The following is a 98,673-nucleotide window of genomic DNA, read 5'->3' on the forward strand; positions in this document are numbered from 1 at the left end:
AGCCGCTGTCGGCAAGGGCTTGCTCGGGGCTCCCCAGTTGGGTGGGGATGTTTTGGATGCCTGCTTCAAGCTCGCCGTTGTCGGCGCTGCATTGGCTGATGTGGGCGCTGACGACCAGTTGGCTACCGTCGGCGTCAACGCTGGCCTGGGCGTTGTAGCTTTGCGTCACCGCGCTGCTGTTGCCTTTGCGCATCAGGCGCGAATCCGGGTCGCTCAGATTGGTTTGTTCGACGGGGTCAGGTTGGTCGCTCGGCGGCTTGGGACGACGGCCCTTGCCGTTTCCCTTGCGCTCCTGACGGGCCTGAAGTTTGGCTTCGTAGGCCGGGCGCTGGGCGGTGGCGCGCTCTTTGGCCCGTGCTTGAAGGGTCCGCTGGGCCGCATCCATCTGCTCGCGCAGGGACTGGCGACGGGCAATCTCAGCCGGCAGACGCTCGTCCACTTCCGTGTTGTCGGCCTGCTCAGCGCGGGCGCAAAGCGCCGCGATGTCCGCGCTCAGGCGCGTTTCGAGCTGCTGGGCTCGTTCGTAGGTGACGTTGCGGTCTTTGCTCGCGTTGGCCCTCAGGTGCGTGCCATCGATGGCGACCGTGCCCAGCTTGAACAGCTTCAACTCGCGCGCCAAAAGCAACACCTCAAGAAAACACGCCGTGAAGGCCGCGTGGTTTTCACGACGAAAAGCGCAAATGGTGTCGTGGTCCGGGTGCGTGTCGCCCGTCAGGTAACGCACGCAAACGTCCCGGTAGGTCGCGCGCTCGATCCGGCGGGAACCGAACAATCCGTGGCTGTAACTGTAAATCAGCAGCGCCAACAGCATCCGCGGCGGATACTGCGACTTGCCTGCTCGCGTGCGCTTTACCTTGAAAGCGCTCAAGTCAACGCGATCAACCGCCTCCAAGATGAAATGCACCGGGTCGTCCTCAGCAACCCAATCACGCATATCAACCGGCAACAAAAGAGGCGTGTCACGATCTTCCATCACAAAATCCATCCGAACAACAAATCAACTTCAGACCAGCTAGGCCATCAAATCCGACAGGCTGCTAGGCTTTGGCTACTCATTTGGTGACAATAATTTTAAATATCACCTTGAATTCTTTTTCACATTTTCCTCCTGAGGAGCATGAAACGTGAAACTACTTTTGGCTCTGGATATTTTTGATTTATCAGTATCCTTGGTCAGTGCCATGTAAGCTAAAGCATGCTTGTCTAACGGTGGATACTTTCTCTACGGCTTCTTGGTGTTGCCCCTCACCCACGCTTTGTTACTTCAGTTAAATCAGCAATAACGCCAAGGATGCGCGCAAGAGCATCTACGGGATCAAAGCATCATTTCTTCATCTCGGCGAAACTGGTTTTGCCGAAATTCAAAAGCCGAAATTTTGCCTCTCGAATAAACCTCGCCGGACTCGATTAGACTTTTTGACGCCCTCTGAGCGCTGATTAACTACAAAAAAATTTCCCGAGCTAACTCGGGAAATTTCGTAAATAACTAAACTTTAGACTTAGGCGCTACGACGACGGCGATAAGCGACCAAACCGAGGACACAGAGACCAGCGATAGCGGCGTAAGTCGAAGGCTCGGGAACTGCGGTGCCGTAGATTTGCACGTTGTCGAGGCTGATGCTCTGGCTGCCGAGAGTATCAAGCGTGCCGCGGAACCAGATCTCATCAGTATTAGCCGTAACGGTGGCCAAGGTGTTGACTTCGCCCGTTGCGACATCGATCGTGTCAGTGCCAATCGTCAAGAAGTCTGTACCGTTCGTGCTGTATTCCCAGACGATATCATAGGACGCAGTGCTGCTAAGACCTGCTGCATAGGAGAAGACGAAGTCCGTGTAGACCGTCGATCCATCACCAGAACTGTAGAACACAAAGCTGAGGCCACTAGCATCGCTCAGGAAGCCATTTTGGAACTGTTGCGAATAAGCAGGATCAAGCGAAAGCTGATCGCTAGCACCTTCGGTGCGGCTGGTGATCTTCGTATTCAGAGCAACGTTAGCTGCATTAACTTGGATACTGCCCAATGCTCCATTCTGAGTGAAGGCGCTGGAACCATTCGTGCCGTCTGCATAGAACGAACCATTAGAGTTCGAGGTGCCGTCACCAGTGAGATCAGACCAGTTGCTAGCCGTTGTTAAGGCGCTGTCCTGAATGTTGGTGAAGTCCCAGCCAGAGAGCAACAAGCTAGCTGCGTTCGCAGAACCAGCAAGCGCCAAGGCTGAGCATGTAAGGAGAACAACTTTTTTCATGAAATATGAATTATGTTTTGAATATCTACAGCCGGGAGTCAGAACTCCCGACCATAGACATAAGATTAAGAATTTCAGTAATTGAAATCAGCTCAACCGAGTTGATTAGAGCGTGTCACCGTTGCCGTTGTCGACGAGGATTCCACGGATGTTCATTGCAGTCCAGAAGGTAGTGAACAAGGTGGAGGAAGCATTTTCAGGGAACGCACCAATGTGGTTCGTGTCCGTAAAGAAGGTGTTTGTGTAGGGAACCAGCGTTGCGCCCGAGCCAGCAGTGGTGCTGGTTAGCGGAACCGGGTTCACACCGTTGGCAACGGTTTGGTCGTTGGCACCAGCGCCGGAGATCAGACCGAAGAACGGGTCATTCACGCTAGTGGCGGTGCTGCCGATACGGTTGCCGTAGCATCCAGGTGCGCCACCGGGGGCTGCGTCTGGAGTCGTTCCGGAAGCGCCTGCAACAGTCTGAGAGATGGCTTCTGCGCCGATGGTGGCAGCGCTGTTGTCGGCAACGTCCACAAAGAGCAGACCTGCGAAGTTCAGAGTGCCTGCACCAACTTGAGCTTGTGCATCCGGATTCGGGTAAGACAAACCAACCGAAACGCTATTGGCACCCGGGAGGATCGTCATGCCTGGAATACTGGAAGGACCATCAAACAGGATCGAATTGTAGAGATCACCACCGAAAGCAGCCTTGCAGATGATGAAGGCGGTATCAAGCGTGCCAGAAGAACCAGGACCGAACATGGTCAAGTTATACATGGTCGGATGGGCAAACGGAGAACCCGAGACCGTATTGCTGCCGTCTTCACCGTCCCATTCACCGCAGCTGTCAGCGGTAGTCAGATTGCTAGGATCAGCTACGCCGCCAGCCAAGATGAAGCCATACTGGGCATAACCGGTCCAGCCTTGATCAACGTCGAGTCCATCGTCGTTGAAGTAGCTGAGCATGAAGTGCTTCAACGTAGCAGTGCCGCCGAAAATTTCGATGCCGTCATCACCCGAGCAGTAGATGTCGATGTAATCCAGCTCGGTGCCCATACCCACGCTGCCAAGGGTCAGGCCTTGTTGCTCATCACCTTCCGAAATCGAACGACCGGAGTGGCGAATGGAAACATACTTGACGGAGCCGGAGCTGTCGTTCGGGTTGCGACCACCGTAAGTAACGCGGGAGTCGGTCAAGCCGTAACCTTCGATGAAGGCTTCACCTGAAACACCGGTATCGGAATTGTCACGGTTATTGGGAGCATAACCGAGAAGTGTCAACGCGCCCCACTGGTTCACTGCAGGTTCGCCACCTACGACGGGTGCCAGCGGAGCAGTCTTCGGAGCAGCATCCAACCAGCTGTCCGTACCGGTCCAACGAACTGGAGAGGCGAGAGTGCCAACGTTGGCAGTCGTGAAAATGATTGGGTTGGTAGCAGTACCTACGGCGTAGATTTCACCACCACGCGTAACCAAGAGGCTACCGGGGATGTCAGTCTCAGCTGGAGCCGGCTGGCCGCGTACGATAACACCTGGCTCGATTTCCAGCGTTACACCAGGCATGACGAAAGTGAAACCTTCGAGCACGTATTCGGTATCAGCAACAGTGCCGTTAGGTCCCAACTTGATGCTGGAGACAATGTTGTATTCACCGGTGCCCGCGATGACGACATCAGATCCGAAATTCGCCGGCGTGATCGCGGTTGTCGCCCAAGCGCTGGCAGCGCTTGCGGTCACACCCAGAATGGTAGTTAAGTTAGCTTTAAACATATGAGATGTATGGGTTTTGGTTGAGAGTGAAATATTAGCCGAACAAGATGTCATGGGTGCGACACCAGTGTGTAATTTACGTTACAAAAACAGCCTAGAAGGTGTATTCGACTGCGAAACGGTAGCTCTGCCCGATCTTGTAAGTCACGCGGTCATAGACCTTGTTTGCGACCGGGGTCACATACTGAATTCCGCGAGCAGTATCCGTGATATTGGTAATCTGAAATTTGAAGACCAAGTTATCGGTGATGTTTTGATTAAAGGTAAGATCCAGCTGATAATAGGACTTCGTATATTGATCTACGCTGTTGTCCAAACCGGAACCAACCGCACTTAAAACATCACTTTGCGCAAAGACGGCGACCGTAATTGCCGATCCCCAATCCGGCTGATTGAAAGTAAGGTTCGCATTCACCAGCCAATCGGGTTGGTCAAACAAGCGACGATCAGTCGGCAGATTGTTATTACCATAGGGAGGACCATCAGTGCCCACAAAGGCACCATTGTTCAAGTTACCGTCAGGGTTCAGGACGTTAGGTGCCGAATAAGAGAAGTATGAATCCAGCACATTCTGCGGATAGCCCACCGACGCATCGATGTAGGTGTAATTCGCGCCAATAGAGAAGTATTCGAGCTCTGGGGCCAGAAAATCGAGAGATGTCTGAGCCTCCAGCTCCAAGCCTTTAACGCGGGCAGTATTGGGATTATTGAAGAACGAAAGCACGGAGTCGCCCGTAACCGGGTCACGCAAAACAATTTGCTCGATGGGTTGCTCGATAGTCTTGTAGAAACCACCGAGAGCGATAAAGCCGGTGTCAAAATCGTATTGAACACGCGCATCAAAGCTTTCCACATCGGAAATTTGCAGCGTAGGATTACCCAAAATGATATCACCCGTCTCCAAGCTACGTGAGAAATAGGGAGAGAGCTCACGGAACGATGGGTAGGCAATTGTTTGCGATGCACCCAGGCGCAGATTCCAGTTCTCCAGGAAGTTATAGGAAATCGTGCCACCGGGTAGGACATAGGTGCGATCAATTTTCCCCACCACACTGGAGTCCGTGTAACCAATAATTTCCCCGTTGGTCGGATTTGTCAGAGTCGAGCCACGCGGACTCGAAGACAGAAACTGGTCCAAAGTGCGCGTGGGCGTCAACTGCGCGTTACCCGAGGATGTGAAATTCACATTGGTAATTCGCGCGCCACCAGTAATCGTAAAGTTATCATCAAAGACAAATTGCGACATCATATAGCCAGCGGCTTCCTTGCGGCGCGCATCAGCGTAAGATGTATAAGTTGTGGTGCTAACCCCCGGAGTATTGAAGACCGCATCGAAAAGCTCTTGTTTAGTTGCGTAACGGCTGGTAACAGAGCCGACCGAGCTTTCCGCATCCACCTGATCAACATGCCGGTCGGCATAAGTCCATGAACCACCACCAGAGAAAACACTGTTAAGCTTTGAACTAATCTCCCATTCATAATCTGCGTCAATACGCCCCGCATTAGTTTCATCATCGATCGTGCGGGTCGTTTCAGTGAGAAACGCTGGAGGCCCGCTGCCACCAATGCCCGCGGCGCTATCGTAAAAATAGCCAGCCGGTCTAGTGCCAGTACCGTTATCATAGAAGGAACTCAGCACAGTTTGTTGTGGCAAGTCACTGGATGTTTTGGCGTAAGTAAGCCCCCAGAAAAGCTGTAGAGTCTCCCCCTTCGGCTCGAGAAATTCACCGCCAACCTGAAATGCTGTCAGATTACGTTGCTCATAGGAAAGGATGTCCTGATTAAAGGTATTAGTATCATCATAACCTCGACCAATCACATTACGGCCGGTGGTGCCAGATTGCCCGGACTCCGGCGACCCAACGCCGCGGTCAGAGTCGGTAAGATTCGTCTCAAAAAAACCAAACTCCTCAGGCAAGTAACCGTTACTCTGCTGCTCGGCAAAACCGTTTCCACTTTGGCTGTAGAGGACATTGAAGACGATTTTATTATTACCAGCCTTATCAAACTCATAGCCGATGCCACCCAACATGCCTATGAGCACATCCGCATCGGAGGCAACGACATCGTACGCCAAGGCGCTCGCATCCAAGTCACCATAAAACAGAGAGCCTGGAACACGGGTGGAATTAAAGAAAGAAATGTGTCCTGGGAAGCCAGGAGGAACACCAAAGTAATTACTGTTTGTAGCGTAACGATCCTGCTGTTTGCCGACTTCGGTACTGTAAGAACTGTCGTAGGATGCGGATGCAATAAAGCCGAGGTTACGACCATTCGGCAGCTCAAAAGTATTGCCGCCACCTCCGCTCATCGTGATCCCCAAAGGGGCAGAACCCTCCTCTGGAATCACAGATAACCCAGCAATGCGGGCCTGCTGGTTGGCTGTTGCAGTGTTCGGAGTCGTCGAACGATTAGACTTCCCATTCGCGACAAAATCTGCACGTCCCGAATTTGGATCCCGCAAGTAAGTATCCGATAGCGCAAGGCTGTTGAAACGAACGCCAATTTTGCCCCAACCAGTCGGCTCATCCGGAAATGACTTTGTAGTCAACTCGAACGCCGCTCCTGAAGAATTATTCGGCATGTTGGGCAAAAAGTTTTTGTTGGTGACCACGCTCTCAATGATCGAAGTCGGGAATAAGTCCAACTGTAAGCCTTGGCGCACCGGGTCAGGACTTGGCATCGGCAGTCCATTGACCAAGGTGCTGTTGTAACGGTCGCCCAAACCACGGACTACGGCAAATTTTCCGCCGACAACGTTCACGCCGGGGAGTCGCTGCACGAGGTCAGAAAGGTCGGTTCCGCCGAATTTGGCAAAGTCTTCCGACGAGAGGAAGTCCACCGTGCCAGCGGCTTCTCGACGCAGATCCGCGAGCAAATCGTTTTGGCTGCTCAGCTTTTCGGCTGCGATTTCGAACTCATCCAATTCAAAGATATTATCTATTGTCGGCGGCAGTTCCGGCGGCAAAGGAAAGTCTGCCTTCGTGGCTTCATTCGCAACAACCTTCAAATCGCGGATAGACGACGTGCGATAACCGGACTTCACGAAACGGAGGGTGTAAACGCCGACCGGCACGCCAACGAAACGGAACTTACCTTCGTTATTACTTACTTCAAAACGCTCGCGGGCAGTTTCATTTCCTAACTCACGGGCTTCCGCATCCGGCCAGACGAGCAGCACCGTCACGCCGCTTACGTAATCGCCCTTTTCAGAGTCAAAGATCTGACCAACGATATTCCCCTGCCCTTCAACAGGCTCACCACCATCAGCCGAAGCACTTTCTTCAACCCGGGCGACCTCAGCACCAACGACATCCATTGGCGCGGTTGACGGCTCCTCAGCTGAGCTCGTTGCTTCATCCTGCGCGGACGCCACGTTGCATACCAAGAACAGTGACGTAGCAACACTGACAGATGCAATATCGAAGCGTGAACACATATGAGCGAGAAAATGCGAGAACTGGTCCATTATGGGTGTTGTGCAAAAAAATCTGCCTAATTAAATTTGAGCCGATTCTTGAGAGAGAGATTTCCGATCTTCGCGGATCGCCTGCTCCAACTCAGATCGCCAAGCTTGAATATCCTTGGTCGATTCGATTTCGTAGCGCCCGATCACGCGTCCATTCTTGTCGATTAAAACGGCGGTAAAATCAGAGGGCTTGTGTGCAAAGGCGGTAACGTGACCATCGGCCAAGAAGCTCGGCATGGTCGGGGTTTGAATTTTAAGCTCTACGAGTTGATCGTTCAGCTTCTCGGCTTCTTCTGGCGCTATGTTTTGCGGAATGAAAAGCGGCTGCGTTTTAGAGAGCGACCAATCGCCCAGTAAATTATCATCAAAAACCACCATGCCCAAACGACCATCTACGGTGTCTAAATCTGCGTAGGCGATTAGGAAATAATCCTTCACCACAATATCTTTCTGCTTAAACTGAACCCAACCCTCCGGATGATAAAACCGGGAGCCGTATGACTTGGTAAACAAACCGTGGTCAGTCCATTTGCGCGTAGCCGATTCCTCCGCAAAGAGCTCAGCAAAGTTGGTCGAAGCAATGGGCAAACGCTGCACTCCGAAGCGTCCAAAATCAACTACCACTACTTCGCCCTCCACACGGACAAGCACTCCACGACGTCCTTCGCGTAAAGTCTTGTCGCCTTCCTTCAAATTAACTGGCTCAGCCAAGTTAACAAATTGCGGCCACCATTCGGAGCGTAGTTCCCATTGATCCGACGCAGAGGCCTTGCCGTCAGTTGCAAACAAACGTCCACTAATAGACACAATTACAACAAACAACAGATAGGTAAATTTATGATTAATCATCTTTCTCCTTTCATCGCAGCTAATTCTTCAGCGGTCTTTGCATTGCTCCTGAGCGGGACGGTGCTAATCACTTCGCGCTCAACGCGCACTCCAGCATTCGCCAAACTATGCAACTCTGCATTACGTGCCGCCATTTCTTGCTCGTGCTCCGCCATGCTGCGCAAATTGGACGGAACTTTAATGCCACTAGCTTCAAGCATCGGTACAAATTTCGGGTGATAGAGCTTGGACTGTACTTCTTTGGGTAATGAAGAGAAAGGCTTCAAAACTGGTTCATTCGTCTGCCGATTCGACTGCGTGGAGGCATCTGCTACGCCTTCATCAAGATCCACATCCACAAAGAGCGTCGAATCTTCTGATGAGCTGCTGGGCTGATCCAAGGTCAGCCAGAATCGCTCACCGGAAACCAAGTCGCGGATCTGAACCCGCTTTTGCGTAACTTCGAGCTGCTCCAACTGATAATGACCACCAGCAAACGACTGCCCGGTGCTCAACATTTGGGCCCCGCCTGATCCGCCATTGCTGAGCAATGCCCAGGAAACGGAATCAACGCGCAGAATGCCCTTCAGCCTGACATCATTATTGGCTTCAGTCGTGGAAGCACAGACCGCTAACAGCAGACACCCAGCACAAACCATCGCATGTAAGCCACTGCATTGTGCAAAAGGTAATCTGGGAATCTGAAATAGCATGCCATGTGATGGATTTCAGGCTATGAACGCAGGGCAGACTCAACCTTCTCCAAGAAGCGACGCACGCGTGCATCATCCTTTACCGCGAGTGCATCGCGGAGGAGCTCAGCTGCTTGTGAATACTTCTTCTCACGCACCATCAACTGCGCTTGTTTCACCAAGGCATTGAACTCAAACCCTTCGACTTTCTGCGCTCGCTGCAAGAAGAGGATCGAACGTTCGAGGTCATCTTGATCCGCATAATAGTCGGCAATTTCCAACAAGGCGTCACCACGGGCGCCATCGCGCTCAACGATCGACTGCAAGAGTGTAATAGCCTGGTCTTCATCGCCCTTGGAGCGTGCAACCATAGCCTGCACCGTGAGTAACTCCAGCTCATCATCATTGCTAAGGTTACCGGAATAAGTTTCCGAGAGCGTGCTCAACAGTGCTTCTGCCTGGGGCGTGGCACGTGCACGCAACATCAAACGCGCAGAGCGCAGACCTGTAGAGAACTTATCATATTTCGAATCCTTGGCAATTGCGGCCTGGTAGGCATCGAGTGCGGAATCAAAGTTGCGCTGATTAAAATAAATATCGCCCAAAAGGAACAAGCTTTCGCGCTTGGCCTTACCCATCGCGCGGACCATTTCCAAATTCACGATTGCGAGCTCCGGCTTCCCCATGCTCAGGTAGGCATTAGACTGAAGCATCCACAACGTGGCGTTGTCCGGCTCATCCTGGAGCATCGAGTTCATGAGCACGACCACCTCATTGTATTTTTCTGAAGCAAGTAACGCTTGCGCCAGACCCAGCTTCCAGTCGCGCTTGTCGGGCTGCTGCTGGATGGCGTCGCGGTAAGCTTCTTCCGCGGAGAGGAACTGTTCCTTATTGAGGTAAGCATAGCCCATCAGGCCATAGTTGCGGCCATCCTGCTCACCTAATTCCACGGCGCGGCTCAGGTGCTTGAGCGCTTCATTGTATTTCTGGCCCTGGATGTAAAGAAGCCCGAGATTCTTGTGCGCACGGCGGAAGTCAGGAAAGCGCTCAGTCGACTCCTTGTAATATCTTTCCGCATCAGCCAAGTCACCTTGTTGGAAATACAAGTTGGCCAACACGAAAAGCAGCGCGGCACTGGAATTCTCATCAATGTCCTGGCTCAGTCGCTCAGTTGCCGCCGACGGATTAATCTTCATCAGTTCGATCAAGTCCTGTAACAATTCAACTTCGTCCGGACTAACCTTGGGCTCAGCGCCGGACAAAAATCCATAGCTGCCGACAAAGCGTTCTTGCCATTCCGGATCATTGAAATTCGGCGCGGCTGCCGAAACGTCGATGCTACCTTGCGCAAAGGACACCATCGGCATCGCGGCAAGGCAAAGAGTAAGGAACTTCAGTTTCATAATCAAATATAGTTGTAGAGGCGTTACTTAATACGCACCGGAATCGGTAAGTTTGCTTTGGCTTTGGTTGGGCGGCCTTGGAAGGTGGGCGCCGAAAACTTGCGCTTCTTCACTTCGCGAACAATAAAGTCGTTGAATTTGGGCAGGTCTGAAGATGCGACTTCGGCATGTGTCACCTCGCCCTTTTCATTGAGCTCCAAATAAACGATAATCTTACCCGAAACGGTCTTCTTGCGTAAGCGCGCCGGGAAGTCGAATGGCGAGCGGTCCAGCAAGCGCGGCATTTGATCGAGGTCCGAGAAATCAACCAAGTCCTCGGTTCCCAAAGCTTCTTGGGAGGTCGAGAAAGTCGGCATGTCAAAATCTCCAGCCAGACTGCCACCGGTTCCCGGATTCAACGCAATTTCCAATTGATCCAGAGAGATTTCGGGCGGAGGTTCTTCCATTTCAGGCGGAGGCTCTTCCTCAGGCTCAGGCGGCTCGGGCGGCTCTTCCAACTCATCAATCTCAGGTGCCGGGAAAGCCATCACCGGTTCGGAAAGCTGAGTCGTCTCCGGCTTTTCAATGCCTGCGAGCGAGGCGGCCGCCATCAAAACAAACAAGCCCAACGACAGGGCAACGCCACAAACAATCCCCAACGGAAGATCGCTGCGCGCAGTTGGAATTTTAAAACTGCTGGAATCAGCCATAGTCTTTAATCCTTAAGGGTGGATACGCTGATTTTCTTAGCGCCGGCGTTTTTAACTTCAGACCAGACTTTGGAGAAAGTGCCATGATCAGCGAGGCTGTCAGCTTGGATGATTACCGGAATATCGCTTTGCTTGATCTGCTGCTTCACCTGCGCGGCAACGCCAGCAATGCCGATTTCCTTTCCGCCATACACCACGCGGCCATCTTCCGTGATCGCGATGATGATGCTGTTCTTTTCCAAGTCCTGATCCGTCACCGCGTAGGGCTTACGAATCTCCACCCCCGGTTCTTCAACAAAGACAGTGGTGACGATAAAAAAGATCAGCAGGATAAAGATACAGTCGATCATCGGAGACAGATTGATCTCTGTATCCTGCTCTGATTCGTCGTTGATGCTTCGGGCCGGCATTTGAAATCAAAATTTTAATTAGTGGTGGTAAAGCTGAGGAGTTCGGCGCCTGCTTCGGCAGCCTGGTCCCAAACGCTGATGAAGACGCCATGACTGGCATGCTCATTGGAGCGAATCATGACGGGAGTCTCGGAATCCTTCATGCCCTTCTTCACAACGTTCTTCACCTGACTCAAAGGAATCTCTTCCCCATTATAGATGACTTTGTTATTCGAGGTAATTTCCAGCATCACGTTGTCTGACTCCTCGTTGTTCTCTGCAGGGTTAGCCGAAGCGTCCGGCTTGTTTACCTGCACGCCGGTCTCTTCTACAAAGACCGTTGTAACGATAAAGAAAATCAGCAGGATGAAGATACAGTCGATCATGGAGGAAAGGTTAATTTCCGGTTCCTCTTCGCCTTCAGATAATACACTTCTACGCGACATGATTAATTAATTTTCAATTCAGAGAGAGTCAGACATTCCAAACGGGTGATGTTTGCCTCTAGCTTATGTTTCTGACGCTGAATGATCATCACAATGAACAGACCCGGCAGCGCGATGATCAGCCCGGTAAGGGTGGTTAGCAGCGCTTCCGAAATACCGGACGCCACAACGCCTGCCGTTTCACCGCCAGCGGAAGTCGCCAAGCCCATGAAGGTTTGCAACATCCCCATCACAGTGCCCAGAAGGCCAAGCAATGGAGCAGTCGCAACCAGCGTGTTCACAAAGCGCACACGGCGATCCACGAGGTTCAGCAGAGCCATGCGCACTTCGTCAAAGCGGTTGCGCACTTGCTTGGCCGAAGAGGTGTCCGTCTGCGTATAACGGATGATTTCCGCGACTCGGCCTTCTGCCTGGTCGGGGAACATCACCCACTCGCCCCACTTGAATTCATTGCGCTTGCCCAGGCTGGAACGGCGAACGTAAAGGATCAACTGAAACGCCTGGGTGTAGAGCAAGCACGCCAACAAAAACAGAGGGAGCATTACCGTACCTCCGCTGAGCCAGACATCCAGAATCTTTTCTATGCTAATACCGTCCATGACAGTGCACTCGAAAGCGATTATGAGTCCTTCTTGTCATGGCGGCGCGCCATCACTCCGTTAACAAATGCAACTGCGCCCTGCTCCAGCAAACCAAGCTTGCGCTTTGCCATGCGGGAAAGCATTCCATGCAAAATCAAAACCGGAATGGCGACGATCAAGCCCAGCGCCGTGGTAACCAAGGCCTCGGAAATACCCGAAGACAGGCTCTTGGCGTCACCCGTGCCGAAGATGGTGATCAACTGGAAGGTCTTGATCATACCAATAACGGTACCCAAAAGACCGAGCAGCGGTGCAGCCGCAGCCGTGATCGAAAGGAAGGGCAAAAAGCTTTCCAGATAAGGACGCGCCTTAAGAATGCGCTCGAAAAGCATTTCTTCCAAGATGCCGCGCTTTTCCTGTGCGTTGACTACGCCGGCTTCAAACATTTCACCAGCAATGCCGCCAATGGCGTGTGCGCGCTCTTGGGCTTCTTTTTCGTTTCCTTTGTCGATGCTTTCGAGGATGCCGTCGATGTGGCGCGGCATGGCGACCTTGAAGCTCAAAATCTGAATAGACTTATAGATGGCCAGCAGGAAACCAAGAATGCCCAAGCCAATGATAACCAAGCCAACTTCGCCGCCATCATCGATGTAGCCCTTGAGCGACTTCTTTTCCTTGGCAACCTTAAGAGCCTTACCGAGAGTCGAGTCAAACGGCAACATGCCATTGCCCGAAGTAACAGCCTGCGAAATGCCACCATCAATGTCGTCCGGGAGGTCGAGAACAACCGGATCCGCCGCGTTGAGCTGAGCCTCGATCAAACCAAAGGTCGCGCCATCATCGCTGCTGAAGTAAACCGTCGGCCCCATGATCGCAAACTTGCCGTCCACCAGCACGCCAGAGGGGTTCAAGGCAGAACCTTCGTAGCTGTGGCCGCCAATAAGGTTCTGAATACGGCCCAAAGCGGTTTCGATGACACCAACCTGCAACGTGCGCTTTTCCTCAGCACTGAGGTTTTCATTTTTTGGCGCAAGCTTGCCGGCTTGAATTGCTTCTTCGTAGCCAGCGAGTTCGCTGATGTTAATGCGCCCTTCGAATTCGTTGATAAACTCATTCAGGCGGTTGTTAACGAAGTCAGCTTGATCCTTCATCTGGCCGACCTGGCGCTCCAGCGCAGACAAGTCAATTGTGCCAGCATCCTTGATCTTCAACAAGCGATTACGCTCGCGACGCAGCTCAAGCACCTTGCTCTCCAATTCGCTAACCGACTTAGAAAGCGGGATCTTCTTTTCTGCGATGTCATTTCTTACGTCGGCGAGTTCTTTAAGTGCGTCTTCCAGCTTCTGGTTGCTGGACTCAGCGACTTGCTGAAAATTCTGCGCAGCCAATGGCGCGGCCATCGCGCCTGCCAGCGTCAGCGTAAGAGTAAATGATTGTATCCAGTTCATGATAAATGATAAATTTGGTCAGTTACTGCTACTTGATTTCGATGGGCAGCTGGACAAACTCGATGTTCTCGATGTTGCCTTCATACATATCGATGAAGCGCTTGGCGTCGGGAGCTATTGCGTTATTTTCCTCCCAGACCCAGCCGTCCGGACCAGGCTTGCCGAAGCCTGCAACCTTACCTTGTGTATCGACGTAAACCGCGAACGACATGCCCCAGTATAGCGTGAGCACGCTGATCTTCTGTCCGCCGACTTCGCGAGTTTCACCGTAGAAATTTGCAGTGCTGTTAAACTTTTCGGCTTGGGCCAGAATACCCAAGATGTTCACCAGGCGTTGGCCCAAGGGTATCTCTGACTCCTCCGGGTTATCCGGTATGCGGATAATGAGAGGCTCAAGCTTGTCCTGCAAAGGCTCGGGAAACTGCTTAACCAGCTGCTTGACCTCGACTTCCATGCCCTTGATCTGCGCGGCGAGCGCCGTGCCTGCACGTTGATGGCCAGCGCGCTCCAGCAGCAGCTCGTTGCGCTTTTCGTCTGCTTCTGTCGTGGAATCCTCTAGCTCTTTAACTTGCTCCTCCAAAGTCGCTGCCTGCTCTTGCAGCAGTTCCTGGGTGGAGGTGAGAAACTCCTGCTCAACCTTCCAGTCGGCTTTTTCTTCTGAAATAAGCTGACGGGTTTCCACCCACTTCGTGAGTGTCGACTTGGCTTCCGCTACCGCGTTTTGCTCAGCATGTGCGGGAGCAAACGCTGCAAAGCAGGTTGTGAGTGCAATGGCTATCGGCCGAATATTCATGAATAAATAGAAGGTTTCGTGAAAAATAGAGCGTAACGTAGAACAGATTTAGTCGGCCTTGACTAGAGGTTGGTTGTTAAACTTACGTCACAAATGACAAGCTGGTTACAGACCCGAAACACGCCCGTAACAAACAACAAGCACGCCCTATTTTAGGGGCATTTAAGACGCCTTTTGGCGCCTAAGCGTTACTCCACTTCGAAAATTTCACTCCGTTGGGGGTGGAAATCTTCATTCCTGAAATCCGTACATGCAGAAACCCCGGCGCTCCTGTCCGGGGTTTCTTATCCTATTTGATATGTAGCTGCTAACTTTGTCTGAACGTAATCTCTAAACTACTCTCCTGGAGGTGGTGGAGGCGCATCTTTCAAGTCCGTGCTTCGGGGCGGCCCTTGATTCGAATCGGCTGGTCCACGGCCACCTCCATTCGGAGGGCCTTGACGCTTGCCTCTACGCTGCTGAAATGCTTCACGGGCGGTCTGACGTTCTTCATCGGAAAGCACGCCATCGCCATCAGCATCAAAGCGATCCAACATCTTCGCCTCGCGCTCGGACTTAAAAGCTTCATACTTGCTACGCTCTTCTTCTGAGAGGGCACCATCACCATCGGCGTCAAAGCGGCGGAGAGCCATTTGCTCCATGTGAAATTCACGGGCGGCTTCACGCTCAGTTTCGCTGAGCTTGCCATCGCCGTCGGCATCAAACTGAGTCAGGATCTCTTCACGGGAGGGGCGATCCGGACGTTGGCCCCCTTGGCGTTGCTTTCCATCGGGGCGCTGAGGGCGAGCACTCTCCGAGGGCGGATCCGGCGGAAGGGCGTCGCTGTCACCCAGAGCTGCTGATTCCGCGTGGACCAAGCCGGTGGTCAAGGCAGCGCTTAAAAAGAGGTATTTTAAAGATTTCATTGTGAATACTGTTGGTTAAACTTAAGTGGGTTCTTGATTTAATAAGTGTAACCGATGGCGGCCCCCAAAGTTGCAAAAAAAATTACGCAGAGATAGATTGAAGAAGCTGTGAAGGCTGTATTGAATTATTGATCAGATGTTTGAAGTCACTTTCAGCGACCAGAGCATGTCGATGCTCAACCGCTTGGATATCATGATCCAAATGCCCATCATTGAGAAGTTCTCCAGCCTCACCAGCAAGGACCTCAATGCGGGTGGCGACGAGGTGGGCAAGTTCGAGCGCGGCGGCAAAGCATACTACCGCCTACGCGCTGGCGAATATCGCATCTACTTCGAAGTGGTCAACGAAAGCCGCTTGCTTAGCCACTATATCCTGCACAAGCATACGCTGGCTGACTTCATTTTCCGCTTCAAACTACCTTACAATGAGGAAACTCTGGTCGAACAGAATCAATCCTTCTGGCAATACGTGGAAAGCCTGACCCGACACCAACAAGAAAAACTCCCCGACGAACACACCCAGAATCCCGGTAATGCCTAGCGAGACGACCCCGAAAACCGCTGCCACCAAGGAGCTCCCGTATCGTGACGTCAATGAGGCCGCGCGCATTTACCTGCTGCCCAACCTCTTTACCGCCGGTAACCTTCTCTTTGGCTTCCTCGCCATCATCTGGTGCATCCGCGGAAAATACGACGCGACTGAGGCAGAAATGGCCCGCTATTTCACGCAGGCGGTGTTTTTCATCCTAGGTGCCGGCGTCTGCGACATGCTCGATGGCCGCGTGGCGCGCCTAGGTGGCCGTGAATCCCTTTTCGGCAAAGAATTTGACTCCATTGCGGACATGGTTAGCTTCGGTATGGCCCCCTGTCTGATGATGTTTTTCCTGATCCTGAGCCCGACCGAAGGCTGGGAATTTTTCCGCCAGATCGGCTGGCTAATCGGCTTTATTTACCTGCTTTGCGCGGGCATTCGTCTGGCACGGTATAACATCATTACGAACCCATTCATCCCCGGCATCGAGAAATCCGCTGGCTTGGGCGACTTCCAGGGCCTCCCCGCCCCCGCTGCCGCAGGCATGGTCTCGACTATTGTCCTTGTCATGCTCAACTTCCAGTTCGGCAAGGGCTTCTACCTCTTTCTTCCCCCGTTGATGCTTCTCATCGCGTGGATGATGGTCAGTAATGTGCGCTACCCGAGCTTCAAACACCTGGGCTGGCAGACGCACCTGAAGATTCCGCACTTCGTCGGCCTGATCATCTTCGTGATGATGCTCATCTTCTTCTGGCGCTTCTCGTTTGCGCTGCTGTTCTTGGCCTACCTGTTCTTCGGGCTGTTCCGTCACTTGAAAAAACGCCGTACCCTAGGCGCGCAAGACGACGACAACGATAATGTCTGACGCGCGTCCACGCCTCGCAGACCAGGCAGAGCGTACCCGCTTCACTGACGAGCTGGACCACAATTTCACGGTCACCGCCCCGGCCGGGGTCGGCAAAACCACCGCCATTGTCAGCCGCGTCGTCAACCTGGCCAAGGGCGACGACATGCGCGAAACGCCCGCCCTCCCCCGCCTCGCCGTCGTTACCTACACCCGCAAGGCCGCGGACGAAATGCGCCAACGCACCGCGCAGGAGCTACACAAGAAACAACAGGAAGACCACCTGAGCCCCGAAGTCTTCACCCGCTTCAACCAAGCCTTTTTCGGCACCATCCACAGCTTCTGCCTCGAGCTGTTGCGCACCTTTGGCCCGCTGGCTGGCTTGGCCCCGCAGTTTGAACAAGCGGGCAACCTCGACGCCCTCTGGCGCGACTTCATTCGCGGCAAAGACAACATTCTGGGATGCCTCGACAACGGCCCCCGCGAAAGCCTCGAACGCCACGGCTCGATCGGCGCATTGCTTTCGCTCGTCCAAAAATTCGGGACACAAATTCCCACGCCGCCTCCTCCCGGCCCCGCGCCAATGGTTGACCTAGCGCCCGTCATCAAGCACGAGCCACAGACCAAGCACAAAGGCGCGCTCGCAGGCATCGCGGAAGCCAAGCGCCTAGCCCTCCAATGGGAGCAGGCCTACGCCAGCGCTGAGCCGTGCCCGCCCATTGACTTCACCCGCGGCGGCAAAGATTTCCAGACCGACTGGGACCTTGCCTGGGCTCCGCTCAAGCGCTGGCTCGGCGACGCCTATCTTTACGTGGCCGCAGAGTTGGCCCGCGAGTTTCGCGCCTTCCGCGTCGCACGCGGCGAGATCAATTTCGACGACCAAATTGCCCTCGCCGCCGAGCTGCTCAACCATCCCGCTGCCGGCCCCGCCATCCGCGAACAGGAGCGCCTGATCATCCTCGACGAAGCCCAGGACACCGACCCGTTGCAGTTCGCCGTGCTGCTCAACGTCGCTGGCAGCCAATGGACGCCCGGCCAGCCCTTCGCCGAATCCATCGGCCCGCCCCCCGGCCGCTTCTGCATGGTGGGTGACCCGCAACAGTCGATCTACAGCGCGCGCGCCGACCTGCCGACCTACCGCGCAATCCACGAAGGCCTGGTCGACCAAGGCACCGCTGACGCCCTCAGTTTCACTGTGACCATGCGTTGCGACGCGCAGATCGTGGACGCCGTAAACCAGTTTTTCCCGCGCATCTTACGTCGCGAAGAAGAGCCCGGTCAGCAGGCCGCCTTCGTGCCCCTGCATGCCCGCCCCAACGCTGGCCCCGGTCGCTTTGAACGCGTCACGCTCGAGCCCGCCATCGATCCCGAAGAAGCCGACGCCGGCCGCAAAGATTCCCTCCACCAGGAGGCCGCAGCCATCGCCCGCTGGCTGCGCGACACCGGCCGCGAAGGCCTCGATGTGGACGATTGGAGCGAGGTGGCAATCCTCGCCCCGCGCAACGATTGGGCCGAGTCGCTCAACCGCGCCATCGAGCGCGTTCACCTGCCCGTGCAATCTCACTCGCGCAAGCTCAAGCGAGCAGGCGACCCCATTTACGCCTGGACTACCGCGCTAATCCGCGTACTCGCCCACCCGGAAGACGACTTAGAAACCGTCGGCGTGCTGCGCGAAATCTACTCCCTGCCCGACGGCACCATTGCCACCGTCAAGGCAGCCCTACACACCTTCACCTCCGCCACGCCCGAGCACCACGAGCAGTTCGAGGGCGACGCCCCCGTGCAAGCGGTCATCGACGCCCTCCTCGCCTTGCAAGCACTCCAACGCGAGGTGCACGACATGGCGCTCGGCGACGCCTTTCGCGTCATCTGCCAACAAACGCATTTGCCCGAGCGACTGGCTTCCCTGCCCGAGCTGGAGCCTGCCCGCATCGGCCTTACCCTCAAGCGCCTGCAAGCCAGCGCACTCCAAGCCGAGGAGCGCGGTGACGACTTGGTCGGCTGGTCGCGTCAAATCATTAGCAGCCTCGCGGAGGACTTGGAGAGCGACGACCCCACCCCCGGACACATCCAACTACTGTCCTGCCACAAGTCCAAAGGCTTGCAGTGGAATGTTGTCATCACGCCGTTTTTCCATTACGCAATCTCGCGGCGTGCGCAGTCCTTCCCGCGCTATTATCCCGCCACCCGCCACGACCCCGAATTTGTGGCCTACGATAAATCCTGCGACGTCGAACGCTCCCGCCAAACCGACCAAGCCTTCCGCGAAGAAACCGAACGCCTCGCCTACGTCACCTGGACTCGCGCCCGCCGCCGCGTAATCGCGATCGACGGTGCCGCCTTCTACAAGAAGCCCGGCCCGTCCGGCAGTTGGACCGATCTTTGCCTGACCTCTGGCGACGCGCCCAACGCCCAAGCCTGGGTCAACCTGCCCGAGTTCACCAGCGGCGCCCTCCAATCCAAAACCGACTCCCCTACCCCGCCGAAAAAGCAACCCGCGCCCGCGCTTCAATTCTTCACAACGCCCGAGCTCGCAACCTCCGAGGTAAAAGCCGCCACGCAGTCTTTCCCGCAACGCATCTTGCCCAGTAGTTTGGCCGACCACCACGCCGCCAAACCCGACGAACCCACCGGGCATGCCCGCGACGAAAGCGACTGGCAATCCGAACCGGGTTACCCGGAAACTCAGGATGGCAGCAGCGCCCTCGGCGGCGCCGACTATGGTAACTGGTGGCACAACTCGATGGAGAACGGCCCCTGGGGCGAGCCCATCGAAGCCTGGGCTGACTACCAAACGAGCGTTGTCCCCCACGCGCCCAACCCCGAACGCGGCGCCCAGGAATTCGCCGCCCTGCTGGCGACACCGGAGTTCCTTTGGCTCAATGACACGCAGCGCCAAGTCCGCGCCGAAGCCGCGCTCTTCTGGCCCGAGCACGCCCAAGCTCCCGATGGCCTGGAGCTTGGCTTGGAAGGCGCCGCGAATGCCCAGTTTGCCTATGATGGCTTTATTGACCTCCTCGCCTACGACGCCGAGCGCGACGCCTGGCGCATAGTCGACTGGAAGACCGACCGCATTTTCAAGAACCCCGCCAAGGAGCTTCGTGCCTGCTACGGCCCCCAGCTCGCAGCCTACGTCACCGCGCTCAGCCAGATGTTCGGCCGCCCCGTCGAAGGCTACCTTTACAGCACCCGCGCCGCCCAGTGGATCAAGCTTTAGGGCTGATCAGATCGATCACAACGCCACAACTCTCTGTGCACCATCACACAATCGTGTTGACGATATCTCGGCAGCAGTCAATAAAGAGCATAGCGCTTAACCAACCGCGCAACCCCGAACCCCGATGAAACTACAGTCTACTCTTTGGTATCTGGTCATGGTCTCGTTGCTGTGCTTTGGCCAAACTGTCTCCGCCAATGAAAATCCATCCGAATTGGATGTGCTCAAATCAGAGATCGCGCAAATGCGCGCCCTTTACGAAGCCCAGATTGCGAAGCTTGAAGCACGCGTGGAGGAGCTCGAAAACAAACAAGCCGCGGCACCGCCAAGCACAGAAGCAGAGACCTCGATTGCCTATGGGGCAATCCCGTCCCCCGACAATGGCGATGCTTCCCCTAATGTGGTAGCTTACGAAGATCGAGCAGAAGAGATTCAGCAGGGCGTCATGAACGAAGCCGAACTGGCTGCAATGGGCGCCAGCAACGGCTTCACCTTCAATGGCTATTTTCGCTCCGGCTTCGGCGTCGACAGCAAGGGCAACATCATGGAGGCCTTTCAAGCCCCGAACTCACTGGCCAAATACCGCTTGGGCAATGAGGCGGAGACTTACATTGAGACCGCCTTTGGCTATAGCTTCCCCGAACTCGATCTACCCGAAGGCACGGATTTCTTCGTTGGTTTTCGCCCCTCCTACCTCGTGCCGGATGCACGTTTCGCCAGCCAATCCGAGTTCTCCGTTCGCGAAGCCTACGCCTTGGCAACCGGCGTGCTGAAGGCCAATGAGTCTGCCAGCTTTTGGGCTGGCCAACGCTTTTACCAGCGCTTCGACGTGCATATCAACGACTTCTACTATCTCGACATGAGCGGCTTTGGCGGCGGGGTGGAAGACATCCAAGTCGGCGACATTGGCAAATTCGCCATTGCCTGGCTCGGCGGTAGCATTGACACCCTGGACAGCAGCGGCTCCGAGCTGTCCAATTCGGTCAACGGCAAGAACAGCCTCGACCTGCGCTTCTACGATATTGATGTCCCCTACGGCAAAGGTTTCGTGTGGGTCGATCTTGCACACAGCCAAAGTCGGCTCCGTCCCAATGGCGTAAACGTAAAAGTCAATGGCGGCGGCGGCGCGGCCTTTGCCCTTGGCCATGAAAGCAATGAATTCCTGGGCGGACGAAACATCTTTATGGTGCAATATGGATTTGGCGCGGCGTCCAACTTCAAGGCAACTCAAGAAGACTACGCTTTCTTAAATCCTGCAGCCGCCCCGGCAGCTCCGCTGAACGTAAATACGGAAGACGCCTGGCAATTCCGCGTGGTCGAAGACATCGTCATCCAGCCTTATGACGACCTAAGCCTCCAAGGCACATTCGTCTACAACGAGGCCAACACCGGCGCAGCCGTCAACCCACGCCGCACCTGGATTTCAGCTGGCGTACGCCCCATTTATTACTTCGATGATTTCTTCTCCATTGCAGTCGAAGGCGGCATTGACCACACCAGTGGTGACGGCGTGCCCTCCGGCGAGCTCTACAAGTTTACCTTCGCTCCCCAGATCACGCCCAAGACCAATTTCTTCAGTCGTCCAGCCATCCGCTTTTTCATCACTTATGCCTTCTGGAGTGACTCATTCAAGGGCTCAGTTTCTTCGCGGAATTACACCACAAACACTGATGGCCTCAACATTGGCGTGCAGGCCGAAGCTTGGTGGTAAGGGCGCCCAGCGAACATCCGCGCTTTTTGTTGGCGGGCAGCGCTGCGTTCATTAACCTAAGCGCCAATGCTCACGAAATACTCTTGGTTGGCCGCATGCTTGGCACTCGCGCTGTCTCTCATTGGCTGCGGTGGCGATAATAAATCCGCCGCACCGGAAGCGAAAAACGTCTTCATCCTCGCGCGCGGCAGCGATGCCCAAAAGCTCGATCCCGCCGATGTCGACGACGGTGAATCGGTCAATACGCTGGCTCAAGTCTGCGAAGGTCTCCTGCGCTTTAAGCCCGGTACGCTGGAACTGGAGCCCTGGCTCGCGGAGTCCTTTGAATCGTCCGCAGACGGCCTGACGCACACCTTTAAGATCCGCCCCGGCGTCACGTTTCACGACGGCACACCGCTGACGGCAAGGACTGCGGCTTTTAGCTTTCAGCGCCAACTCGACCCCAGCCATCCCGCACATTTGCCGACCGCGAGCTTCGTTTATTGGAACTACCTTTACAACGATGTCGAGGCCGTCGAGGTCGTCGATGAAATGACCCTGCGTTTCCGCCTCAAGCAGCCCAACGCGTCCATCCTTTACTCGCTGGCAATCTTCTCCGCGTGGCTGATCAGCCCGAATACGCCGGTGGCCGAGATCCCGATGCGCCCCATTGGCACCGGTCCTTATCAATTTGACCGCTGGGAAAAAGACCAGGCCGTGCTCCTGAGGCGTAACCCCAACTACTGGGGCGAGCCTGCGCACTTCGAGCGCGTCATCCTCCGCGCGGTGCCGGAAAACACCGTGCGCCGACTGGAGCTGGAAGCCGGCGGTGTGGATGCGGTTGACGGCTTGCAACCAGCCGAAGCAATCGCCCTCGCCGACAACCCGCAGTTTCGGCTCTATCGCGGCCCGGGCATGAACGTTGGCTACCTAAGCATCCAGACCGAGAATCCGAAGTTTGCCGACACTGACATCCGCCGCGCTCTCGCTATGGCCATCGACCGCGAGGCGTTGGTGAAGCTGGCACTCGACGGCGCCGGCGTGCCGGCGAGCTACCCGATTCCGCCTGGCTTCCTCGGCGAACCCAAGGACGCCGAGCCGCCCTTTAAATACGACCCCGCCGCCGCCAAGGCTATCCTGGCCCAGCATCCGGAGTTCTTAAAAGAACCCATCGTAATCAGCACGCTCACGGATTCGCGTCCGTATTTTCCGGACCCGCAGCGCGTGGCGTCAATGATTCGCAGCGACTGGGAAGCCGTCGGCTTGACCGTGGAAATCAAATCTCGCGACTTTAAAAGCCACCTGCAAACCCTCCGCAATGGCGACTACGAATGCGGCCTCATTGGCTGGGTGGGCGACAACGGCGACACCGATAATTTCCTCGCGACTTTCTTCCACAGTCGCGGCACCGTGAAAGGCAGCGCCAACAATTTCGCGTTCTACAAGAACCCGCAAATGGACGCGCTGCTCGACGAAGCACGCCGCGTCAGCGACCCCGTCGCCCGCGCCAAGCTCTACAACGAAGCACTCGCGGTTTGGTCGCAAGACTTGCCCATCATCCCACTCGTCCACGCCGAGCAAATGGTCCTCATGCGCAGCGAAGTCGAAGGCTTCGTGCTATCGCCCACGGGAAATATTTTCCTGGGTCCTGTCGAGTGGTCGGCGGAACGTTGAAGGTAGGGACGGTTGCCCTCAACCGTCCGCCACGCGCAAAATGGCCTACCCGATGAAACCGGACGGTTGAGGGCAACCGTCCCTACCTCTTTCAGTTATCGCCGCCATTTGCCCAATGGGCAAATCCGGATGCACCGCATCCGACGGTCCAGCGGGACGCGGTCTGGTCCAAAGACTTGCCCATCATCCCACTCGTCCACGCCGAGCAAATGGTCCTCATGCGCAGCGAAGTCGAAGGCTTCGTGCTATCGCCCACGAGGAATATTTTCCTGGGTCCTGTCGAGTGGTCGGCGGAACGCTGAAGGTAGGGACGGTTGCCCTCAACCGTCCACCACGCGAAAAATGACCTACCCGATGAAACCGGACGGTTGAGGGCAACCGTCCCTACCTCTTTCAGTTATCGCTGCCATTTGCCCCGTGGGCAAATCCGGATGCACCGCATCCGACGGTCCAGCGGGACGCTGGGGGGGGGGTAAAAGTGGCCCGGGGTGAAGATATCAAAGAACAAACATCCCGCCCGTTCGCTCGCATTGAGCGCAGGTGGGAGAACGCGCCGTTGTGTCGCGCGCGCGGAGCCACTCGCATCGGAGAGAAACGAGGCCCCTGACGTCAATATCCGTTGGCGCAAGCTGGCATAGTCGGGCGGCGTTTTGGGTGCGCGGGCACATTAAAATCTACAGGCGTTGCGACGTCGGCTGCTGTCACCAGCACGACGGGCAAATGGGCCTGTTCGGCGATTCCAAAACGACGCGCGAGCGAATGCGCCGCGGTCGATATTGACTCGACTACCCACTCACTAAGGCGGGTGTTGGCGATGTTTGGGAGAATGATTCATGGCGGTGAGATCGTCAGATTTAAGTGATCATTTAAATACTAACACATCACCACTGCACCGCAACAAAAAGCTGCACGCGCGAGCACTTTATTAGTGAGTAGCTTTCACTAATAATCCGCCTTGGCCATCAACGACTTGCGCACGTAAAGCACGCAGCAGCGGTCAATGAGTTACCTCTCCGGACGTGGACACCCGCTCCTTGATCCACTCGATACCGGCGGGCATGCCATCTTCGATCATCGGCCAATAGTGGTCGCCCTGCTCGATGATCATTATATCAAACTCCGGCGCATTGGGCTGTGCTTTGAGCCGATCCGTGAAAGCATTGAACTCGCCAATCTCCACCACCTCGTCCTCCATTGACTGAAAGAGAAACGTCGGGCACTGAAGCTTTTCCACATTGTTGATGGGTGAGCTTTTACGCAGGAAATTCTTCACGTTGGGGAAGATCAGGCCGATCAGCGGCGTATCGAGCAGCTCCGCGTGAAAGACCTCGATATCGACGCCCGGCGCATAGGCAAGGCAGCCCGCCACGCGCGGCTCGTGCATCGCGAGCAGCAAAGATAAGGTCCCCGCCGAGCTATGCCCTGCGGTGTAAATTTGCTCGGGGTTGACCATGGGCAACTCCGCCAGGACAAACTCCAGCGCATAACGCCCGTTGAGGATGCCCGCCTGCGCGTCGCGAAACTGGTCGTATTGCGAGCTGGCGGCCTCCATCATGGAATCGTCATCGTAGAAGTAGTCTTCGCCACCGCCATCAATCGAGTAAAAAACGGTCACGATGCCGGCCTCTGCATAGGGCAGCGTTTCGTCGTGATAGGCCTCGTCATCAAGCTCGCCAAGCATCGCACCGCTGAGTAGATCCGTCCCCGCAGGGGCTACCAGCACACACGGCAAGGAGCCGGGTGCGGCATCTTCTGCGCCCGCCGGCAGGTAGATGCGTAGCTGCATATTCTGCGCAGGCTCGGAGCCATGCGTCTTCACTTGGAGGACGTGCACATCGCCCAGGCTCGTGCGGTCCGCGCGGTCGAGTAACCCCTTGAAGTTGGGCGGTGTGTTGATGTAGGCGAAAGGCTCTTCATTGGCCACCATCTGCTCCTCGATTATCGAACTGAACTTTTGGATAAAAACACCAATCGCGATCATGATGACTGCGCCGGAGACGATGCCGGAGATTGCCCAGCCCTTGCCCTTCAAGTCGCCGTCCGACCTTTTGATCCGGATCATCGCAACGATGCCAAAAATAAAGCCGAAGAACGATGGAATCCCCGCCATAAAGAAACCGAGCACACTCAGGATGCAGCTGCCGACCGCCATCTTGCACAGCCGGGGCTCCGGCTCTGGCTCTGCGGCATGGTATGGCGCGCCCTGCGGCGGCATGGGCGGCGGCACAGCCGACGGCGGAGTGACGGGCGGGAGCGGCCCCAAAGGATTGCGGCGAGGGATAGGTGGCGGTGTTTCGTCCATATTGCTACTTAAATTATTTGTATCACGCAGAACGTAGAGGCCAATAACACCCGACGGCAATGCATTAAATCATATTTTCCCAGCTATAGCTTCCAGCCTCCAACGCACGCACCAGAATACCTCGACAAATTCACGCCACATCCCCTAATAGCAAAAGTCTTGAAGCAAGTACCTGGCATTCTAGAGCACTTTTCATCTAAGTTGGCCAATCAGGCCGCAGTGATTTTTTATGTACAGCAAGGCGGCTGGAGCGCGGCAGGCTGGAAGCCTGTGAGCGAAAAGCCAACGCCGCTGGTGCGGAAAAGCACTCGGCTCAAGGCTTGGGGCCAGATTGGAAGATCGCTGCGTTGGCATTTCAATCACGGGCTTCCAGCCCGCTCAATCAATGCCGCCTTGCGCTGCATCCAATCTTTTCCCCACCTGATTCGACCAAATTAGATGAAAACTGCTCTAATCGTTGGCGGCTATGGCAATGTCGGTCGCACCATTGCGCGAAACCTGGCGCAGGGCAGCGCCCGCCTCATCATTGCCGGCCGCAGTTTAGCCAAAGCGCAAGCGCTGGCCAATGAGCTCTCCGGCAGCGCAAGTGCCCTCGCCTTCGACGTGGGCAAGTTCGCGGACTACACTACGGCGCTAACGGGCGTCGACCTCGTCATCATGTGCCTCGACCTGCACAACGCCGCGCTTGCCCGGCATTGCCTGGCAGCCGGTATCGACTACATCGACATCACGGCCACGCGAAGCATCCTGCAAGACATCGAGCAGCTAGCGCCAGTTGCCCAAACGAATCAAGCAACTGCCCTGCTCAGCGTCGGCCTCGCGCCCGGGCTGACCAATCTTCTCGTCAAGCATTGTCAGGCTCAGCTGCCTGGCATGAACGCCGCCGATATCTTCATCCAACTCGGCTCGGGGGATGCTCATGGCGCCGCCGCGATCCAATGGACGCTGCGCAACCTCAACCACGGCTACACCATCCAGGAAGGCGGCCAACCGCGCGCGGTGGAGAGCTTTACCGATGGCAAGCAAACGACGTTTCCCGGGCAACCACGCCCATGCACGGCCTACCGTTTTGACTTCTCCGACCAGCACACGCTGCCGCGCACGCTCGGCCTCGATGGCGTCAGCACGCGCCTGTGTTTTGACACCGCCGCGATGACGCAGGGCTTCGCCCTGCTGCGGCACCTGGGGCTCACACGCCTGCTGAACGTTGCCTGGATCGAAAAGCTGGCGACCGCCGCGCTACTCCGCATCCACCTCGGTTCATCAGCGTTTGCAATTCAAGCCGTCGGCCACTCGGGCGCATCGGATTGCGCCCCCGTTAGCTGCACGCTACAAGGTGAAGCCGAAGGCCGCATCACAGCGCTCGTCGCCGCACAAGCGGCGCGCTATTTGCTCAGCCGAGACCTCGCGCCCGGTGTCTTGCACTTGGAGCAAGCTTTCAGCCTCACGGACTTTTTACCGCAGCTGCAGGAAGCCGGCGTTGCCTTTAGCGAGCGCTAGTGAATAATGATTCGAATCATGGACTCTCATTTCCCTCGCAATACTTACTTTGCGCGTTGGCCCAAGGTAACCGAAGCCGACGGAGTAATGACCATTGCGAGCACAGGCATCATGAGGCGACTGGGTCTGCTTCGCGTGGATACGGTTATCAACATACCGCGTGGCAGTATCCTGATTACGCGAAAATGCGGTTGGCGCGCTGAAGAGCGCCATCACATCGAACGTGCTTCGATCTCGCACCTCGATCACCACTTAGACCGCCCCTACGACTCCACCTGGGGCATGTCTAGTACGGAACATGGCCCGAGCTATCTGCAGGACGTTTACCGCATCAGCGTCATTACATTGGACGAGCAGAAGCATGAGCTGTGCTCGTTCGTTGGGCGCCCCTTCAGGTTCCTCGACCAGAAAATAACCGCCAACGAACCGAGCCCATTGACCGGCTACCTAAACCAGCAGAAGCACGGCGCCATGGAGCTCGGCTACGATGTCCAACAGATATCCTACGAGTTCGCGGAAAGACTGAGAGAACGCCTCGATGTCCCCCTTGGGAGAAACGTCGACGACGAAGCCTTCATGGTCACTTGCCCTGCTTGCGACTGCCGCACTTCACGACACAAAACAACGTGCGCCTACTGCGGCGCCGATTGGTCGCAACGGATTGCAGGCGCTTGAGCTAAAGCTCTCTACTGCAAAGCTACTTTGCGATGCAAAGTGCCGCGCTAATCGCCCAGCAAAATCTCGACTGCCTCCACGACGGGCAACACGCCACGCGAGACATCCTGCTCAACCTGCGGGAGCTTTTCGACGACGTGTGGGCTCTTGTAAAAGCGCAGCAGCACGGCGTCGCGCACGAGCGCCTTGAGCCACTGGCGGTTTTGCTCGGAGCGAATCGGCGCGAACTTTTCCTGCGCCTTCAGCTCTTCGCAGAAGCGCACAACCATCGCCCAGACGTCTTCCACACCAGCGCCGGTGGCCGCAGAGCAAGTCAGCGCCTGCGGAGCCCAGCCATCGGTGTAGGGCTTCAGGTAATGCATCACGCGCTTGTATTCGCCGCAAGCCAGCTTGGCCTTGTTGATGTTGTCGCCATCGGCCTTGTTGACGGCAATTGCGTCGGCCATTTCGATGACGCCCTTTTTGATGCCTTGCAGGTCATCCCCGCCGCCCGCGATTTGGAGCAGCAGGAAAAAGTCGACCATCGTGCGCACGGCAACCTCGCTTTGGCCCACGCCGACGGTTTCCACAATGATGTTGTCAAAACCCGCCGCTTCGCAAAGCAGCATGGCCTCACGGGTCTTCGCCGCAACGCCGCCCAGGGCTTCGCCGGCGGGAGACGGGCGGATGAAGGCATTGGCCTCGCGCGTGAGCTTTTCCATGCGCGTCTTGTCGCCCAGGACGCTGCCACCGCTGCGGGAGCTGGTGGGGTCGACCGCGAGCACGGCGATCTTGCCGCCCTTTTCGCAGATCTGCATGCCCAGGCATTCAATGAAGGTGGACTTGCCGGCGCCCGGCGTGCCCGTGATGCCTAGGCGGACGGAGTTGCCCGCGTGAGGCAGGCAGCGGCGGAGGATTTCGCGCGCGGTTTCGCGGTGCGCCTCGGCCTTGCTTTCGACTAAAGTAATGGCGCGCGCGAGCGTGGTGCGGTCGCCCGCGAGGACGCCTTCCACGGCTTCGTCGGCCGAAATCGTGCGGCGTTTTTTACGGTGATTACGGACCGTCGCCACGCCTTGCACGCCGTGCATCACCTCAGTCGCGTAGGTTCCGTGGTGTTCGTCCCCTTGCTTGGGCGTCCATTCGGTTTTGCGGCTTTTGGCGTGTTCGTCGTGCATAGTAAAAGGCCGAAAAAGGTAGGGACGGTTGCCCTCAACCGTCCGTTCGCATTGAGAGAATTGATATCAAAAATGCGGACGGTTGAGGGCAACCGTCCCTACCTAATCAACTAACGCAGGAACCTACTCAACACTGAGCAGGAAGTCAGCGATGTAATTCAGTACGAGGTCCTGACCTTCGTCCGAGCCGAACTCGCCGAAGAACGGGAACAACAACCGCTCTACATCGTTGCGAACGCGAATGTCCGCAAAAAGATAAGGCGCTTCTTTAATCTCTGCGATTTTCAAGAAGAGCGTCACCGAGGCGCCGTGGTAAATGGAGTTAATCTGGATCGTGCTGAAGCCGCAGAATTCCTTTTCGCAATCGGCGGCGCTGAACGAAATCCCGGCGTTGCTCAACTGAGTTTTCAACCAGTTGGTGGCCTCGCTCACGACGTCGTGAGCGAGATCCGGGTTGGCCTTCTTGGCCTGAAGAAGCATAGCAAGTTTGTCCATGGAAACCTAATGTGTGGGTTGGGAGGTTATTCGGCGTCGTCAAGCAACATCTGCAGGATGGTGCGAGCGGACTCGGGGATAATGGTGCCGGGACCGAAGATAGCGCTGGCGCCATTTTCGAGCAGGTAATCGTAGTCTTGCGCCGGGATAACCCCACCGCAGACGACCATGATGTCTTCGCGGCCGTGCTTTTCGAGCTCACCAACGAGCTGCGGGAGCAAGGTCTTGTGACCGGCGGCCAGGGAGCTCATGGCGACGATGTGCACGTCGTTCTCCACGGCTTGGCGAGCGGCTTCTTCCGGAGTTTGGAACAGCGGGCCGATGTCCACATCGAAGCCCATGTCGGCGTAGGCCGTGGCAACGACTTTCGCGCCGCGGTCGTGGCCATCCTGGCCCATCTTGGCGATCATGATGCGCGGACGGCGGCCTTCCTTTTCTTCGAACTGCTTGACGAGCATTTGCACGGCGTTGACGTTCATATCTTCTCCGAATTCCTTCGCGTAAACGCCCGAGATCGAGCGGATTTTTGCCTTATAGCGACCGACCACCTTTTCGAAGGCGTCCGAGATTTCACCGAGGGTAGCACGCTTGCCAGCGGCGTCAACGGCGAGCTCGAGCAAGTTGCCCTTGCCGCTTTCGGCGCAGTTGGTGATGGCTTCCAGGGCGACGCGGACGTCCGACTCGTTGCGCTCGGCGCGGAGCTTCTTGAGGCGCTCGATTTGCGACAGGCGAACGGCGGTGTTGTCGATGTCGAGAATTTCCAGCGGGTCTTCCTTCTCCAGGCGATACTTGTTGAGGCCGGTGATGGTTTCCTTGCCGGAGTCGATGCGGGCCTGGCGGCGCGCAGCGGCTTCTTCGATACGAAGCTTCGGAATGCCTTCTTCGATGGCCTTCGTCATGCCGCCGAGGGATTCGATTTCCTCGATGTGCGCCCAGGCCTTTTGCATGAGCTGGTGCGTCAGCGCTTCCACGTAGTAGCTGCCGCCCCACGGGTCGATGACGTTGGTCATGCCGGTTTCTTCCTGGATGAAGAGCTGGGTGTTACGCGCGATGCGGGCCGAGAAGTCCGTGGGCAGTGCGATGGCTTCGTCGAGCGCATTGGTGTGCAGCGACTGCGTGTGACCGCAAGCCGAGGCAAACGCTTCGACCGCTGTGCGGATGACGTTGTTAAACGGATCCTGCTCGGTGAGCGACCAACCGGAAGTCTGCGAGTGCGTGCGCAGGGCAAGGCTCTTCGGGTTCTTCGGGTCGAACTGGCTGACGAGCTTGGCCCACAAGCAGCGGGCGGCGCGCATCTTGGCGACTTCCATGAAGAAGTTTTTACCGATGGCCCAGAAGAACGACAGGCGCGGCGCGAAGGCGTCGATGTCGAGGCCCGCGTTCACACCGGTGCGGAGGTATTCGAGACCGTCGGCGAGCGTGTAGCCCATTTCGAGGTCGGCAGTGGCGCCAGCTTCCTGCATGTGGTAACCCGAGATCGAGATCGAATTGAACTTCGGCATGTTCTTCGAGGTGTATTCGAAGATGTCGCCGATGATCTTCATCGAAGGCTCAGGCGGGTAGATGTAGGTGTTGCGCACCATGAACTCCTTCAGGATGTCGTTCTGGATGGTGCCTGCGAGGTCCTTCATGTCGCAGCCCTGCTCAAGGCCGGCCTGGATGTAGAAGGCCATGATCGGCAACACGGCGCCGTTCATCGTCATGGAGACGGATACGCGGTCCAGCGGGATGCCGTCGAAGAGCACCTTCATGTCTTCGACGGAGTCAATCGCCACACCGGCTTTACCAACGTCGCCCACCACGCGCGGGTGGTCGGAGTCGTAGCCGCGGTGCGTCGCCAAGTCGAAGGCGACGGACAGACCTTGCTGACCGGCGGCGATGTTGCGGCGGTAGAAGGCGTTGGATTCTTCGGCCGTGGAGAAGCCCGCGTATTGGCGAACGGTCCAGGGGCGGAAGACATACATCGTGGCGTACGGCCCGCGGAGGAACGGCGGCAGACCGGCGGTGAAGTCGAGGTGCTCCATGCCTTCGTAGTCGTCGGCGGTGTAGAGCGGCTTCACCGGAATTTGCTCCATGGTGTCGGTCATCAAGTCGTCGAGGGACTTCCCTGCGCTCGACTCTACGGCCTCCTTCCATTCTTCCCGGCTCGATGCCGCGTCGGGAGCTTTGTAATCCAAAGTTGAGAAATCGACGTTGTTCATTGTTCGATCTTTCCTGCTAAAATTTTTAGTCGTGGTTGATTAGAGAACGCCGAGCAATTCGAGGTACTTGCGGTTGGTGGCGTAGTTGTCGGACTTGATGAAGATGAAGTCGTCCATGCCGGCGGCCTTAAACGCTTCTTCGTTGTCGCCGGGGAAACCAGCGAGGATGACTTTGACGTCGGGGAGCTTGGCCTTGATCGCCTTCATGAAGTCGGCGCCCATCGCTGCGTAGTCCGGATCGCAACCGCAGACCACGGTTATCTTTGCGCCGGATGCTTCGAGCGCCTTCACGGCTTCGTCGGTATCAGTGAAACCAGCCGAAGGCACGATTTCAAAACCGCCCGTTTCGAAGAAGCTGCGGGTAAAGTCCGCGCGGAGCTTGTGGCGCTTGAGCTTCTCGAGGTTGGTCAGGAAGATCTTCGGTCCGTGGCCGTTCTTTAGCTTGTAGGCGGCGGAAGCGGCGCGGAGCTCTTCGTAGATCTCGGCCAGGCGGCGATTCGGTAGCGCTTGGATGCAGATCGGCTCTTCGGCGTTGGCCCGCAGTGCGCGGGAAACTTCACCAAGGCTGGCGCCCGCTTCAACCGCGGCCACGAGCTTGGCAAGTTTGTCACCGGCGTCGGCGCTTTGGATTTCGCCGAGCAGCTTGAGGATCGCCTTGTCGGTGTCTTCATCGCAGCTGATGCGTTGACGCTCGAGCTCCATCGAACGCTTGAAGCGCAGGGTGACGTAGTCCGGGATGCGGGCGTCGAGCGACTTCTCTTCAAGGTTCGGGTATTGGTTGGTGCCGACGAGGGACATGCGGCGCTGGCCAACGGCCTTGACCTTGCTCTTGGCCACTTCGGCGATCATGTCTTGAATGACTTTGCCCTGCAAAGCTTCGTAAACACCACCAGCAGCTTCGATCTTCTGGAAGATTTCCCAGGCCTTCTCGGCAACTTGGTTGGTGAGGTTTTCAATATACCAGCTGCCGCCGGCCGGGTCGACCACTGCGGTGAGCTCGCACTCTTCCTGCAGGATGATTTGCGTGTTGCGGGCGATGCGGCGCGAGAACTCATCCGGCACGCGGATGATTTCGTCGAACGCGCCAACCGTGAGGCTGTCCACGCCGCCGACTACGCCGCAAAGCGCTTCCGTGGCGGTGCGCAGCATGTTGGCGTAGGGATCGTGCTTGGTCTTGTTATTAAAGCCGGTGCGCGCATGGAGCTTCATGATCTGCGCTTCCTTGTCGCCGCCGAGCTCCTTAACGATGCGCGCCCAGAGTTGGCGGGCGGCGCGGATCTTGGCGAGCTCCATGAAGAAGTCGCCGCCGATCGTCAGGGTGAAGCGGATTTGCTTGGCAGCGGTGCTAATGTCCATGCCGCGCTTGGTCAGCGCGCGGAGGTATTCAACGCCGGTGGCGAGCACGGCGCCAAGCTCTTGAGTGGCGCTGCCGCCAGCCGAACTGTAAGGCAGACCGCTAACGCCGACTGCGGAGAAGTTGGGCATCTCTTCGGCGTTGGACTTCGCGACGGCATACATTTCGTCGTAAAGCTGCTCGATGGCGGTCGGCAACGCGCCGGCGCTGGCGAGCACGGAAATCGGGTCGAGTCCGAGGCCACCCTTGATGTCCTTCAGGTCGACGCCCTTTTGCTCAGCGAGCCAGGCCTTGAACAGCGCCTGAATCGGGGCGCCCGCGCAACCAGCCTGGAAGTAAATGCTGATCGCGGTCGGCATGATGCCCTGAAAGGCGCGACTGAAATCGCGGAGCGAAGCGATCGAAAGACCGCAGGCGCAGACTTCGCCGTCCTTGGCGGAATCCGGGTCGAGGCCCTTGAGCGTGGCGATGTCAAACGTGACGTTGAGCGCGTCCTGGCCGCGGAACATATCCCGCAGCGCAATCTGATTGAACTCAGCTGGTTCGCCGTAGGGCAGCTCTTGCGCGATTTCCCACGGCTTGACTCGGTAACCATCCGCATGAGAACCGCGGGTAAACTCGTCAAAGCCCGGCAGGGTCTGCGCAGCAGGCGCCGCGCTCAGGTCCTCGCGGCGATAGATCGGCTGCAGCGTGATGCCCTCGGGAGTCGGCGTGAGCATTTTCTTTTCGAATGGAGCGCCTTTGAGCAGCGCTTCAGCCGCAACTTTCCATTCTTCGTAACTCGCGGTTTTGAAGTCGGCGAGCAGGGTCGGATTAGCATCTGTTTCCATGAGTGAGTGGATTTGATTTTCTAATAATAAATTCTTTTTATATTCAAATTACTGTTGACAGGCCTTCAAGCTGTCAATCAGATTATTTTATATAAAATAAATTTTCGCTAAGAATCTCTTATCACTCAAGCACTCTAAATTAATCCTACCATGATTCAGAAAATCGACCACTTGGGCATAGCGGTAAAGAACCTCGATGAGGTTGTGAAATACTACGAGGACTCCCTCGGCCTGACTTGCGAAGGCCGCGAAGAAGTGGAGTCTCAGAAGGTGAAGACCGCTTTCTTTCACGTTGGCGAAGTCCACATCGAACTGCTGGAGCCGACCTCCGAAGACAGCCCGATCGCGAAGTTTCTGGAAAAGAATGGCGAAGGCATCCACCACATCGCCTTTGGCACGGACGACATCGAAGGCCAGCTCAAGAGCGCCTCGGAAAGCGGCGTGCGCCTGATCCACGACAAGCCCTTTGACGGTGCTGCCGGTAAGCTCGTTGCCTTCCTCCACCCCAAGTCCACGCACGGCGTACTGACCGAGTTCTGCATGCCCAAGGGCTAATTGGCGGATAACCAACATAATTTAATAACATAACATAAAAGGCAATGGCCATCGACCCTAAATTATTGGAAGACCTGAAAAAGCGCCGTGAGACTGCCGCCAACGCTGGTGGCAAAGAGAAGCTCGCCAAGCGCAAGGACAAAGGTCAAATGTCCGCCCGCGAACGCCTGCTGTACTTCTTTGAAGACGGCACTTTCCAGGAGTTCGGGATGCACGCGCAGCACACCTGCCACCGCTTCGGCCTGGCCGACAAGTCCCTACCCTACGACGGCGTCGTCTGCGGCACCGGCTACGTCAACGGCCGCCCGGTCGCTGCATTTAGCCAGGACTTCACGGTGGGCGGCGGCGCAGTTGGCCGCATCCACGCCAAGAAAATTTGCGACCTCATGGAGTACGCCCACGAAGCCGGCATTCCGGTGGTTGGGGTCAATGACTCCGGCGGCGCACGCATCCAGGAAGGCGTCGACTCCCTCTCCGGCTACGGCCAAGTGTTCTTTAAGAATGTTTACCTCTCCGGCGTGGTGCCGCAGATCGCCGTCATCGCTGGCCCCTGCGCCGGTGGCGCCGCCTACTCCCCTGCCCTGACGGACTTCATCATCATGACGGCGACCAACGCCAACATGTTCATTTGCGGTCCCGACGTCATTAAAGCTGCGACTGGCGAAGTCGCCTCGCTTGAGCAATTCGCCTCGGCAGCCGCCCACGCCTCTGTCAGCGGTAACATCCACCTGATCGCCGAAGACGACAAGCACGCCATGGAGCTTGCCTCCGAGCTGCTCAGCTACCTGCCCAACAACAACATTTCCGATCCGCCTCACGACCTCGATGTGGACATCGACTTGGGCAAGGATACCGGCATGAACGAGCTCGTTCCGGCTAGCCCGAAAGAGCCGCTCGACGCCCTGGAGGTCATTAATCGCCTCGTCGATAATGGCGACTTCTTCGAAATCCAGCCAGACTTCGCCAAGAGCATCATCGTGGGCTTCGCCCGCATCTGCGGCGTAGTCGTCGGCATCATCGCCAACCAACCCAAGGTCAAGGCCGGCACGCTGGACATCGACAGCTCGGACAAGGGTGCCCGCTTCATCCGCACCTGCAACATTTACAACATCCCGATCGTCAACCTCGTGGACGTGCCCGGCTTCATGCCCGGTCTGGCCCAGGAGCGCGGCGGCATCATCCGCCACGGCGCAAAGATGCTCTTCTCCTACGCCGCAGCCACGGTGCCGAAGATCACCCTGATCATGCGCAAGGCCTACGGCGGCGCTTACCTGGCCATGTGCTCCGCAGATATGGGCGCAGACCTCGTTTACGCCTGGCCGACTGCGGAAATCGCCGTCATGGGTGGTGAAGGTGCCGTCAAGGTGCTCTTCCGCAACCAGATCAAGGGCGCAGACGACCCCGTCGCCAAGACCAAGGAGTTGGTCGCCGAATACCAGGGCGAGTTCGCCTCCCCGTATCAGGCCGCATCCAACGCCATGATCACCGACGTCATCGAACCTTCGGAAACCCGCGCTACCATCGCCCTTGCCCTGCGCAAGACGCTCTCCAAGCGCGACACCCGCCCGCCCAAGAAGCACGGTAACATCCCACTATAAGCGAACGATGTCCCTACCAGCCATACTCGCGTTCATGCCGGCCCACCCGACCATGGCGCACAACATCAAGTTCATCGTCTTTGGCTTTGCCTTCGTGATCATCGTCCTGCTGACGCTGGCGGCGATCACCCAGCTCGTGGGGCTGGCCTTTAAACAACCGGAAAAGCCGAAACCGGCCCCGGTTGCCAAGGCCCCGGCTCCCGCTGCGGAAGCCGCACCGGTCCCAGCCGAGGACGAAATGGATTCCGCGCTGACCGCCGTGATCGTCGCTGCCGCCGTGCACGCCGTGATCGGGGATCAGCCGCACCGCATCCTGAGCATCCGCCCGAGCCAATCCGGCTGGGCCCAGGAAGGCCGCCGCCAAATCTTCTCTTCACACTCCGTTCGCTAACTTAATTTTTCTCTTAAACCTAATTTTCTCACTCATCATGAAACGCTTAAAAATCACCGTTGAAGGCAAAACCTACGAAGTCGAGGTCGAGATGCTCGATGACGACGGCCAACCCATGACTTCCGCTCCGGCCGCCAAGCGCGCTGCTCCGCGCCGCGCCGCTGCCGCTGCAGCCCCGGCCGCCGCACCGGTTCCCAAGCCCGCTGCCGCCGCCCCGGCCGCAGGTGCCGCTGGCGATGTGCCCAGCCCGCTGTCTGCAGTGGTGGTTTCGATCGACGTCCAGGTTGGACAGAAGGTGAACGCTGGCGACCAGTTGATCACGCTGGAAGCGATGAAGATGAACACCATGGTGAATGCTCCGGCAGCTGGCACGGTGACCGCCGTCCACGTGAAGCCGGGTGACGCCGTTGAGGAAGGCCAAGGCCTGATCACCGTCGCCTGATCCCCCCAAAGGAGGTAATTCCATGGATTTCACCGAACTATTCGAGCTAACCGGCTTCGCCGCCCTGAACTGGCAAATGCTAGTGATGTGGGTCGTGGTGGCTGTGTTACTTTACCTGGCGGTGTTTAAGGAGTTCGAGCCACTGTTGCTCGTGCCCATCGCCTTTGGCGCTCTGCTGGCCAATTTGCCCACCAAAAACATGGTCAACGCCCCTCCCGGGGAGATCCTGAGCCCCGTTGCGGGCGTGGTGGTCGCCGCGTATGGCGAAACAGGCCAAACCATTGAAATGCCCGCCACCGAGCGGCAACGTCCCAGCCACCTGACCAAATACAGCGTGGAAGGCATCAAGGAACTGTTTGCCGAAGAAAACCTGCTCTACGGAGAAGGCCGCCAAACGCTCCTGTATGTCATCCGCCCTACCAACGCCAGCCATTCCGGCGCGGAGCCCGTGTCCGCACAGGCAGCGTGGCTCGACTCGGAAGAAACCGTTACAATCAACAACGACGATTACCTGATCTGGGCCAAAGCCTCGGGCAGTGTTTCCCAAGCCTTTGTCAGCGCAGGTGACACCGTAGCAGCCGGTCAACCCCTGATGCGCGTTTATGCGGACCACAGTGGCGGCCTCTTCCACTACATCTCCCTCGGCGTTGTGCTGGAGCTCTTCCCGCCGCTGATCTTCCTCGGCGTGGGCGCCCTGACGGATTTCGGCCCACTGATCGCCAACCCCCGCACCCTGCTCCTCGGCGCAGCTGCCCAGTTCGGCGTGTTCGCCACCTACCTGGGCGCAATTTCCTCCGGCTTGTTCACGAGCTATGAGGCTGCCGCAATCGGGATTATCGGGGGCGCAGACGGCCCGACATCGATCTTCCTCGCCAACGCTCTGGCCCCCGACTTGATGGCTCCCATCGCGGTTGCGGCCTACAGCTACATGGCGCTCGTGCCGGTCATCCAGCCCCCCATCATGCGGGCCTTGACCACCGAGAAGGAACGCAAGATCCGCATGAAGAGCCTCCGCAAGGTTGGCCGCCTCGAAAAGCTGATCTTCGCCCTGATCGTCACGATCTTCTGCATCCTGGTTGCTCCCGACGCCTCGCCGCTGATCGGCATGCTCCTGCTCGGCAACTTCCTGCGCGAGTGTGGCGTAACTCAGCGCCTCTCGAAAGCCGCCCAGAATGAGCTGATCAACATTGTCACGATCTTCCTCGGAACGAGCGTGGGCATCACCATGACCGGCGACCGCTTCCTGAAGGCGGAAACCCTGATGATCCTTGCCCTCGGTGTCGTGGCCTTCAGCATCGCAACGGCCTCCGGCCTGTTGATGGCGAAGCTCATGAACCTCTTCAGCAAGAACAAGATCAACCCGCTTATCGGCTCGGCCGGTGTATCCGCTGTTCCGATGGCGGCCCGCGTCAGCCAGGTGGAAGGTCAGAAGGCCGACTCCAGCAACTTCCTGCTCATGCACGCCATGGGCCCCAACGTGGCCGGCGTCATCGGCACAGCTCTGGCCGCCGGTTACTTCATGGCGATCTTCGCCGGTCACTAATTGACCAATTTGTCAGCGCACTATACTTCTTATAATTCAGCATCACACAGCTATAAATATCTAAATTCGCATGAGCACCATGACGGCAATTCCCGAATTAACAGCAGCAGAAGCTGCGGCTCTCATCTCTGACGGCGACACCATTGGCTTCAGCGGGTTCACCCCCGCTGGCGCAGCCAAGGCCATTCCCCGCGCTCTCGCCGAGCGCGCCAAGGCCGAGCACGAAGCAGGTCGTCCGTTTAAGATCGGTGTAGTAACTGGCGCATCCACCGGCGACTCGCTCGACGGTGAACTCGCCCGCGCAGAAGCCGTTGCCTGGCGCACGCCTTACCAATCGGACAAATACCTCCGCAAGGCGATCAACGCCAACCAGACCCGCTTCTTCGACATGCACTTGTCGATGCTGCCCCAGAACGTCCGCTACGGATTCCTGGGCAAGTTCAAGTTTGCCGTGGTCGAAGCCTGCGACGTCACCGAAGACGGCGAGATCGTCCTGAGCACCTCAGTCGGCGCCTCCCCCACCTTCTGCAACGTGGCGGACAAGATCCTCATCGAAATCAATGAGCAGCACCCGAAGGAGCTCCGTGGCCTGCACGACATCTATGAGCCGAAGGATCCGCCTCACCGCGAAGCCATCCCGGTCAACAGCAGTAGCGAACGCATCGGCTCGGAAGTGCTCAAGGTCGACCCTGCGAAGATTGCCGGCATCGTCCGCACCAACCTGCCCGACGAAACCGGCGGCTTCAAGGCTCCGGATCCCGTCACCCTGAAGATCGGTGAAAACGTCGCCCGCTTCCTGGCCGACGAGCTCAAGGCTGGCCGCATTCCGGAAGACTTCCTGCCGATTCAGTCCGGCGTGGGCAACATTGCCAACGCGGTCCTCGGCGCGATGGGCAGCAACCCGGACATCCCTCCCTTCGAAATGTATTCCGAAGTGATTCAGGACTCCGTGGTCGACCTGATGAAGAGCGGCGCCGTCAAGTTCGGTAGCGCAACTTCACTCACGCTCAGCCCGCCCGTCCTGAAGGAAGTTTACGAGAACCTCGAGTTCTACAAGGAGCGCGTGATGCTCCGCCCGCAGGAAATTTCCAACCACCCGGAAATCGTCCGCCGCCTCGGCATCATCTCGATTAACACCGCGATCGAAGTCGATATCTTCGGCAACGTGAACAGCACACACGTCATGGGCAAGGACCTCATGAACGGCATCGGCGGCTCGGGCGACTTCACCCGCAACGCTTTCATCTCGATCTTCACCTGCCCGTCAGTCGCCAAGGGCGGCGCCATCAGCACCATCGTGCCGCTGGTCAGCCACCTCGACCACAGCGAACACAGCGTGCAGATCGTCATCACTGAGCAAGGCATCGCCGACCTCCGTGGCAAAGACCCGCATGAGCGCGCCAAAGCGATTATCGAAAACTGCGCCAACCCGGAATACCGCGACATGCTCAATCATTATTTGGACTCCGTCAAAGACGGGCACACCCCACAGAGTCTCGGTGATGCTTACAGCATGCACCAAGCATTCCTCCAGAGCGGTAACATGCAAAACGTATCATGGTCCTGTGACTCACAGGAATGAGCGTTTTTCCTTAGCGAACATGGAACTGCCAGAGATGGAGGTTTTCTAAAGATACAATAGTAGAGTAGTAGCAGTAGTAGAGTGGACCGGCTCAGCCCCAATAGGCTGAGCCGGTTATTTTTTGGGCAATTCACCCGATAGGAATATAGATCAAGCAATGTATCTATTGTTAGATATCATAAAAAACCATTGACACACCGGCCTCGCACTGGCACTTGGATAAGTCGATTCTACCCCGAATCAACCCCCATCAAGGAATCCATCCCCTATGAGAAAAGACCCGCTTGCCGCGAACGCTGCGTACGGTGTTTTGCGTCTAAGAATACCCTCCCTCGCGCTGCTTGCCGGCGCTGCCCTCTCGATACCCTCCTCCCTCTTCGCCGCCCAATTCGATATTGCGGCCGAGACCACCGATAACGAAATCTACTCCGACAGCACCCAGAAAAGCTGGCCCTACAACTCCACGGTGCGCACCGGTAACGGCAACACTACAGCCGGACAACAATCCACGCACGTCATCCCATTTGCGTTGCCCACGATTCCCAGTGGCGAGGAAGTCACCGCCGCCAGCTTGTCCATTAATCTGCAAGGCTGGCACAACTACGGCGCAAACCTCACCAACATAGACGTTTACGGCCTCGAAACAACACAGAGCTCCAGCTCCACGCTCATTGCCCACTATGTGGACGGCGCAAACCCGTCGTCCAACTCCGACGCGACACTCGTTAGCTCAGATCTGCTGACGCCGGCCGATATCGACACGACTGCCGCATCTTCCCAAACGATTGCCAAGACCTCCGGCGACTTCGCCAACTTCATCCAAGGCCTCTACGACAACGGCGCGCAGCCAGGTGAATACGTCTTCCTCGTCCTCACGCACGACAGCACGCTTTCGGGCCAAAATTACTACCTGGTCAGCAGCGGCGATGCATCCAGCTACCCGGTTCCCGAGCTCAGCATCACCACCTCCGCCATCCAGCCCACCACGCGCACCGTCACCACGACTGTTCACGCCGAAGACCGCGTGATGCTGGCTGACTTCACGACCCGCTGGGTTGGTGATGACGACGCCCGCGTCGGTCATGGCTACAGTGCTTCACAATCATCCGCCTACGTAATGCCCGTTCAACTGCCCACGCTCAATGCGGGCGAATCCATCCAGTCCGCCGAGCTGACCATCAACCTAGAAGCATGGAATAACTACAACAACGTGCTGAACGACATCGACTTGTTCGGCATCTACGTGACCAACGCCAGCCCCGTCGTCAACGACAGCGACTACTTCGTGGACGGTGCCAATGCTGGCTCTTACCCACTGGCTGACCTGATCTCAGATGGCCTTGCAACCCCGGCGGACATCAATACCACCGCCGGCTCCGGCCAGACGATCACCAAGGTCAGCGTCGACATCGGCTCCTTCTTCCAGGACTTATACGACGGTGGCGCGAGCGCGGGCGACTACGCCTTCCTGACCATCAGCCACGACGTCTCGATCAGCCTACAGCGCTACTACGACTTCAGCACGGCCGACAGTGCCGAGGCTCCCAGCGTCGAGTTTACTATCGTTACCGACGCCGGTGACGGCCTCCCCGATGGCCCCAAACTCTGGGTGGATGACGACGCAGCCTCCGGCGGAGATGGCTCAGAGGCCACGCCCTACGACACGATCCAAGCCGCAGTCAACGCCGCCGTTGCAGGAGACGTAATCGTCGTCAAAGACGGAACCTACACCGAGCAGGTCGACATTACGCAGTATTACTCGTCACCCATAACGATCATTGCCGAGCCCGGCGCCAGCCCGATCGTGACGGGCCAGGACCCGCTGAGCGGCTGGACCGGACCTGACGCCAACGGCGTTTACACGCTGGATGTCGCCGACATCGTGGAGCACCTCTATGTCCGCGACAAGCCGATGCCGATGGCCCGATGGCCCAAGCGCAATGACCCGTGGCTCGAAGTCATCAGCTTCGATGAAAGTGCTGAAACGCTGACCTATGCAGACACCCTGCCGCCGATTTCCGGCGTCACCAGCGACGTGGGAGACCTCGCCATTGCAATGTTTACGAGCTACGATGCTCGGATCGAGATTTTCGAGCCCATCGCTATCTCCGGCTCCAATCCCGTGACGGTCACCTTCGACTCTATGACGAATAATGACCCGCAGTATGTATATTTTTACAATCACCCGGATCTCATCAGCGAGCCCGGCGAGTGGGCCATGGAGCGCCTGGCCAACAACGAGACCCGGCTCTACTTCAAGCCCGTCAACTCTGCCGACTTGAACGAAACAACGTACACCAACCGCAGCCGTGGCTTTGATATTTCGGGCTCCGGCACAGTGGGCAATGTAGTGGTTAGCGGCTTCATTATCAAGGGCTTCAAGTATTTTGGCGTGTTCGCCTACGCAGGTGAAAACATCACCGTGGAAGACTGTCTCATCTACAACAATGCCTACGAAGTCTGGGGCAATGGCGTTGGCGGCATTGGCATTTATCTGAAAAACTGCGACGTCGGTCCGGTCAATATCCGCCGCTGCCTGATCACGCAAAACGGCACCGGCTTAAGCCTCTACAATAATAACAACGTGACCATCGACATGTGCGAAGTCGTCGACAATCACAACGACGGTTTCTTCCAGCAGTGCGCCAACTCCAGCACACCGATCACCGGAGTCACCATCTCCAACAGCTACTTCCACAATCACCTGTATCTCGCCCATCCGGACAACATGCAGTTTGCGCTCGGACCGACGACGATGACGTTTGACAGCGTCCTCGCGGAAATCGCTGGCCAGAACCTGATGGACCGCGACGGCGTAGACTGTGTCATCACGAACTCCGTCATGATCGGCTCCATCGCGCGTAGTATTCAAATGCTCGAAGGCGACAGCTGGTATATGGATAAAAGCACGGTGGGCCTTTCGCGCTACAGCGCAGTAGCCCTGAGCTCACCCGGCACCCACCTGCAGGAGAATATTATCTACGGAAATTATACGCTGGAAAGCCCTACTACCCCGGCCGACTTCACCGCAGACTACAACATGTTTGAGTTTACCCATAATTGGCGACACCACATCCTCAACTACAACAACGGCGTCTACTACAGCTACGACACCATCGCTGGACTCTACGCGGCGACGGGCTTAGAGGAGCACAGCCAAGTCGCTAACCCGCTATTAACGAATGTGCCTGTCCTCATTGCCGAAGTGGTGGGCTTTGGCCTCAGCACCACCAGTGTGCTCAAGCTCGATGGCTACCCTGACACCCTCAGCGCCTCGTTCGCCGTTGGTGACTACGTGGAAATCAACAGCGATGGCGTCGTCCGCCAGATCACGGCGATGAACACCGGCAACGACACCATCACCATCTCGCCGACCCTCCCACAGACGCCCTACCGTCACTCGGTAATCTACAACTGGGGCAGCAACTCGAACTTCGCGCTCGATACCCTGCCCGCCTCTGGCAGCCCGGCTCTGACCGCCGGCCCCGCAGGCTCGGTCATCGGCTCTACCATCAACGTCGCGAACTACCGTGCGGGCGATTTTGACGGCGACGGCACGCGTGATTTGCCGGCTATTCCCACGAGCCTCAGCGAGACGTTCCCCTCCTACAACGAATTCGACTACCCCTGCGCGATTCCGTACTAATTAAACTCAGATTCGTGATTTTTTCGACGGCCGGGGCCCCAAACCCGGCCGTTTTGCGTGAAAGTCTGCGTTTCTAGACAGAAATCCCGAAAAAAAATGCCTTAAACGGCCGTTTTAATAAAAAAATTCTGGAACTTCCTCAAAAACAGGCTTACTAATAATAACAGCAGTATAGTAGTAGTAGCAGTAGTAGTATGGACCGGTTCAGCCTTTATGTTGGCTGGGCCGGTTCTTTTTTATCTCTAGCGCTGTATCACCCGAACTAGCCAACTGACACCAAAGCAGGCCGTTGCTGCTAGCACAATTGCCGCGCCAGATGACCAATCATAGTGGTAAGAAACCAACAAGCCGACAAACACGCTGAGCATGGAGACAATGACCGCTGACAGCATCGCTCCGCGCACCGAACGCGCCCAAACGAGCGCCGCCGCTGCCGGAGTGATCAAAAGCGCAGTCGCCATCAAGGCGCCCACCACACGCACCGCAGTCACAACACTGAGCGCAGTTATAACCAGCAGCAGCGTGCGCATGCGATTAGGCCGAGCACCAATCACGCACGCATACTCAGGGTCAACCGAGGCCAGCTCCAGCTCTTTGTTAATCAAAGCCACAGCGAGCAACACAAGGATGGTCACCGCACCAGCAAGCCAAAGGTCCTGAGCTGCCACTCCCAAAACACTGCCAAAGAGCAGCGCATTAAAATCACGAAACGAATTCACCTGACTCATCATCAGGACACCGAGCGCGAACATGCCGGAAAGCACCACGCCGATCGCGGCGTCCTCCCCCACTTCGCGACGACGCGACAGCCAACCGACGCCCAGCGCGGTCGCCAAAGCCGCACCAAGGGCACCCCAAAAAACATCCACCCCGCGCAGGAACGCAAACACCATGCCCGGCAGCACCGTGTGCGACAAAGCCCCACCAAAGAACGACATCCGCCGTTGCACGATGTAAACACCAATAACCGCGCAGTTCACGCCCGCGAGCAGCCCCGCGAGCAGCGCGCGTTGCATGAAGGCAGCTTCAAAAGGCTCTATCAGCCAGTCAATCACGCGGGTGCCTCCTTACTCAATTGGCCATCACCCAGGCAGTAGCGCGCATCAAAAAAGCCGACACCAAACTCCAAGTCGTGCGTCGCAGTGACGAGGGTCTTGCCTTCGGCCTTGAGCGCATGGAGCACCGTTCGGATAAGCTCCCGGTTCTCGGTGTCGATTGCGTTGAAGGGTTCATCGAGCAGCAGCAGATCCGCGCCGTGCAGCAAAGTTCGCGCAACCAGCAAGCGCTGCTGCTGCCCACCAGAAAGCTCATTGATACGGCGGTCGGCCAGGCTCGCGAGCTGGAGTTTCTCCAACATCGCATTCGCGGCAACACGTTCTTTTTTTCCGGGGCGTTTGAACCAGCCCAGGTGAATATAGCTGCCCGTCAGCACGAAACGGCGCACGCTCATCGGAAAGCCCCAGTCGATGTCACGATGTTGCGGCAAATAGGCCACCTGGTGGTGACACTGCCCGACTCCATGCCCAAGGACGGAAATTTTTCCATCACGCAGTGGCAAAAGCCCCGCCACGCTTTTGAGCAAAGTTGATTTACCCGCTCCGTTCTCTCCCAAGAGCGCAATACTGCGCCCGCGATCGATGCTGAGGTTTACGCCACTGAGCACCGGTGTATCCGCCCCCGCATAGCCCAGCTCTACGTTGGTAAATACCAACGCGGGCGCGTCGTGTGTATGATGACCACCGCACGTGGCATGATAGCGGAACAAGGGCACAGGAAGCATTAATCGAGCGCAGTGACGATCGTTTCAACGTTAGAGCGCATGAGGGAAATGTAGTCAGGAGCAAGTCCATTCGAGCTCGTAACATTGCCCGTGTAGAGGACAAACGGCTTGGGTAAACCAGCCTCACGGGCCAGTTGAGCAGACAAACGCGAGTTGGCAGTAGCGTCCACAAACACTGCCGGCACGTCGAGCTCACTGATCATCTTAATGAGTTCACTAAACTGCCTGGCGGATGGGTCCGGAGCTTCCGTACTCACATTACCCAGTACGCTGGCAGGGGTGAAAAAACCATAACGACGACCGAAATAACGAAGGTTATCGTGGTAATTGATGAGGATTCTGCGACGAGTTGGGACTTCCCCCAGACGCGCCTTAGCCCATTCATCAAGCTCGATGAGCTCGTTCAGGTAGCGTTCACGATTCTGGTCATAATACTCCGCATTGGCTGGATCGAGTTCGACCAAAGCCATGTTGATCGTTAGCACCATTAGAACGGCCAGCTGTGGGTCGAGCCAGACGTGGGGGTCGTAATCGCCATGATCATGCTTGTGGTCATGGCCCCCGTGAACATCGCCCTCATGCATGCAGGGCATTTTGAGGATCATCTCAGCCCAGTCCCGGTTTGCCTGCATTGCGTCTTCCTTGCAGCACGGTGGTTTATGCTCAGCATCGGGATAGAGCTCGGGCATAGTCTCCCAAAATGCCACACCGGGGGCCATCAGCTCCAAACCGTCTGACAGCTCAAGAACCATAGCCTTGCTACCACTGGCCTTGAGCGCATCAGCGAGCCAAGGCTCCAAACCCGCCCCAAAGCCGACCACCAAGTTTGCTTTGGCCAAGGCCCCCAACTGCCGAGGAAACGGCTCAAAGTGGTGCGGATCCCCGCCCCCCTCAGCAAAAGTATCCACCGTAACCTTAGTACCGCCAAGCTGCTGCACCCAGTCCGCAACAATGCCGTTGCTCGCGACTACAGAAAGTCGCGCGCAAAGACCAGCGCTGCCAAGCAGCATGAACCAGAGCAGAGTCCATTTCATCCCGCCCACCATGCCAACCACTACGTGAAGTGCAAATATATTGCAGTAAGTACTCAACATTCCCATTTCGTTGAGCAAATTATCCCAATCGAAGAAAGCCCCCGCCCAGCGCATGGGCGCACTACGTATATCTTTGAATATAACGGCACGTTGCCTAGACCATGTCGACGGGGTCGACGTCGAACACATCGATGACCTCCTCGTCCATAGGAAAGTCTTTCCGAAGCTTGAGGATATCGGGTAAGACCTTGCTCACGTTGCCGAGAAAATACCAAATGTGAAAGCGATAGGTGTCCTTGATTTTCTCCAACGGAGCCGGTGCCGGCCCGCGGATTTCCACTGGATGCTCAAGCTTTTCCTCGATGAGCTCAGCCCATTTTTCAGCATAGAAAACAACCTTGTCTGGATTGCGACCGCGGAATAAATGCCGCACTATGTGGCGAAACGGCGGGTAATGAAACTCCCGGCGCTGCTCCAGCTCGGCCTCCAGATAGCCGTCGAAATCGCCACGCCGCGCAAACTGGATGGGCTCATGGTGTGGCATATAGGTCTGCACAATCACCTCCCCAGCCAAATCACCACGACCCGCGCGACCGGAAACTTGCACAAGTAGTTGGAAACAACGCTCTCCCGCACGGAAGTCGGGCACGTGGAGCGAGATGTCGGCGTCGACCATGCCAACAAGGGTAACGTTTGGAAAATCCAGCCCCTTTGCGATCATCTGGGTGCCAACGAGGATATCGATCTTGCCCGCACGGAAGTCACCTAAGATGTGACGGAAGAGGTTTTTCTTCGTCATTGTGTCTGTGTCGAGTCGGACGATTTTTGCGCGCGGCACAATGCGCTGGACCGCTTCTTCGATACGCTGCGTGCCGGAGCCTCGCTTTCGAATCTCTGTAGATCCGCACTTCGGGCAGCGCGGAGGCAGCTTCTCGAAGTAGCCGCAGATATGGCACTTAATGCGGTCGTCTGTCTTATGATACGTCAGCGTGACCGCGCAATGTGGGCACTCAGGCGTGAATCCGCACTCCGGGCAAAGAACGGAGTTAGAGTAGCCGCGGCGGTTAAGGAAAAGGATGGATTGCTCCTTCTTTTCGAAGCGATCCACCAGCTTGTCAGCCAAGGTTTGTGAAATGCTCTGGAGTCCGTCCGTGCGGAGCTTTTCTCGGCGCATGTCAATGATGTGCACCGTGGGCAACGAGCGATCATCCACGCGCTTACTCAGACGATTCAGCCGGTAACGCTTCTGCTGAACGTTGTAAAGCGACTCCAGCGACGGCGTAGCCGAGCCCAAAATGCAAGTTGCCCCTGCCAACATCGCCCGATAAACCGCGACATCTCGGCCGTGATAGCGCGGCGTTTCCCCCTGTTTGTAGGCTGGCTCGTGCTCTTCGTCGACCACCACCAGGCGCAGGTTGCGCACCGGTGCGAAAATCGCCGAACGTGCGCCGACTACGACCTGGGCCTCGCCCTTGGCCAAAGCAAACCATGCGTCGAACCGTTCACCGGCTGAGAGATGGCTGTGCCAGACAACAATCTTGGCCCCATCGCGCTCCAAACGCGCGCGCAGGCGTCCGACGGTTTGTGGGGTCAACGCGACTTCGGGCACCAGAAAGATGCACCCGCCGCCCGCTTTCATCACCGCGCGCATCGCGTCCAGGTAAACCTCAGTCTTACCAGAGCCCGTCACTCCGTGGAGCAGATGCGGGCGAAATTCGTTAGCGGCAATACTGGCGCGAAAGTCGTCCGCTGCCGCCTGCTGCTCTTCATTGAGCGTGACTTCGTGTGCGGCGACCATTTCCGAGCCAGCCAAATCGTCTTTGTAGACTACGCGTTCCTCCCGCTCGGCAAACTCTCGGACCAAGCCTTTCTTGACGAGCGTTTCGCAACTGGCGGCGTTGACCTTGAGCCGCTGCAGAACCATGCCCTTGGGCAGCGGCTTGATCTGCTGCTGGAGGAAGCGGTAGAGCTCGGCTTGCTTCGGGGCCCGCTTTTCGAGCTTGGCCATTTCTTCGTCCGGTAGAATTTGCCCGACTTCCAGCAAGGAGCGCATCTTGGGCGCGGTCTGCTGGCGGACGGCACCGGGTATCATTGTTTCGAAGACGGTCTCCGCTGTCGCCGCATAGTAACGCTGCATCCACTGGCCAAGTCGGATCAACTGCCCATCGAGCACAGGCGTTGGGTAAAGCACCTCGAGGATGAACTTGATCTTCTTGACGGGCACATCCTCATCGGAACCCACCTGCTTCACCACGCCCAGCTCCGTCCGGTTGAGCAACGGCACCCGGACCAGCGACCCAACATGCACCTGCGCCTGCATAGCCTCCGGAACCGCATAAGCAAGGCTGCGATCAAGGCCGGTCAATGGCAAGACGGTGAGGAGCATGGGGAGGAAAAAGGAAAAAGATTAAAGGAAAAAAGCGGATTAGAGTATAAACAAGGCGACCAAGGATACGACTGGTTCAACTCAAGGCTCACAGCATCCAAAACGAATCCCTGAGTAACAACTTTTTCCTTTAATCTTTTTCCTTTTTCCTCACCCCAAAACAAAAGAGCCCGCAGCGAACTGCGGGCTCTCGAAAGTTTGGTTAGTTATCCGATTCGACTTAGTAAATCGTGGTGGATTCCTGGTCGAGAATCGGCACCGTGCGGAAGTTGGTCATGGTTTCCATCTTCGTGGTGATGGTGCCACCGCTTACACCGGTAACGGTGATAGTGCGGGTAACTTCCTTACCTGGAGCCAGATCAACGGCGCCGAAGGTAACCACTTGGCCGGATACCGTGCCACCAGCGCTGACGCTGTCAACCTTCACGTTAGCTGGCAGAGTAATGACCTGCGAGGTAACGGTGATGCCTTCATATGGCGACTGGTTGAGGGCCTTGATGGTGTAAACGGTTTGCATGCCAACCTGGATCGGGTCAATGGAGTCAGCGATCGAGGTGTGAACACCCGGAACAGCCTTCCAGAGGGTCTTGGCCGAAGCGCTGTCAGTCAGGCCGCGAGCGGTCTTAACATCAGCAACGTTGGTGAGCGTGCCCGGCTTGGCCGAGTAGTAAGTAACCGTGAAGGTTTCGGAAGCACCGGGAGCGAGCGAGTCGATTTTCCATGTGATAATGTCAGCATGGTCGTCGGTTTGCTTGTTGGTGCTGCCTGGGCGCCAGTAACCGTATACGTTGCGTGTCGGGTCGTGGGTCGGCTTGATGAAGACCGTCTTGCCGGTGTCGATGTCAGCAACTTCGCCGCTCTTGGCAACCTTACCTTGGAGCACTGCGCCGTCCGGAATCTTGTCAGTTACGACCAGACCGGTGAGGGTGGTGTTACCCTTGTTAGTGACAGTAATCTTGTAGTCAGCCGGAACGAAGATGTATTGCTCAGCCGGGCCAGTCTTGGTGATGGCGACTGCGGAGCTAACGACTTCAATCGGAGCGGAAGCGGTGACGGGCTCGCCGCCATCAAAGTTGGCGGTGGCGGTGTTGGTGAACTTACCAACCTTGGTGGACTTACCAACAACCTGGAAGGTTGCAGTATCACCCGGCATAAGGGTGCCAGCATTCTTGCTGAGTGCGCCGGAAGCGGTGAACTCGGCAGGCATTGCGTCCTTGATCGTCGTCATGTCAGCAGCGGCGTTACCGGTGTTCTTAACAGCGATATTCCAAGTAGCGGATTCACCCAGCTCGATCATAGCCGGACCAGTCTTGGTGATGGTCAGCTCGGGCTTGCCAACAAAGAGCGGCAGGCAGACGAGCGGATCAGCCTTAACAACGGAGCAGACGTCGAAAGTGCCGGTGGAGCCGGGAACAACCATAACCTTGATGGTTTCGGTCGCGCCTGCTTCGATTGCTTCAAGGTCCCAGCTCGGCATGCCGTACTGGTTCATGCTAGCCTTAGGAGTCGAATCCTTGAACTTAACAGAGCTCGGAAGGAACTCGTCAATTTCTACATTGGTGACGGGCTGCTTGGCCATGACATCAATGTCGTAGGTGTAGGTCTGGCCAACGGTCGAACCGGAGCCGTAACGCTTCGTGACCTTTACCAGGTGGTCTTCGTAAACGACATAGCCATCGCCGGACGTACGTGCGTAGTTCGGAGCGGGAGTCGGTGCAGGTGCCGCTGTCTGGGATTGCGGTGCAGGCTTACTATCAGCTGTAGTGCCACAGCCTGAAAGCAAAGCCGCAATTGCCAGACCCGGAACCATAACGGTTTTGAGGAGGGACTTAGTGCGCTTCATAGTGTTAGTGTGAGAGTTCAGTATTGCGTAACATCGGCAACTCTACCGATCTGTAAAAACGATATCTTGTCCGTAAAGTGATGCTCGTCAACTACCAATCGCATTTCTACGATCACCTAATGCCCTAGTTTTCGTAGGCTTACAATTTTTTGTCGTTTCTCGATTGACCCGTGGCGCACATGTCTCAAATTAGTCTCAATAAAAATAGCCATGAGCCTACAAGAAGCCACCGAAATGACCCTGGACAACCCCCGCGAAACTTTTCAGCAGTTCCTGACTAGCAAGGGTTTGCGAGTCACCAACCAACGCATAGCTATCTTTGACGCAGCCTATGACGCCGAGGACCACTATACCGCAGAAGACCTTCTGGACCGCTCCCGCAAGATCGATTCATCCGTCTCCCGCGCCACCGTTTATCGTTCGTTGCCCATCTTAGTAGAAAGTGGAATGATCCGCGAAGTTGACGTTGGTTTGGATAATAAATACTACCTTGCCAACCGCGAAACGCGCACCTTCCAAGCGCAGGTCATCGACGCCGACAACGACAAAATTTACGAAGTCGACGCCCCTTTCATGGAATGGTACGGCAAAACTGTTTGCGAGCGCCTAGGAATGGAGCCCGTCGCCATGCGCCTACAGGTGACCGCGCGTAAAATAAATCCGAGCAAAGACTAGCCAGACAATTAATTCCGGCAATGCCCAAGGAAGATCATAGCTTCGAAATTGAATTCTTCGAAAGCGTCCATCGGCGTAACCCGACGGACCCGGAGGTAGTGGAAATACTCGGCAGCCTCTATTCAGACCTTGGTAATGTGGACGACAGCCTGCGCATGGACAGTTGCCTGGTTGACTTACAACCCCAAAACCCCACTGCCCACTACAACCTAGCCTGCTCGCTAGCGCTCAAGCAGCAAAACGACGAAGCCCTGCGCGCTTTGCGCCACGCAGTCGACCTCGGCTACCGCGACGTAACCTGGCTACTCGACGACCCCGATTTTAAAGAGCTCCACGAACACCCGCTCTTTCGCGAAATCGTGATCGAGCTGGAAGCTTTCGAGCAAGGCACGGAGTAAGCGGCGGAGATGGAATGCCTTCAGCATGGGGTGCGGCGCGAGACGCGCCTGCGCTACCTCAGTGTGATTGATTCGACGACCAGCTAACGCGGCGGCTTGTCTAGAGACTGCGCCCTACCCCGATAGGCCACTTCGATTAACCACGACAGCTCTACTGTGTCCTAATTTTTTTGGATATGCGTGTAAAAACTGGGAGTTTTCAAAGTAATTTGTTCGATATTTTGTCGCATGTGGACACCGCTTCGCAGCGTAAGAGCAGCCTGGATCGGTTGGCGGTGATCGAGTGGGATTCGTTTCGCCCGGTGCTGAAAGAGCATTTGGCTTACGGGGATCAGAAGAAGGCGGGAGGCTGCCGTGGTGTCCGGTGTTGATGCTCAAGGTGCTTGTCTTGCAACGCTTTTTCGACCTGTCCGACGAGGAAACGGAGTTCCAGACCATGGATCGTTTCAGCTTTTTGCGCTTCCTGGGTTTGCGTCCCGGCGATGGGTCGCCCGACCACGCGACGATCTGGTCATTCAAGGAACGATTAGGTGCCGACGGCATGCTGGCGGTGTTCGAACTCTTCAATGCAAAGCTTCGCGAGCTGGGGCTGATTGCCAGTTCAGGCGCATCGGCAAACGACGATGTCGATTCGAAACCGCGCTCACCAACCTCACCTACAATCTCGACCGCTTCGCGATGTTTCATCGCCCAGCATGAGCCTGCCTCAATTCATCAAATCAACCACTAAATGACTCAAAAGCATCATCGCGGAGCCCTCACAGGCCTCTCCGCGCACTCTGCGAACATCGAAAAGAAACAAAGATCATCTGCTGTGTGGAAACTGTCTGTTAATCGAAGTGGCCTGAAGTGGGTGCGCTACTTTCTGGATTTTGAGGCGAAGTATGGGGCGACCGGGGCGAAAGGGGATCGTGTGGATCCGTTTATTGCGAAGCTTGCCAGCAAGGGGCAGTCGCAGAGTTTGTGCCGCCAAGCCCGCAAAGCGGTTCGCATTTATCTAGGATAGCGGTCAAGGGGACAGGCTTTTCGGATGATTCACATTTTTTCGAAGTGAATCTCTGCCACGAAGCCATCAACCCGATTTTTGACGTTCGGTGATGCCACCAAGGGTGCGCTTCATTTTTCGCACCTGTGATTTCGAGGTAGCGGCCAGCGTCCTCGCTGGCCATGCGCATGCTTGGCTAGATTGAGTCGGTCTGTGCTAAGCGTTTAGCCGCCATGCGCGTTAGTTTTTCAACCCCTTCATTTGGTTCCAATCCGTGGCCAGCGAGGACGCTGGCCGCTACCTCAGTCAGATTTTTTAAATGGCACTACGACGCGGTGGGTGGGCTGGTCAAGGGAACAGACTTTTCGGATGATTGACATTTTTCGAGGTGGATCTCTGCCACGAAACCATCAACCCGATTTTTGGCGTTCGGTTTTGCCATCAAGGGTGTTTTTCAATTCCCACACCTGAGTTTTCAAAAAGAACCGCTGCTGTACTAGAGCAACAACAGTGGCTGTACTTGCTCAATAACCGATGCTGTACTGGAGAAAGAACCGAGCGGTTCTTTTCGAGTTTCCTACTAAGGCTTTTCGGCAACAACCGTATAGGCTTTGGCCAGTTTCCTACGTAGGCTTTTCCGAGTTTCCTACGTAGGCTTTTTCGGGGCATGGTGTGCGGGTGCGGATGCCCCTGTGCTATGTTGCTATGACTCAGTGCTTTGAGGCCTGGTCGAACTCCATCATGCAAAACAGAGCTTCCATCGGTGGAAGCTCTCTTCGGTGATGCATTTCTGGTCGGCGCTGCTCAATAAGTGGATCTTTGCTCCGCTCGTGTAACGAATGTTTTTCTGGAGCTGTTCTTTTCTAGAGAACTTTTCATCTAACTTGTCCGAATTAGGTGGGGAAAAGATTGGATGCAGTGCAAGGCGGCATTGATTGAGCGGGCTGAAAGCCCGTGATTGAAATGCCAACGCAGCGATCTTCCAATCTGGCCCCAAGCCTTGAGCCGAGTGCTTTTCCGCACCAGCGGCGTTGGCTTTTCGCTCACAGGCTTACAGTCTGCCGCGTTCAAGCCGCCTTGCTGAACACAAAAAATCACTGCGGCCTGATCGCCAACTTAGATGAAAAGTGCTCTAATCACTGGCAGAAATAAACGCTGTGGCAATGTTGGGAGTCGACGTCGTTCAGCTTGATGACCGTTGGCAAAGAGGTACCACTGCGAACATAATGGACGCCGCGAAAATGGTGGCGTTTGGGAAGGCTTCTGGAACGCTGATCCCGATTTCTGGGAAGTTAATTTTGAGCGTTTCTGCGGGGACTGGAACTGTTGTCGAGGCGCCGAAGCCAAACGACTCCAATCAGAACTGCAATGCCGGCCATCATTGTGTAGTGGGATGGCTCAGGTACGGCGCCCAGCGTAATGACCCATTTGTCCACTGGGTCTAAATCTAGGCCGTAAACAGTCGCGTTGAGGTCGACCCCCCACTCGCCGTAGCGGTCTGCGTAGGGGCTACCGTAAATAGAGTAGTCGGCTAAGTCAGTGATTACGGACAGAAATGGATCGTAGTATGCCTCGGTGAGTTCATCGGGAGTTGGCTGTAGCTCGTCAAAGTAGAGGCCGGGGTCGGTTGCTGCGTTACCCGGATTCTGCGTGAACCAGTCATCGGACTCTTGGAAGCGGAATTCGTTTTCCGGGGGCGTGGCGCTACTACCTGGGAATGCGGTGTCGCTGTTGACGGCTCCGGTGATGAACGAGGCGGATGCCGATGCGACCAGCGTGGCCAGTAGGCCAGAGTCTGTGATGGTTTGGTCGACTGTGCCCATGTTGTCATTCCAAGTGCCGGTGTAGAGCAGAGTGGATGTAGGTGTGTTGTCGTCATCATCGGGATCGACAACAATACTGCCAGAGACTGGGGTTGGCGTCGTGTTTGTGTTGGAGACGACGTTATCAATTTTAATCCCATATGTTTCGCTACCAGGCTCGCCGTGTTGAGTCACAGTCAAGTCTGCTGTGTAGCCACCGTTGCCACCGTAGCTTAGCTTGGTGGTGGTAGGATTTTCCGATGCTTGCTGGTCGGCGTAAACCTGTGCGAGATAGCCCTGAAAGGTGTGGTAGGGGCCAGTGGTAAATTTTGTTGTGCTGCCGTTTTGGAAGTAGTAGCCAGCTGGACCGAGGATACGGACGGTGTTACTGCCGTTGGTAATGACTGGATTATATCCGCTTGGCGTCGGGCTGACGAAGGTGTTTTGTAAAGCAGTGTAGGTGCTTTGGCGGGTGTTGGCGCCGAAGCCGGATGTTTGAAACAGCGTGTTGGGGACGCCGCTCTTCGTCCCGTAGGTTTGCACATTCAGGGGGAAGCTATAATAGTTGATGGCGGTCAAGTCGCCTTGGTCTCCTTGTTGGCCTCGGGAGGTAATTTCGACCGTTTCAAAAGCATAGGTGTCGGCTTGCGGAGATGGCGCGGCAGATGAGGAAAACGGATTGCCCGAGCCGGTCTCGTCGAGTCCGAAATATAAAACGCCACTGTTCACGCTGGTCAGCGTCATGCTCTTGATGCTGCTCAGTTGGAGCGGGGTGCTCAACTGGTTGAGACCAGCATAGGTCCCTGTGCTAGGAAAGCTGTCAAGCGTGATGCTGTGGGTGTTGTCCGAGTAGTCTTTATAGCTGACCGTAAAGGTGTTGGTGGTGTTACTGCCACTAGGCGATTGCTGCCACATGAGCCATACGTCGCTGGAGGAGACGGAGCCGAGATTGTTATTAAACTCGAATTCGAGTGCTTGCAAAGACACAGTCGAAAGGCTGGCGGCCAGCAGTGAGAGGATGCGATTCATAATGTAGTAGGTTTGAGCAGGACAGTGAGCTAACCTTAGTCTATTTATTTTGAAAGTAAAGTCCAGCCGCTGCGGATGGATTAATTTTAGGGTGCTTCGATTAGCCTCTCATGAGCTGTAGCCTGCTCACTCCCGCAAAAACTCCGTGATCACGGCCCGTGCTTCAACGCCGGCGTCTTCGAGGACGTAGTGGCCGCAGTCGGGGTAGAGTTTGGAGCTATGACAAGACTCCAACGAAGTATTGATAATTCGGCGAAACCTGACAGACCTGCGGCTAATGAGCACTAAAGAGATTGCATTTTGGGCTGAAGCTCCGGCGATACTAGGTTACGTCTCACAAGGCGAAACATATTGAGGAGTTGAAGCGCAATATCAAGGAGGCGATTGAAGGATGTCTGTCGGTCGATGAGCATTAGTCTGCATCATCTTGCGAATGAAATTGAAAATCGTAGAATATTCTTCATCCTAGGGGTATGACTTTGGAAGAACTGACATCCGAGGCGATGCGCATCCCGTCGGTCGAGCGACTTCGTTTGGCGGAGCAGATTTTGGCCAGCTTGGACTCACCGGAGCAGCGCGAGGTTGATGCCGCTTGGGCAGCCGAAGCGGAAGAGCGTGTTGTTGCATTCGAGCAGGGTGCGGTTGAGGCGATGGATGCGGATGCCTTGCACCAAGCCATCGAAAAGCGCTTGGGTATATGAGGCTCAGGTATCTCTCTCCCGCCACTGCGGAAGTTTTCGAAGCAATTGACTACTATGAGGAGGCTTGATCCAGGCCTTGGCTTGCGGTTTTACAACGAGCTCAAGAAGACTGAAGAGAGGATTCAGAAATACCCGGATGGTTGGATGCAGCTATCGACGAACACGCGTCGCTGCCGTCTCGAAACGTTTCCTTATGGGATCATCTACCAACTGCGAGCCGACGAGATTTTGATCGTGGCGGTGGCTCATCTGAAGCGAAAGCCGGAATATTGGAAGGATCGGATTTCCTCAGCTGATTCTTAGCCAGTTCAGTCTCGCCGCAAAAACTCCGAGATCACGCCTCTGGCTTCAGCGCCGGCGTCTTCGAGGACGTAGTGGTCGCAGTCGGGATAGAGCTGGACCTTCGCGTCGGGGAAGCGGGTGCGCCATTCGGCGAGGAAGTGGTTGTTGAAGCAGAAATCTTTTTGGCCCCACAGGATGAGCATCGGGCGGTCTTTAAACTGCGCGAGGCCTTCTTCCACGCGCTTGAGCGTGGCGTAGCTGGGGTGTGTGGCGTCCAGCGGGATGTCCGCCACGAAGCGGTGGGTGGCGATGCGGTTGGCCCAGTTGTTGTAGGGGAAAATGAAGCCCGCTTTGACGTCGGCGGGGAGGCCTTTGGAGGAGGCCATAGTCAGCGCTGGCGCGGCAAAGGCGTTGAACCCGCGCACGATCCATTCGCCAAAGCCGGGGACCTTGCACAGGGCAATGCGCTTGGGGATGCGCTGCGAGCGGAAGGCCGCGGTGTTGAGCACGACGATGCGCTTGACCTTGTCGGGCATGGCTTCGGCGAGGCCCATGCCGATCGCGCCGCCCCAGTCGTGGACGATCAGCGAAAACGACTCCAGCCCGAGCTCGTTGACGAGCGCCTTGACGTTGTCGATGTGGTCCTGCAGGCGGTAGGTCCACTGCTGGGGTTTGTCCGAGAGGCCGCAGCCGATGTGGTCGGGCGCGATGCAGCGGTGGGTCGCGGACAGGTCTTTAATGACGTCGCGGTAAAAGAAGGACCACGTCGGGTTGCCGTGGAGCATGATCACGGCTTCGCCCGCGCCTTCGTCGACGTAGTGCAGGCGACCGGCCGGCGTTTCCAGCCAGTGAGAGGCAAAGGGATACAGCGCGCGGATGTTGGCGGGTAAATCCATGTCTAGCATTCCAGGGCGAGCATCGCGCAGACGAGGCCGCTGCCGATGCCGAGCAGCGCGGCCTTGGAGCCCGTGGTTAGCGCGCCGGTTTCGCGGGCCTTGGCGAGGGTGAGCGGCAGGGAGACGGAGCCGACGTTGCCCCATTCCTCAAAGGTGGAAAAATCTTTGTCGAGCGCGAGGCCGAGGCCTTCAAAAAGCGCGCGCTGGTGGCGTCGGCCAACCTGGTGACAGATCACGCGGTCGGGCGTGTCAGTGGTCCAGCCGGTGTGGTCCTGAAAGCGCGTCCAGGTCTGTTGGGCGAGGTTGACGCCCGCGGCGAGCAGCGCCTCGGAGTCGGTTTGCATATCCAGCTCGCCGCCGGCGGAGTCGCCCTGGCAAAGTTGGTTGGCGGTGGAGTCGCTGCCCGTCACGCCGCCGATGATGCGGGGGCAGGGGGCGTCGGTCTCCTCGGCGCGGCAGAGGACCGCGGCCACGGCGCCGGCGCCGATGGTGAGGTTCGCAAAATACGGTTTCACGCTCTTGCGCGTGTGGTCGCCCTCCAGCAGGACGCGGAGCGTGCGCTCGATCAGCGGGCGCCCGTTTTCGCCGGAGACGAGGAGCACGCGGCGGACTTGCCCGCTCTCGATCAGGCCGCCCGCGACCATGAGGCCGTTGATGAAGCCCAGGCAGGCGTTGGATAAATCAAAAAGCTGGCAGTGCTGGCCGAGGCCGAGCTCGTGGTGGACGGCGGCGGCGGTGGCGGGCTCAAGACGGTCGCGGCACACGGCGCAGTGGATGACGAGGTCGATGTCGCCGGGGCCAAACTTGGACTGCGCGAGCGCTTTTTTGCCGGCTTCGGCGGAGGCGGCGGACGGGCGGTGTCCAAGCGGCCAGAAACGGCGCTCGCGAATGCCGGTCATCAGCTCCAGGCGACCGGCGGGCAGCTTGAGTCGCTCATACAGCGGGGCCAGGCGCGCCTCGATATCGTCCGAAGTCCAGACTTCGGGCGGCTCGGCGTAGGCAAGGCTCTCAATGGCCAACTGCGAAAAGGTAAACATGGCAAACGCGCAGTTCTGGGCAATAACCCCCGCCGGGGCAAGCGCATATCGTCGAGGCGAGTCTGTCGTCCATCAATACAGGTAGCGCAGGCGCGTCCCCGCGCCGCACCCCATCGGAGTGGTCAAGGTAGGGCGCAGTCTCCAGACAAGCCGCCACGTTTGAGTGGTCATCTGTTCTTTCAAGATGCAGATTGATTGGGTCAGCATGGGGTGCGGCGCGGGACGCGCCTGCGCTACCTCAGCTAGATTGATCGAAGTGCAAACGAGCAGCTTAGGTGGAGCAGCATTTGCGCACAGCGCAAATCTATCGGTCCAGCAGGATGCTGGCGGCTTGTCTGGAGACTGCGCCCTACCTTTTTGAGCGAACGTTGCCTCGTCGCCACATTTCCTCGCAGAAAAGACTTTATTGCTGGGCCGCCCGGTGCATGATGCAAAGCGTGGACCCCGAGATTGAGCAGCTTTTAATTTTGCAGGACCGCGATTCGCGGCTCTTTAACATCGAGCAATCGCTGAAAACGATCCCGCTCGAAGTCGCCAAAAACGAGAAGAAAATTGCCGAGGAGGAAGCCAAGCTCGCCGCCGCCCGCAAGGCGCTGCAGGAGCTCGAAGTGCGCCGCAAAGACCTCGACAACGACGTGAAGTCCGCCGAGGAGCAGGTCATCAAATACAAAAACCAGCAGATGCAGGTTAAGAAAAATGATGAATACCAGGCGCTCACCCACGAAATCGAGCAGACCGAAGCCAAGGTCAGCGACCTCGAGGAAGCCGAAATCGGCCTGATGTTAGAGATCGATGATGGCAATGAAGCCTTCGCCAAAACCAAGGCGGCCGCCGACGCTGAAATCCAACTTTACCGCGACGAAGTCGAAACACTCAAGGACCGCGAGCAAACTTTGCTCGGTGAGATCGAAGCCGCCAAGGCCGAGGTCGCTGCCGAGGAAGCCAAGTGCGGTGCCAAGTTTCTTGCCTCTTACAAGCGCGTGAAAATGCGTCGCCCCAAGCCTCCCTACGTGGTTCCGGTCGAGGACCACAAATGCGGCGGCTGCCACCTGAAGCTTTCCAGCGAATCCGAGTCGGCCACACGCCAAAAGGACGCCGATCCCGTGCACTGTGAAAACTGCGGGCGCGTGATTTACTGGGAGCTCTAATGTCGAAGTATTGGCTATGCTTGTTTCTCGCCGGTCTCTGCGAGATCGGCTGGCCAATCGGGCTGAAGATTTCGCAGACCACGAGTAAGGTTGCGCTCGGCATTGCGATTGCCGTGATCTCCATGGCGATCAGCGGCTACATGCTGTGGATCGCGCAAAAGCAAATTCCGATCGGCACGGCTTACGCGGTGTGGACTGGCATTGGCGCCGCGGGCACGTTTGTTGTCGGCGTCTTGGTATTCGGCGATGCGTCGAATTTCTGGCGCTGGGTTGGCGTAGCGCTGATCATTGGCGGCGTGGCAACGCTCAAGCTCGCCGGCAATCACTAGCCAGCCAGCGTCCCGCTGGACCGTTTGATTTGCACAGTGTGCAAATGCGGACTCCGCTGGAGGACGGATGCTCTGCCATCGCCGTGCGTTTGCCTCTCCGTAGGCGTCCACATTTGCCCAATGGGCAAATCTATCGGTCCAGCAGGATGCTGGGTTAACTTTCCAGGCCGAAGATGGCGTTGACGTAGTTGTCGACGCTGAAGGGCTGGAGGTCTTCCTTTTGCTCGCCGAGGCCGACGAAGTAGATCGGTATCTTGAGCTCGCGGTAGATGCCCACCAGGGCACCGCCGCGGCTGGTGCCGTCGAGCTTCGTAATGACCAGGCCGGTGAGGCCGAAAGCTTCGTGGAATTTGCGCGCCTGCTCGATGGAGTTGGAGCCGATGGAGCCGTCGAGCACGAGCCAGGCATGATGCGGCGCGGTTTCGTCGTTCTTTTGGAGGACGCGGCGAATCTTCTTCAGCTCCTCCATCAGGTTGCCCTTGGTGTGGAGGCGGCCTGCGGTGTCGAGGATCAGGACTTGGCGATCGCGGTTTTTGGCGGCCTGCCAGGCGTCGAACGCGACGGCGGCGGAGTCGGCCCCGTGATGGCTGGCGATCAGGTCGAGGCCGAGGCGGTCGGCCCAGGATTTAATCTGCTCATTGGCGGCGGCGCGGAAGGTGTCGCAAGCGCCGATGACCACGCCTTGGTCGTTTTCGGTAAAGCGCCACCCGAGCTTGGCGGTGGTGGTCGTCTTGCCCGAGCCGTTGACGCCGATCAGGCAGATGACTTCCGGCTGCGCGCCGGAGAGGAAATTTTCGGGCGGCTCGGCGCCATCTAGCACGCGCCGGAGGACAGAGGCTCCGATGGCGGCGGCGTCCTGTCCACGAAGGGACTTGTCCTTCTTGTAGGCGGCCTGAATCTCGTCCATGATCTCGGTCGCGGTCTCGACACCGAAGTCCGCGCCGTAGAGCGCTTCTTCGAGCTCGTCGATGGCGTCGTCGTCGAGTTTTTTGCCGCTGAACACGCCGCCGACCTTGCCAAAGGCCTTGTAAAAAGTGGGCGTCGTGCGCTTAAGGCCCTCGTTAAATTTTTGGAGAAAGGAACGCATGTCTTAAATTTGAGCAACTAACTTCATTTGGTTACCATCGACAACAAACATTTGTGCGATTGCTACATCGGATAGTCTCAATTGATAAATCACGGCATCTTCAGAAGGTAAACTTCTTATCGCTGAAATGAGACAGGATGCTTCTTCTTTTGTTATTTGCTCCCAAGGACGCTGAGCTAATATCTTTTCGAGGTCGCCGTCCTGCAGTTGAAGTTCAACGATTAGCAGACCATCTCCGAGGGAAGGGTTATTATAGCGTTGAACATCCACGGAAGCGCCAGCTGGTGTGGGTTTCAATATGTAACGATCCAGCAGTTCTTGGGCGCTAGGTTGTGGCCAAGGCAGAATAATGACTGCGGTAGCCAGTAGAATAGCCGCAAGAAATCCATAACATAGTATTCTTGGCAGCCAGACTTTCACGATGCTTCTACTTCGTGGCGGCGGAGCGGAGGGGGCGCTGGAGGGTGCCCTTGTAGCGGTCGAGGATGCCGTTGATGAAGCGGCGCGCTTCCGGGTCGGAGAACTCCTTGGTCAGGTCGATGGCCTCGTTGATCGTGACGATGGGCGGGATGTCGAGGCGGTATTTCAGCTCGAAGATCGCCAGGCGCAGGATGGCCAAGTCGACCTTGGCAATGCGGTCAAAGGACCAGTTGTGCGCGTATTCGCGGATCACGCCGTCCACTTCCTCGTGGTTTTCCCAAGCTTCGACGGCGAGTTCTTCCCCGAAGGAGTAAAAATCGCGCTCCTTTTCCTGGTTTTCGAAAAACAGGCGCAAGGCGGAGTCGAGGTTTTGCGGGTTGTTGGACTCGCACATGTAAAGGAACTGCATCGCGGCGACACGGTTTTGGCGTCGTGCGCTGGGCGGCTTGCTGGCAGGCTGGTCGCTCATGGTGGGAAAAGGCTGGTAAGGCTAGTTTTTGCGGAAAAGTCGTTTCAGGTCGTCGTCATCATCGTCATCGCTGACGGTGTAGTCTTCGAGGAATTCAGCTTCTTCGAGCTCGTCGAGCGTCTCAATGACTTCGAGCTTGTGACGGGCCATTTCGATGGAGGCGCGGGCAAACTCGGCGCCGCGGTCGAGCGGGCCTTTGACGCGTTCGATGGCCTGCTCTTCGGTGTTGGCGGTGATGATGCCGTTGATGATTGGTGTCTCGGTGGACATCGAGGCAGTGTGCAGGGCGTTGGCCGTGGAGTGCGCGATGACTTCATCGTGCGCGGTGCCGCCCTTGATGATGATGCCGAGGCCGATGATGCAGTCGTATTGCCCCGTGAGGCCGTGCATGCCAGCGAGGTAGGGGATTTCGTTGGAGCCGGGAACGCGGTTGATGTCGATGTTCTCCGGATTGGCCCCGTGGTCGACCAGTGTTTGGACGGCGCGCTGGATCAGCACATCGATCAGCTCGCCGTTGTAGCGGGCCGCGATGATGGAAAAATACAGGTCGCTGGCGTCCAGGTCTTCAAACTGTGCTTGGTGCTCACTCATGGGTTCTGGCAATTGTGCAAGGGAAGGACAGTGGGCATCGGAGGCCGCTTTGGCGATAAGAAAATGGTCCTTGGGGAAAGTCGCTATTTTCCGCGCAAAGCCGAATTTTACAGGAAAATGCCTTTACTCATGTTAGTAGGCGATTGCCGTAAGGTTAATCGGGAAACCCTCTTGCTTATGCTAAGGAACAAGGCCTTGCGTGAGAATCCGTAATATTTAGTTTGGTTACTTATATGACGTCGCTCTTTGCCTTGAAACGATTTTTGCCCAGTGTGAAGTTTGCCGTGGAGGTGAATGCGGGTGCCGTGAAGCCCTATGCGCGCAAGCCGTTGCCGTCGGCGTTTTTGGCGGCCGTGCATGAGCAGGTGGAGCATGGCAAGCTCGCCAGCGGCGTGATCTATGGCGTGGTGCTGCGTGGTGGGTTGACGCTGGATTTCTCGCCGGGGTTTCCGCAAGCGGCGCGTCAACCGCTGCTCAACTCGTGGCACATCCACAAGCAGCGTTGGGCGGGCTGACGCAGACTTGATCGTGGCGCAGGTTAGGCGTCGAAGTTGAGCTTTTTCGCTTCGGTCACGAAGGACAGCGAACCGGCGGCAAAGCGGAGCTTGGGCTGGTCGACCTTGAAGTCCTGCATGGGGAATGCGGGCTCGTCGAACCAATGAAAATCGCCGCCGCCGCCTTTAACCAGTGCGTAGGCCGCCGCGATGTCCCACACCTTGACGCGGGAGTCGAGGCAGCCGTCGATCTTGCCGAGCGCGGCGTAGGTGATGGCTAGCGTGCTGCTGCCAAACGAGCGGACGCGGTAGGTTTGCATCCAGTCGCCCAGCGGCGCGACTTCGTTGGCGTTGAGCGGAAAGTGCAGGCCGATGATGCTGTGTGGATCGAGCTCGGCGGTTTTAACTTTGGCCTTCGCCGAGCCGTCCATGAGGCCGAAGTCCGGGCCGCCCTCGACGAGCGTGTCGCGGGCCAGGTCGTAAACAAAGCCATAGATCGGCTCGCCCTTGCGCAGGAGCGCGAGCGAGATGGCGCACATCGGCAGGCCAAAGTAGTAATTGTTTGTGCCGTCGATGGGATCGAGGACCCAGCAGAACTCGGCTTCGAGCGAAAGGAGTTCGTCTTCCGGGCTGGATTCCTCGCTGCAAAAATCGTCGTGCGGGAAGGAGCCGCGCAGCTCGGCAAAGAGCTTTTCCGAAATCGCAAAGTCGGCAAAGGTGACGCGGGTGTCGTCCGCTTTCCAGTCACTGGCCACGCAGCCAAACTGGCGGCGAAAGAAGTCGACCTGCTGCTGAACCGCCACGCGCCCGGCATTGATACGGTGTCGGGTGGTGGTCATCGGGTCGCGGCGTAATTTGCTGGAAAGTTTCCCCATTAATCAGGTCGATGTGTTGCTGGCCGCAAAGAGGCGCAAAATACTCAAAAGGGAAGGCATTCAATTCTTTGAGCTGATTGCGCCTTTTCGCGGCGAATCGTTTCTAATCTTCGCAAACTTCGTTTTGCAGGATCTGTTCCAAAGTCTGGCGTCGGCGGATCAGCTTGAGCGTTCCATCCTGGGTTAACATGGCTTCGGCGGCTTCGGGGAAGCTGTTGTAATTCTTCGCGCTCATGGCCGAGCAGTAGGCACCGGCACCTTCGATGACGACGAGGTCGCCCGGTGCGGCCTTGGTGAGCGTGCGTGGCTGGAGTGACTCGGGGTCGTCCGCGCCGACGGTTAACACGTCGCCCGACTCGCAGCAGTGGCCAGCCACAAGGTAGTCTTCGGTCTCAGTGGTTTCGCTGGCCGGGATCACGACGATCGGGTGCTGGGCGGCGTAGAGGGAGGGGCGTAGAATCTCCGTCATCCCGCTGTCGAGCTTGATGAATTCGCGGCCATCGGGCCCGCCGGTGGACACGATGTCCTGCGCCGTGGCGACGAGGGAACAGGTGTTGGCGAGCAGGAAGGTGCCGGGCTCGATCTCAAGGTGGATCTTGCGGCCGGTTTCGGCGGCGAGCTGTTCAAAGGCTTCTTTGACGGGCTGGCCGATGACCTGGAGGTCCGTGGACTGCTCGTCCGCCATGCGGCCGACCTTGAAGCCGCCACCGAGGTCGAGGGTCGTTACGTCCTTAAAGCGGCGCACGAGGTCGAGCGACATCACGCTGACGCGGGCCCAGACTTCGGGGTCGCTGCCGGAGCCAATGTGGGTGTGGATGCGCTCGATGGTGAGCTCATACTTTGCGGCAATGGTTTCCACCTGGTCGGCCCATTCGTGCCAAATGCCAAAGCTGGAGTGGGGGCCGCCGACGTTGGTCTTGCCGGTGCCGCCGGAGCCGAGGCCCGGGTTGAAGCGCACGCCACAGGCTTGGCCGGGGAAGAGCTGGCCGAAGCGCTCAAGCTGGGCGAGCGAGCATGCGTTGAACTTGATGCCGGCTGCGTGGAGCTCGGCGAAAAACTCGGGCATCTCCTGGGTGCTCAGCGAGATGTTACCCGCCGGCACGCCGGCTGTCAGTGCGCGTCGTACTTCGAAGCCTGAGGAGGCATCGATGTGGAGGCCGAGGGCAGTGAAGCGCTTGAGGATGGCGGCGTTGGGCGATGCCTTCATGGCGTAGCGCACCGTAAGGCCGAAAGCGTTCGGAAAAGCGAGGGCGCGCTTGGCCTGCGTTTCGAGCGCGTTGGCGGAATAAACGTACAAAGGCGTGCCGAAGGCTTCGCGAGCTTCGCGTGCCTGGACGGTGGTGAGGTTGCGCAAGGTTTCCATGACGAAAAAGCCAATTACAAAGGACTACTTTCGCTGGTTTTTCCAGCTTGTTTTGGGGATTTACCAGCACGGTCGCCTGGGGAGTCTCAAGGTGTGCTCTGAGCGGTAAAACTTGAATGCCTGGGGTTATGTAACCGGGTGGTGTCAGGGAGTGTGATGATTTTTACCAGTTTTTTCGAAGTCTGAAAACGCTTGTAGTAGAGTATGTTGCAGTGGGTATGGGGCTGACTTGCGTAACGAGCTAGGGGACGCCTATCCTTGCCGCTTGTGGGCTTTACGCCGCTGGATTAGTCTAGGAACCCTATATTATACCGACCATATACAGCCCTATTGGGCAGCCCTCTCGGGGGCTTATGCATATCATAAAAATCATAAATCATAAGATCCAATGTATATCAAAAAACGGGACGGCGCAGGGCGCAGCGCCATGCTCCCAACACCTAAACCTGCGCTCAGCCAGAAGCAATCCGATGTCGGGGTATTGAAACACCGGCAGGGGTTTACTCTGGTGGAAATCATGATCGTCGTAGTCATCATCGGACTACTGGCGAACATTGCCTTGCCAGCATTTAAGAAGGCGCGTATGCGGACCCAAGCTACGCGTTTCGCGAATGACCTCCGTCAATTCGCAGGCGCCTTCGATACCTACACTCTTGAAACCGGAGTTTGGCCGGATGATGCGAACGAAGGTGTTCTGCCCGCTGGAATGGTTGGCTACATTGACCAGGGCATTTTCGAACGTGAGACCATCTATGGCGGACATTATGACTGGGAAGGCATTGGTGGCGGCTTTTCTGGAGGGGTGGGCGTTGCGATCCGCAGTTCCAACCTGGACGACGAGCAGGCGCTTCTGGTCGATGAGATTCTCGACGATGGTGTACTGGCAACTGGTCGCTTTCGTGGGGATTCGAGCGTTTACACCTTGGTCCTTGAGGAATTCTAGGGATTGTAGTTTGCTACTTTCAATGGGCAACGTGGGCGCGAGTGCGTCCGCGTTTTTTTATTATTCTTAGCTCAGTATGTGCAGATTAACGGCTTGTTACAGGAGTTGATGCCGACTATGAATTGATTTTGTGTAATGAGACTACTGCCGTGATTCATTCATTTACAGACGCGCGCCAGAAACAACGACCACTACGTGGAGGATTTACGTTGGTCGAAATAATGACGCTGGTAGTGATCATTGGGCTGCTGGCGATCATGGCGATGCCAGCCTTCCAGAAGGCGCGTATCGGCACGCAGAATTCCCGCATCGCGAATGATCTTCGAGTGTTCAACCAGGCTTTCGAAAATTATGTTCTTGAAAAGGGAGGTTGGCCGAAGAATGCAGATGCGGGGAAAGTTCCTGAAGAGATGGGTGGCTACCTGAATCCTACAGTTTTTGAGGGCCGTACAGTGGTGGGCGGACGCTATTGTTGGAACTACCAGAGCGGCACTTATGAAGCTGGCATTGCACTTACAGGCTCCATCTTAGATGACCCTCAGGCGGAAGACATCGATCGTATTGTCGATGATGGGAACCTCAGCACGGGCAGCTTTCAAAAAGACGGCTCGGACTTTGTGCTGATTATGGAGCCTTAGAGGGCGTCTAAAAAGTCTGATCGAGTCGGGGAGATGTATTCGAGAGGCGAAATTTCGGCTTCTGAAGCGAGGCGAAACCAGTTTCGTCGAGGTGAAGAAATGGAATTTTGACCACGAAGACGCTCTCCAACGAAGGTCAATTGAGTTTTTAGACGCCCTCTTAGAGATCACATGAATTGCCGACAGGGGGCGTCCTTAGGGCGTGTGCTAAATTGCTCTAGATGCTGTCTGACAGCGATTTTGAAACGTAGGTCTGGCGCGCTTTGACTTGGTAGATCTTGCGCTCGGTGAGCTCGAAGGCGGTTAAGTGGCCGCCGTAGGCGCAGCCGGTGTCGATGCAGATTGACCACTTTGTGCGGACCACTTTGCTGCGCGGCGTGTGTCCGCTGACGACGAAGGGCGGGCCATGCCAATACTTCATCCAGCTCTCGCCGCCGGATATGTCGGCGCGCTTGCCCCAGGAGCCGGTCTTCTTGTTGTAAACCTGAATTTGGGTGACGACGTTGGCCTCCTGATCGTCCCAGGGAATATTGGGCAAGAACCCGCCGTGTACGATGACGGTGTTGAGGCCCGGAAAGTGCAGGTTGAGGTGAAACTCCCGCATGAAACGCCAGTCCTCATCGCCGAGCTTGGGGATGGTTTCCCAGTCGTAATCCTTGAGGATGGAGCGGTCTTTCGAGTCGCGATATTTGAGGAGCCGTAGTTCGTGGTTGCCCAGCAGGCAGTAGCAGCCCGGCAGGTTGCGCGCGATGCGTAGCACTTCGCGGGAGTTGGGGCCGCGGTTGACCAAGTCTCCCACGAAGACGACCATGTCGTGTTGGCCCAGCTCAAGCAGTGTGAGGAGCTCGTTGAGCTCGTCGCTACAGCCGTGGACGTCGCCGATGGCGTATATTTTTCCGGGATGGGTCAACTCTAGTATTAGCTTAGCAGAATTATGGAGGAGACCAATAGTTGTTATCGGGAAAAAAGATTCGCAAGCCAAAGCTTCCGCGATTCTTTCACGGGTCGCGGTGGTTCTGCGGTTTTTGGGACGCATATAAAATCTTGGGCGCTGGCATAATTGCCTTGCGGGGAATTGCCCTCCGCCGCGACAATGCCGACTCATGGACTGGCAGATTAAACCGTTGGCAAAGGAGTGCGCTGTTTCGGGCGAAGCTTTCGAGATTGGCGACGAGGTTTTCTGCTTCCTCTATCGGGATGAGGAAGGGCAGCTCCAGCGCGCCGATGTTTCCGCCGCCAAGGTGGACGACTTTCCCCGCCCGGAGGCCGTGCTTGGCAAGTGGGGGCGCGAGGTGAAGCCCCGTGGTGAGGAGGAGAAAGAAGCCCGCGCGCATGCCTTGGCGACGAGTGAAGAACTCTTCCTCTCGATGTGCGAGAGCGATAGCGCGGAAGTCGCCGAAGACCGCGAACTCTTCAAGCAAGTGCTCGCGCTGCTGCTGGAGCGCAAACGCATCCTGCGCTCCAGGGGCCGCCCGGAAAACGGCGTGCAAACCTACCTGCATGTCCGCTCAAAGCAGGAGTATCAAGTGCAGTCCAGTGACCCTGACCCGATGGCGCTCGTCCGCATCCAGGAAGAGCTGAACGCGCTGGTGTTTTAAACGCCGCGCCTTGAAGTTTTGCCAGCCTGGTTTATGGTTGGGCATGGCTGATACATCTGACTCCCCTGTTGCTTTCGTGGCCGGCATTACCGGCAGCATCGGTCAAGAGCTCGCGCGTCGCTTGGTAAACGCCGGTTGGCGGGTGGGCGGTTTTGCGCGGAACCCGGATCGCATGGATGTGCCCGGGGTTGCAGTCGTGGCCGCAGACGCAACAGACTCCGCCGCCGTGCAGGGCGCGTTTGCCAAGCTCGCGGAAAAACTCGGGCCGCCGAGCGCCTACGTGCATGCGGTCGGCTCGATCATCCTCAAACCCGCACACCTGACCAAAGACGAGGACTGGCTTACGACGATTGACCTGAATCTGAACTCCGCATTTTACGGCCTGCGCGAAGCAGTGAAGCAGATGAAGTGTGGTGGCTCGATCGTGATGATCAGCTCGACCGCGGCGCAGGTTGGCTTGCCAAGCCATGAGGCCATTGCGGCGGCCAAAGGCGGTGTCGAGGCATTGGCACGGAGCGCGGCGGCGACCTATGCGAGCAAGGGCATCCGCGTAAACAGCGTGGCGCTCGGCTTGGTGGAGTCGAATATGAGTCAGCCGATGCTCAGCAGTGAAACTGGCCGCAAAATATCCGAAGCGATGCATCCGCTTGGGCGGGTTGGGCAGCCGACCGACGCCGCGAGTTTGATCGCCTGGCTTTGCTCGGAGGACGCTTCCTGGGTGACGGGGCAGCAATGGGCTTGCGATGGCGGAGTGTCCAGCGTTCGCCAAAAAGCGAAGCTATAGGGAGTGTCTGGGAATTAAAGATGTTGATGGCGGTGAGTTTTTTCCGCTCACAGGCTTCCAGCAACTGTGTCTGGATTAAGTCATGATTTCGTTATTTTTCAGATTTTTAGAGTAGCACGGGTGTGATAGAGGAGCTTGCGCATGGCGGCGACCATGCAGAGGCATTTTTGCAGTTTGAAGCGGTCGCCGTAGATGCTGCGTTTGCCCTGATAATGGCGCTGCCCTGATTTTCGGGGGCTAATTCGGCCATCGAAACACTCATCACCACATACAACGATCAACCTAAGAGGGCGTCTAAAAACTCAAGTGGTCTTCGCCGGAGTGCGTCTTCGAGGTCAAAATATCATTTCTTCATCTCGACGAAACTGGTTTCGCCTCGATTCAGAAGCCGAAATTTTGCCTCTCGAATACATCTCGCCGACTCGATCAGACTTTTTAGACGCCCTCTAAGACATTTAAGTGAACGGCTGACGCAGATCTGATCCTCGGCAAGGCTCAGCGTTTATGTAACCAATTTCGCTGACACTCCCTAGCCTGGATGCCAGTGCAGCGGGTTGTTGTTAATCAGGTTCCAGATGTTGTTTGCGATGAGCACGCCAACTGTCACTAGAAACATAAGCCAAGGCGGCGCAAGTCCAAGTAAGCCCAGCAAGGCCGCCCCGCTGCCATGTTTGAAGAACGTGTAAATGCAGGCTATGGTTGCAAGTGTTTGAATCAGGAAAACCGCGATCAACCCCGGATAGTATGACTCAAGCACTGTTTCGCGTAGCCAGATCGGATAGCCGCCGCCATTCGTCCAGAATTCCGGTGTTTCCTTAAGCGCCGTAAATCCAAGGCCGATCAGGTTTAGCACGATGAACAAGGCGGACAACGCCCCGGCGGATAACAATTGCAGGGTGATCGATGATTCTTCGCTCTCTGAGTAGCTGGGCATGAGCAATTACAATGAGGTTATGGTTTTCGCGGTGGGTAGGCAACCTCGCGTCAGGCATCAGCTCCCGCATATTCGAGGGCAGTTATTCTGATATTTCTCCGTGCTCGCGTGTAACGTTTGGATGGTTTTTCCTCAGTATAGGGTATGCAGCCATCCGATTCCCATCCCGACAACCCGAGCGCGTCCGGCCCTTCGCCGGAGGATTTATTGGCGGCGGGTTTGTCCAGCAACCCTCAGCCTCAAACCTCAGACGCTGCGCCCAGCCCGGAAGACTTGGACGCCGAATTTCCCAAGCTCGAGATCGTCGAGCTGCTGGGGCGCGGCGGCATGGGCGCGGTTTACCGGGCGCGGCAAAAGGACCTCGACCGCGATGTCGCTCTGAAGATCTTGCGCCCCGGCTTGGAAACCGATCCCGGCTTTGCGGAACGCTTTTCCCGCGAGGCGCGCACTTTGGCGAAGCTCAACCACCCGGGCATCGTGACGCTTTACGAGTTCGGGCAAACGTCGGGCGGGCGGTTTTTCATCCTCATGGAATACGTCGACGGGATGAATCTGCGGCAGCTCCTCAATGCCGGGCGCCTGGCACCGCGTGAAGCCTTAACCATCGTGCCGCCGCTCTGCGACGCGCTCCAATACGCGCACGACCACGGCGTGGTCCACCGCGACATCAAGCCGGAGAACATCCTCGTCGACCGCCTGGGCCGCGTGAAGATCGCCGACTTCGGACTCGTGCGTTTGGCGAATGCCAGTCCTGAAAATTCCGCATCCCCAAACACTGCTGAAGACGGCCTGACCTTCATGGGCGAGCTCATGGGCACGCCCGCCTACATGGCCCCCGAGCAAGCCACGCAGCCCGGGCAGGTCGATCACCGTGCCGACCTCTATGCACTCGGCGTGGTTTTTTACCAAATGCTGACCGGCGAGCTGCCTGCGGCTGGCGAGCTGGAGCCGCCTTCGCGCCGCGTGTCGCTCGACGTGCGCCTCGACGCCGTGGTGCTGCGCGCCCTGGAGCGCGACCCCGAGCGCCGCTACCACGCCGCGACGGAATTCAAAACGCAGATTGAGTCGTTGGCGGATCAGCCGGCTGCGCAAACAACGCACAAACGCACGGGCTGGAACAATCTCAATTACCGCAGCCGCGCTTCGCTCTTTGGCGTGCCGTTGATTCACGTCGCGACTGGCGTTGACGAGCTCACCGGTCGCAAACGGGTGGCTCGGGGCATCGTTGCGGTGGGTGACATTGCGCAAGGTGTCTTTGCGATGGGCGGCCTGGCGATGGGCGTTTTTGCTTTCGGGGGCTTGAGCATCGGCGTCGTGGGCTACGGTGGTCTGGTGCTGGCGCTGCTGGGTATTGGCGGGATCGCGTTCGGGTTGCTTGCGGCGTATGCTGGGATGGCGATTGCGCCGGTGGCCATGGGCGGCTTTGCGATAGGCTGGTATGCCAACGGCGGGCAGGCATTCGGAAAACACGTTTACACCGCGACTCAGCAGGATGCGCACGCGGTGAGCTTTTTTCAGAGCTTTCCGCGCGAAGCAGTGAGCTGGCTAGGCTTGGGCAACGTGGCAATCCTCGTGGCAGGTTTTGCAATGATGGCCGTGTTTTACACCTGGGCCGCTGCTCGAAGCAAAGGCCCCAATGCCTCGCAGCGTGAGAATGAGCTCAAGGCGCCGGGGCCTGCGTCCTTGCCGTTGGGCTTGGCGACCTTGTTCATGTTTTTAACGACGATTTATTGTGGATTTCTGATGTTTGGCGCGCAGGACTTGCCAACGGAAGTCGCGGTGCATTTCAATGCCAGTGGCGTGCCGGATTCGTGGGCAAACCGCGGGGTGGCCATGCTCGTGATGCTGGTAGTGGGCTTGGGCGTTCCGTATTTCCTGGTGATGTTGTTCGCGATGGTGCGCCTGTTGCCAAACTATTTGATCTCGCTGCCGCATGCGGATTTTTGGCTCGCGCCGGAACGCGAAGCGATCACGCACCGCGCTTTTGTACGTTATGGCTTGGGGATCGCGTGTATCGTGATGGCTTTGTTTTGCGTGGTTCAGTTGCTGGGGCAATATGCAAACCTGCGTGAGCCGGTGCATTTGCCAATGCCCGCAATGTGGACGGTGATGGCGGGCGCACTCGGCATGATCGGAGTCTGGATGTTCTGCTTCTGGCGACGATTCTCCAAACCGCGCACCGAATTTGATACGCCGACTGCACCGGCCAAAAACCAACCGAAATGGCTGCGCGTGCTGGCACCATGGTGGCTGGTGTTGTTGATCACCGCAGCCGTGATGCTGCCCGTGCAAACGGCGGTGTTGATCATGTTGGCGCAACAGAGTGAGGCTGAACTCCTGCTGGCGGATCAAGGAGTTGCGGTCGACTGGTCGGCGCGTTTGGACCCGCTCATCGACGACACGGATCACGTGGTCTTAGATTTAGCAACCGGCCAAACGATGCGACTCGACGCAGACACCGTCGAAGAGGCGGATTTGCCGCCGTTCGCGCTGATCTACAACCGCGTGAGTGATACGGATGGCCTGACTGGCGAGGTCATAGAAACGCGGGAGTTCCTCATCACGAAGGCGCAGGATTTTCGGCTGGCAAAGTTGTCCAAAGAATTTGCTTTGGAAACGACTGCTTCCTTACTGCGTAAAACGCTCATTCACGAGTCCATCACCCACAAAGCCGAGACCGAGCTTGGGCTGAATTATCAGCAAGTTTCTATAGAGAAGGAATCATGGTGTGGCTATCTCATCACTGCGAATGACGGGCAAGAGCAAGTCGGCGTTTTACGTATCACGCCGCAAGGTGAGAGCCTCTTCATTGAATCTAAAAAACTCCAATGAGCGCTGGCTTCCACACGACTCGCTGGACCCTGGTCCTCGCCGCTGTACAGCCTGATGACGCGTCGGCGCGGCGGGCGTTGGGGGAGTTGTGCCAGGTGTATCGCGGGCCGCTGCTCGCGCATGCTAAGCGGCGCGGGTTGAATGCCATTGACGCCGAAGACGCCGTGCAGGGTTTTTACGAACGTTTGTTGAGGCTGGAGTCACTAGGCGCGGCGCGGCAGGAGCGTGGGCGCTTTCGGTCGTTTTTGTTGGGTTCGTTTAACCACTACTTGGCGGATCGCCGCGACTACGAGCGTGCTGCCAAGCGGGGCGGGGGCATGGTCGCGTCGGTGGACTCCGCGGAGTTTGCCATTGAAGATTTCGCTGCCGAAACGCCGGATGCCGCCTTTGACAAAGCCTGGGCCTTGGCGTTGCTCGACGCCGTGCTTGCGCGCTTGCAGGGTGAGCTCGCAGACGCGGGCAAGGCCGCGTGGTTCGAGGCTTTGTCGCCGTTGCTCGGCGGGAAGGATGATGCGGTCAGCCAAGCGAAACTCGCGGTGCAATTGGGGCTCAGCGAGACTGCGTTTCGCGTGGCGTTGCATCGTCTGCGCAAGCGCTACAAGGAGCTGCTGCGCGCGGAAGTCGCCGAGACGCTGGCTAAGCCCGAGCAAGTGGATGACGAGCTGCGGCACCTAATCGCGGCGTTGCGTGGCTAAAGGCTGATCATTGTCTTTGTGTTGCACAAAAAACGGCCAGGCTTGAGGGCCTGACCGTTGGTCAATTTCTTTGCCGATTAACTACACCGCGCGCAAACGATTGTAGGCGCTGACGAGGGCCTTGAGGCCCGCTACTTCGATCGACGGGTTGATGCCGCAACCCCAGTAGTGCTTACCGGTTGCTTCGTTCACGATCTGCACGTAGGCAGCGGCGTCCGATGCTGAGCCGCCGGTGATGGCATGGCTGCGGTAGTCGGTCACGCGGAAGTCCTTGAGGCCTTCCTTCTCCAAGGCGTGGGCGAGGGCGTTGATCGGGCCATTGCCGAAGCCTTCGGTGACGATCTTTTTGCCTTCGAAGGTCAGCGAAAACGTCCAGCCGAACTCATCGCCAGCTGCGGTCGGGCGCTTGGCGCGCTGGTGGACGAGGGCGCCGTCGTCGTTCGCGGCTTCCACGTGGGTCTCGTCGTGATCGCGCAGCTTCAGGGGGCCGTCGCGGTTGACGAACTCCGTGAAGAAGGCGTCGCGAATTTCATCCACGGACAGTTCGCGGCTTTGCGAATCGGCCTGTGCGCTGACGAAGTTACCCACCTCGGGGTGCATGGACTTGGGCAGCTCCAAGCCGTGCTCGCGATCGAGCACGTAGGCCACGCCGCCCTTGCCGGACTGGCTGTTGATGCGGATGATCGCCTCGTAGTTGCGGCCGAGGTCCTGCGGATCGATGGTCAAATACGGCACCGCCCACTCGATGGTATCCGTGCTTTCCCCTTCTCCCTGCTGACTTCTCGCTTCTGCCTCACGCTTGATGATGTCCATGCCCTTCTTGATGGCGTCCTGGTGGCTGCCGGAGAAGGCCGTGAAGACGAGCTCGCCCGCGTAGGGGTGGCGCTCGTGCACGCCCATGCGCGTCAGGCGCTCATACACCATGCGGATTTCGTCCAGGTTGGAAAAGTCCAAGCCGGTCTCAATGCCGTGGCTATTCAAGTTCAAGGCGACGGTGACGATGTCCAGGTTGCCGGTGCGCTCGCCGTTGCCGAACAAGGTGCCTTCGACGCGGTCAGCGCCAGCCAGCATCGCCAACTCGGTGGCGGCGGTGCCGGTGCCGCGGTCGTTGTGGGTGTGCAGGGATACCTGGACCTTGTTGCGAATGCCGTCGGCCTTCAATTGATTGCAGAACCACTCGATCATGTCGGCGTGGACGTTGGGCGTGGCCCATTCCACGGTGGCCGGCAAGTTGAGGATGATCGGCTCTTCCTCGGTCGGGCCCCAGACGTCGGTCACGGCCTTACACACGTCGTAAGCGTAATCCAGCTCGGTGTCGCTGAAGCTCTCGGGCGAGTATTGGAAGAGGATCTTGCCGTCGCGCGGCTCGTTGGCCAATTCGCGGACCAGCTTGGCGCCCTCGACTGCGATGTCCTTGATCTTCTCGCGGCTGGCGTCGCCGAAGGTCACGCGGCGCTGCAGGGGCGAGGTGCTGTTGTAGAGGTGCACGATGGCGCTCTTGACGCCCTCCAGCGCCTCAAAGGTGCGGCGGATCAAATGCTCGCGCGCTTGCACCAGGCATTGCACGGTGACGTCGTCCGGGATCAAGTTTTCATCGACCAAGCGGCGGAAAAAGCGGAACTCGGTGTCGGACGCGGATGGGAAGCCAATCTCGATTTGCTTGAAGCCGATGCGGCAGAGCATTTGGAAATACTCCAGCTTTTCCTCGACGCTCATCGGGATGGCGAGGGCTTGGTTGCCGTCGCGCAAGTCAACGCTGGCCCAGATGGGCGCGCGCTCGATATGATTGTCTGGCCACGTGCGGTTGGGCAAGCGGGTCTCGAACTTCTCGTGGAAGGGGCGGTATTTACGCAATGATGCGGGTTTCATGGCAAAAGTATATCAGTGAAGGTTGATCGCAGGCCTGCCAAGCGCTAATCCGCGCATGCCACAGGCAGGCCAAGAATGAAAAACGGCTAATTGCCGGAGGTTTTTTTGCTTAAACCGGGGAAACGTCCCCGCGGCCTCATCGGGCCATGACGAAATTACTAGTCCCCCTCAGGGGAGAAGCTTGGCGGCCGCGAGTTGTAGGAAGGCGCGCTTCATGATTGGGGAGGATATACGCCCGCGCGGGGCGGGATGTCAAGGCCCGAGGTGACTAGTCGTAATTTGCCATTTCGTGCATGAACCAGAGAATCAGTAAACAAGGCGTATAGGCAATCAAGAGGCCGGGGAGGTTGTAATACCAGTAACGTATATGTTGGGAAACTCGGATTTGTGGCAGTTTCGCATAGCCGATGGCCAGCGTCAGCGCCACATGTGCTAGTAACGGTAAACCAAGCGCTGCGGCGGTATATGCGGATTCGTAGATTTTGAAAAAATGAATAAGCCAGTTCAGCGCGATGTAGAGCAGTATCTGAGCAATCCACGAGGTAAAGCCAGAGAGAACACCATTGATGAAAACCGGCATTTTGCTTCTACGCTTGTAGCCAGTTCTTCGCTAACGATGGCACTACGCTTGCCGCCTTGCCGCGCATCCATTTGAAATGACGGGGAGGGTAATCGACTTCCAAGGTGACCAAGTATTTTTCGGAATGGAAGTGCGCCTTCTTGAGCAAGCCCGCAGCGGGATATACCTGCAACGACGTGCCCACGACGAGCACTTTACCGGCGTCGACAAATTCACGGGCGGCGGGCTCGATGTTGATCACCATTTCGCCGAACCACACGATGTTGGGGCGGAGCTGGCTGCCTTTTTCGCAAAGGTCGCCGAGGTTGAGGTCGGCCAGGCCGCGCTCGTAAATTAAACTCGGGTCCGCCGTGCTGCGCGCCTCGGTGAGGAGTCCATGCAGGTGGAGCACATTGGTCGAGCCCGCCCGCTCATGGAGGTCGTCGACGTTTTGTGTAATGACTACTACTTCGTATTTTTCCTCGAGCCGAGCAATGGCTTCGTGGGCGGCGTTGGGCTGGGCGTTGCGGGCTTGGGCGCGGCGCTGGTTGTAGAACTCGAGCACGAGGCCGGGATCGCGGGCAAAGGCTTCTGGCGTGGCGACGTCTTCCACGCGGTAGTTATTCCAGAGGCCGTCGTTGTCGCGAAAGGTCTTCAGCCCGCTTTCCGCGCTGACGCCGGCGCCGGTGAAGACGACGATTTTCTGCGGGTTAATGGACGGCATCTTAGGTGGGGTCGACAGTCGTCTGTTCGAGATTGCTGAATTTGAGGTGCTCGGCGCCCGGGCCGTCTTGGATGAAAAACACGGAGTTGCCGTCGAGCGTGGCGCGGACGATCATTTTCCCGTGTCCTTCGACTTCGAAGGAACCGTCGTCCTCGGCGTAGATCGTGTGGGCCGCGGTTCTGCCAATTTCGAGTTCGATATTGGGCGCGGTCTGTTGCTGGAAGTATTTCCATGCCATTATAGGCGATTGAAACGTCGTTTGGCCGGTTGTTTGTGTATTGAGTGTGGCTTGCTTGCGGCGAGCTAAATCGTAGGCGCGAGTCACGGACTGATACTGTTGGAAATTTCTGCTGAGGCTCGCCAGCCAGTTGATGTCTGCGCGTGCCTGTAGGCCCTCGTTGCCGGGCTGATCGGCTAGTTTTTCCAGCGTGGCATGGTCCATGCGCATTTGATTTGAGATATCGTTGATGCTGGGGACCATTGTTTCCACGCTGATTGCCCTGAAGAGTGGAATGTATCGCTTGTGGAGAGACTCGCGGCTGGTGAACATTTCTGGTTCGCCTGAATCGTTGTAGAACTCGCTCTCGACTGGCGCCGGGTATTGTTGGCGTAGCGCATTGATTTGCTCAGTGATCTTCTGGTAATCCTCTGCGGACACGATATCGCTGGGTTGCTTCATGGATGTCTTGGGCGGGGTTAAGTAAGCCTGAAGCAGGTTCTGCTGGTTCGTGATCAGCTCAACAATTTTGTTCGGAATAGGATCGATGGAAATAACTTCCACAACAGGCTCAATGTTGCCGGGCATCCCCTGTAGCCGAACTGCGCCGGTCGTGACCGCTTGGGGGGCGTCGGTCGATGCATGAAGCTTGGAGGAGTCAGCGGCGCTTACCTTCGCAGACGTCTGAGCGGCTGGCTCTTGTTTGCCACAGCCGACAGCAAGAAAAGCGAAAATCATGAGCAGGGTGATTGTAAACCTCATGGCGTAATTTAAGGATCGCCTCATCCTGCGCGCAATCAGAATTAGCGGTTTTGGTGGGCATTCGGATTTTCTTTACCTCCTATCATCCGATGAACGAAATTGATGAAATCACTCAGCAGGAGGCGGCAGGTCTACTTCCGCAGCCACCATTAAGTGGTCCGAGTAGTTCGATTGGATGACGCGGCCGTCGCGAAAGCCATCGACTGTACTGCCGAGAATCCAATCGATCTTACGCTCCGGTTTTTCCGAAGGAAAGGTTGGCAGGGCCTTGGCTCCAGTCATGCTCGCAGTAAAGCCATTGGCGAGCAAGTAGCTGATGGTGTTTTCGCCGCTCGCAGTTTGCGCATTCGCATCCGGCGCTGAGTTGAAGTCGCCCATCGCGATGACGGGCTTTGTCCGCTGCTCGGCAGCAGTTTGAATGATCTTTGCCGATTGCAGGCGAGTAGATTCGTCGCGATACTCCAAGTGCACGCCAACGATGGACAGCGTTTGTCCGGGCGCGGCGACATCGCAAATGAAGCCATCGTGATCGCCCGCGAAGATATCTTCCTTCATCGATAGTGGCGGAAACTTGAGAAACTCGGCATTCGTAATCGGATACTTGCTGAGCAGCGCGTTGCCGAAGTGCAGATGGTAGAAGGGGAGCGATACGCCGAAGTTACGCTGCTGCAAAACGTAGGGGTAGCCGCATTTTTTCGCCAGGTATTCGGCTTGGTTGAAGCCAAAGCTCCAGCTCGTATCGAAGTCGATTTCGTTGAGCACCAGGATGTCGGGTGCCACTGCATTGATCTGCGTGGCAATCTGATCCAGCCGCTGGCGCAGGGCGTCCGCGCTATCGTTGTCCCAATTGCTGGTGCCAAGCTTGCCACCGCGGCCATGCGCGATGTTGTAGGCGGCGACGCGGATCGTGCTCAATGAAACTTCGGCCTTCGGGCTTGGGACTTCGACAGTCGTCAGCTTGATGGGTGATGCCTTGTGCTCAATGCGATGGTAGGTATACCAGCCGCCAATCGTGAAGACCACGAGTAGTAGAACGAATGAAATTCTCTTAAGCCAACGCATCCTTGGTTAGTCTGCAATGCCAGGCGAGAGTTCCGCAAATTTACTGGCGTCGCAGATCAATCGTCCAAGTGGACTCCGGTGCCGTTTCGGCGGGCTTGGTTTGTTCGTATTTTATTGGCGCATTGAGCGGGATCCAGCGTGCGGCTGCGCGTTCGTTGGCCTCGGCGTCGCTGGCGGGCAGTCCGTCGTAAAGCGGGCCATTGGGATTCCAGTAATGGTAGAGCGCGCCGGTCAGCTTGCGCTTGCTTTGCCAATGAATGTTGAGCGGCGACTGGATCATCACATGTGGATGCAGCGCCGGGTAGGCGCTGGCGCACTTGTAGCGGAGCCCGGCGACTTTTTGGCCGCCGACATCCTGCCACGGTATTTCAATGCCGTTCACAATCAGCTGGCCTTGCTCGGCAAACTTTGCATCGCAAAGTGAGAACTCCAGGCGGTCGGTTGAGTTGTCCACCACGCGCACGGTGGCGGCACCGGAGCTTTCCTCCGCCATCAGCGGCCAGGGCTCGAAGGCTTGGCGCACGATCAGCTCGCCACCGGGGATGGACAACTTGCCCACGATGGGGCAGCGGAAGTCCAGGATCGGTTGCAGCCAACTGGGATCGAAGTCAATGCCTGCGCGGCGGATGTCGGCGCAGATCTTTGTCAGGTCTTCCATCAGCACGGACGGTAGCAGATAGCGGTCGTGCAATTTCGGACCGAAGCGACGCAGCTTCTTGATGAACGGCTTCTTGATCAGCATCGCGATGATGGCGCGAATGAAGAGCGCAACGTTGGCCATCATCTCGGCGGTCGGCATCGTCTCGAATGCGCGCAGCTCAACGATCCCCAGCTTGCCCGTGGGCGAGGAGAAATTCCAAAACTTATCGAGGCAGATTTCGGCGCGGTGGGTGTTACCCGCAGCGTCGGTCAGCAAGTTGCGGAAGAATTGGTCGAGCATTTCGCGGTCGGGCACGTAGGGCATGCGCTCCAAACCTTCGCAGGCAGATTCGAGCTCGTAGAGCAAGTGCTCGGCACCTTCGTCGATGCGTGGCGCCTGGCAACCCGCGCCCACATACTGCCCCGTGAAAAGATAGGACAGCGCGGGGTGGTGCTGCCAGTAGCGCAGAACCGAAGTGAGCAGCGTAGGCTGGTTGAAGAAAACATTTTCGTCAGGCGTGGGACCGCCAAAGGCGAGGTGCGAACCGCCGCCCGTGCCGCGGATGACGCCGTTGAGCGAGCGCTTGGTCAGGAATAATCCGGCGGCGTGAGCGGCGTCACAAATCGCGGAGAAGGTGATGTTGTAGTCGCGCCAGGTTTCAGCGGGCGGCAGGTTGATCTCCAGCACGCCGGGGTCGGCGGCGAGGCCGAGGCCGGTGGTTTCGCTGTTGGTGTTGTAAGGCGCGTAGCCGCAGATGACCAAGTCGCGCAGATCGAGCTTCACGCTTAGTGCTTCGAGTACGGAGATGAGCTGCTGGAAGCCTTCCCACTGCAGCGGAGGAATAAAAATCTCCAACGCGCCGTGGCGGACTTCAATCGTGAGCGCGCGCTTAATGGCGTCTTCGGGCAGCTCACTGAGCGGCAGGCGCAGGCCAATGGGGCTATCGCCGGGAATGAGCGGTACGGGGTGCGCGCGGTCGAAGGGCCACGGTTTACTTTGCCATGCAGAGTCTTCGTAGTCGAGTGGCAGCACCCAGCCGACGGTCTTCTTCTTTGCGCCTTGTTCGCCTGCGGGCACGGCCTTGCCGTCGATGGCGAGTTGTTCGATCATGGCGCGCATCAGGCGTGATGCTTGGGCAGGTTGGTTGCGGCCTTTTTTATTGGAAAGTAGGAAACGCTTGGGCTCAGTCCAGAGCGGCGTCATTGCTTTGCGTTGCAAAGTAAGCAGCACCCAGCGTGGGAGCGGTTCGCCCGGGTAGAGCTTGCCAAAGACCTGCATTACGAGTCCGCCTTTGAAATGGGTGGTGAGTAGCTTTGCGGTGAGCTTGCGCGCGTAGCCGAGCTTTTCGGGGCCCATTGCGTCGTTGTTCCACTCGGCGCCGGTGGGCATGTTGGGGACGAATGTAGGCTCGCCTCCCATCGTTAATTTCACACCCCGCATGGAGAGCAATGCTTCAATTTGGTCGGCGCAGTCGTTGGGTGTGTGGCTCAATGGTCGTCTTGGTTGTGGTGAATTTGCATGGGGCGAGATCCATTGGAATCTTCCAGTGGATTGGCTATGGAGTGCGCCAGAGGGCTGGCGCACTCCATATCGCAGCTGTGCTGGCTGTGAGGAATATGGATACTGGGTGAATCGTAAGAATGCTCTTTCTCATCATTTAACTTCCTCCAGGCTCAGGGTAATTTCCATTTCGGAGGTGACGGGTTCGCCGCCCTTGGCGAAGTATTTTCCCTGGATGGGATTCACGCACTTGGGTTCGTGGGCGACGGCGGAGGGGATGAAATATTCGTTGGCGAGGATGCCGTTGGTCGGGTCGAATCCCTTCCAGCCGGCACCAGGTAAAAAGACTTCCGCCCAAGCATGCATCGAGCCGACTGCACGGTTGAAAAGATGCGCGTCGCCATAGGCGCTGTCGACCGGCGGGTCGTAAAGGTAGCCGCTGACAAAGCGCGCGGCGAGGCCCAGTTGGCGGCACGCTGCGATGAACAGCACCGCCATATCGCGGCAGGAGCCGAGGCGCATCTCCAGGGTTTCGTTGGGCGATTGAACTCCTTCTTCGTCGCGGCGGGCGTAGGCGATGTCGCGGTGGACGGCGTGGTTGATGTCAGCGAGGAATTGCACGGAGTCCGGGTGCCGATTAACATCGGGGATCGCCATGTAAAGCCAGTCGAGAACCTTGTGGCTATGGATGATGACGCTCGTGTCCAAGTAGGGCGAAAGCGCGTGCGCCTCATGCGGCAGGTAGCGGAATGGATAGCTGGTGGCGTAGGGCTCCAGGATGAAATCGAATGGATTGTCCTGCTCCACATCGATCGTCATGCGGCAGTGGAATTCCATTTCCTGCGTTTCAAGCAAGCCGAAATTGGCGGCGAGAACGATGTTGTTATTGCAGTCGCGAATCCAGCGTTGGGCGGACTCAAGCGAGGTGGTGAGTTCGAAGTTTTCGACTCGAAGTTTGTGACTGTCGCGTGGACGTAAAAACAGGTGGTGCTCGCTGAAGCTGACGGGGCGCGAGTAGTGGTAGCGGGTCAGGTGATCGATGGAAATTTTCACGTCGTGGCGTTGGCGGTACGGGTTAAGGAAACCATGACCTGCAGTTGTTGGTCAAGGGCTCCTTTGTAAGTGCCGCGCATCGGGGCGACGTCGTTGTAGTCGCGGCCCACGGCAACCTTGACGTGGCGCTCGCCGGCGGCCTGATTGTTCGTTGGGTCGAGCCCCCACCAGAAGCCGCCTGGTAAAAAAACTTCCACCCACGCGTGGCTGGCGGCGGCACCGATCAGCTCGGGGTCGGTTTTCTCCGGATCAAATGCCTCGATGTAGCCGCTCACATAGCGCGCGGGGATACCGTGGCTGCGCAGGATGGCGAGCATCAGGTGGGCAAAGTCCTGGCAGACGCCGCGTTTATTTTTGATGACGTCGTCCAGCGGCGTGGACACATCCGTAACGCCGGGCTTGTATTCGAACGTTTTAAAAATCCACTGGTTCAGCTTGAGCAGAGCCTCGCCGATTGGCTGGGTTTCGTGGAAGAAGACTTTGCGGATCTTTTTGCGGGCCGGCGTCAACGGCGCCAACTCGGTGGGCTGCAAATATTCAAAAAGGCGGAAGAGCGTGCTGTTGTAAATCTGTCGCGCCTCGCCAATGGGGGTATCGAGCACGGCGGGGCGGGGTTCGTAGGGAAAGGTTTCGATCTCGGCCTCGGAGATGACTCGCACCTCACTGTGGCGAAAGGGGATGGAGAAAAACTCCACGTGGTTGCCAAAGTAGTCGAGGTAATGATCGGCGCGGACTTCGGGCTTGATCACGAGTTCGCGGCTGATGATCTTTTGCGATTCACTGTCGCGCGGCCACACGCGCAGCTCCGCGAACGACTCCGAGGCGGGAGCCGCATATTTGTAGCGGGTGGTGTGGCTGACTTTGAAGCGCATGGGTGGAAAGTTGGTAATGTTCTGAATGTTCGTAAGTTCGTAAAGTATGTTTGGAGGTTGGTTCTTCGTTTCTTTACTTTATCTACTACAACTTACGCACTTATTAACTTAGGAACCTTACGAACGGTTTGAATCTATGATTCAAACAACACGGGCGAACGGGCGTAAACGTGTTGGTGGCTGAAGAAAACGTCCTCGATGTTCTCGTGCAGTTTTTCGAGCTCCTTGGTCAGGGCGTTGAGCTGCTTTTTGATGACGTTGGGCTTCACGCTGGGACTTTCTTCCGATGAACCACCGGCGTCGAGCCCCGGCACGGGCGACGGGAACATGTGGTTAATCGGTAGCGATTCCAGGTAGCTGATCAGCGCATCGATACCGGCCACGACGCCTTCGCCCACGTCGCGTTCGCCGGAGATGCTCAGCGTGCCGATGGCGTAGCGAACGTTGCGCACGCAGTAGTTGACCGAGCTCGGGTTGTTCGGGCTCAGCAACAATAGACGCGCCACACGGTCGAGATACGCGCGGGATCGATACTCACGGCGATAGGCGTCGAGCGATGCATTCAGGCGGAGCAGCGCGGTGAGGTCCGTGCTTTCCTCGTCGTCGGCGCGGTAGGTTTCCGCGGCGCGGGGCAGGGCGACTTCGAGCAAATACAGCACGCCCAGCGCGCGCTCAAGGAAGCCGCCGATGCGGTAAAATTGCCAGGCATCGTCGTGGAGCATGGTACGCTCGGCCAGCCCTTGGAAGCGGGCCACTTCGCTAACCACCTGATCGCTCGACTCACGCAACTTCGAGCGCGTTACGCGGCCACGGGATTGATTACCCAGGTAGATCGCCAACTCGCGCAGCGTTTGCCAACACTCCGGGCTGATTGCCGAACGCACGGCGCCAAGATTGAATTGCGCCGAGAGCACACACGCGTTGACCGATGCGGCTTCCGATGGATCGAGCACGAGCTGCGTGGAAAACTTTAACGTGTCGCGCGGCATGCGCTTGCGCTTGGCGTATTTGTGGCTGTTGGCTGCGGCGATGGCTTGCAGCAGCGGCCAGTAGGCCTGCTGGTCCATGAGGCCGAGCTGGTCCCAACGGAGGTTTTCCAAAGTGTTGAACTGGCGTGCGGTGTTCTCGGCGCGGTTAAGGTAGCGCCCCGCCCAATAGAGCGATTCCGCAGTGCGGCTGCCGATGGAAATGCGTTCGCCGGTGATGGTCTTGGTGATCGGAATGTCGCGGTCGATCACGGCTTCCGCCGGAGCCCAGGTGTCTTTCATCCCTTCGGCGTAAACGGACAAACGGCCCGAGCGGTGATGACGCGACGTCTGGCGCGTGAGGCCGCCTGGGAGCACCACGGGCTCTTCACCGAGGATAAAAAACGCGCGCATGAAAACCGTATGTGGCGAGAAGTCGCCTCCTCTAAAGCGCGGCAGCTGCGACGGTGAAATGACCGGCTGCGCCACGCAGTATTCCGGGTATTGCTTGGCCAGACGCTTGAGCTCGGCCGGGGAGTCGAGCAGCCCTTTGAAGCCGAGACGCTTGCGCAGTGAGGCGTGGTCTTGCACAGGCTTGAGGACCATCGAGTCGAAGTTTTCGAGCACGTAGTCGCGCTGGTCGTGGTCGCTCAGGTGGTAGGTCGGCGCGGTGGGGAGGATCGCGCGGCGGCCTGTGTAGTAGCCGATGATGCGGTCGCTGTAGCGCAGGATTGCGCGGTTGTCCGCGACCCCGGAGCCCAGCGCGTTGACGATCGACACGTTCCCCTTGCGGATGACGTTCACCAGCCCGGGAACGCCCTCGAAGCTCGTGCCAGCGGTCGCAATGGGGTCGACGGTTGAGCTCTCCACGCGGCGGTAAATCACATCCACGCGTTCCAGTCCGCGAATCGTTTTGAGGTAAACGTAGCTATCGCGGACGAGCAGGTCGGCCGGGCGAACAAGGGAGATGCCCATGTGTCGCGCGAGGAAGCCTTCCTCGAAATGCGTCTGGTTGGTCTCACCGCGGGTGAGGAGCACGATGTTGGGGTTGGCCACATCGGTCTGGGCGCGAAGGGCTTCCGTCAGGTAAGTGGAAAACGACGCCACCGGCGCGACGTTCATGGTGGCAAATAGCTCCGGAAAACACTGCGCGAGCAATCGGCGGTTCTGCAAAATGTAAGACACGCCAATCGGCGTCGCTAGCTGGTTCTCCAGCACTTGCCACTCGCCGTCGGGCATGCGCACGAGGTCGAAGGCACCGGTCAGACAATAGCGGCCACCGTGGGACTCGATGCCGGAAAACGAGCGGTGAAACGCCGGGTCGCGTAGCGGCAGCTCAAACGGCAGGACGCGCTCACTGAGGATCTTTTGCTCGTGGTAGATGTCGCTGATGTAGGCGTTGAAGGCCTGCGCGCGCTGGATGACGCCGCGCGAAATCACATCCCAGTCTTCGGCTGAGAGGACGCGGGGAAACAGGTCGAGCTTCCAGTCGATGGCTTCGCGGCTGCGCTCGCCGGGGAGGGCGAACTGGATGCCGAGCTCGGCGGCGGCGCGGTCGAGGCGCTGTTGGCGCACTTTCAGCTCATGGGCGCTGCAATCATTGAGCGCTTTGACAATCGCTTGGTAGGGCTGGGCCACGGCATTGCCCGCAAACGCCTCGTCCCGATGGGACGCAGAGTAGTCGCGGAAATGGTTGGGCTGGTCAGCACTTTGTAGCATTGGCGACAAAGTATCTGGCTTATGTTCGCGAGCACAAGGCGGATTGCACAGAAAATAAAGGCTTTGCTGGATTCTCGCAGTAGGGAAATTTTGCCGCAAAGAACTTGACTCTGCTTTTTAAAGTGTAAAATATACACATAAAGAATTTCAGCCATGACTACTCTCCTCGACAACGATCTTTATAAATTCACGATGATGCAGGCCGTGTGGCGCAAGCAGCGCGAGGCGCAGGTCCGCTACCGCTTCATCAACCGCCGTCCGCGCCTGCCGTTTACGGTAACCTGCGTTGCCGCGATGCGTGACCAGATTCACGCGCTGGCCGATGTGCGCTTCACGGCGGACGAGCTGGCCTACCTGCGTGGGCTGCCGTTTATGCAGGGCGAGTTTGTGGACTTCCTCGCGGGCTTCCAACTGCGTGCCGACGACGTGGAGTTGGAGCTCCGCAATGGCGAGCTGGCGATGGCCATCGAAGGCGGCTGGGTGGACACGATCCTGTGGGAGGTGCCGCTGCTGGCGCTGGTCAGCGAAAACTACTTCCGCCACATCGACCAGGATTGGGATCAAGACCTCGGCGCCTATTTTGACCGCGCCGTCACGAAGGGCCAACGCATGACCGCCGCCAACGCGCGCTTCATCGAGTTTGGCACCCGGCGCCGCCGCAACTTCGCCACCCAAGAGACGGTGGTGCGCGCGTTTAACGAGGCGGGCGTCGACTGCCTGGGCACGAGTAACGTCCACTTCGCGCGGACTTTCGGCATGAAGCCCGTCGGCACGATGGCGCATGAGTGGATCATGGGCTATGCGGGTCTGGTAGGCGTCGAGCAAGCCAACGCCAAGGCGCTGCAAGCGTGGCGCGATGTTTACGGCGAGCAGTTGAGCGTTGCGCTGACAGACACCTACACGACGGACTTATTTTTCGACAACTTGCGCGGCGAGTTGGCCCAGGCCTACGCGGGCATGCGCCACGACAGCGAATGCCCCTTCCGCTTCGCCGACCGCGTGCTGGAGTTTTACGCCGAGGAAGGCATCGACCCACTCACGAAGCGCATCGTCTTCAGCGACAGCTTGGACGTCGATAAGGCCTTAGCGATCCAGGAACACGTGGCGGGTCGCATCCCGGTCAGCTTCGGCATCGGCACGCATTTTACGAACGACTTCGCGGGCAGCGCGGCGTTGAACATCGTGATCAAACTCGACGAGATCAACGGCGTCAAGGTAGCGAAACTCAGCGACAATCCCGAGAAAGCCTGCGGCGACAAAACCGCCGTCACCGAAGCCATGAAGTTCATTAAAGCGGCGTAGCACGAAGATGTGTTCGCTCCTTGAAATGCCGTTCTGAATTGCAATTGTTATAACCTCTATGGCGTCACCCAAAAAGAAAACCAAGCAAACGAGCCGACTCTCGAAGTTTGTCGTGTCGGTGGACTGCGTGATCTTCGGCTACATCAACAACGCCATTTACGTGCCGCTGCTGATGCGCGCGCTTGAGCCGTATGAAGATTGCTGGAGCTTGCCCGGCGGGCCGATCCTCGATCACGAAACGCCGAAGCAAGCCTGCCTGCGAAAGCTGGAGGAGGACATTGGACTGAAGGTCGAATACCTGGAGCAGCTTTACACCTTTGGCGAGCCTGACCGCGACCCGCGCGAGCGCGCGTTTAGCATCGGCTATTTTGCGCTGATTGAGGAAACGGATCGCCCGCTCATTTGGGGCAGTGATTCGCGCACGGCGCAGTGGTTTCACATTGATAAATTGCCGGAAGGGCAGTGGGCGTTCGACCATCAGAAGATTGTCGAAATGGCGCTCAATCGCCTGCGTGGCAAGCTGTCCTACGAGCCCATTGGCCTGAGTCTCTTGCCCGAAGAGTTCAGCCTCTCGGAGCTCAAAACGATCTACGATGTCATCCTTGGCAAGGAGCTCGATCGCCGCAATTTCTACAAGAAGATCAAGTCGACCGGTCTGCTGATTCCGACCAAGACCGTGCCCAGTACCCGCGGCAAACCGACGCAGCTCTACCGCTTCGACCAGGAGCAATACGCCAAGCTGAAGGAAGAAGGCTTTAGCTTCGAAGTGTAGAGATTTTAGCCCTTGGCGCTGGCTGGAATTTTAATGTGTAAAATTTACACTTTACCTTGACGCGCAAGCTTTGTGTGTATTTTATACACATTAAAAGAAAGCTATTATGAAAAACACGACTGCGCTCATCATTGTAGATTTGAACAACGACTTCATGCCCGGCGGCGCGCTGGGCGCAGAGGGAGCGGACGCAGTGTTGCCGGTCATCAACGAGCTCGCTGCGGGCGATGCTTATGGCCTCGTGGTTGCCACGCAGGATTGGCATCCCGAGGAACATGTATCGTTCGATCAATGGCCACCGCATTGCGTGGCGGGGACTCCGGGCGCTGAGCTGCATCCGCATTTGGACGACGCCAATATCGACGTGATTATCCGCAAAGGCTTCGATGCGCATGCCGATAGCTACAGCGGTTTTTACAATGAACATGGCGAGACGAACGGCCTCGCCGAGCTGCTCCGCGCACGTCGCATTGAGGCGGTGGACATCGTGGGCATTGCGACGGACTACTGTGTCAAAGCCACCGCGATTGACGCCGCGACGAAGGCCGGCTTTCGCACCCGCGTGTTGCTCAATGGTTGCCGCGGGGTAGGGCTGGAACCGAACCACATTCCGGACGCGATTGCCGCCATGCGCGCAGCGGGCGTTGAAGTGGTCGACTGAACTTTTTCAAATTACCAATACGGAAATGCATAGCACCATGAACCAAGAAATTTCCATCGATAGGATTCGCTCGTGCGAAGAGTTGCTGGCCTACATTGCCGAGGGCGGGAAGCCGCGCTACCTGAGCTTTTGGGGGCACACGCAGAAGTATCTGGACCAGATCGACAAGAGCTGCCTGAGCAACTGGTATCCCTCGCCATTCACGCGTGACGGCTGGCACTACCCGACCGCCGAGCACTACATGATGGCGCAGAAGGCCGCGCTGTTTGGCGACGAGGCCACGCAGCGCAGGATCCTCGAAGCCTACACGCCGGACGAAGCCAAAAAACTCGGCCGCCTGGTGCGCAACTTCGATGAAGCCGTGTGGCGCGAGCGCCGGTTCGACATCGTGACGAAGGGCTGCCTGGCGAAGTTTCAGCAGAATCCCGCCATGCGAAACTTCCTGCTCAGCACGGGCGATCAGGTGCTCGTTGAAACGAGTCCGCGCGACCTCGTGTGGGGTATCGGTTTCCTGGCCTCCGAGCCGCAATGGCAGCAGCCCAGAAACTGGCGCGGCCTCAATTTACTGGGCTTCGTTTTAATGGAAGTCCGCCAACGTTTACTCGAACAATAAACCACTCCGAATAGAAGATGAACAACACCATCACCAGACAAACGATTGTGCACGACGCCAAGTGGCTGAAGCTGGTCGAGGCGGAGGCATCTGTCCGCGGCGAAGCAACGAAGTGGCTGTATTGCTCTCGCAAGCAGCAGCCCGGCGCCACGCGATCTGCTGACGCGGTGATGGTGGTCCCGTTTGTGAGAACCCCGGTCGGCGTGAAGCTGATCGCGGTGCGCGAGTTTCGCATCCCGCTGGGCGGTTATCAGATCGCCCTGCCGGCAGGGTTGCTGGACGAAGGCGAAACGCCCGAAGCCGCAGCCGCGCGCGAACTCCTCGAAGAAACGGGCTACGAAGTCACTGATGTGCTCGACGTGAGCCCCGTGCTGCCGTCCTCAGCCGGCCTGACCGATGAGACGTTTCAATACGTCTTTGTCGAAGCCAAGGCCGTCGGCGCGCAGCAGCTGGAAGCCACGGAAGCAATCGAGGTGCTGGCCGTAACGCTCGCCGAACTACGCGAGCTACTGCACACCCCGGAGCACATCTGCGGACGGCTTTGGCCGCTCGCTTATCAATACACGCAACAGAATCAGTATCCAATCTAGGGAATGCTTTCGCAGTGAAGTTGTTGAAAGCAATCCCCCTCAAACGACTTCGAAAAATGATCTTCTTTCACACTCTTCCCGTAGGCCAGCAGGCCGCAGTTTGGCGGCCGGACGGCAACTACGATATCGAAACGGGCCCGCAGCGCATCTTCGCTTTCAACCGGAGAATTCAATACCTGCAGCCCTTCACCGCGCACCCGAATGAATACATTCGCGTGCAGTTTAAAAACGGCGACACGCGGCACATTCGCGGCCCGGCAGTGGAGTTCCTGGACCCGATTGTCCACGAGACCATCGAGGTGCGGGAGGCCATTGAAATCGATGGCGGCGAAGCGCTCGTGACTTATAACGAAGCCGACGACGGCGGCGTCATCCGGCGCATTGTGCGTGGCCCGGCCCTGCATTTTCCGCAGGCCAATGAATGGGTGCACGACTTCCGTTGGCACGGCAGCGATGGTTTCGAGCACGATAAAAAACGCCCCGGCGCGCTCACGTTCCAAAAGCTACGCACTGCGCCCGACCAGATGTATTATCGGGTGGAGGCGGTGCGCACGCGGGACGAAGCGGTGCTCGATGTGCGGCTGATGTTGTTCTTCGAACTGGTCGATATCGAGCGTATGCTCGACGTCACCCACGACCCGATTGCGGATTTCATCAACGCACTCACGGCGGACATCATGGACTTCGTGGCGGACAAAACCTTCGAGCAGTTCAAAGCGAACACCAAGCTCTTGAATGCGTTGGAAGGCTACCCGCAGCTCATCAAGCGCGCCGAGCGCATGGGCTATCAGGTCAACAAGGTTGCCTACCGTGGCTACCTTGCGAACCCGAAGCTTCAGGCCATGCACGACAACGCCATCGAGACGCGCACGCGCCTGGCGCTGGAGGCCGAAACGGAAACGCAAAAGCAAGCCGTGGCCGATCTCCAGCAGGCGCGTCAACTCGAGCGTGAAGCGCGGATGCGCAACGAGGCCGACAACGCCGCCGAGCATCAGCGCCGACTCCAACGCGCGGCCGCCGACCAGGAACGCGAGCTCAAGCAGCTCGAACACACGCGGGCTCTGCGGCAACACGCCGAGGAGCTCGAAACCGAGCGCAACCACCAGCAGGCCATGAACGAACTCGAGGCTGGCCGGGACGATGCGCAACACGCCACGCGCCTCAAGCTCTACCAGGGCATGCAGGCCGCTGGCGTGGACCTCACCCAAGTCCTCGTGGCCGAACACCAACGCACGCCGGACAAGCTAATCCGCATCGACGGCGACGCCAAAACGCGCGTCCACCTCGATGCCATTTAACACACTACACTACCATGAATCGAAATGAACGAATTAAGCTGGCGCAACAAACGCTCCAGATCATTGCCGATGGCGCCTACACTGCGCCGTCCGGCCAAACAGTTTCCATCCAAGCAATGCTCGATGCCTGCCTGGAGCGCACGGTCGCCATTGCGCCGGAAGAGCCCATCGTTTGCCCGGTCGAGTCTTCGGCCGGCGCCAGCGCGGCGTTGTCGGTGGTCAATGAAACGACCTTGCAAGGCGCGCGGCGCTTAGTCGACAAGGGCGGCTATCAACGCGTAGGCGTGCTGAACTTTGCCTCGGCGAAAAATCCTGGTGGCGGCTTCCTCGGAGGCTCTCAGGCGCAGGAGGAATCGCTGGCCCGCAGCTCCGCGTTGTATGCGAGTTTGCAGATCTGCGAGGATTATTACACGCGGCATCGCGCGATGAAATCCTGCCTCTACACGGACTACATGATCCTCTCTCCGCAGTGCCCCGTCTTCCTGGATGACGACGGCGCGCTGCTGGAGCCGCCTTACTGCGTGGACTTCATCACGTGCCCGGCGCCCAACGCTGGCGCCATCCAAAAGAACACGCCGCAGGACGCGCCCATGATTCCCGACGCCTTTGCGCAACGCATCGATAAAGTGCTCGCGCTTGCGGTGCGAGAGGGCATGGACGCGCTGGTTCTTGGCGCCTGGGGTTGTGGTGTTTTCCGCAACGATGCGCGCATGGTGGCCGAGCTCTTTGCGAGCGCCATCGGAGTCGGCGGCAAGTATTACGGCGCCTTCCGCGAGGTGGTATTCTCCGTGCTCGATAGGACGAAGACTGCTGATGTATATAACGCCTTCGACGATGCGTTGAAAGAATCCATTGACGCCTAGCATCATGAAACCAACCAAACACCAACGCATTGCCGGCGCCCTCTGGGGGTGTGCGGTGGGGGATTCGCTGGGCTTGCCGGCGGAGGGGATTTCCCGTGCGGGCATTGCGAAGCGTGGGTGGACGAATAACTGGCGGCAGCGGCTGATCTTCGGCAAGGGCATGCTGAGTGATGACACCGAGCACACGCTGATGGTCGCGCAGGCGCTCTCGCAACATCGCGGCGATGCTGACGCGTTTGCACGAAGTCTTGGTTGGCGGCTGCGTTGGTGGCTAACGACCTTGCCAGCAGGCATTGGCATGGCGACGGGGCGTGCGCTGTTTAAGCTGTGGTTGGGCTTTCAGCCGAGTCGCAGTGGCGTGTTTTCCGCGGGCAATGGCCCGGCGATGCGCAGTGGGATTATTGGCGCGGTGTTTGCCGATGATAGCGAATCGCTCGAAGCCTTCGTGGAAGCATCGACCCGTATCACGCACACCGACCCGAAGGCATTGGTCGGCGCGTTGGCGGTGGCGTATTGTGCGGCAGGTGGGAGCGATGAAGTGTTGTTGAAAAAACTGCGCGCGCTTTCGCGTTGGGAGTCAACGGACTGGCCCGCGCTGATGCGTAAAATTGAAGAAGCTTTGCAACGCAAAGTAAGTGTGGCGGAGTTTGCCGACGAGCTGGGTTTGAGCAAAGGCGTGTCGGGCTACACTTACCACACGGTGCCAGTTGCGTTGTATGGGTTTTTGTTTTGGCGTGACAAGCCGCAAGCTTTCGCCATGATGTTGAACGATATCCTGAACCTCGGTGGCGATACTGACTCAGTCGGCGCAATCGCCGGGGCCATGATGGGCGCAGAAGTCGGCACCGAGGGCATTCCAGATTCTTGGAAGGACGAAATCGCGGACTGGCCTTACTCAAAGAGCTACCTCGATGAGTCTGCCGCGCTGCTCGCTTCGGGGCAACTGGTGCGCATTACTTGGCCACCACTACATCTAATTCGAAACTTATTCTTTCTACTCATCGTGCTGACTCACGGCTTCTTGCGTTTTGCCCCGGTGGTGCAACGTGACCACGCACGAGCTACTACCAATCCCTATGAATGATCCCTATAAAAAGGATAGTAAATTTCTCAGTCTGATCCTGCGTCATGACCCCGGTAAAATCGGCCTTACGCTGGATGCGCAGGGCTGGACGGACGTTGACGTGCTGCTTGAATTACTGAGCCAACACGGCAAACACATTTCCCGCGAACGCTTGCAAGCGATCGTTGAGAACAACGATAAGCAGCGCTTTGCCTTGAGCGAGGATGGGCTGCGCATTCGCGCGAACCAAGGCCACTCAATTGATGTTGATCTGGCGCTGGTGCCGAGTGCGCCGCCGGACGTTTTATACCATGGCACGGCGACGCGTTTCGAGGCGTCAATCCGTGAACAAGGTCTCGTAAAGCAAAGCCGCCAGCATGTGCATTTGTCGGCAGATGTGGATACGGCGACTAAGGTTGGCGTGCGGCATGGCAAACCGTATATCCTGCGAGTCGATACGGTAGCGATGGCTCGTGACGGGCATCTGTTTTATCTTTCGAAGAATGACGTTTGGCTGACGGATTCAGTCCCCGCACGCTACCTGGAATTCCCTGATTGATCGCCCTCCTGACCATCGCGCCTAAGTGAGCGATGTCAAAAGGCGGCATTTCGATATGAGGTCTTTAAGGTATTGGTAGTCAGGGATATTACGCGATTGATAGGGTTGCGCTTTGGGCGGGGTCGTTTATCTTACGTGCTTAGGTGAAGAGCGAATTATACGTCATTTTACGCGTTAAGGAGAAGGGCTACGACTACCATGCGGTGGCGGCTAGCCGCAATGTGCGTTGGGCCGAGGCCCGGCTCAATTCGTTGCCGTCGGATATGCGCGGAGACTTTCACATCAGGCCGGTTCCGCTGGTGGAAGAGGTCGACGAGGTTGTGGCATTTTATGATCGCTGGGCGCCTGGAGGGCCTTTGGCGCTTTCGGGCTTTGGGGCTGACCCTAAGAAGAAGCCGCCGCTGCCGATAGAGCCGGAAGAGCGCGTCACGGAATACGTCCAGCTCGACGTGATACCAGAGGACATTTTCCCGCAAACCAAGAAGCAGCAAAAGGCCGCCGCAGCTACGTCCCCCAAAAACGAAGCCACCGCCAAGCCGGAAGCCGAGGCGGTCGCTGAGCAGCCCAGGAACCTGCGGCTTTATCTGTCCATCGGGCTAGCCGTGGCGACTTGGCTGATGGTGCTCGCGGCGTTGTTTTTATCGGCGCGGATGCGCCCGGTAGTGCTGGGCACGGAATCCGCATTGCCTGCTGGCATGAGTTTTCCCTTTGCCTACACGGACACCCATTGCATCGAGCATGCGGGGTGGCTTTATTTTGAAAGTGACCTGAATCGCTCTGGCTTTGACCGGACGCATGGCAACCTAGGTTGGCGCGTGATTGCGCAAGACGAGACTATGGACGTTTTGCGCCCGCAAGTGCTCAGCGCCCATTCGCACGAGCGCACCGAGTTTTCATTTGCTTCCGGCCTCAGCGGCGTAGATCAGTGGCGGAAGGATAACTTCCTGACGATTACGGACGGCTATTTCATGATCTGGCCCGATGGCTCTCAGATGGTGTATGACGTTGGATCAGATCGGATTTACGGTCGCCTCTCCGCGGAAGTTGCCCACGAACTGTTCGCTCGTTGAGATCGGGCCCGGGATGCGGCAGGTAAAGCCGCTCATGGACAGCTGGAAAATGCCGCCAAACAAATCGCCGTCATCGAGCATCAGGTCGAGCTCGGCAATACGGGTGAGCATCTCGTCGTCGAAGTCTTGAAACTGCACATCGAGCTGATACACGACGCGGTTACCGTTGTGGTATATTTCCCAATCAGCGAAAGTGGAGTTAAACGCGCCGTCTTCATTCAGGTAAAAGCGGACGATAGGTGGTGTTTCATCCTGGAAGCCGAAGACTTGGCGATCCGAGCAAAATGCCTTCACGTTGTGGTAGCCCTGATAGGCGTTGGTCAGCCAGGCATCGCGCTCTTGCTGGGCGCGGACGCTGAGGCCAGCCTTGGTCGTGGCGGCGGTGAGGGCGGTCAGGGTAAGCAGGGCGAAGCCGTAGATAAAGAGACGCTTGTTGGATGCTTTGCTGGGTGTTTGGTTGAGTATTCGTGTCATAGCAGTCTCCGTTTTATGGTGTGTAGGTGGTCAGCGATGATGGCGTTTTGAGTGGATAGCGATCAGTGGCCGCAGTCAGCTCGCGCCATTCCAGCATTTGGTATGTCTCGTCGGGTGAAAAATCTTTGAGGGACTCGTCGTAGTGGAATTCGTAATTGCCCTTCAGCTCAATGGTATCGGCGACGGCCGCGCCGTAAAACACGCCGGAGCTGCCGCCTCCCTTGAGCGCGAGTTCGGCATTGGGCGCATAGATGATGCCTGAGAGCGCGCCGTTGCCATGAAGGTAAATTTCCTGTTCATTCGTGGCGGTGCCATAAATTTGCAGGTCTTCGGGCACGCCGTTGATGTTCAAAACGCCATTGCCGCCGATGTCGGCTTCGTCCCCAATGTAGAGCTTGAGTGAGGCACCGGGCATGACGACGATTTCACCGCGCACTTTAATGTCGTCGTCCAGCACCAGGTTTACATCGCCATACACGTAGAGCGTCCCTTTGCTGCCGATGTACAAATCATGAAAGTGGTAAGTGGTTTCAAAGCCAGCGATTCCGACGAAGGGGCCGGACAGGCTGGTGTAGGCGCTGGAGGTGTCTGGCTGCGAGACGTTGGGAAATTCCGCATAGAAATCCTGTGCGACGCGGCTGTCATCGATTTTGGTGCCCGAAGGTGTGTCGTAGCCGGTGATGGAGCCTTGCGAGCCGACTTCGGGGTAGGCCCCGCCGGTGGAAACGTAGCCCAGCACGTCGGCGTTTTGGAGAACAACAGAGCTGACTTCGACGCTGGCGCTGGCCACGGAGCCTCCGTCGTTCACGTTGGTCGTGGCGTTGTAGGCGCCGCTGGTGGAAAAGTATGAATCGACGCTGATTTGATTGCCGTTCATCAGTACCTGATTCTTGGCGGTCAGGCCGTTGGCGAACATGCTGCGGTAGCCCAGCCGGATGTAGAGCTGCTTTTCGACAGAGCCATTGCTCACGTCGACTTCGCTGCCCGTTGCCAGCCAGACGTTGGACGTGGTTTGCGCATCCACATACACGTAGACTTTGTCACTGCCGCTGTTTGGCGAGTAGGCGCGGTAGTAGCGGTCGTTGGCGAGCTCGGTCCAGCTGGACCAGTCTTCGTTGTTCAGGGCGTAAAGTGCTTCTTCGGCACCCATCTCTGCGAGGTTGATTGACTGCTGTAGGGCGAAGGTGCGTTCCGAGTATTTCATCTCCTGTACTGCGTTGCGCAGGTAGAGCGTGACCGTGGAGATGATCACGAGCGCAATGATGAGCATCGCGATGACGACTGAGCCGCGGCGCGACTGCCAACGCAGAGAGCGAGGGCGAACGGTGTACTTGTCGTTTGTCATGGCTCAGCTGCTGACGCGGTGGTTGCGCAGCACAAACTGCGCAGAGATGATGTAGTTGGTGTTGGTGGTGGTCAGGACCTTACGCTCCATCATCGCTTCCAGCTGGACTCGTTTGGCTTCGATGGTGCTGGTGGTCTCTGCCCCGCGGAAGGTATAGAAATTCATGTCGAACGCTACGATGTCATCCAGAAGGATATCGCGCACGCCCGTGCCGACTTGGCGGTAGAGCAGGCCCGCGCTTGAGCTGTAGGTGTAGGTCACCGTTTGCGTGGTGCCGTCGGAGGTGAGGGTGTCGATGGACAGCACGGTGTCGCTCAGGCTGTTGACTTGGGTGGCGCCGCGCAGGTCGCGGGCAAACGTCTCCAACATGAGACGGCTGTTTTCGTTCATCGTCTGGTAGTTGATGAGCGACGTGGAGCTGCGCGAGAGTGCGACCACGGAGGAGGTGGCGATGGTGACGAAAAATCCCATCACCGCCGTGACGATGAGCATTTCGGCGAGACTGAAGCCCTTGCGGCGGGCTTTAGAGTGTGCGGTAGTAGTAGTCATAGAGCCCGTCTTTGGCAAAGCCAGTAGTCATTTCAAGTTCGCGATCGCGGCCGCTGTTCACCCAACTCGCGGACACGACGACTTGGACGCGGTCGGTTCCGTTGGAGGTGATTGCGCGCACGAAAGTGTAGCGGTCGCGGTAGGTGCTGGCCAGGGAGCCTTCCAGCGTAATGGTTTCTTTGGCAGGGAGGGCGGAAATATCTGTCCAATTCAGCGTGCGCATGCGCTCAATTTCTGATTGGAGTAACTGTGTGACGCGGGCTTGGTCGCGGGCTTCTTCAACGATGTCAAAACCAGTCTTCATGCCGCTGAAGGCACCCGTGAAAATGATGCCGGCCAGTGTCATGCCCACGACCAGCTCGACCAGTGTAAAGCCGCGATTCTTGTCTTCGAATCTGGGGGAGCGATTCATGGTTTTAATTCTAAAGTAGAATAAAAACGTGCGAAGTGGTTTTCTGAGAGCTGGGGCAACTTTCCGTCAACTAGTCCTAATTTTGACTAAGGAATTCTACTCGATTTGTTTACGTGGGCTTATGTATTAGGGCTATATGGCCCTATTTCTGTGTCTTGGAATAGTAAAAATTCCTGTCTCTTTACGCTTTAGGAGAGATAGGGGATGCCGAATTAAGCTATTCGGTGAAGGTGACTATCTGGTTTGTGGGGTAAATGCCCGTCACACTAGTGGTAAATGACTAGAAGGGGCTGTGATAGCCCATTAGTGGAGGTGCGGTGCGTCGTCTACTGTTCTAATGAGAGGGACGGAAATGCAGGGGATTTCCGTCGTTCCTTTGTTACGGTTTTCTTAAAAATATTATGTGATAAGCGCCCAATCCCTTTATTGATCGGGATTGGCGCGTTGGATCTATCCAAATTTATACCATTTCTGGCAGTTTTCTGCCCATGTTGAGTAGTCGCGGATTGCGCTTAATCCTTTGGGTAGAGCCAGCGATGAAACAGGCGCGAGAGCAGGGGCATGACCGCAAAAGTCATGAGGCCGCTGATGACCGGCACTGTGCACAGCAAGCGCAGCCACATCGGGAGCTCCCGAACAAACGGCATCATGAAGAAAAAGACAAGGTTGAGCGTCGGGTAAACGCCCAGAAACGCCAGCACGAACATCTTCCATTTCGGCGGAGGCGACAGATTAGGGGAGGGCAGATTGAGCCAAGGCTCTAGTCCGCCAACTTTGCGAATCTTCTGCTCAGTCACTAAATCTCCGACGCGGGCGTAGAGCGCCTTTTTTTCGGCGGACTGGCACCAGGCGGAAAAATTTTCCGCCGAGTCGAACGTGAACACTACTTCGAATTCGCCGGGTGTATTGCCATCTTCGGTTTCGATTGCGCGACTGGTCACAAAGCCGGGAAACTTCGACGAGGCATCGCGTACCTCGCGCAGCCATTGCTCCAATTCGGCTTCTTTACCGGGCTTGGCGGTGCGGGAAACGAAAACCGTGACGGGTTCTGGCATGCGGATAAAAAGCGGTTAAGGGCGTGAAAAGACTCGTGACTACCCCAAGTAAGCAGCATGCCCGCTCCCGAGGCGACAAAAAATCGGTCGCCGCGCGTGATAAGTCGTTGAGCTCCAACGCAGATTAATAGTGAGAGCTACTCACTAATAAAATGCTCGTGCGTTCACTTTTTTGTTGGCGGAAAATGGCG

89 protein-coding genes are annotated in these 98,673 nt (G+C 57.3%); 40 read left to right on the forward strand and 49 right to left on the reverse strand.

Going from position 1 to position 98,673, the window contains the following annotated elements:
- From RBB62_RS13970 to RBB62_RS14035, 14 genes are all read right to left on the reverse strand, one after another.
- On the reverse strand, positions 1–934 hold a 934-nt coding region (locus tag RBB62_RS13970), incomplete at its 3' end, for a transposase (RefSeq protein ID WP_309399568.1).
- A 565-nt stretch (positions 935–1,499) separates the two neighbouring features.
- Complete coding sequence (locus RBB62_RS13975; RefSeq protein WP_309399569.1) at positions 1,500–2,246, reverse strand: PEP-CTERM sorting domain-containing protein; 747 nt, start codon at positions 2,244–2,246, stop codon at positions 1,500–1,502.
- A 105-nt stretch (positions 2,247–2,351) separates the two neighbouring features.
- A complete protein-coding gene (locus RBB62_RS13980) occupies positions 2,352–3,998 on the reverse strand; it encodes a hypothetical protein (RefSeq protein ID WP_309399570.1) in 1,647 nt (548 codons plus the stop codon).
- Positions 3,999–4,092: 94 nt separating this feature from the next.
- Positions 4,093–7,374 carry a TonB-dependent receptor gene (locus RBB62_RS13985; protein WP_309399571.1) on the reverse strand — a complete coding sequence of 1,094 codons (3,282 nt, stop codon included), beginning with the start codon at positions 7,372–7,374 and terminating at the stop codon, positions 4,093–4,095.
- Between the two features lie 123 nt (positions 7,375–7,497).
- A complete protein-coding gene (locus tag RBB62_RS13990) occupies positions 7,498–8,316 on the reverse strand; it encodes a hypothetical protein (RefSeq protein WP_309399572.1) in 819 nt (272 codons plus the stop codon).
- Positions 8,313–9,008 carry a hypothetical protein gene (locus RBB62_RS13995; RefSeq protein ID WP_309399573.1) on the reverse strand — a complete coding sequence of 232 codons (696 nt, stop codon included), beginning with the start codon at positions 9,006–9,008 and terminating at the stop codon, positions 8,313–8,315. Before RBB62_RS13995 ends, RBB62_RS13990 begins: the two co-directional genes overlap by 4 nt.
- Positions 9,009–9,028: 20 nt before the next feature.
- A complete protein-coding gene (locus RBB62_RS14000; RefSeq protein WP_309399574.1) occupies positions 9,029–10,390 on the reverse strand; it encodes a tetratricopeptide repeat protein in 1,362 nt (453 codons plus the stop codon).
- Positions 10,391–10,413: 23 nt separating this feature from the next.
- On the reverse strand, positions 10,414–11,079 hold the full coding sequence (locus tag RBB62_RS14005; protein ID WP_309399575.1) for an energy transducer TonB: 666 nt from the start codon (positions 11,077–11,079) through the stop codon (positions 10,414–10,416).
- 5 nt (positions 11,080–11,084) lie between these two features.
- The gene (locus RBB62_RS14010; protein WP_309399576.1) at positions 11,085–11,489 is read right to left on the reverse strand and encodes an ExbD/TolR family protein; all 405 of its coding nucleotides are present in this window, start codon (positions 11,487–11,489) and stop codon (positions 11,085–11,087) included.
- Positions 11,490–11,503: 14 nt separating this feature from the next.
- Complete coding sequence (locus tag RBB62_RS14015; RefSeq protein WP_309399577.1) at positions 11,504–11,914, reverse strand: ExbD/TolR family protein; 411 nt, start codon at positions 11,912–11,914, stop codon at positions 11,504–11,506.
- A 2-nt stretch (positions 11,915–11,916) separates the two neighbouring features.
- Positions 11,917–12,513: a MotA/TolQ/ExbB proton channel family protein gene (locus RBB62_RS14020; RefSeq protein ID WP_309399578.1), complete on the reverse strand. Its 597-nt coding sequence runs from the start codon at positions 12,511–12,513 to the stop codon at positions 11,917–11,919.
- 20 nt (positions 12,514–12,533) lie between these two features.
- Positions 12,534–13,943 (reverse strand): MotA/TolQ/ExbB proton channel family protein, encoded by a 1,410-nt coding sequence (locus RBB62_RS14025; protein WP_309399579.1) that lies wholly within the window; start codon positions 13,941–13,943, stop codon positions 12,534–12,536.
- A gap of 28 nt (positions 13,944–13,971) precedes the next feature.
- Positions 13,972–14,736, reverse strand: coding sequence for a DUF3450 family protein (locus RBB62_RS14030; protein WP_309399580.1), 765 nt, complete (start codon positions 14,734–14,736; stop codon positions 13,972–13,974).
- A 335-nt stretch (positions 14,737–15,071) separates the two neighbouring features.
- The gene (locus RBB62_RS14035; protein WP_309399581.1) at positions 15,072–15,641 is read right to left on the reverse strand and encodes an EF-hand domain-containing protein; all 570 of its coding nucleotides are present in this window, start codon (positions 15,639–15,641) and stop codon (positions 15,072–15,074) included.
- A 136-nt stretch (positions 15,642–15,777) separates the two neighbouring features.
- Here RBB62_RS14035 and RBB62_RS14040 point away from each other — a divergent pair, with 136 nt between their 5' ends.
- The 6 genes from RBB62_RS14040 (at position 15,778) to RBB62_RS14065 (ending at position 23,900) form a co-directional block, all read left to right on the forward strand.
- Positions 15,778–16,182 (forward strand): type II toxin-antitoxin system RelE family toxin, encoded by a 405-nt coding sequence (locus tag RBB62_RS14040; RefSeq protein ID WP_309399582.1) that lies wholly within the window; start codon positions 15,778–15,780, stop codon positions 16,180–16,182.
- Positions 16,175–17,038, forward strand: coding sequence for a CDP-alcohol phosphatidyltransferase family protein (locus tag RBB62_RS14045; protein WP_309399583.1), 864 nt, complete (start codon positions 16,175–16,177; stop codon positions 17,036–17,038). The genes RBB62_RS14040 and RBB62_RS14045 overlap by 8 nt, the downstream gene beginning before the upstream one ends.
- Complete coding sequence (locus tag RBB62_RS14050; RefSeq protein ID WP_309399584.1) at positions 17,031–20,234, forward strand: UvrD-helicase domain-containing protein; 3,204 nt, start codon at positions 17,031–17,033, stop codon at positions 20,232–20,234. The genes RBB62_RS14045 and RBB62_RS14050 overlap by 8 nt, the downstream gene beginning before the upstream one ends.
- Before the next feature lie 124 nt (positions 20,235–20,358).
- Positions 20,359–21,945 (forward strand): carbohydrate porin, encoded by a 1,587-nt coding sequence (locus RBB62_RS14055; protein WP_309399585.1) that lies wholly within the window; start codon positions 20,359–20,361, stop codon positions 21,943–21,945.
- A 66-nt stretch (positions 21,946–22,011) separates the two neighbouring features.
- Positions 22,012–23,598 (forward strand): ABC transporter substrate-binding protein, encoded by a 1,587-nt coding sequence (locus RBB62_RS14060; RefSeq protein ID WP_309399586.1) that lies wholly within the window; start codon positions 22,012–22,014, stop codon positions 23,596–23,598.
- Positions 23,599–23,774: 176 nt separating this feature from the next.
- Positions 23,775–23,900 (forward strand): hypothetical protein, encoded by a 126-nt coding sequence (locus tag RBB62_RS14065; protein ID WP_309399587.1) that lies wholly within the window; start codon positions 23,775–23,777, stop codon positions 23,898–23,900.
- Between the two features lie 695 nt (positions 23,901–24,595).
- Here RBB62_RS14065 and RBB62_RS14070 read toward each other — a convergent pair.
- A complete protein-coding gene (locus RBB62_RS14070) occupies positions 24,596–25,900 on the reverse strand; it encodes a prolyl oligopeptidase family serine peptidase (protein ID WP_309399588.1) in 1,305 nt (434 codons plus the stop codon).
- Between the two features lie 438 nt (positions 25,901–26,338).
- On the opposite strand from RBB62_RS14070, the gene RBB62_RS14075 reads away from it, so the two are divergent.
- The gene (locus tag RBB62_RS14075) at positions 26,339–27,400 is read left to right on the forward strand and encodes a saccharopine dehydrogenase family protein (protein WP_309399590.1); all 1,062 of its coding nucleotides are present in this window, start codon (positions 26,339–26,341) and stop codon (positions 27,398–27,400) included.
- Positions 27,401–27,418: 18 nt separating this feature from the next.
- A complete protein-coding gene (locus RBB62_RS14080; protein WP_309399592.1) occupies positions 27,419–28,075 on the forward strand; it encodes a hypothetical protein in 657 nt (218 codons plus the stop codon).
- A 47-nt stretch (positions 28,076–28,122) separates the two neighbouring features.
- On the opposite strand, the gene meaB is transcribed toward RBB62_RS14080, so the two are convergent.
- The 4 genes from meaB to RBB62_RS14100 form a co-directional block, all read right to left on the reverse strand.
- Positions 28,123–29,229 (reverse strand): methylmalonyl Co-A mutase-associated GTPase MeaB, encoded by a 1,107-nt coding sequence (meaB, locus tag RBB62_RS14085; protein ID WP_309399594.1) that lies wholly within the window; start codon positions 29,227–29,229, stop codon positions 28,123–28,125.
- A gap of 123 nt (positions 29,230–29,352) precedes the next feature.
- Positions 29,353–29,724 (reverse strand): hypothetical protein, encoded by a 372-nt coding sequence (locus RBB62_RS14090; protein ID WP_309399596.1) that lies wholly within the window; start codon positions 29,722–29,724, stop codon positions 29,353–29,355.
- A gap of 26 nt (positions 29,725–29,750) precedes the next feature.
- A complete protein-coding gene (scpA, locus tag RBB62_RS14095) occupies positions 29,751–31,925 on the reverse strand; it encodes a methylmalonyl-CoA mutase (protein ID WP_309399597.1) in 2,175 nt (724 codons plus the stop codon).
- 39 nt (positions 31,926–31,964) lie between these two features.
- Positions 31,965–34,109: a methylmalonyl-CoA mutase family protein gene (locus RBB62_RS14100; RefSeq protein WP_309399598.1), complete on the reverse strand. Its 2,145-nt coding sequence runs from the start codon at positions 34,107–34,109 to the stop codon at positions 31,965–31,967.
- A gap of 150 nt (positions 34,110–34,259) precedes the next feature.
- Between RBB62_RS14100 and mce the strand changes: the two genes are divergently transcribed.
- From mce to RBB62_RS14135, 7 genes are all read left to right on the forward strand, one after another.
- Entirely contained in the window at positions 34,260–34,664 is a 405-nt protein-coding gene (gene mce, locus RBB62_RS14105; RefSeq protein WP_309399599.1) for a methylmalonyl-CoA epimerase, read from the forward strand.
- 44 nt (positions 34,665–34,708) lie between these two features.
- Entirely contained in the window at positions 34,709–36,262 is a 1,554-nt protein-coding gene (locus RBB62_RS14110) for an acyl-CoA carboxylase subunit beta (protein ID WP_309399600.1), read from the forward strand.
- Between the two features lie 52 nt (positions 36,263–36,314).
- Positions 36,315–36,653, forward strand: a complete 339-nt coding sequence (locus RBB62_RS14115) for an OadG family transporter subunit (protein ID WP_309399602.1) — start codon at positions 36,315–36,317, stop codon at positions 36,651–36,653.
- A 37-nt stretch (positions 36,654–36,690) separates the two neighbouring features.
- Positions 36,691–37,095, forward strand: a complete 405-nt coding sequence (locus RBB62_RS14120) for a biotin/lipoyl-containing protein (RefSeq protein ID WP_309399604.1) — start codon at positions 36,691–36,693, stop codon at positions 37,093–37,095.
- A gap of 85 nt (positions 37,096–37,180) precedes the next feature.
- Positions 37,181–38,638: a sodium ion-translocating decarboxylase subunit beta gene (locus RBB62_RS14125; protein WP_343219095.1), complete on the forward strand. Its 1,458-nt coding sequence runs from the start codon at positions 37,181–37,183 to the stop codon at positions 38,636–38,638.
- A gap of 79 nt (positions 38,639–38,717) precedes the next feature.
- The gene (locus tag RBB62_RS14130; RefSeq protein WP_343219096.1) at positions 38,718–40,220 is read left to right on the forward strand and encodes a butyryl-CoA:acetate CoA transferase; all 1,503 of its coding nucleotides are present in this window, start codon (positions 38,718–38,720) and stop codon (positions 40,218–40,220) included.
- A gap of 268 nt (positions 40,221–40,488) precedes the next feature.
- Positions 40,489–43,866: a right-handed parallel beta-helix repeat-containing protein gene (locus RBB62_RS14135; protein WP_309399607.1), complete on the forward strand. Its 3,378-nt coding sequence runs from the start codon at positions 40,489–40,491 to the stop codon at positions 43,864–43,866.
- A 242-nt stretch (positions 43,867–44,108) separates the two neighbouring features.
- Here the strand turns inward: RBB62_RS14135 and RBB62_RS14140 are convergent, their stop codons facing one another.
- The 5 genes from RBB62_RS14140 to RBB62_RS14160 form a co-directional block, all read right to left on the reverse strand.
- Positions 44,109–44,921, reverse strand: a complete 813-nt coding sequence (locus RBB62_RS14140; RefSeq protein WP_309399608.1) for a metal ABC transporter permease — start codon at positions 44,919–44,921, stop codon at positions 44,109–44,111.
- Entirely contained in the window at positions 44,918–45,646 is a 729-nt protein-coding gene (locus tag RBB62_RS14145; RefSeq protein ID WP_309399609.1) for a metal ABC transporter ATP-binding protein, read from the reverse strand. The genes RBB62_RS14140 and RBB62_RS14145 overlap by 4 nt, the downstream gene beginning before the upstream one ends.
- The gene (locus RBB62_RS14150; protein WP_309399610.1) at positions 45,646–46,680 is read right to left on the reverse strand and encodes a metal ABC transporter substrate-binding protein; all 1,035 of its coding nucleotides are present in this window, start codon (positions 46,678–46,680) and stop codon (positions 45,646–45,648) included. The genes RBB62_RS14145 and RBB62_RS14150 overlap by 1 nt, the downstream gene beginning before the upstream one ends.
- Before the next feature lie 154 nt (positions 46,681–46,834).
- Entirely contained in the window at positions 46,835–49,066 is a 2,232-nt protein-coding gene (gene priA, locus RBB62_RS14155) for a replication restart helicase PriA (RefSeq protein WP_309399611.1), read from the reverse strand.
- Positions 49,067–49,286: 220 nt separating this feature from the next.
- On the reverse strand, positions 49,287–50,909 hold the full coding sequence (locus RBB62_RS14160; protein ID WP_309399612.1) for a DUF7507 domain-containing protein: 1,623 nt from the start codon (positions 50,907–50,909) through the stop codon (positions 49,287–49,289).
- A gap of 210 nt (positions 50,910–51,119) precedes the next feature.
- Between RBB62_RS14160 and RBB62_RS14165 the strand changes: the two genes are divergently transcribed.
- The 4 genes from RBB62_RS14165 (at position 51,120) to RBB62_RS14180 (ending at position 52,712) form a co-directional block, all read left to right on the forward strand.
- Positions 51,120–51,584 carry a Fur family transcriptional regulator gene (locus tag RBB62_RS14165; protein ID WP_309399613.1) on the forward strand — a complete coding sequence of 155 codons (465 nt, stop codon included), beginning with the start codon at positions 51,120–51,122 and terminating at the stop codon, positions 51,582–51,584.
- A 20-nt stretch (positions 51,585–51,604) separates the two neighbouring features.
- Positions 51,605–51,982, forward strand: a complete 378-nt coding sequence (locus tag RBB62_RS14170; protein ID WP_309399614.1) for a tetratricopeptide repeat protein — start codon at positions 51,605–51,607, stop codon at positions 51,980–51,982.
- A gap of 176 nt (positions 51,983–52,158) precedes the next feature.
- Complete coding sequence (locus tag RBB62_RS14175; protein WP_309399615.1) at positions 52,159–52,353, forward strand: hypothetical protein; 195 nt, start codon at positions 52,159–52,161, stop codon at positions 52,351–52,353.
- Positions 52,353–52,712, forward strand: a complete 360-nt coding sequence (locus tag RBB62_RS14180) for a transposase (RefSeq protein ID WP_309399616.1) — start codon at positions 52,353–52,355, stop codon at positions 52,710–52,712. The genes RBB62_RS14175 and RBB62_RS14180 overlap by 1 nt, the downstream gene beginning before the upstream one ends.
- A gap of 1,547 nt (positions 52,713–54,259) precedes the next feature.
- On the opposite strand, the gene RBB62_RS14185 is transcribed toward RBB62_RS14180, so the two are convergent.
- A complete protein-coding gene (locus RBB62_RS14185; protein ID WP_309399617.1) occupies positions 54,260–55,798 on the reverse strand; it encodes a hypothetical protein in 1,539 nt (512 codons plus the stop codon).
- A gap of 473 nt (positions 55,799–56,271) precedes the next feature.
- Between RBB62_RS14185 and RBB62_RS14190 the strand changes: the two genes are divergently transcribed.
- Positions 56,272–56,499 (forward strand): addiction module protein, encoded by a 228-nt coding sequence (locus RBB62_RS14190; RefSeq protein ID WP_309399618.1) that lies wholly within the window; start codon positions 56,272–56,274, stop codon positions 56,497–56,499.
- 54 nt (positions 56,500–56,553) lie between these two features.
- The gene (locus tag RBB62_RS14195; RefSeq protein WP_309399619.1) at positions 56,554–56,802 is read left to right on the forward strand and encodes a type II toxin-antitoxin system RelE/ParE family toxin; all 249 of its coding nucleotides are present in this window, start codon (positions 56,554–56,556) and stop codon (positions 56,800–56,802) included.
- Positions 56,803–56,807: 5 nt separating this feature from the next.
- Here the strand turns inward: RBB62_RS14195 and RBB62_RS14200 are convergent, their stop codons facing one another.
- Entirely contained in the window at positions 56,808–57,677 is an 870-nt protein-coding gene (locus tag RBB62_RS14200; protein ID WP_309399620.1) for an alpha/beta fold hydrolase, read from the reverse strand.
- Between the two features lie 2 nt (positions 57,678–57,679).
- Positions 57,680–58,714 (reverse strand): 3-oxoacyl-ACP synthase III, encoded by a 1,035-nt coding sequence (locus RBB62_RS14205; protein WP_309399621.1) that lies wholly within the window; start codon positions 58,712–58,714, stop codon positions 57,680–57,682.
- Between the two features lie 425 nt (positions 58,715–59,139).
- Between RBB62_RS14205 and RBB62_RS14210 the strand changes: the two genes are divergently transcribed.
- A complete protein-coding gene (locus tag RBB62_RS14210) occupies positions 59,140–59,862 on the forward strand; it encodes a zinc ribbon domain-containing protein (protein WP_309399622.1) in 723 nt (240 codons plus the stop codon).
- On the forward strand, positions 59,862–60,191 hold the full coding sequence (locus RBB62_RS14215) for a DMT family transporter (protein WP_309399623.1): 330 nt from the start codon (positions 59,862–59,864) through the stop codon (positions 60,189–60,191). The genes RBB62_RS14210 and RBB62_RS14215 overlap by 1 nt, the downstream gene beginning before the upstream one ends.
- A 154-nt stretch (positions 60,192–60,345) precedes the next feature.
- On the opposite strand, the gene ftsY is transcribed toward RBB62_RS14215, so the two are convergent.
- The 4 genes from ftsY to ribH are packed head-to-tail and all read right to left on the reverse strand — an operon-like array spanning position 60,346 to position 62,758.
- On the reverse strand, positions 60,346–61,278 hold the full coding sequence (gene ftsY / locus RBB62_RS14220) for a signal recognition particle-docking protein FtsY (protein WP_309399624.1): 933 nt from the start codon (positions 61,276–61,278) through the stop codon (positions 60,346–60,348).
- A gap of 3 nt (positions 61,279–61,281) precedes the next feature.
- Positions 61,282–61,698 carry a hypothetical protein gene (locus RBB62_RS14225; protein WP_309399625.1) on the reverse strand — a complete coding sequence of 139 codons (417 nt, stop codon included), beginning with the start codon at positions 61,696–61,698 and terminating at the stop codon, positions 61,282–61,284.
- 7 nt (positions 61,699–61,705) lie between these two features.
- Positions 61,706–62,167, reverse strand: a complete 462-nt coding sequence (nusB, locus tag RBB62_RS14230) for a transcription antitermination factor NusB (RefSeq protein WP_309399627.1) — start codon at positions 62,165–62,167, stop codon at positions 61,706–61,708.
- Positions 62,168–62,188: 21 nt separating this feature from the next.
- Positions 62,189–62,758 carry a 6,7-dimethyl-8-ribityllumazine synthase gene (ribH, locus tag RBB62_RS14235; RefSeq protein WP_309399628.1) on the reverse strand — a complete coding sequence of 190 codons (570 nt, stop codon included), beginning with the start codon at positions 62,756–62,758 and terminating at the stop codon, positions 62,189–62,191.
- 251 nt (positions 62,759–63,009) lie between these two features.
- Between ribH and RBB62_RS14240 the strand changes: the two genes are divergently transcribed.
- Entirely contained in the window at positions 63,010–63,273 is a 264-nt protein-coding gene (locus RBB62_RS14240; RefSeq protein WP_309399629.1) for a hypothetical protein, read from the forward strand.
- 23 nt (positions 63,274–63,296) lie between these two features.
- Here the strand turns inward: RBB62_RS14240 and RBB62_RS14245 are convergent, their stop codons facing one another.
- Positions 63,297–64,127: an inositol monophosphatase family protein gene (locus RBB62_RS14245; protein WP_309399630.1), complete on the reverse strand. Its 831-nt coding sequence runs from the start codon at positions 64,125–64,127 to the stop codon at positions 63,297–63,299.
- A 103-nt stretch (positions 64,128–64,230) separates the two neighbouring features.
- Positions 64,231–65,490, reverse strand: coding sequence for a diaminopimelate decarboxylase (locus tag RBB62_RS14250; RefSeq protein WP_309399631.1), 1,260 nt, complete (start codon positions 65,488–65,490; stop codon positions 64,231–64,233).
- A gap of 388 nt (positions 65,491–65,878) precedes the next feature.
- Here RBB62_RS14250 and RBB62_RS14255 point away from each other — a divergent pair, with 388 nt between their 5' ends.
- Both RBB62_RS14255 and RBB62_RS14260 read left to right on the forward strand, forming a co-directional pair.
- Complete coding sequence (locus tag RBB62_RS14255; protein ID WP_309399632.1) at positions 65,879–66,433, forward strand: type II secretion system protein; 555 nt, start codon at positions 65,879–65,881, stop codon at positions 66,431–66,433.
- Between the two features lie 221 nt (positions 66,434–66,654).
- On the forward strand, positions 66,655–67,071 hold the full coding sequence (locus tag RBB62_RS14260) for a type IV pilin protein (RefSeq protein ID WP_309399634.1): 417 nt from the start codon (positions 66,655–66,657) through the stop codon (positions 67,069–67,071).
- Between the two features lie 217 nt (positions 67,072–67,288).
- Here RBB62_RS14260 and RBB62_RS14265 read toward each other — a convergent pair whose 3' ends face one another.
- Positions 67,289–67,981, reverse strand: a complete 693-nt coding sequence (locus tag RBB62_RS14265) for a metallophosphoesterase (RefSeq protein ID WP_309399636.1) — start codon at positions 67,979–67,981, stop codon at positions 67,289–67,291.
- Between the two features lie 193 nt (positions 67,982–68,174).
- Between RBB62_RS14265 and RBB62_RS14270 the strand changes: the two genes are divergently transcribed.
- Both RBB62_RS14270 and RBB62_RS14275 read left to right on the forward strand, forming a co-directional pair.
- Complete coding sequence (locus RBB62_RS14270; RefSeq protein WP_309399637.1) at positions 68,175–68,669, forward strand: hypothetical protein; 495 nt, start codon at positions 68,175–68,177, stop codon at positions 68,667–68,669.
- A 43-nt stretch (positions 68,670–68,712) separates the two neighbouring features.
- Positions 68,713–69,453 (forward strand): SDR family NAD(P)-dependent oxidoreductase, encoded by a 741-nt coding sequence (locus RBB62_RS14275; RefSeq protein ID WP_309399638.1) that lies wholly within the window; start codon positions 68,713–68,715, stop codon positions 69,451–69,453.
- Positions 69,454–69,982: 529 nt separating this feature from the next.
- On the opposite strand, the gene RBB62_RS14280 is transcribed toward RBB62_RS14275, so the two are convergent.
- Positions 69,983–70,387: a hypothetical protein gene (locus RBB62_RS14280; RefSeq protein WP_309399639.1), complete on the reverse strand. Its 405-nt coding sequence runs from the start codon at positions 70,385–70,387 to the stop codon at positions 69,983–69,985.
- A 144-nt stretch (positions 70,388–70,531) separates the two neighbouring features.
- Here RBB62_RS14280 and RBB62_RS14285 point away from each other — a divergent pair, with 144 nt between their 5' ends.
- A complete protein-coding gene (locus tag RBB62_RS14285) occupies positions 70,532–73,219 on the forward strand; it encodes a serine/threonine-protein kinase (RefSeq protein WP_309399641.1) in 2,688 nt (895 codons plus the stop codon).
- Positions 73,216–73,914, forward strand: a complete 699-nt coding sequence (locus tag RBB62_RS14290; protein ID WP_309399642.1) for an RNA polymerase sigma factor — start codon at positions 73,216–73,218, stop codon at positions 73,912–73,914. The genes RBB62_RS14285 and RBB62_RS14290 overlap by 4 nt, the downstream gene beginning before the upstream one ends.
- 81 nt (positions 73,915–73,995) lie before the next feature.
- Here the strand turns inward: RBB62_RS14290 and leuA are convergent, their stop codons facing one another.
- From leuA to RBB62_RS14335, 9 genes are all read right to left on the reverse strand, one after another.
- The gene (leuA, locus tag RBB62_RS14295) at positions 73,996–75,783 is read right to left on the reverse strand and encodes a 2-isopropylmalate synthase (RefSeq protein WP_309399643.1); all 1,788 of its coding nucleotides are present in this window, start codon (positions 75,781–75,783) and stop codon (positions 73,996–73,998) included.
- A gap of 268 nt (positions 75,784–76,051) precedes the next feature.
- Positions 76,052–76,363 carry a hypothetical protein gene (locus RBB62_RS14300; RefSeq protein ID WP_309399645.1) on the reverse strand — a complete coding sequence of 104 codons (312 nt, stop codon included), beginning with the start codon at positions 76,361–76,363 and terminating at the stop codon, positions 76,052–76,054.
- Positions 76,364–76,370: 7 nt separating this feature from the next.
- Positions 76,371–77,066, reverse strand: a complete 696-nt coding sequence (locus RBB62_RS14305) for a Sir2 family NAD-dependent protein deacetylase (protein WP_309399646.1) — start codon at positions 77,064–77,066, stop codon at positions 76,371–76,373.
- Position 77,067: 1 nt separating this feature from the next.
- A complete protein-coding gene (locus RBB62_RS14310; RefSeq protein WP_309399647.1) occupies positions 77,068–78,045 on the reverse strand; it encodes a hypothetical protein in 978 nt (325 codons plus the stop codon).
- A gap of 108 nt (positions 78,046–78,153) precedes the next feature.
- Entirely contained in the window at positions 78,154–79,107 is a 954-nt protein-coding gene (locus RBB62_RS14315; RefSeq protein WP_309399648.1) for an endonuclease/exonuclease/phosphatase family protein, read from the reverse strand.
- A 40-nt stretch (positions 79,108–79,147) separates the two neighbouring features.
- Positions 79,148–81,238 carry a transglutaminase family protein gene (locus RBB62_RS14320; protein WP_309399650.1) on the reverse strand — a complete coding sequence of 697 codons (2,091 nt, stop codon included), beginning with the start codon at positions 81,236–81,238 and terminating at the stop codon, positions 79,148–79,150.
- A 162-nt stretch (positions 81,239–81,400) separates the two neighbouring features.
- Positions 81,401–82,300, reverse strand: coding sequence for a transglutaminase family protein (locus tag RBB62_RS14325; RefSeq protein WP_309399651.1), 900 nt, complete (start codon positions 82,298–82,300; stop codon positions 81,401–81,403).
- Positions 82,297–83,172, reverse strand: a complete 876-nt coding sequence (locus RBB62_RS14330) for a transglutaminase family protein (protein WP_309399652.1) — start codon at positions 83,170–83,172, stop codon at positions 82,297–82,299. Before RBB62_RS14330 ends, RBB62_RS14325 begins: the two co-directional genes overlap by 4 nt.
- A 134-nt stretch (positions 83,173–83,306) precedes the next feature.
- Positions 83,307–85,856 (reverse strand): circularly permuted type 2 ATP-grasp protein, encoded by a 2,550-nt coding sequence (locus RBB62_RS14335; RefSeq protein ID WP_309399654.1) that lies wholly within the window; start codon positions 85,854–85,856, stop codon positions 83,307–83,309.
- 153 nt (positions 85,857–86,009) lie between these two features.
- On the opposite strand from RBB62_RS14335, the gene pncB reads away from it, so the two are divergent.
- The 10 genes from pncB (at position 86,010) to RBB62_RS14385 (ending at position 94,647) form a co-directional block, all read left to right on the forward strand.
- Positions 86,010–87,158, forward strand: coding sequence for a nicotinate phosphoribosyltransferase (gene pncB / locus RBB62_RS14340; RefSeq protein ID WP_309399655.1), 1,149 nt, complete (start codon positions 86,010–86,012; stop codon positions 87,156–87,158).
- A 58-nt stretch (positions 87,159–87,216) separates the two neighbouring features.
- A complete protein-coding gene (locus RBB62_RS14345) occupies positions 87,217–87,930 on the forward strand; it encodes an NUDIX hydrolase (protein ID WP_309399656.1) in 714 nt (237 codons plus the stop codon).
- A gap of 106 nt (positions 87,931–88,036) precedes the next feature.
- The gene (locus RBB62_RS14350; protein ID WP_309399657.1) at positions 88,037–88,591 is read left to right on the forward strand and encodes a nicotinamidase; all 555 of its coding nucleotides are present in this window, start codon (positions 88,037–88,039) and stop codon (positions 88,589–88,591) included.
- Positions 88,592–88,628: 37 nt separating this feature from the next.
- Positions 88,629–89,204 carry a riboflavin biosynthesis intermediates N-glycosidase gene (gene ybiA / locus RBB62_RS14355; RefSeq protein ID WP_309399658.1) on the forward strand — a complete coding sequence of 192 codons (576 nt, stop codon included), beginning with the start codon at positions 88,629–88,631 and terminating at the stop codon, positions 89,202–89,204.
- Between the two features lie 17 nt (positions 89,205–89,221).
- Positions 89,222–89,794 (forward strand): NUDIX domain-containing protein, encoded by a 573-nt coding sequence (locus tag RBB62_RS14360; RefSeq protein ID WP_309399659.1) that lies wholly within the window; start codon positions 89,222–89,224, stop codon positions 89,792–89,794.
- A 56-nt stretch (positions 89,795–89,850) separates the two neighbouring features.
- Complete coding sequence (locus RBB62_RS14365) at positions 89,851–91,092, forward strand: hypothetical protein (protein ID WP_309399661.1); 1,242 nt, start codon at positions 89,851–89,853, stop codon at positions 91,090–91,092.
- Positions 91,093–91,106: 14 nt separating this feature from the next.
- Positions 91,107–91,955: a TIGR02452 family protein gene (locus tag RBB62_RS14370; RefSeq protein ID WP_309399663.1), complete on the forward strand. Its 849-nt coding sequence runs from the start codon at positions 91,107–91,109 to the stop codon at positions 91,953–91,955.
- A gap of 4 nt (positions 91,956–91,959) precedes the next feature.
- Positions 91,960–93,039, forward strand: coding sequence for an ADP-ribosylglycohydrolase family protein (locus RBB62_RS14375; RefSeq protein WP_309399664.1), 1,080 nt, complete (start codon positions 91,960–91,962; stop codon positions 93,037–93,039).
- The gene (locus tag RBB62_RS14380) at positions 93,032–93,577 is read left to right on the forward strand and encodes an RNA 2'-phosphotransferase (RefSeq protein WP_309399665.1); all 546 of its coding nucleotides are present in this window, start codon (positions 93,032–93,034) and stop codon (positions 93,575–93,577) included. The genes RBB62_RS14375 and RBB62_RS14380 overlap by 8 nt, the downstream gene beginning before the upstream one ends.
- Positions 93,578–93,720: 143 nt before the next feature.
- Positions 93,721–94,647 carry a hypothetical protein gene (locus RBB62_RS14385; protein WP_309399666.1) on the forward strand — a complete coding sequence of 309 codons (927 nt, stop codon included), beginning with the start codon at positions 93,721–93,723 and terminating at the stop codon, positions 94,645–94,647.
- On the opposite strand, the gene RBB62_RS14390 is transcribed toward RBB62_RS14385, so the two are convergent.
- From RBB62_RS14390 to RBB62_RS14410, 5 genes are all read right to left on the reverse strand, one after another.
- Positions 94,588–95,121, reverse strand: coding sequence for a hypothetical protein (locus RBB62_RS14390; protein ID WP_309399668.1), 534 nt, complete (start codon positions 95,119–95,121; stop codon positions 94,588–94,590). The genes RBB62_RS14385 and RBB62_RS14390 overlap by 60 nt on opposite strands.
- Before the next feature lie 13 nt (positions 95,122–95,134).
- Complete coding sequence (locus RBB62_RS14395) at positions 95,135–96,466, reverse strand: DUF7305 domain-containing protein (RefSeq protein ID WP_309399670.1); 1,332 nt, start codon at positions 96,464–96,466, stop codon at positions 95,135–95,137.
- A 3-nt stretch (positions 96,467–96,469) separates the two neighbouring features.
- Complete coding sequence (locus tag RBB62_RS14400) at positions 96,470–97,015, reverse strand: prepilin-type N-terminal cleavage/methylation domain-containing protein (protein ID WP_309399671.1); 546 nt, start codon at positions 97,013–97,015, stop codon at positions 96,470–96,472.
- Positions 96,990–97,427 carry a PulJ/GspJ family protein gene (locus tag RBB62_RS14405; protein ID WP_309399672.1) on the reverse strand — a complete coding sequence of 146 codons (438 nt, stop codon included), beginning with the start codon at positions 97,425–97,427 and terminating at the stop codon, positions 96,990–96,992. Before RBB62_RS14405 ends, RBB62_RS14400 begins: the two co-directional genes overlap by 26 nt.
- 512 nt (positions 97,428–97,939) lie before the next feature.
- Entirely contained in the window at positions 97,940–98,482 is a 543-nt protein-coding gene (locus tag RBB62_RS14410) for an antibiotic biosynthesis monooxygenase (protein WP_309399673.1), read from the reverse strand.
- Between the last annotated feature and the right edge of the window lie 191 nt (positions 98,483–98,673).

It is taken from the genome of Cerasicoccus maritimus, assembly GCA_031296935.1.
GTDB classification, from domain to species: Bacteria; Verrucomicrobiota; Verrucomicrobiia; order Opitutales; family Cerasicoccaceae; genus Cerasicoccus; species Cerasicoccus maritimus.

Bases quoted from the DNA above. Each gene is read 5' to 3' on its own strand.
- RBB62_RS13975 (WP_309399569.1), bottom strand. From the start codon at position 2,246: ATGAAAAAAGTTGTTCTCCTTACATGCTCAGCCTTGGCGCTTGCTGGT.
- RBB62_RS13980 (WP_309399570.1), bottom strand. From the start codon at position 3,998: ATGTTTAAAGCTAACTTAACTACCATTCTGGGTGTGACCGCAAGCGCT.
- RBB62_RS13990 (WP_309399572.1), bottom strand. From the start codon at position 8,316: ATGATTAATCATAAATTTACCTATCTGTTGTTTGTTGTAATTGTGTCT.
- RBB62_RS13995 (WP_309399573.1), bottom strand. From the start codon at position 9,008: ATGCTATTTCAGATTCCCAGATTACCTTTTGCACAATGCAGTGGCTTA.
- RBB62_RS14000 (WP_309399574.1), bottom strand. From the start codon at position 10,390: ATGAAACTGAAGTTCCTTACTCTTTGCCTTGCCGCGATGCCGATGGTG.
- RBB62_RS14005 (WP_309399575.1), bottom strand. From the start codon at position 11,079: ATGGCTGATTCCAGCAGTTTTAAAATTCCAACTGCGCGCAGCGATCTT.
- RBB62_RS14010 (WP_309399576.1), bottom strand. From the start codon at position 11,489: ATGCCGGCCCGAAGCATCAACGACGAATCAGAGCAGGATACAGAGATC.
- RBB62_RS14015 (WP_309399577.1), bottom strand. From the start codon at position 11,914: ATGTCGCGTAGAAGTGTATTATCTGAAGGCGAAGAGGAACCGGAAATT.
- RBB62_RS14020 (WP_309399578.1), bottom strand. From the start codon at position 12,513: ATGGACGGTATTAGCATAGAAAAGATTCTGGATGTCTGGCTCAGCGGA.
- RBB62_RS14025 (WP_309399579.1), bottom strand. From the start codon at position 13,943: ATGAACTGGATACAATCATTTACTCTTACGCTGACGCTGGCAGGCGCG.
- RBB62_RS14030 (WP_309399580.1), bottom strand. From the start codon at position 14,736: ATGAATATTCGGCCGATAGCCATTGCACTCACAACCTGCTTTGCAGCG.
- RBB62_RS14035 (WP_309399581.1), bottom strand. From the start codon at position 15,641: ATGAAATCTTTAAAATACCTCTTTTTAAGCGCTGCCTTGACCACCGGC.
- RBB62_RS14040 (WP_309399582.1), top strand. From the start codon at position 15,778: ATGTTTGAAGTCACTTTCAGCGACCAGAGCATGTCGATGCTCAACCGC.
- RBB62_RS14045 (WP_309399583.1), top strand. From the start codon at position 16,175: ATGCCTAGCGAGACGACCCCGAAAACCGCTGCCACCAAGGAGCTCCCG.
- RBB62_RS14050 (WP_309399584.1), top strand. From the start codon at position 17,031: ATGTCTGACGCGCGTCCACGCCTCGCAGACCAGGCAGAGCGTACCCGC.
- RBB62_RS14055 (WP_309399585.1), top strand. From the start codon at position 20,359: ATGAAACTACAGTCTACTCTTTGGTATCTGGTCATGGTCTCGTTGCTG.
- RBB62_RS14060 (WP_309399586.1), top strand. From the start codon at position 22,012: ATGCTCACGAAATACTCTTGGTTGGCCGCATGCTTGGCACTCGCGCTG.
- RBB62_RS14070 (WP_309399588.1), bottom strand. From the start codon at position 25,900: ATGGACGAAACACCGCCACCTATCCCTCGCCGCAATCCTTTGGGGCCG.
- RBB62_RS14075 (WP_309399590.1), top strand. From the start codon at position 26,339: ATGAAAACTGCTCTAATCGTTGGCGGCTATGGCAATGTCGGTCGCACC.
- RBB62_RS14080 (WP_309399592.1), top strand. From the start codon at position 27,419: ATGGACTCTCATTTCCCTCGCAATACTTACTTTGCGCGTTGGCCCAAG.
- meaB (WP_309399594.1), bottom strand. From the start codon at position 29,229: ATGCACGACGAACACGCCAAAAGCCGCAAAACCGAATGGACGCCCAAG.
- RBB62_RS14090 (WP_309399596.1), bottom strand. From the start codon at position 29,724: ATGGACAAACTTGCTATGCTTCTTCAGGCCAAGAAGGCCAACCCGGAT.
- scpA (WP_309399597.1), bottom strand. From the start codon at position 31,925: ATGAACAACGTCGATTTCTCAACTTTGGATTACAAAGCTCCCGACGCG.
- RBB62_RS14100 (WP_309399598.1), bottom strand. From the start codon at position 34,109: ATGGAAACAGATGCTAATCCGACCCTGCTCGCCGACTTCAAAACCGCG.
- mce (WP_309399599.1), top strand. From the start codon at position 34,260: ATGATTCAGAAAATCGACCACTTGGGCATAGCGGTAAAGAACCTCGAT.
- RBB62_RS14110 (WP_309399600.1), top strand. From the start codon at position 34,709: ATGGCCATCGACCCTAAATTATTGGAAGACCTGAAAAAGCGCCGTGAG.
- RBB62_RS14115 (WP_309399602.1), top strand. From the start codon at position 36,315: ATGGCGCACAACATCAAGTTCATCGTCTTTGGCTTTGCCTTCGTGATC.
- RBB62_RS14120 (WP_309399604.1), top strand. From the start codon at position 36,691: ATGAAACGCTTAAAAATCACCGTTGAAGGCAAAACCTACGAAGTCGAG.
- RBB62_RS14125 (WP_343219095.1), top strand. From the start codon at position 37,181: ATGTGGGTCGTGGTGGCTGTGTTACTTTACCTGGCGGTGTTTAAGGAG.
- RBB62_RS14130 (WP_343219096.1), top strand. From the start codon at position 38,718: ATGACGGCAATTCCCGAATTAACAGCAGCAGAAGCTGCGGCTCTCATC.
- RBB62_RS14135 (WP_309399607.1), top strand. From the start codon at position 40,489: ATGAGAAAAGACCCGCTTGCCGCGAACGCTGCGTACGGTGTTTTGCGT.
- RBB62_RS14145 (WP_309399609.1), bottom strand. From the start codon at position 45,646: ATGCTTCCTGTGCCCTTGTTCCGCTATCATGCCACGTGCGGTGGTCAT.
- RBB62_RS14150 (WP_309399610.1), bottom strand. From the start codon at position 46,680: ATGAAATGGACTCTGCTCTGGTTCATGCTGCTTGGCAGCGCTGGTCTT.
- priA (WP_309399611.1), bottom strand. From the start codon at position 49,066: ATGCTCCTCACCGTCTTGCCATTGACCGGCCTTGATCGCAGCCTTGCT.
- RBB62_RS14160 (WP_309399612.1), bottom strand. From the start codon at position 50,909: ATGAAGCGCACTAAGTCCCTCCTCAAAACCGTTATGGTTCCGGGTCTG.
- RBB62_RS14165 (WP_309399613.1), top strand. From the start codon at position 51,120: ATGAGCCTACAAGAAGCCACCGAAATGACCCTGGACAACCCCCGCGAA.
- RBB62_RS14170 (WP_309399614.1), top strand. From the start codon at position 51,605: ATGCCCAAGGAAGATCATAGCTTCGAAATTGAATTCTTCGAAAGCGTC.
- RBB62_RS14175 (WP_309399615.1), top strand. From the start codon at position 52,159: ATGCGTGTAAAAACTGGGAGTTTTCAAAGTAATTTGTTCGATATTTTG.
- RBB62_RS14180 (WP_309399616.1), top strand. From the start codon at position 52,353: ATGCTCAAGGTGCTTGTCTTGCAACGCTTTTTCGACCTGTCCGACGAG.
- RBB62_RS14185 (WP_309399617.1), bottom strand. From the start codon at position 55,798: ATGAATCGCATCCTCTCACTGCTGGCCGCCAGCCTTTCGACTGTGTCT.
- RBB62_RS14190 (WP_309399618.1), top strand. From the start codon at position 56,272: ATGACTTTGGAAGAACTGACATCCGAGGCGATGCGCATCCCGTCGGTC.
- RBB62_RS14195 (WP_309399619.1), top strand. From the start codon at position 56,554: ATGAGGAGGCTTGATCCAGGCCTTGGCTTGCGGTTTTACAACGAGCTC.
- RBB62_RS14200 (WP_309399620.1), bottom strand. From the start codon at position 57,677: ATGGATTTACCCGCCAACATCCGCGCGCTGTATCCCTTTGCCTCTCAC.
- RBB62_RS14205 (WP_309399621.1), bottom strand. From the start codon at position 58,714: ATGTTTACCTTTTCGCAGTTGGCCATTGAGAGCCTTGCCTACGCCGAG.
- RBB62_RS14210 (WP_309399622.1), top strand. From the start codon at position 59,140: ATGATGCAAAGCGTGGACCCCGAGATTGAGCAGCTTTTAATTTTGCAG.
- RBB62_RS14215 (WP_309399623.1), top strand. From the start codon at position 59,862: ATGTCGAAGTATTGGCTATGCTTGTTTCTCGCCGGTCTCTGCGAGATC.
- ftsY (WP_309399624.1), bottom strand. From the start codon at position 61,278: ATGCGTTCCTTTCTCCAAAAATTTAACGAGGGCCTTAAGCGCACGACG.
- nusB (WP_309399627.1), bottom strand. From the start codon at position 62,167: ATGAGCGACCAGCCTGCCAGCAAGCCGCCCAGCGCACGACGCCAAAAC.
- ribH (WP_309399628.1), bottom strand. From the start codon at position 62,758: ATGAGTGAGCACCAAGCACAGTTTGAAGACCTGGACGCCAGCGACCTG.
- RBB62_RS14245 (WP_309399630.1), bottom strand. From the start codon at position 64,127: ATGGGGAAACTTTCCAGCAAATTACGCCGCGACCCGATGACCACCACC.
- RBB62_RS14250 (WP_309399631.1), bottom strand. From the start codon at position 65,490: ATGGAAACCTTGCGCAACCTCACCACCGTCCAGGCACGCGAAGCTCGC.
- RBB62_RS14255 (WP_309399632.1), top strand. From the start codon at position 65,879: ATGTATATCAAAAAACGGGACGGCGCAGGGCGCAGCGCCATGCTCCCA.
- RBB62_RS14260 (WP_309399634.1), top strand. From the start codon at position 66,655: ATGACGCTGGTAGTGATCATTGGGCTGCTGGCGATCATGGCGATGCCA.
- RBB62_RS14270 (WP_309399637.1), top strand. From the start codon at position 68,175: ATGGACTGGCAGATTAAACCGTTGGCAAAGGAGTGCGCTGTTTCGGGC.
- RBB62_RS14275 (WP_309399638.1), top strand. From the start codon at position 68,713: ATGGCTGATACATCTGACTCCCCTGTTGCTTTCGTGGCCGGCATTACC.
- RBB62_RS14280 (WP_309399639.1), bottom strand. From the start codon at position 70,387: ATGCCCAGCTACTCAGAGAGCGAAGAATCATCGATCACCCTGCAATTG.
- RBB62_RS14285 (WP_309399641.1), top strand. From the start codon at position 70,532: ATGCAGCCATCCGATTCCCATCCCGACAACCCGAGCGCGTCCGGCCCT.
- RBB62_RS14290 (WP_309399642.1), top strand. From the start codon at position 73,216: ATGAGCGCTGGCTTCCACACGACTCGCTGGACCCTGGTCCTCGCCGCT.
- leuA (WP_309399643.1), bottom strand. From the start codon at position 75,783: ATGAAACCCGCATCATTGCGTAAATACCGCCCCTTCCACGAGAAGTTC.
- RBB62_RS14300 (WP_309399645.1), bottom strand. From the start codon at position 76,363: ATGCCGGTTTTCATCAATGGTGTTCTCTCTGGCTTTACCTCGTGGATT.
- RBB62_RS14305 (WP_309399646.1), bottom strand. From the start codon at position 77,066: ATGCCGTCCATTAACCCGCAGAAAATCGTCGTCTTCACCGGCGCCGGC.
- RBB62_RS14310 (WP_309399647.1), bottom strand. From the start codon at position 78,045: ATGAGGTTTACAATCACCCTGCTCATGATTTTCGCTTTTCTTGCTGTC.
- RBB62_RS14315 (WP_309399648.1), bottom strand. From the start codon at position 79,107: ATGCGTTGGCTTAAGAGAATTTCATTCGTTCTACTACTCGTGGTCTTC.
- RBB62_RS14330 (WP_309399652.1), bottom strand. From the start codon at position 83,172: ATGCGCTTCAAAGTCAGCCACACCACCCGCTACAAATATGCGGCTCCC.
- RBB62_RS14335 (WP_309399654.1), bottom strand. From the start codon at position 85,856: ATGCTACAAAGTGCTGACCAGCCCAACCATTTCCGCGACTACTCTGCG.
- pncB (WP_309399655.1), top strand. From the start codon at position 86,010: ATGACTACTCTCCTCGACAACGATCTTTATAAATTCACGATGATGCAG.
- RBB62_RS14345 (WP_309399656.1), top strand. From the start codon at position 87,217: ATGGCGTCACCCAAAAAGAAAACCAAGCAAACGAGCCGACTCTCGAAG.
- RBB62_RS14350 (WP_309399657.1), top strand. From the start codon at position 88,037: ATGAAAAACACGACTGCGCTCATCATTGTAGATTTGAACAACGACTTC.
- ybiA (WP_309399658.1), top strand. From the start codon at position 88,629: ATGAACCAAGAAATTTCCATCGATAGGATTCGCTCGTGCGAAGAGTTG.
- RBB62_RS14360 (WP_309399659.1), top strand. From the start codon at position 89,222: ATGAACAACACCATCACCAGACAAACGATTGTGCACGACGCCAAGTGG.
- RBB62_RS14365 (WP_309399661.1), top strand. From the start codon at position 89,851: ATGATCTTCTTTCACACTCTTCCCGTAGGCCAGCAGGCCGCAGTTTGG.
- RBB62_RS14370 (WP_309399663.1), top strand. From the start codon at position 91,107: ATGAATCGAAATGAACGAATTAAGCTGGCGCAACAAACGCTCCAGATC.
- RBB62_RS14375 (WP_309399664.1), top strand. From the start codon at position 91,960: ATGAAACCAACCAAACACCAACGCATTGCCGGCGCCCTCTGGGGGTGT.
- RBB62_RS14380 (WP_309399665.1), top strand. From the start codon at position 93,032: ATGAATGATCCCTATAAAAAGGATAGTAAATTTCTCAGTCTGATCCTG.
- RBB62_RS14390 (WP_309399668.1), bottom strand. From the start codon at position 95,121: ATGACACGAATACTCAACCAAACACCCAGCAAAGCATCCAACAAGCGT.
- RBB62_RS14395 (WP_309399670.1), bottom strand. From the start codon at position 96,466: ATGACAAACGACAAGTACACCGTTCGCCCTCGCTCTCTGCGTTGGCAG.
- RBB62_RS14400 (WP_309399671.1), bottom strand. From the start codon at position 97,015: ATGACTACTACTACCGCACACTCTAAAGCCCGCCGCAAGGGCTTCAGT.
- RBB62_RS14405 (WP_309399672.1), bottom strand. From the start codon at position 97,427: ATGAATCGCTCCCCCAGATTCGAAGACAAGAATCGCGGCTTTACACTG.
- RBB62_RS14410 (WP_309399673.1), bottom strand. From the start codon at position 98,482: ATGCCAGAACCCGTCACGGTTTTCGTTTCCCGCACCGCCAAGCCCGGT.